This window comes from Synechococcus sp. Cu2B8-bc1011, assembly GCF_047302735.1.
Classification (GTDB): Bacteria; Cyanobacteriota; Cyanobacteriia; order PCC-6307; family Cyanobiaceae; genus Synechococcus_C.
Window position 1 is genome coordinate 336425 of sequence record NZ_CP138915.1, and the last position, 115343, is coordinate 451767.

The 115343-nt window shown below is 54.5% G+C and carries 104 protein-coding genes and 1 pseudogene (1 of these 105 cut by a window edge); 55 read left to right on the plus strand and 50 right to left on the minus strand.

What is annotated here, in order from left to right; genetic code table 11:
* Positions 1–33 precede the first annotated feature (33 nt).
* Positions 34–522: a DUF2062 domain-containing protein gene (locus SIC18_RS01840; protein ID WP_053068601.1), complete on the plus strand. Its 489-nt coding sequence runs from the start codon at positions 34–36 to the stop codon at positions 520–522.
* A gap of 17 nt (positions 523–539) precedes the next feature.
* On the opposite strand, the gene SIC18_RS01845 is transcribed toward SIC18_RS01840, so the two are convergent.
* Positions 540–2009, minus strand: coding sequence for a protein adenylyltransferase SelO (locus tag SIC18_RS01845; protein WP_413430016.1), 1470 nt, complete (start codon positions 2007–2009; stop codon positions 540–542).
* Positions 2006–4342 carry a RelA/SpoT family protein gene (locus tag SIC18_RS01850; protein ID WP_413430485.1) on the minus strand — a complete coding sequence of 779 codons (2337 nt, stop codon included), beginning with the start codon at positions 4340–4342 and terminating at the stop codon, positions 2006–2008. Before SIC18_RS01850 ends, SIC18_RS01845 begins: the two co-directional genes overlap by 4 nt.
* A gap of 55 nt (positions 4343–4397) precedes the next feature.
* Between SIC18_RS01850 and SIC18_RS01855 the strand changes: the two genes are divergently transcribed.
* Together SIC18_RS01855 and SIC18_RS01860 are read left to right on the plus strand one after the other, a co-directional pair.
* On the plus strand, positions 4398–6011 hold the full coding sequence (locus tag SIC18_RS01855) for an ABC transporter ATP-binding protein (protein ID WP_413430017.1): 1614 nt from the start codon (positions 4398–4400) through the stop codon (positions 6009–6011).
* 400 nt (positions 6012–6411) lie between these two features.
* On the plus strand, positions 6412–8085 hold the full coding sequence (locus SIC18_RS01860) for a cellulose binding domain-containing protein (RefSeq protein WP_413430018.1): 1674 nt from the start codon (positions 6412–6414) through the stop codon (positions 8083–8085).
* Here SIC18_RS01860 and SIC18_RS01865 read toward each other — a convergent pair.
* From SIC18_RS01865 to SIC18_RS01875, 3 genes are read right to left on the minus strand one after another with little or no spacing between them, the layout of a single operon-like run.
* A complete protein-coding gene (locus SIC18_RS01865) occupies positions 8082–9032 on the minus strand; it encodes an RluA family pseudouridine synthase (RefSeq protein WP_413430486.1) in 951 nt (316 codons plus the stop codon). The two genes, SIC18_RS01860 and SIC18_RS01865, sit on opposite strands and share 4 nt — an antisense overlap.
* A gap of 50 nt (positions 9033–9082) precedes the next feature.
* Positions 9083–9961, minus strand: coding sequence for a ribosome biogenesis GTPase YlqF (ylqF, locus tag SIC18_RS01870; protein ID WP_048347434.1), 879 nt, complete (start codon positions 9959–9961; stop codon positions 9083–9085).
* Complete coding sequence (locus SIC18_RS01875; RefSeq protein WP_413430019.1) at positions 9958–10341, minus strand: universal stress protein; 384 nt, start codon at positions 10339–10341, stop codon at positions 9958–9960. The genes ylqF and SIC18_RS01875 overlap by 4 nt, the downstream gene beginning before the upstream one ends.
* A 92-nt stretch (positions 10342–10433) precedes the next feature.
* Here SIC18_RS01875 and SIC18_RS01880 point away from each other — a divergent pair, with 92 nt between their 5' ends.
* Complete coding sequence (locus tag SIC18_RS01880) at positions 10434–11642, plus strand: phosphoglycerate kinase (RefSeq protein ID WP_413430020.1); 1209 nt, start codon at positions 10434–10436, stop codon at positions 11640–11642.
* A gap of 40 nt (positions 11643–11682) precedes the next feature.
* On the opposite strand, the gene SIC18_RS01885 is transcribed toward SIC18_RS01880, so the two are convergent.
* Entirely contained in the window at positions 11683–12096 is a 414-nt protein-coding gene (locus SIC18_RS01885; RefSeq protein ID WP_413430021.1) for a hypothetical protein, read from the minus strand.
* Positions 12097–12341: 245 nt separating this feature from the next.
* Between SIC18_RS01885 and SIC18_RS01890 the strand changes: the two genes are divergently transcribed.
* Positions 12342–13214 carry an NAD(P)-dependent oxidoreductase gene (locus tag SIC18_RS01890; RefSeq protein WP_048347438.1) on the plus strand — a complete coding sequence of 291 codons (873 nt, stop codon included), beginning with the start codon at positions 12342–12344 and terminating at the stop codon, positions 13212–13214.
* Here the strand turns inward: SIC18_RS01890 and SIC18_RS01895 are convergent.
* The gene (locus tag SIC18_RS01895; RefSeq protein WP_048348364.1) at positions 13211–13963 is read right to left on the minus strand and encodes a hypothetical protein; all 753 of its coding nucleotides are present in this window, start codon (positions 13961–13963) and stop codon (positions 13211–13213) included. The genes SIC18_RS01890 and SIC18_RS01895 overlap by 4 nt on opposite strands.
* 58 nt (positions 13964–14021) lie before the next feature.
* Between SIC18_RS01895 and SIC18_RS01900 the strand changes: the two genes are divergently transcribed.
* On the plus strand, positions 14022–15098 hold the full coding sequence (locus SIC18_RS01900; RefSeq protein WP_413430022.1) for a UDP-N-acetylglucosamine--N-acetylmuramyl-(pentapeptide) pyrophosphoryl-undecaprenol N-acetylglucosamine transferase: 1077 nt from the start codon (positions 14022–14024) through the stop codon (positions 15096–15098).
* Here SIC18_RS01900 and SIC18_RS01905 read toward each other — a convergent pair.
* Positions 15059–16180 carry a pyridoxal phosphate-dependent aminotransferase gene (locus SIC18_RS01905; RefSeq protein WP_413430023.1) on the minus strand — a complete coding sequence of 374 codons (1122 nt, stop codon included), beginning with the start codon at positions 16178–16180 and terminating at the stop codon, positions 15059–15061. The genes SIC18_RS01900 and SIC18_RS01905 overlap by 40 nt on opposite strands.
* 8 nt (positions 16181–16188) lie before the next feature.
* Here SIC18_RS01905 and SIC18_RS01910 point away from each other — a divergent pair, with 8 nt between their 5' ends.
* Positions 16189–17094 carry a pentapeptide repeat-containing protein gene (locus SIC18_RS01910; protein WP_413430024.1) on the plus strand — a complete coding sequence of 302 codons (906 nt, stop codon included), beginning with the start codon at positions 16189–16191 and terminating at the stop codon, positions 17092–17094.
* 18 nt (positions 17095–17112) lie between these two features.
* Here the strand turns inward: SIC18_RS01910 and SIC18_RS01915 are convergent, their stop codons facing one another.
* Complete coding sequence (locus SIC18_RS01915; protein ID WP_413430025.1) at positions 17113–18969, minus strand: type II secretion system protein GspD; 1857 nt, start codon at positions 18967–18969, stop codon at positions 17113–17115.
* A 172-nt stretch (positions 18970–19141) separates the two neighbouring features.
* On the opposite strand from SIC18_RS01915, the gene SIC18_RS01920 reads away from it, so the two are divergent.
* Entirely contained in the window at positions 19142–19366 is a 225-nt protein-coding gene (locus tag SIC18_RS01920) for a hypothetical protein (RefSeq protein WP_413430026.1), read from the plus strand.
* Between the two features lie 32 nt (positions 19367–19398).
* Here SIC18_RS01920 and SIC18_RS01925 read toward each other — a convergent pair whose 3' ends face one another.
* From SIC18_RS01925 to SIC18_RS01945, 5 genes are read right to left on the minus strand one after another with little or no spacing between them, the layout of a single operon-like run.
* Positions 19399–20139: a hypothetical protein gene (locus SIC18_RS01925; protein WP_413430027.1), complete on the minus strand. Its 741-nt coding sequence runs from the start codon at positions 20137–20139 to the stop codon at positions 19399–19401.
* The gene (locus tag SIC18_RS01930; protein WP_250394979.1) at positions 20136–20828 is read right to left on the minus strand and encodes a PilN domain-containing protein; all 693 of its coding nucleotides are present in this window, start codon (positions 20826–20828) and stop codon (positions 20136–20138) included. The genes SIC18_RS01925 and SIC18_RS01930 overlap by 4 nt, the downstream gene beginning before the upstream one ends.
* The gene (locus SIC18_RS01935) at positions 20825–21724 is read right to left on the minus strand and encodes a hypothetical protein (RefSeq protein ID WP_413430028.1); all 900 of its coding nucleotides are present in this window, start codon (positions 21722–21724) and stop codon (positions 20825–20827) included. Before SIC18_RS01935 ends, SIC18_RS01930 begins: the two co-directional genes overlap by 4 nt.
* Positions 21725–21771: 47 nt before the next feature.
* Positions 21772–22950 (minus strand): quinone-dependent dihydroorotate dehydrogenase, encoded by a 1179-nt coding sequence (locus SIC18_RS01940; protein ID WP_413430029.1) that lies wholly within the window; start codon positions 22948–22950, stop codon positions 21772–21774.
* 8 nt (positions 22951–22958) lie between these two features.
* Positions 22959–23699, minus strand: coding sequence for a ribonuclease H family protein (locus SIC18_RS01945; RefSeq protein ID WP_413430030.1), 741 nt, complete (start codon positions 23697–23699; stop codon positions 22959–22961).
* A 62-nt stretch (positions 23700–23761) separates the two neighbouring features.
* Here SIC18_RS01945 and SIC18_RS01950 point away from each other — a divergent pair, with 62 nt between their 5' ends.
* Positions 23762–24460: a DUF3747 domain-containing protein gene (locus SIC18_RS01950; RefSeq protein WP_413430031.1), complete on the plus strand. Its 699-nt coding sequence runs from the start codon at positions 23762–23764 to the stop codon at positions 24458–24460.
* A 281-nt stretch (positions 24461–24741) separates the two neighbouring features.
* Here the strand turns inward: SIC18_RS01950 and rplL are convergent, their stop codons facing one another.
* The 8 genes from rplL to gloA form a co-directional block, all read right to left on the minus strand.
* On the minus strand, positions 24742–25128 hold the full coding sequence (gene rplL, locus SIC18_RS01955; protein WP_048347447.1) for a 50S ribosomal protein L7/L12: 387 nt from the start codon (positions 25126–25128) through the stop codon (positions 24742–24744).
* Between the two features lie 49 nt (positions 25129–25177).
* On the minus strand, positions 25178–25705 hold the full coding sequence (rplJ, locus tag SIC18_RS01960) for a 50S ribosomal protein L10 (RefSeq protein WP_011620617.1): 528 nt from the start codon (positions 25703–25705) through the stop codon (positions 25178–25180).
* A 225-nt stretch (positions 25706–25930) separates the two neighbouring features.
* Entirely contained in the window at positions 25931–26638 is a 708-nt protein-coding gene (gene rplA, locus SIC18_RS01965) for a 50S ribosomal protein L1 (RefSeq protein ID WP_011620618.1), read from the minus strand.
* A 76-nt stretch (positions 26639–26714) separates the two neighbouring features.
* Positions 26715–27140 (minus strand): 50S ribosomal protein L11, encoded by a 426-nt coding sequence (rplK, locus tag SIC18_RS01970; RefSeq protein ID WP_048347448.1) that lies wholly within the window; start codon positions 27138–27140, stop codon positions 26715–26717.
* Positions 27141–27248: 108 nt separating this feature from the next.
* On the minus strand, positions 27249–27917 hold the full coding sequence (nusG, locus tag SIC18_RS01975) for a transcription termination/antitermination protein NusG (RefSeq protein ID WP_048347449.1): 669 nt from the start codon (positions 27915–27917) through the stop codon (positions 27249–27251).
* 51 nt (positions 27918–27968) lie between these two features.
* Positions 27969–28208, minus strand: coding sequence for a preprotein translocase subunit SecE (secE, locus tag SIC18_RS01980; RefSeq protein ID WP_048347450.1), 240 nt, complete (start codon positions 28206–28208; stop codon positions 27969–27971).
* 82 nt (positions 28209–28290) lie between these two features.
* On the minus strand, positions 28291–31089 hold the full coding sequence (locus tag SIC18_RS01985; protein WP_048347451.1) for an ATP-dependent Clp protease ATP-binding subunit: 2799 nt from the start codon (positions 31087–31089) through the stop codon (positions 28291–28293).
* A 15-nt stretch (positions 31090–31104) separates the two neighbouring features.
* Positions 31105–31506 (minus strand): lactoylglutathione lyase, encoded by a 402-nt coding sequence (gene gloA, locus SIC18_RS01990; RefSeq protein ID WP_048348367.1) that lies wholly within the window; start codon positions 31504–31506, stop codon positions 31105–31107.
* Between the two features lie 99 nt (positions 31507–31605).
* Between gloA and eno the strand changes: the two genes are divergently transcribed.
* The gene (gene eno / locus SIC18_RS01995) at positions 31606–32898 is read left to right on the plus strand and encodes a phosphopyruvate hydratase (protein WP_048347452.1); all 1293 of its coding nucleotides are present in this window, start codon (positions 31606–31608) and stop codon (positions 32896–32898) included.
* Positions 32899–33281: 383 nt separating this feature from the next.
* Here eno and SIC18_RS02000 read toward each other — a convergent pair whose 3' ends face one another.
* From SIC18_RS02000 to argJ, 4 genes are read right to left on the minus strand one after another with little or no spacing between them, the layout of a single operon-like run.
* Positions 33282–34970 carry an ABC1 kinase family protein gene (locus SIC18_RS02000; protein WP_245407161.1) on the minus strand — a complete coding sequence of 563 codons (1689 nt, stop codon included), beginning with the start codon at positions 34968–34970 and terminating at the stop codon, positions 33282–33284.
* Entirely contained in the window at positions 34967–35284 is a 318-nt protein-coding gene (locus tag SIC18_RS02005) for a hypothetical protein (RefSeq protein WP_048348369.1), read from the minus strand. The genes SIC18_RS02000 and SIC18_RS02005 overlap by 4 nt, the downstream gene beginning before the upstream one ends.
* 59 nt (positions 35285–35343) lie before the next feature.
* Positions 35344–36015 carry a hypothetical protein gene (locus SIC18_RS02010; protein ID WP_413430032.1) on the minus strand — a complete coding sequence of 224 codons (672 nt, stop codon included), beginning with the start codon at positions 36013–36015 and terminating at the stop codon, positions 35344–35346.
* 47 nt (positions 36016–36062) lie between these two features.
* Entirely contained in the window at positions 36063–37298 is a 1236-nt protein-coding gene (gene argJ, locus SIC18_RS02015; RefSeq protein WP_413430033.1) for a bifunctional glutamate N-acetyltransferase/amino-acid acetyltransferase ArgJ, read from the minus strand.
* A gap of 65 nt (positions 37299–37363) precedes the next feature.
* Here argJ and coaE point away from each other — a divergent pair, with 65 nt between their 5' ends.
* The 6 genes from coaE (at position 37364) to SIC18_RS02045 (ending at position 43322) form a co-directional block, all read left to right on the plus strand.
* A complete protein-coding gene (gene coaE, locus SIC18_RS02020; protein ID WP_413430034.1) occupies positions 37364–37972 on the plus strand; it encodes a dephospho-CoA kinase in 609 nt (202 codons plus the stop codon).
* A gap of 224 nt (positions 37973–38196) precedes the next feature.
* Positions 38197–38784, plus strand: a complete 588-nt coding sequence (locus tag SIC18_RS02025) for a hypothetical protein (protein WP_250395950.1) — start codon at positions 38197–38199, stop codon at positions 38782–38784.
* 12 nt (positions 38785–38796) lie between these two features.
* The gene (locus SIC18_RS02030) at positions 38797–38961 is read left to right on the plus strand and encodes a hypothetical protein (protein ID WP_413430035.1); all 165 of its coding nucleotides are present in this window, start codon (positions 38797–38799) and stop codon (positions 38959–38961) included.
* Positions 38962–39212: 251 nt separating this feature from the next.
* A complete protein-coding gene (locus tag SIC18_RS02035) occupies positions 39213–40937 on the plus strand; it encodes a hypothetical protein (RefSeq protein WP_413430036.1) in 1725 nt (574 codons plus the stop codon).
* A 251-nt stretch (positions 40938–41188) separates the two neighbouring features.
* On the plus strand, positions 41189–41764 hold the full coding sequence (locus SIC18_RS02040) for a hypothetical protein (RefSeq protein WP_413430037.1): 576 nt from the start codon (positions 41189–41191) through the stop codon (positions 41762–41764).
* An 838-nt stretch (positions 41765–42602) separates the two neighbouring features.
* Positions 42603–43322, plus strand: coding sequence for a hypothetical protein (locus SIC18_RS02045; RefSeq protein WP_413430038.1), 720 nt, complete (start codon positions 42603–42605; stop codon positions 43320–43322).
* A gap of 218 nt (positions 43323–43540) precedes the next feature.
* Here SIC18_RS02045 and SIC18_RS02050 read toward each other — a convergent pair whose 3' ends face one another.
* Together SIC18_RS02050 and gatB are read right to left on the minus strand one after the other, a co-directional pair.
* Positions 43541–43840 carry a hypothetical protein gene (locus SIC18_RS02050; protein WP_413430039.1) on the minus strand — a complete coding sequence of 100 codons (300 nt, stop codon included), beginning with the start codon at positions 43838–43840 and terminating at the stop codon, positions 43541–43543.
* 361 nt (positions 43841–44201) lie between these two features.
* Positions 44202–45686 (minus strand): Asp-tRNA(Asn)/Glu-tRNA(Gln) amidotransferase subunit GatB, encoded by a 1485-nt coding sequence (gene gatB, locus SIC18_RS02055; protein ID WP_413430040.1) that lies wholly within the window; start codon positions 45684–45686, stop codon positions 44202–44204.
* A gap of 98 nt (positions 45687–45784) precedes the next feature.
* Between gatB and thiO the strand changes: the two genes are divergently transcribed.
* A complete protein-coding gene (gene thiO / locus SIC18_RS02060) occupies positions 45785–46885 on the plus strand; it encodes a glycine oxidase ThiO (protein ID WP_413430041.1) in 1101 nt (366 codons plus the stop codon).
* Between the two features lie 72 nt (positions 46886–46957).
* Here thiO and ndk read toward each other — a convergent pair whose 3' ends face one another.
* Positions 46958–47416 (minus strand): nucleoside-diphosphate kinase, encoded by a 459-nt coding sequence (ndk, locus tag SIC18_RS02065; RefSeq protein ID WP_048347463.1) that lies wholly within the window; start codon positions 47414–47416, stop codon positions 46958–46960.
* Between the two features lie 115 nt (positions 47417–47531).
* Between ndk and speA the strand changes: the two genes are divergently transcribed.
* Positions 47532–49466: a biosynthetic arginine decarboxylase gene (gene speA / locus SIC18_RS02070; protein WP_413430042.1), complete on the plus strand. Its 1935-nt coding sequence runs from the start codon at positions 47532–47534 to the stop codon at positions 49464–49466.
* Positions 49467–49589: 123 nt separating this feature from the next.
* The gene (locus tag SIC18_RS02075; RefSeq protein ID WP_413430043.1) at positions 49590–50252 is read left to right on the plus strand and encodes a Coq4 family protein; all 663 of its coding nucleotides are present in this window, start codon (positions 49590–49592) and stop codon (positions 50250–50252) included.
* Between the two features lie 433 nt (positions 50253–50685).
* Here the strand turns inward: SIC18_RS02075 and SIC18_RS02080 are convergent, their stop codons facing one another.
* Positions 50686–51009: a DUF3307 domain-containing protein gene (locus SIC18_RS02080; protein WP_413430044.1), complete on the minus strand. Its 324-nt coding sequence runs from the start codon at positions 51007–51009 to the stop codon at positions 50686–50688.
* 60 nt (positions 51010–51069) lie between these two features.
* On the opposite strand from SIC18_RS02080, the gene SIC18_RS02085 reads away from it, so the two are divergent.
* From SIC18_RS02085 to SIC18_RS02095, 3 genes are read left to right on the plus strand one after another with little or no spacing between them, the layout of a single operon-like run.
* A complete protein-coding gene (locus tag SIC18_RS02085) occupies positions 51070–51606 on the plus strand; it encodes a cyclic nucleotide-binding domain-containing protein (RefSeq protein ID WP_413430045.1) in 537 nt (178 codons plus the stop codon).
* A gap of 14 nt (positions 51607–51620) precedes the next feature.
* Positions 51621–53519 carry a CHASE2 domain-containing protein gene (locus SIC18_RS02090; RefSeq protein ID WP_413430046.1) on the plus strand — a complete coding sequence of 633 codons (1899 nt, stop codon included), beginning with the start codon at positions 51621–51623 and terminating at the stop codon, positions 53517–53519.
* Positions 53520–53543: 24 nt separating this feature from the next.
* Positions 53544–55382 carry a hypothetical protein gene (locus SIC18_RS02095; RefSeq protein WP_413430047.1) on the plus strand — a complete coding sequence of 613 codons (1839 nt, stop codon included), beginning with the start codon at positions 53544–53546 and terminating at the stop codon, positions 55380–55382.
* Positions 55383–55762: 380 nt separating this feature from the next.
* On the opposite strand, the gene SIC18_RS02100 is transcribed toward SIC18_RS02095, so the two are convergent.
* From SIC18_RS02100 to alaS, 4 genes are all read right to left on the minus strand, one after another.
* A complete protein-coding gene (locus tag SIC18_RS02100) occupies positions 55763–56458 on the minus strand; it encodes a Crp/Fnr family transcriptional regulator (RefSeq protein ID WP_413430048.1) in 696 nt (231 codons plus the stop codon).
* A gap of 213 nt (positions 56459–56671) precedes the next feature.
* Positions 56672–59941 carry an efflux RND transporter permease subunit gene (locus SIC18_RS02105; RefSeq protein WP_413430049.1) on the minus strand — a complete coding sequence of 1090 codons (3270 nt, stop codon included), beginning with the start codon at positions 59939–59941 and terminating at the stop codon, positions 56672–56674.
* 4 nt (positions 59942–59945) lie between these two features.
* Positions 59946–61115: an efflux RND transporter periplasmic adaptor subunit gene (locus SIC18_RS02110; RefSeq protein ID WP_413430050.1), complete on the minus strand. Its 1170-nt coding sequence runs from the start codon at positions 61113–61115 to the stop codon at positions 59946–59948.
* A gap of 167 nt (positions 61116–61282) precedes the next feature.
* The gene (gene alaS / locus SIC18_RS02115) at positions 61283–63964 is read right to left on the minus strand and encodes an alanine--tRNA ligase (protein ID WP_048348373.1); all 2682 of its coding nucleotides are present in this window, start codon (positions 63962–63964) and stop codon (positions 61283–61285) included.
* A gap of 34 nt (positions 63965–63998) precedes the next feature.
* Here alaS and SIC18_RS02120 point away from each other — a divergent pair, with 34 nt between their 5' ends.
* From SIC18_RS02120 to SIC18_RS02135, 4 genes are read left to right on the plus strand one after another with little or no spacing between them, the layout of a single operon-like run.
* Positions 63999–64415, plus strand: coding sequence for a hypothetical protein (locus tag SIC18_RS02120; RefSeq protein WP_048347468.1), 417 nt, complete (start codon positions 63999–64001; stop codon positions 64413–64415).
* Positions 64412–67606 (plus strand): DEAD/DEAH box helicase, encoded by a 3195-nt coding sequence (locus SIC18_RS02125; RefSeq protein ID WP_413430051.1) that lies wholly within the window; start codon positions 64412–64414, stop codon positions 67604–67606. Before SIC18_RS02120 ends, SIC18_RS02125 begins: the two co-directional genes overlap by 4 nt.
* On the plus strand, positions 67603–68499 hold the full coding sequence (locus SIC18_RS02130) for an SWIM zinc finger family protein (protein WP_048347470.1): 897 nt from the start codon (positions 67603–67605) through the stop codon (positions 68497–68499). Before SIC18_RS02125 ends, SIC18_RS02130 begins: the two co-directional genes overlap by 4 nt.
* Before the next feature lie 3 nt (positions 68500–68502).
* On the plus strand, positions 68503–68997 hold the full coding sequence (locus SIC18_RS02135; RefSeq protein ID WP_413430052.1) for an MEKHLA domain-containing protein: 495 nt from the start codon (positions 68503–68505) through the stop codon (positions 68995–68997).
* 29 nt (positions 68998–69026) lie between these two features.
* Here SIC18_RS02135 and SIC18_RS02140 read toward each other — a convergent pair whose 3' ends face one another.
* Positions 69027–70340: an NRAMP family divalent metal transporter gene (locus tag SIC18_RS02140; protein ID WP_048347472.1), complete on the minus strand. Its 1314-nt coding sequence runs from the start codon at positions 70338–70340 to the stop codon at positions 69027–69029.
* Between the two features lie 413 nt (positions 70341–70753).
* Between SIC18_RS02140 and SIC18_RS02145 the strand changes: the two genes are divergently transcribed.
* The 10 genes from SIC18_RS02145 (at position 70754) to SIC18_RS02190 (ending at position 80805) form a co-directional block, all read left to right on the plus strand.
* A complete protein-coding gene (locus SIC18_RS02145; protein WP_413430053.1) occupies positions 70754–71188 on the plus strand; it encodes an Hsp20/alpha crystallin family protein in 435 nt (144 codons plus the stop codon).
* A 162-nt stretch (positions 71189–71350) separates the two neighbouring features.
* Positions 71351–72487 carry a TRAP transporter substrate-binding protein gene (locus SIC18_RS02150; protein ID WP_048347474.1) on the plus strand — a complete coding sequence of 379 codons (1137 nt, stop codon included), beginning with the start codon at positions 71351–71353 and terminating at the stop codon, positions 72485–72487.
* The gene (locus tag SIC18_RS02155) at positions 72484–73041 is read left to right on the plus strand and encodes a TRAP transporter small permease subunit (RefSeq protein WP_413430054.1); all 558 of its coding nucleotides are present in this window, start codon (positions 72484–72486) and stop codon (positions 73039–73041) included. The genes SIC18_RS02150 and SIC18_RS02155 overlap by 4 nt, the downstream gene beginning before the upstream one ends.
* Positions 73042–73055: 14 nt before the next feature.
* Positions 73056–74429, plus strand: coding sequence for a TRAP transporter large permease (locus tag SIC18_RS02160; RefSeq protein ID WP_413430055.1), 1374 nt, complete (start codon positions 73056–73058; stop codon positions 74427–74429).
* Between the two features lie 36 nt (positions 74430–74465).
* Positions 74466–76241, plus strand: coding sequence for a diflavin flavoprotein (locus tag SIC18_RS02165; RefSeq protein ID WP_413430056.1), 1776 nt, complete (start codon positions 74466–74468; stop codon positions 76239–76241).
* Positions 76241–78070 (plus strand): diflavin flavoprotein, encoded by a 1830-nt coding sequence (locus SIC18_RS02170; protein WP_250395002.1) that lies wholly within the window; start codon positions 76241–76243, stop codon positions 78068–78070. Before SIC18_RS02165 ends, SIC18_RS02170 begins: the two co-directional genes overlap by 1 nt.
* A gap of 91 nt (positions 78071–78161) precedes the next feature.
* Positions 78162–78875 carry a rubrerythrin family protein gene (locus SIC18_RS02175; RefSeq protein ID WP_048347479.1) on the plus strand — a complete coding sequence of 238 codons (714 nt, stop codon included), beginning with the start codon at positions 78162–78164 and terminating at the stop codon, positions 78873–78875.
* Positions 78876–79079: 204 nt separating this feature from the next.
* The gene (locus SIC18_RS02180) at positions 79080–79622 is read left to right on the plus strand and encodes an NADPH-dependent FMN reductase (RefSeq protein WP_250395006.1); all 543 of its coding nucleotides are present in this window, start codon (positions 79080–79082) and stop codon (positions 79620–79622) included.
* Entirely contained in the window at positions 79619–80362 is a 744-nt protein-coding gene (locus tag SIC18_RS02185) for a pirin family protein (RefSeq protein WP_413430057.1), read from the plus strand. The genes SIC18_RS02180 and SIC18_RS02185 overlap by 4 nt, the downstream gene beginning before the upstream one ends.
* Before the next feature lie 236 nt (positions 80363–80598).
* Positions 80599–80805: a hypothetical protein gene (locus tag SIC18_RS02190; RefSeq protein WP_048347481.1), complete on the plus strand. Its 207-nt coding sequence runs from the start codon at positions 80599–80601 to the stop codon at positions 80803–80805.
* A gap of 8 nt (positions 80806–80813) precedes the next feature.
* On the opposite strand, the gene SIC18_RS02195 is transcribed toward SIC18_RS02190, so the two are convergent.
* From SIC18_RS02195 to SIC18_RS02210, 4 genes are all read right to left on the minus strand, one after another.
* Entirely contained in the window at positions 80814–81083 is a 270-nt protein-coding gene (locus SIC18_RS02195; RefSeq protein ID WP_048347482.1) for a hypothetical protein, read from the minus strand.
* Positions 81084–81177: 94 nt separating this feature from the next.
* Complete coding sequence (gene gcvP / locus SIC18_RS02200) at positions 81178–84114, minus strand: aminomethyl-transferring glycine dehydrogenase (RefSeq protein WP_413430058.1); 2937 nt, start codon at positions 84112–84114, stop codon at positions 81178–81180.
* Between the two features lie 68 nt (positions 84115–84182).
* On the minus strand, positions 84183–84572 hold the full coding sequence (gcvH, locus tag SIC18_RS02205; RefSeq protein ID WP_048347484.1) for a glycine cleavage system protein GcvH: 390 nt from the start codon (positions 84570–84572) through the stop codon (positions 84183–84185).
* Positions 84573–84592: 20 nt separating this feature from the next.
* Positions 84593–85801, minus strand: coding sequence for an aminotransferase class I/II-fold pyridoxal phosphate-dependent enzyme (locus SIC18_RS02210; protein WP_413430487.1), 1209 nt, complete (start codon positions 85799–85801; stop codon positions 84593–84595).
* A gap of 275 nt (positions 85802–86076) precedes the next feature.
* Here SIC18_RS02210 and SIC18_RS02215 point away from each other — a divergent pair, with 275 nt between their 5' ends.
* The gene (locus SIC18_RS02215; protein WP_371190341.1) at positions 86077–86925 is read left to right on the plus strand and encodes an acyl-CoA desaturase; all 849 of its coding nucleotides are present in this window, start codon (positions 86077–86079) and stop codon (positions 86923–86925) included.
* Between the two features lie 5 nt (positions 86926–86930).
* Here SIC18_RS02215 and SIC18_RS02220 read toward each other — a convergent pair whose 3' ends face one another.
* Positions 86931–87665 (minus strand): hypothetical protein, encoded by a 735-nt coding sequence (locus tag SIC18_RS02220; protein ID WP_084764116.1) that lies wholly within the window; start codon positions 87663–87665, stop codon positions 86931–86933.
* 51 nt (positions 87666–87716) lie between these two features.
* Here SIC18_RS02220 and SIC18_RS02225 point away from each other — a divergent pair, with 51 nt between their 5' ends.
* From SIC18_RS02225 to SIC18_RS02260, 8 genes are all read left to right on the plus strand, one after another.
* Positions 87717–88649: an acyl-CoA desaturase gene (locus SIC18_RS02225; RefSeq protein WP_250395000.1), complete on the plus strand. Its 933-nt coding sequence runs from the start codon at positions 87717–87719 to the stop codon at positions 88647–88649.
* 42 nt (positions 88650–88691) lie between these two features.
* Positions 88692–89150 carry a 50S ribosomal protein L9 gene (gene rplI, locus SIC18_RS02230; protein ID WP_048347487.1) on the plus strand — a complete coding sequence of 153 codons (459 nt, stop codon included), beginning with the start codon at positions 88692–88694 and terminating at the stop codon, positions 89148–89150.
* A gap of 62 nt (positions 89151–89212) precedes the next feature.
* Complete coding sequence (gene dnaB, locus SIC18_RS02235; RefSeq protein ID WP_048347488.1) at positions 89213–90628, plus strand: replicative DNA helicase; 1416 nt, start codon at positions 89213–89215, stop codon at positions 90626–90628.
* Between the two features lie 36 nt (positions 90629–90664).
* Positions 90665–92614 carry a tRNA uridine-5-carboxymethylaminomethyl(34) synthesis enzyme MnmG gene (mnmG, locus tag SIC18_RS02240; RefSeq protein WP_413430059.1) on the plus strand — a complete coding sequence of 650 codons (1950 nt, stop codon included), beginning with the start codon at positions 90665–90667 and terminating at the stop codon, positions 92612–92614.
* 24 nt (positions 92615–92638) lie between these two features.
* Positions 92639–93343, plus strand: coding sequence for a DNA polymerase III subunit beta (locus SIC18_RS02245; protein ID WP_413430060.1), 705 nt, complete (start codon positions 92639–92641; stop codon positions 93341–93343).
* Positions 93344–93582: 239 nt separating this feature from the next.
* Positions 93583–94179, plus strand: coding sequence for a M23 family metallopeptidase (locus SIC18_RS02250; RefSeq protein ID WP_413430061.1), 597 nt, complete (start codon positions 93583–93585; stop codon positions 94177–94179).
* A gap of 638 nt (positions 94180–94817) precedes the next feature.
* The gene (locus SIC18_RS02255; protein WP_413430062.1) at positions 94818–95363 is read left to right on the plus strand and encodes a chorismate lyase; all 546 of its coding nucleotides are present in this window, start codon (positions 94818–94820) and stop codon (positions 95361–95363) included.
* A gap of 87 nt (positions 95364–95450) precedes the next feature.
* Entirely contained in the window at positions 95451–95915 is a 465-nt protein-coding gene (locus SIC18_RS02260; RefSeq protein ID WP_048347492.1) for a hypothetical protein, read from the plus strand.
* Here the strand turns inward: SIC18_RS02260 and SIC18_RS02265 are convergent.
* The 3 genes from SIC18_RS02265 to SIC18_RS02275 all read right to left on the minus strand — a co-directional run bounded on the left by SIC18_RS02265 (position 95888) and on the right by SIC18_RS02275 (position 97641).
* Positions 95888–96409, minus strand: a complete 522-nt coding sequence (locus SIC18_RS02265; RefSeq protein ID WP_048347493.1) for a DUF1269 domain-containing protein — start codon at positions 96407–96409, stop codon at positions 95888–95890. The genes SIC18_RS02260 and SIC18_RS02265 overlap by 28 nt on opposite strands.
* A gap of 58 nt (positions 96410–96467) precedes the next feature.
* The gene (locus tag SIC18_RS02270; protein WP_413430063.1) at positions 96468–96986 is read right to left on the minus strand and encodes an RNA helicase; all 519 of its coding nucleotides are present in this window, start codon (positions 96984–96986) and stop codon (positions 96468–96470) included.
* A gap of 106 nt (positions 96987–97092) precedes the next feature.
* Positions 97093–97641 (minus strand): SprT family zinc-dependent metalloprotease, encoded by a 549-nt coding sequence (locus tag SIC18_RS02275; RefSeq protein ID WP_250395751.1) that lies wholly within the window; start codon positions 97639–97641, stop codon positions 97093–97095.
* A 97-nt stretch (positions 97642–97738) separates the two neighbouring features.
* On the opposite strand from SIC18_RS02275, the gene SIC18_RS02280 reads away from it, so the two are divergent.
* Both SIC18_RS02280 and ligA read left to right on the plus strand, forming a co-directional pair.
* Positions 97739–98158 (plus strand): DUF4864 domain-containing protein, encoded by a 420-nt coding sequence (locus SIC18_RS02280; protein WP_048348378.1) that lies wholly within the window; start codon positions 97739–97741, stop codon positions 98156–98158.
* A gap of 10 nt (positions 98159–98168) precedes the next feature.
* Positions 98169–100262, plus strand: a complete 2094-nt coding sequence (gene ligA / locus SIC18_RS02285) for an NAD-dependent DNA ligase LigA (protein ID WP_413430064.1) — start codon at positions 98169–98171, stop codon at positions 100260–100262.
* A 130-nt stretch (positions 100263–100392) separates the two neighbouring features.
* Here ligA and SIC18_RS02290 read toward each other — a convergent pair whose 3' ends face one another.
* Positions 100393–100608 carry a hypothetical protein gene (locus tag SIC18_RS02290; RefSeq protein WP_413430065.1) on the minus strand — a complete coding sequence of 72 codons (216 nt, stop codon included), beginning with the start codon at positions 100606–100608 and terminating at the stop codon, positions 100393–100395.
* Between the two features lie 2 nt (positions 100609–100610).
* Between SIC18_RS02290 and SIC18_RS02295 the strand changes: the two genes are divergently transcribed.
* Complete coding sequence (locus SIC18_RS02295; RefSeq protein ID WP_245407166.1) at positions 100611–100769, plus strand: hypothetical protein; 159 nt, start codon at positions 100611–100613, stop codon at positions 100767–100769.
* Positions 100770–100942: 173 nt separating this feature from the next.
* Here the strand turns inward: SIC18_RS02295 and SIC18_RS02300 are convergent, their stop codons facing one another.
* Positions 100943–101551, minus strand: coding sequence for a TVP38/TMEM64 family protein (locus SIC18_RS02300; protein WP_084764271.1), 609 nt, complete (start codon positions 101549–101551; stop codon positions 100943–100945).
* Positions 101552–101723: 172 nt separating this feature from the next.
* Here SIC18_RS02300 and SIC18_RS02305 point away from each other — a divergent pair, with 172 nt between their 5' ends.
* Complete coding sequence (locus tag SIC18_RS02305) at positions 101724–102935, plus strand: extracellular solute-binding protein (protein WP_413430066.1); 1212 nt, start codon at positions 101724–101726, stop codon at positions 102933–102935.
* Positions 102932–104302: a mechanosensitive ion channel family protein gene (locus SIC18_RS02310; RefSeq protein WP_048347499.1), complete on the plus strand. Its 1371-nt coding sequence runs from the start codon at positions 102932–102934 to the stop codon at positions 104300–104302. The genes SIC18_RS02305 and SIC18_RS02310 overlap by 4 nt, the downstream gene beginning before the upstream one ends.
* Here the strand turns inward: SIC18_RS02310 and SIC18_RS02315 are convergent.
* The 3 genes from SIC18_RS02315 to SIC18_RS02325 are packed head-to-tail and all read right to left on the minus strand — an operon-like array spanning position 104219 to position 106779.
* Positions 104219–105007: an ABC transporter permease gene (locus tag SIC18_RS02315; RefSeq protein ID WP_048347500.1), complete on the minus strand. Its 789-nt coding sequence runs from the start codon at positions 105005–105007 to the stop codon at positions 104219–104221. The genes SIC18_RS02310 and SIC18_RS02315 overlap by 84 nt on opposite strands.
* Entirely contained in the window at positions 105008–105805 is a 798-nt protein-coding gene (locus tag SIC18_RS02320; RefSeq protein WP_048347501.1) for an ABC transporter permease, read from the minus strand.
* A complete protein-coding gene (locus SIC18_RS02325; RefSeq protein ID WP_413430488.1) occupies positions 105805–106779 on the minus strand; it encodes an ATP-binding cassette domain-containing protein in 975 nt (324 codons plus the stop codon). The genes SIC18_RS02320 and SIC18_RS02325 overlap by 1 nt, the downstream gene beginning before the upstream one ends.
* 237 nt (positions 106780–107016) lie before the next feature.
* Between SIC18_RS02325 and SIC18_RS02330 the strand changes: the two genes are divergently transcribed.
* The 4 genes from SIC18_RS02330 (at position 107017) to SIC18_RS02345 (ending at position 113217) form a co-directional block, all read left to right on the plus strand.
* The gene (locus SIC18_RS02330) at positions 107017–108255 is read left to right on the plus strand and encodes a hypothetical protein (RefSeq protein WP_413430067.1); all 1239 of its coding nucleotides are present in this window, start codon (positions 107017–107019) and stop codon (positions 108253–108255) included.
* A gap of 77 nt (positions 108256–108332) precedes the next feature.
* A complete protein-coding gene (locus tag SIC18_RS02335) occupies positions 108333–109538 on the plus strand; it encodes a mechanosensitive ion channel family protein (protein WP_245407168.1) in 1206 nt (401 codons plus the stop codon).
* A gap of 398 nt (positions 109539–109936) precedes the next feature.
* The gene (locus SIC18_RS02340; RefSeq protein WP_413430068.1) at positions 109937–110836 is read left to right on the plus strand and encodes a phosphate/phosphite/phosphonate ABC transporter substrate-binding protein; all 900 of its coding nucleotides are present in this window, start codon (positions 109937–109939) and stop codon (positions 110834–110836) included.
* Between the two features lie 8 nt (positions 110837–110844).
* Complete coding sequence (locus SIC18_RS02345; protein WP_413430069.1) at positions 110845–113217, plus strand: putative bifunctional diguanylate cyclase/phosphodiesterase; 2373 nt, start codon at positions 110845–110847, stop codon at positions 113215–113217.
* Between the two features lie 44 nt (positions 113218–113261).
* Here the strand turns inward: SIC18_RS02345 and SIC18_RS02350 are convergent.
* Positions 113262–113820, minus strand: a pseudogene (locus SIC18_RS02350) (class I tRNA ligase family protein); the annotation flags it as partial.
* Between the two features lie 235 nt (positions 113821–114055).
* Between SIC18_RS02350 and SIC18_RS02355 the strand changes: the two are divergent.
* Positions 114056–115129, plus strand: coding sequence for a mechanosensitive ion channel family protein (locus SIC18_RS02355; protein ID WP_048347508.1), 1074 nt, complete (start codon positions 114056–114058; stop codon positions 115127–115129).
* 10 nt (positions 115130–115139) lie between these two features.
* Here SIC18_RS02355 and SIC18_RS02360 read toward each other — a convergent pair whose 3' ends face one another.
* On the minus strand, positions 115140–115343 hold the 3' end of the coding sequence (locus SIC18_RS02360; RefSeq protein ID WP_048348381.1) for a valine--tRNA ligase. The gene runs 2541 nt beyond the window's last position; only the last 204 of its 2745 coding nucleotides appear in the window; the start codon falls outside the window, past its right edge; the stop codon is at positions 115140–115142.

A 115343-nucleotide genomic window follows, 5' to 3' on the forward strand; every position in this document is an offset into this window, starting at 1 on the left:
CTTCCTCAGCCGCACTGGCGGCAAGCAGTTTTGATCAAGCGGTTGCAGAACAAATGTCAGCGACGCTTGAACCGATGGCTGCAGTGGATCTGGCAGCAGGAGGGAACCCCTGGACAACGCGCGCGCGGACTGGCCGCAGGCGTGTTTTGCGGCTGCTTCCCCTTCTTTGGCTTTCAAACCCTGCTTGGAATTGGCTTGGCCAGCATTGTGCGCGGCAACCATTTGCTGGCCGCCGCAGGCACCTGGATCAGCAACCCATTCACCTACGTACCGCTGTTTTGGTTCAACTACCGGTTAGGGACACTGGTCCTCGGTGAAGGCGCTGGCTGGCCAGGGCTCAACAATCTCAATCAAGAACTGCTTGCCACGGCGGGATGGGATGTGATGAGCCGTCTCTTGCTTGGCTCCACCCTGACCGGAACAGTATTTGGGGGACTGAGCTGGTGGTTCACCCTTAACTGGCTGCAACCCCAAAGAGCCAGGACCACAGCCCCTCGACGTCGAGAGCGTGGACGAAAGTAACCCCGTTCAATGCATTCTCAGGCCGTCATGACCGAGGCAAGCCAACCCCCTAGAGGCTGCCAATCGTCCCCTTGATCGATGCTCTCCCAAAGCGATTCAATCAAGGGGCGTGTGGGTGTTTGGCTCAAATTCCAACGCCTCAAGCCCTCAGAAACTGAAGCCTCCAGCTCAGATGCTCCAGAGGGCTCGATGGCCTGGGTTTGCCACCACCAGGCATCACGCCAGTTTTGCCACACCTCCCTGGGAGGTTCTGGAAGATTGTTCAACACCACAGGCAAGCCCTCAGGCTCCTGGGGCAAACCAGAGGATTGAACCACCGAAGCGAGACCAGCAAAAAAGTCTCCATAACCAACGGGCCAGCTCGCGATTAATTCCAGGGTTGCGCTCACCAAGCGATCATCACTGTCCTCATCAGGATTGGGCGCCAATCCCAACCGCCTCAACAAGCACAAGCGATAGTAATTTTGATAACTGCTTGCATACCGCTCAAGCAATTGTTCCATCGGCGGCCGAGGCAGCAACATCGCCAAAGGGTTTTGAAGAAGCTGCAAATTCTTTCGGCAAATAGCTGGCTGACGCCCATAGGAATACAGCCCGGTCTGATCGAAATAAGCCGCCGTAAAACTTGGATCCCAGCGATCTAAAAAGGCAAACGGTCCGTAGTCAAAGCTTTCACCAGCCAGCGACATGTTGTCGGTGTTGAGCACGCCATGAACAAAACCTGCTGCCATCCACTCAGCTGCCAAACGAGCCACCCGCTCCACCAGCTCGCCATAGAAGGCGAGAAGCTGATGCTCCAAGGCCAGGCGATCTCCATCAGGAGCAGGATGGGCCGCTGCAACATCGGGGTAGTAGACAGCTACCACATGGCGCAGTAAGCGCTCCAAACCTTGGGGGTCCCGCAAATACAGCAGCCTTTCACAGCTACCGAAACGCAGATGAGTGCGTGCCATCCGAACCATCACCGCACTTCGCGTCGGCGAGGGTTCATCCCCACGCCACAGGTCCTCACCCGTCTCGATCAACGACAACGTGCGGCTCGTGGTTACACCAAGACGATGCAACGCCTCGGAGGCGATCACTTCGCGCACCCCTCCTTTCAAGGTGAGGCGTCCATCCCCACCACGACTCCAGGGGGTGGTGCCACTCCCCTTGCTACCAAGGTCTTGAAGCTGGCCGCTTCGATCGCGCAGTTGGCCATAGAGAAAGCCGCGTCCATCTCCAAGCTGGGGGTTGTAGGTGCCGAACTGGTAGCCGTGATAACGAAGAGCGAGCAAGGGAACGCGCTCTTCAAAACGGCCATAGGCCCTCTCGAAATCTTGATCCGACACACTGTCCGGCTCCACCCCCAGCTTGCGCAACAGTGCGTCGTTGCGAAAGCGCAACTGCGTTCGCGGGAAAACCGCCGCCTCCACCACATCCCAATACGACCCACCCAAACCCTCGATTGAGGGTTCGAACGGCAAGGCCAACAGCGGGTTACTCAACTCTGACCAGTACGCGCGATGTCGATCACATCTGCCATCGAGCGGATCTGGTCCATGGTGCGCTGCAACTGCGCGGCGCTTCCCAGTTCCACCATCAAATCGATCCGGGCCGGCTTGCCATAGGCCGTTCTCACCTGAGCATCACTGACATTGATCGAACCATCAGACAAACGCATCAGAATGTCCTTCAAAATCCCAACCCGATCAATCACCTCAATGCGCAAGTGAGCAGGGAAGCGAGAACCTGCCTCTTGCAGCGATGGGTTCCAACGCACAGGCAAACGACGTTCCGTCGGGATCGCCTCCAGATTGGCGCAGTCTTGACGATGGATGGTGATGCCGTGATTACCAAGGGCCACAGCACCCAAGATCGGTTCTCCTGGCAGCGGACTACAACATCCACCAAGGCGATGATCTAAGCCTTCAACACCAAGGATCGGTGCCGCTCCTGCGGATGGAACGTCCCGAGGGGATGGCTGCTCGGACTGCTTGACCAGTTGCTTGGCGACATCCTCGTTACTCAGAGGTGCCTCCACCTCAGCCGTTTGCAGACGAATTTCTTCGCGCAAACGATTGAGCACCTGATGCAGCGTTAAAGCACCAAACCCAAGACCAGCAAGCAAGTCTTCCGTGGTTTGCAAGTTGCAGCGCTCAGCCACCCTGAGCATCGCTTCACTGCCAAGCAGAGCATCAAAACCACTGCGTCCCAGCTCACGTTCAAGCAGCTCTTTGCCGCGAACAATCGTCTCGTCACGATGACTGCGTTTGTACCACTGACGAATGCGATTTCGCGCCGTTGGAGTCGCTACAAAATTGAGCCAATCCAAACTTGGATGGGCATTTTTTGAGGTGAGAATATCAATGAAGTCACCATTTTGAAGCGGGGTCGAAAGGGGCAAGAGCCGATCGTTAATTCTTACTCCATGACAATGATTTCCCACCTCAGAGTGAATACGAAAAGCAAAATCAACCGCAGTTGACCCCTTACGAAGCCCCAGAACATCTCCCTTAGGAGTGAACACAAACACCTCCTCGTCAAAAAGATCTTCCTTGATCGAAGCCAGGTAGTCGTTGTGATCATCCGCGCCCCCTTCCTGCTGCCAATCCACGAGCTGACGCAACCAGTTAAAACGCTCCGTATCTCCACCAGTAGCGGGGGATCCACCCTCCTTGTACTTCCAGTGGGCAGCAATGCCGAACTCCGACACCTGATGCATGTCCCAGGTACGAATCTGCACCTCGATCGGACGATGGCGTCCGATTACTGCGGTGTGAAGTGATTGATAACCATTGGGTTTAGGCAAGCCGATGTAGTCCTTGAACCGGCCTGGGATGGGCCTGAACGTGTCGTGAACCACAGCAAGGGCGCGATAACAGGTCTCGACATTCGGCGTCAGGATCCGTAACGCAGCCACGTCGTAGATCTCGTGGAACTCCTTCTGCTGGCGTTGCATCTTGGTCCAGATGCCATAGAGATGTTTCGGGCGACCACTCACCTCACAGCTGTCGAGGCCCACGGCAGCCAAGCGATCACAGAGCAACTGCACCGTGACGGAGAGGCGATCCTCCCGCTCACTGCGCTTGGTTGAAACCTCCTGCTGCATTTCGCGGAAGGCCTCAGGCTCCAGCAACTTGAAGGAGAGATCTTCGAGTTCCCATTTGAAGCGACCAATCCCCAGGCGATTGGCAAGCGGTGCGTAAATCTCTCGCGTTTCCCTGGCGATGCGCTGCCGTTTCTCCTCCTTGAGCGCACCGATCGTGCGCATGTTGTGCAAACGATCGGCCAGCTTCACCAACACCACACGAATATCACTGGCCATCGCCAGAAACATCTTGCGCAGATTCTCAGCTTGAGCCTCCGTCCGATTGGTGAAATGAAGGCCTCCCAGCTTGGTAACGCCTTCCACCAACTCACGAACCTCTGGGCCGAAATGGCTTTGGAGCTGATCTGGTGTCACATCCGTGTCTTCCACCACATCGTGGAGGAAACCCGCTGCAATCACGCTGGCACTCGCCCCAATGTCCCGCAGCAAATCTGCAACGGCCACCGGATGCACGATGTAGGGATCACCGCTGGCGCGGAACTGCCCCTCATGCAGCTGAAACGCAAAATCAAAAGCAGCCGCTAGCAGGGCCTCTGGATCGGTCGGACAACTGTGTCCGATGCCGGGAGGAACGTGAATCAGGCACTGCTTCAACCAGTCAGGAAGCTCAATGCCATAGTCATCGGGCAAGCGGAGCGGACGTTCGCGCAATGCCGTTAAACCGCAGGCCGCAGGAGTCGATCCAGACTGAGTCTGGGAGGGATCGGGTGCAGAGGTTGCGTTGAGCATCCAACCCGGCGGGTGCATCCATGGTATGTAGGCATGAGGCACCGTGCTTTGTTTCATGCCCAACGCGCCAGAAACGGTTCTGACGCTGAATCAGTTGCGTCTGCGCTACCCAGGAAGTGAGTCCTGGACGCTGGATGGATTGGATCTCAGCCTGAAATCGGGAGATCGCTTGGCACTTGTTGGGCCGTCTGGATGCGGGAAGAGCACAGTGGCGCGAGCTGCATTGCAGCTCTTACCTCCAGGGAGCTGCTGCGAAGGAGATCTACGTCTCAATGGTCAAGACCCACGCCAACTCAGTCGGCCTGCCTTGCGCGCCCTGCGCGGAGAGGCGGTCGGCCTGGTGTTTCAGGACCCGATGACGCGCCTGAATCCACTGATGACCGTGGGTGGGCACCTCCTCGACACCTTCGCTGCGCACCGGCCGACGATGGGGCATCAAGAGCGGAAAGACCGCGCTGAAAGCCTGCTGGAACAGGTGGGTATCGGGGCCGAGCGTTTTCGGGCCTATCCCCACGAATTCAGTGGTGGCATGCGTCAGCGCTTAGCCATCGCACTGGCCATTGCACTCGCACCCCCCCTTGTCATCGCCGACGAACCAACCACCAGCCTGGATGTTGCGGTTGCGGGGCAGGTGATGGCGGTGCTGCGAACTCTTTGCGAAGAGCTGGGAAGCGCCCTCCTGCTCATCACCCATGACTTGGCTATGGCCAACCGCTGGTGTGAAGACATGGCGGTCTTGGACGGGGGCCGACTTGTGGAACAAAACAGCAGCGATCAAGTGCTGACCCACCCCCAATCTGAGATCGGCAAGCGGCTCGTCACAGCCGCCAGGGCCAGGGAAGGAGGCAATACGCCGGGCAAACCTGACGGCACAGCAGTGCTGCAGGTGGAAGGATTGCGCTGTTGGCACAACCTCGGAGGTCCGCCCTGGTCTCCCAACTGGCTGAAAGCGGTGGATGGCGTGAGCTTCACCTTGCAATCCGGTGAATCGTTGGGCGTGGTGGGTGGCTCTGGCTGCGGGAAAAGCACCCTTTGCAGGGCCTTGATGGGCCTTACCCCAATTCGCGGAGGCGAGGTTTGGCTCCAAACCCAAAACCTGCTCCAACTGCGTGGCAGCGCTGAACGACAAGCAAGACGCACCATTCAGATGGTGTTTCAAGACCCGCTGGCCTGCCTGAATCCAGCCCTCAGCGTGGCCGACGCCATCGCAGACCCCCTGCTGATCCATGGCCTCGCCTCGCGGGCAGCCGCTAGAGAACGGGCAAGGGAGCTTCTGGAGCTTGTGGGCCTTTCACCAGCAGATCATTTTCAAAATCGACTGCCCAAGCAACTGTCTGGTGGCCAGCAGCAACGCGTCGCCATTGCTCGCGCTTTGGCTCTAGGCCCGCAGGTGCTGATCTGCGATGAGAGCGTGAGCATGCTCGATGCGGAGATCCAAGCTGAAGTCCTGGCCCTGCTGAGACGTCTGCAGCAAGACTTAGGCCTGGCGATGATTTTCGTGACCCATGACCTCTCGGTAGCGAGTGGCTTCTGCCATCGCGTGATCGTGCTGGATCGAGGCAAGGTTGTGGAAGAAGGTCCTGGCGATCAGTTGCTACGCCACCCAGAGGCTGCGATTACCCGCACCTTGGTCGAAGCCTGTCCGCTGCTGCCAACCAGAAACCTATAACACCAGCGGGCATTCATCCATGACTCGATGTTGTGGTGTTGATGCACCCCTTCGCCTTCGTTTTCGTTTTCCAGCAACTGGATTCGTTCTTCAAACGGCTGAATCCTCTCCATCGTGAGATGAGGCGCCCAACCAAAACAACTTGAGCGCATAACGATTGGCAAAATCTTATCGGCAAGATATTGGCAATGTTCGATCTTGCTTCACAGCCTTAGCCGATTAATCACTGCACAAAAACCATCCCGCAAACGAACAGTTTTCTGACGCAAATTGGACAAGGGCAGGGAAAGATAAGCCGCTATTTCCACCATGAATACATTCAGACACAGGTTCCGCCCTGGGAGTCAGAACTTGGTTGGACTTCAGAGCTGAGATGAGATTGTCCCCCATACCAAGGGCCATGGAATCCACGAATGTCTTGCAAACCTCCATCACCGGTGATCGCTGGTGGAGGGGGTTCACGGCTGCAATAACCCTCACCAACACATCCACACAAGATCTCGAAAGCTGGAGCTATAGCTTCGATAGCCCTCACCTCATCAACACGGCTCCTTGGGGAGCCGAGATCAGTGCGGTTCGTCTCGACAACGGCCTAACGCGCTACACCCTGACCGGTAAAGACTGGGGAGCACGGATCCCAGCAGGAGAGTCGGTCAGCATTGGATTCAATGGCACCCAAGGCACTGAGATAGGAAACGAAGGGGAGCTTTCTGCTGCATTGCTCTTCGGCACAGACAACGCGATATCGCCGATCTCACCATCAAACGAAGAAAGCGCTGGGATTTCTGACGCCCCTTCAGAGCCGGTGCTGGAACCAATCATTGAGACACCTCCGATGACGTCACCGATGGAGCCGGCAATGACGTCAGCAATGGCAGAACACGGCTTGGGGGATCACGGGATGAACCATGACCACTCCATGCAGCAATCGTCCGAAAGTGGGTTCACAGACATCAACGTCTGGGGCTCTTTTCATGACTCCAATCACAACTCAGAGCACAACGAACTTGTCGGTGGACGAACCGCGATTACAACGGAAGCGTTATTGGCTTACAACGGCTTAAGGGACTTTGCAGGATTAGCCCCAGTTGACATCGAGGTTATCGGCGCATGGGCTTTTGAAAATGAGCTCACCAATAACAGCCAGGCCTGGGGGAACGATCTTCAAGGCGTTGGGCTTTGGTTTGCCATGCAGGGAGCCAAGGTGGGTTGGATCGCCGATGCGTCCTACGACCCACAAATCCTGGCCGACATTCAACGAACGGCCCGCCTAGGCAGCAGTGGCGACGTCATGCAGATGGTTGAACAGTTTGGCCATGAAGGATTTGCCAATTATCTAACAACCAATCAACTCGAAGAACATTTCATCAATACCCTCAAGATGGAGCCGCATTATGGCGGCTGGATGCATGCCAGAACCCATGGCTTTCTTAGCATCGAAGGGGTGGCTATTGCCCACGATATTCATCATTTAACAGTTTTGGGATGGGATCAAAACGAACCCTTTATGAATGACACCTTTGACTGGCCTCAGTGGCCGGCCCTCGATGTCAGCGACAACACTGTGATCAACTATTACCAAGGCATTGTTGAGCTGGGAGATCCACTCTCAGAGAACCTAAACAATCTTTCTGGAACCACACCACTGATTGGCTCAACCGATTCAAATTCTTCCCTTAACCCCTCACCCTCTGATCCCGGAACTGTGCAACCGGATCCTCTCACTGGCTCTCCCCTGGAGATTCAGGTGAGTGGTGATCTTTGGGACGGTGGCTTCACCGTCTCGATGAACGTGACCAATCAAAGCAATCAATCATTGGACGATTGGGGGGTGAGTTTCATCAGTGCTCATCAGTTTTACGGAGAATCCTGGGGGGTTGATGTCTCCACGCAAGAGCTTGGAGACGGCCTTTACCGCTACGAGCTCAAAGGTGCTGACTGGGCACAATCGCTTGCTGCTGGTCAAGCCATGACGGTGGGGTTCAATGCATTGAGTGGAGAGGAACTCAACGGGGATGGATCTCTTACATCCGAACTGCTGATGGCCTCAGGAACAGAGCTCACGCTCCTCTAAGTACACCGTTTCCGCAACACGATCAGCAGTTTCTCCATCACCGATGGGACTGGGGCCTCAAACAACATCCGCTCTTTTGTGATCGGATGATCGAGGCCCAACTGAAAGGCATGCAGAGCTTGCCCAGGAAGCTCCACCGGCAGTTTCCTGCAGCGGCTGTAAGTGATGTCCCCCACCACGGCGTGATTGATATGGGCGCAATGCACGCGGATCTGGTGTGTTCGCCCCGTATCGAGCTTGAAGCGCAAGAGGGAATAATCGCCAAGTCGCTCCTGGAGAGTCCAATGCGTGCGCGCATAGCGACCGCTGTCATCACTCACCACTGCATATTTTTTGCGATCCACAGGATGACGACCGATCGCGCCAATGATCGTTCCCGACTCTCCTTGCGGCACCCCGTGCACCACAGCCAGATACTCACGTGAAGCAATCCTCTGTTGGATCTGGGCCTGGAGACGAACCAACGCCTCCTGAGATTTCGCCACCACGATGCAGCCGGTCGTGTCTTTATCGAGACGATGGACCACGCCCGGCCGTAATTTGCCGCTGATCCCTGGCAAATCCTGGCAGTGATGCAGCAACCCATTCACCAGGGTTCCGTCCTTATTCCCAGGGGCAGGATGCACGGTCAGTCCGGCTGGCTTATTGATCACGATCAAGTGCTCGTCTTCAAACAGCACATCCAGCTCCATCGGTTCTGGCTTGAGGTAGGGAAGCGGCTCTGGCGGTGGCATCCAGAGCTGCACCTGGTCGCCTTCGCGCAACGGCGTTTTGGCCTTCCCCGTCTTGCCATTCACCCGCACGTATCCGGCATCAATGAACTTTTGGATCCGAGACCGACTTTGCTCAGACCGCTGACTCACCAACCAGCGATCCAAACGCATCGGAAGTGGCTTGGGATACGTGAGAGTGACGAGTTCGCCTTCCCCCTCTCCGAACCCAGCCATAAACACTTCCTCAGGCAAAGGGGGGCGCACAAACCCTTGCCCTTGAACGCTCAAAACTCCCCCTGTTCCGGCAATTCCAAAGCAATCGAACCCAACAGCGAACGTCGGAAATCATCCAGCAACCGCTGGGCCATCCGTGCCGTATCCCCGGAGGTATGACGTTCGGCCGTGGCCTCCAGCCAGAACGCAGGGTCAGCGGTAGTTCCAGCCACTGGCGTTCCATAACGCTGCTCAAGGATCGACAGCACAACCCCGGAGGCCTCGCGGCCCTGGGCATCGATCAACAATCTCAAGAACGCCTGAGCTACGAGCTCGCCGTCGTAGGCCGCCTGGCCAATGTCATCGCATAGGGCGAGATGCAGCGCCGCCCGTTGATCATCCAAGCGAGGTGGCAACACGCCGGGGGCATCGAGCAAGTCCAAGTCTTGGCCAACCCGCACCCAACGCAAGGTGCGGGTGACCCCAGCCCGACGGGCACTCGCCACCACCTTTTTCTTGACCAAGCGATTGATTAAGGCCGACTTCCCCACATTGGGAAAGCCGAGGGTGAGGGCACGCACCGCCCGCGGGCGCATCCCCCGATTCTTTCTCCTCTCGTTGAGTTGATTGCCAGCCCGAATCGCCGCCTGCTGCACCTGCTTCACCCCGGTGCCTGCTTTGGCATCACACCAAACCGTGCGCTGCCCCTGCTCCTTAAACCACTGGTCCCAGGCCTCCCATGCCGCAGACGTGACCATGTCGCGTCGATTGATCACGAGCAAATGCTGCTTCCCTTTCAACCAGCGGTTGAGATGGGGGTGTCCAGTCGCCAAGGGAATGCGTGCGTCACGCACCTCAATCACCAAATCAACCTTGTCGAGGTTGCGCTTGAGCTGCTGTTCCGCCTTGGCAATGTGCCCTGGATACCACTGAATCGGAGGTGTGCTCACGGCACCACCAAAACCGGACAAGGCGCGAGCTGAATCACCCGCGTTGCCGTGCTGCCGCTTTCGGCTTCGAGATTCACGCCGCGGGTACCCATCACAATCACGTCCACATTCAACTCGTCTGCCACATCGCAAATCACAAACGCTGGCATCCCCTCACGCTCCACCACGTCACAGGACACCCCGACCTGCTCAAAACGGGCTTTGGTTTCGGCCAATAACGATGCCACCACCGCATGGTCATGCATCTCAGGTCGCTCAGACTGAACGACAGACAACAGAATCAATTTGCTGTTGTGACTGCGAGCCAAGTCCAGGGCTTTGGTCGCCGCTTCAACAGCTTCTCGACTCTGATCAAGCGGAAACAAGACGGTTTCAAACATTGGGCCACCTCCGGTAGTACCCCTCTCGTTCCAGTGCTAGCGCGTAATCGGGTTAACCTCGCCCCGATTTCACACCTCACGACATAAACCACATGGCGAAGCGTTCCCTGGCCAAACTGAATACCGGCGACTTGAGCGGGAAACGCGTTCTTGTGCGGGTTGATTTCAACGTGCCTCTGAACGACGCCGGTGCGATCACCGACGACACCCGCATCCGTGCAGCACTGCCAACCATCAATGACCTGATTGGCAAAGGCGCCAAAGTGATCTTGGCCGCTCACTTCGGTCGTCCCAAGGGTCAGGTCAACGACAAGATGCGCCTTACCCCCGTTGCAGCACGCCTCAGCGAGCTGCTTGGCAAACCCGTAACCAAAACCGACAGCTGCATCGGAGCTAACGCGGAAGCCAAGGTGAACGCCATGGGCAACGGCGACGTCGTTCTGCTCGAGAACGTGCGCTTCTTCGCGGAAGAAGAAAAGAACGATCCCGCCTTCGCCGAGAAGCTCGCTGGTCTCGCCGACGTGTATGTGAACGACGCCTTTGGCGCTGCTCACCGGGCCCACGCCTCCACCGAAGGCGTGACCAAATTCCTCAAGCCATCCGTGGCTGGCTTCTTGATGGAGAAGGAACTTCAATACCTCCAGGGTGCCGTGGATGAGCCCAAGCGTCCTTTGGCCGCCATCGTTGGTGGTTCCAAGGTGAGCAGCAAGATCGGCGTCCTTGAAGCCTTGATCGACAAGTGCGACAAGGTGCTGATCGGCGGCGGCATGATTTTCACCTTCTACAAAGCACGCGGTCTGGCTGTCGGCAAGAGCCTCGTTGAAGACGACAAGCTGGAACTGGCCAAGGAATTGGAAGCCAAAGCCAAGGCCAAAGGCGTTGAGCTGCTGCTCCCCACCGATGTCTTGCTTGCCGACAACTTCGCTCCTGATGCCAACAGCCAAGTCGCAGACATCACAGCGATTCCCGACGGCTGGATGGGCCTCGACATCGGCCCTGATGCCATCAAGGTGTTCCAAGCTGCCCTGGCTGATTGCAAAACCGTGATCTGGAATGGCCCGATGGGCGTCTTCGAGTTCGACAAGTTCGCGGCTGGAACGAATGCCATTGCCACAACCCTGGCTGAACTCAGCGGAAAAGGCTGCTGCACGATCATTGGCGGTGGCGATTCCGTTGCTGCTGTTGAGAAAGCAGGCCTGGCCGAGAAGATGTCTCACATCTCCACCGGTGGTGGCGCCAGCCTCGAGCTGCTGGAAGGCAAGGTGCTTCCAGGCGTCGCCGCGCTGGACGACGCCGCTTGATTCAAACCACTCCACCAATCAGCTGATCGATCAGCTGAATTCAGGGCCGTTCCAATTGGAGCGGCCTTTTTTTTTGCAATCTTCGCCGCTCTGGCCTAGGAGGAAGTCCCAGTCGCTGCCGTTCAGCCGTCATGGCAGCACGTGCCTCCTTAAATAATTCACGCCGGCCTTGGCGTTGCTCCTGCTTACACACCCGAAAGGCATCGATGGTGTTGGCCGATTGAATACATCGTTGCTTGGCTGCCAACAAAGCCTTTTGCTGGTCAAAACTGCTCAACTCCCAGCGGCGCCTTGCCTCAAAAAGCTGCTGCTTTTGCGCATCCGTAAGTGTTAATCGAGCCGCGCGCGACTTCATTGGAGACTCAGCCCATCCCGTAGCGGGGTGGAGAGCGGCGGCGGCAAACGCGGCACAAGGGATGACCAGATACCGCTTCCAATGCTTAGGCGTAACCATGCGAATCATTCACACAACGCATTCATCCTGAAAGCAAGATTCCGTCAAAGTCTGACCAAAATGGGCCTCAAGCATGACCGGATCTAACCAGGACGCTTGAGCATGCCGCTCCACTGCGATGCGCGGATGCGATCTATGGATGCGATGCCTGGAAAAATGAATCAGCCCTTGATCCCAGGAGCACACCAACTCTGAAACTCGCCAATGATCAACGTCCACCCCTGAATCCGCCTACAGCAGTGGCCATGGTGGGGCTTGGCGCCCTGGGATTCCCCATCGCCGTCAATTTGCGACGCGCCGGCTACTCGCTCAACGTGCACACCCGCAGCCGCTCAGCGGAATCGGCGGCAGAACTTCTGGACGATCAAGGGCCCACAGTGACCTCCAGCAGCTCTCCTAATGAAGCCGTGAAAGGCTGTGCAGTCCTGCTGATTTGCGTCAGCGATGACACCGCAGTGCAAAACGTTCTGTGGGGAAACAGAGGAGCTGGCTATGCACTCACACCAGGAAGCTTGGTCATCGATTGCTCCACGATCGCCCCCGCCACAGCGACAGCGATGGCCAAGCGGCTATCGGAACGCAACGTGCACTACATCGATGCTCCTGTGACAGGCGGCACAGAGGGCGCCAAGGCCGGCACACTCACCGTGCTCTGTGGTGGCGACACTATGGCATTAGAGCAGGCTCGTCCTCTATTGGAGGTGATCGGTAGCTCGATCCATCACTTCGGGCCCGTTGGCAGCGGCCAACAGGTGAAAGCGGTGAACCAGGTCCTGGTGGCGGGAAGCTATGCCGCTGTTGCAGAAGCCATCGCTCTAGGGCAACATCTTCAGCTCCCCATGGAGCAAGTTGTGGCGGCACTACTTGGAGGAGCTGCAGGATCTTGGGCCCTGCAACACCGTTCAGCCGCCATGCTTTCCGATCAATACCCGCTCGGGTTCAAGCTCGCACTCCATCACAAAGACCTAACAATCGCGCTGGATGCCGCTGAGGAACAGCAGTTGGAGCTCCCGATCACCCAACTCGTGCTCGAGCAAGAGTCTGCACTGATGCAACAGGGACTCGGGAACGCCGATGTGTCGGCCCTAAGACGCTGCTACCCAGCTCACCACGGTTAAGGCTGGAGCTTACTTTTGTCATCCACAACTCGCACCTGCTTGCTCACACTCACCACACCTTCGGGATGCACTAACAAGGCAGCCCAGTTTTGGATGCCCGGCTTAAGCGGTGCTTGAACAGACTTAAACAGGCCGCCCCCGCCGAGGGGCTTGAGCTGGATATCTGGACTCTCTTGCCCCAATACCTGCGCAGGGGTAAGCGCAATCAAACCACCCGCCATCAGAGCATCACCCAAGGGCTTGTCGACCACCACATCGACGTCGTACCGAGTCCCAGTGAGCACGCTGTCTGGGATGAGCAAACTAATCGGTAGTGGCTCCTTGGCACTGGTCATGACCGATTGATCACTAAGAACTTCCTGGCTGGTAATCAAGCCGCTCTCGGTGGTCACCGCGAGCCGCTGATTCGCATAGAAGGAATAACTCAAGCCGTCTTGCTGGCGTCTCCCACTTACAGCAATCTGCATGGTCGAGCGACCATCTGATGTGGGAGTTCCTGGCCGCACCGACCAATTCAGCTGAGGGAAACGGCGACTGAACACGCCGTAACGCTCCTCCAGAACAGCAAATTGCTCAGGCGTAAACAGAGCCTTCAACGCTGCAACATTGCCTTCCGACTGATTGAGGGCGGATTCCAAGCGCTCACTCAACTCAAACGGAGCCTGGGTCAAAGCCCGACTGGACATCGGGAGTGCCAGGGCGGAGCCAAGCAGCAATGACACCAACGAGACACGGAGAGCCCGAGACATATAGACATCTCCAGAATCCATCTAAGTTAGGTCGCTCCTTCTCATCCCGCTCGACCTCATGCCTCGGCTTCTTGTTGCTGCCAGCGGCACAGGTGGGCACTTATTTCCAGCCCTCTCCGTTGCTGATGCCCTGCCGGAGCCATGGAGCGTGCGCTGGGTGGGCGTTCCCGACCGTCTGGAAACAAGCCTGGTTCCAGGCCGTTATCCCCTCACCACGGTCAAGGCTGGTGGATTGCAAGGGCGAGGACTGCGCAAACTCATCCAACTGATCCAATTGCTGGCCGCCAGCGGCGGCATCCGCCGCCTGATCCAGCGGGAACGCATCGATGCTGTCTTCACGACAGGTGGGTACATCGCTGCACCAGCAATCCTGGCGGCACGGTGGTGTGGCATCCCCGTAGTCCTTCACGAATCCAATGCCATTCCAGGCCGGGTGACGCGCTTGCTTGGCCGCTTTTGCACCCGTGTTGCCGTGGGACTTGAGGCAGCCGCACCACGCATCCCGGGCTGCCGAGCGGTGGTGACCGGAACCCCGGTAAGGGCTGCTTTTCTCCAGCAACAGCCACGACCGGAGTGGGTTCCTCAAGGCAATGGCCCCCTGCTTGTGGTGATCGGCGGAAGCCAGGGAGCTTTAGGGCTGAATCGAATGACGCGAGTGATCTTTCCTTCCCTGCTCAACAGCGGCTGCCGCATCGTGCATCTCACGGGCAGCAATGATCCCGATGTGGGTTGTATCGAACACGCCTTGCTGGTGGAACGTTCTTTCAGCGATGAGATTCCTGCCTTGCTGCAACACGCAGACCTCGCCATCAGCAGAGCCGGTGCCGGCAGCCTGAGTGAACTGGCCGTGAGCGGAACACCCACCGTGCTGGTGCCCTTCCCCCAAGCGGCCGATCGCCATCAAGATGCCAATGCCGTCTGTGCTGCAGCGGTTGCCGCGGCCGTGATCGTGCATCAACACGACCCCAGCGAGACGACTCTTCGCGACACGGTCTGGCGCCTGCTCGGATCCAGACTTCAAGGAGAAGATAAAAGCGCTGACCCATTGCCGGAGATGGGACAAGCCATGCGGCAGCTTGGTGTGGAGGATGCGGATCAGAAACTGGTGACCCTGCTCGAAGGACTGTTGAGCTGAATACGCCGGAGAGCACGAAGGATGCGTTGATTCCCCCGCCGATCTTGCAGACCAATGCGCAGCCAACGCTCTCCCAACCCGGCGAAAGAACGGCAATCCCGAAGCAAAACGCCATCGAGAGCGAGACGCTCGCGAAGCTCCAGCAAGGACGGCTCGCCTTGGATCAGCAAATAATTGGCAGCTGAGGGGTAGGCCTTTAATCCAGGGATGGCCTCAAGTTGAGCCCGAAACCAGGTGCCTTCTTTTTCCACCCACTGCTGAACGCGCTGTTGCCAACGCTGCAAGCCAACCGGGTCGTTCATCACAGCCACTCCAGCTGCAATCGCCAAACCGTTCACAGGCCAGGGATCTCTCCATCCATGCCATCGATGCAAACGATCGGGTGCCGCAACGGCATAGCCCAGACGCAAACCCGCAATTGCAAACAATTTCGTGAGACTGCGAATCACCACGAGATTGGGATGGTCTGACACCAACGACAGTAACGACTGATCTTCACCCCCTGGCACCAGAGGAAGAAAGGCCTCATCACAGATCACCAGGGAGTATCGAGCCAACAAGGGTTCCAACGAACAACGGCTCCAAAGTTGACCGGTGGGATTGTGGGGATTGGTGATCCACACCACATCGGTCGTCTGCTTCAAGGCGCTCAACGGAAAGGGTTGCGGCCAGCAGTTGCCCCACTCCAAGGGCAAAGGCAGCTTCTCGATCGCGCCACCCCAACAAGCCAAAGCTCGAGAATAATCGGCAAATCCAGGCTGAGGCAAAGCATTGAGACCAGCGGCGGTTGCATCGCGAGCCGCCCATGTGAACAACTCCGCGGCCCCATTCCCTCCGAGCACCTGATCAGGATCCAGCCCATGCCATGACGCGAGCGCAAAGCGCAAATCAGCCTGAGCGCGGTCGGGGTAATCACGCAGAGCCTGGCCCTGAATGGCAGCAGCGAGCGCTCTACGCAAAGCGCGAGGAGGACGGAATGGCACCAACGAAGCGCTGGCATCCAGCAAATGGGAGGGTTGCATCCCCAGCCGCCGGGCTTCCTGGCTGAGGTTGCCTCCATGGGGAGGAAGGCCGTTGCTCACGCCGACTGGTGCTGGATGTACCCATCCTGCCCAGCCATCCTTCGAGCCATGGTCGACGAAGACCAAGAAGCCCGATACAACGCAGTACAACCAAGCAAGCCCACGTGTTGAACCCGTCCCGCTTGATGCCCTTGCTTGGCTTATGGCTGATCGCCAGCCCGATGCAAGCCGAGAGCATGGATGACCTCATCAAAGTGCTCCAAGACGGTGATTGCCGCAACTGCCACCTGGCCGATGCCGACCTTGTGCATGCCGACCTCCGCGACGCCGACTTACGCGACGCTCGATTGCAGCGAGCCAATCTTGGAGAAGCCCAATTGGATGGGGCTGACTTACGCGGGGCCAATCTCAGTTTCACCAGCTTGCGCGGGGCTTCCCTCCGTGGCGCCAATCTCGAAGGCAGCATCCTGCATGGCACCGACCTGCGTTGGGCCGATCTCAGTGGCGCTCGCCTGAACCCCAACGCTTTAGAAGAAGCGCATTGGCAAGGTGCCACGGGAATCAGCCGCGACATACGAAGCCATGCTGCTCTGCACAATGCCGGCGTCGAAGCCACACAGGCCGGTCGGTGGCCTGAAGCCGAAAGACTCTTTGGCGCCGCAATCCTCAGCTCCCCTCAAGAGCCCTTGAGCTGGGTCGCGAGAGGCATCAGTCGTAGCGAATTAGCCAAGGACGATCTAGCCGCACAAGATTTCCGATATGCAAGCGCACTATTTAAAAAGGGAGGAAATCAAAAAGTTGCCAACCAACTTCAAACAGCGGCTGAAATGGTTCAAACGCGTCGGACGAAAACTCACACAAAATCTGAAGGAAAAGGCTGGGGCGGGCAATTACTAGGGGGCGTTACTGCAACTGCTCAAGCTTTAGCCCCACTTGCGATAAAAGCACTGATCCCTCTCGGAATTGGCTTTTGAAAGGAGTGTTTTAGACAATCAAAAGGCATCGTTTGACATAAGCTGACGAGCAGCCGGAAGAGACGGCTGATATCCATAGCCATAACTTCCCCCTTGATCATCACTAATGATCTTAGGAGTCACGAGAACAACAAGCTCTCTCTTCGCCCGATCTCCAGCCGACTCACGAAAAAATTGACCGATCAAAGGAAGATCTCCTAAAATTGGCCATTTTCTAACTTGTTGAGCATCACGATCTGAAATAACTCCCGTCAAAATAAGTGTTTGGCCATCTCGGACCCTGAGAGACCCAGTATCAAGCCTACGCAAACTCAAGATACTTCTAGGGCCACAACCCTCAACATTTTGAGTTCCAGTAACAGCAGCAATTGTAGGAGAGAGACTGAAACTCACAAATCCATTATCATCAATTTTAGATACACGTGCACCAAAAGTTAGGCCAGCAGTTCCAAGGACAGGCTGACAAGAATTAGGTGCACCATTCTGCCCAGCACTCACGATATAATTAACTGTTTCCTGAGTACCAACAGTCACGAAAGACTCATTCGCCTTGGAGCGACCTATTGAAGCGGCCTGAAATGCAGAATCAGCACCACTAGAAGCCACATCGGCGCCACCAGAAATCTCAACAGGGTTTTCACTTAAAATCAGAGTAGGAGACGCTAAAGTCTTAGTACTATTGGATATAATAATAGACCGAATTAAATCAAACAAATTATCTTTCGGGAATACACTTCCAGGGTTGATTCGACTCGGCGTAGGATTTGGAGGGATTAGCTGAGCCACGACATCACAGTCTGTGCCATTGCATATCTCTGTCTCAAACTTTCCACTTTCAGCCCCTCCAGCGATCGCATCGAAATTAGAATTATTAGGAGGGAGCAAATTACCAAAAGCCCCAACAAGCTCACCTCTGTCACTCAGAATAAAATTATTGCCGTAGCGAAAGGCAAAACTATTTGAGATCGTGGAGTCGTTATCCAAGGAAACATCCAAAATTCGCACCGACAAAGCAACCTGCCTTTGACGCAAATCAATTTGCCTCAAATACCCCTCAGCAAGTTTCACCAAGAGAGAGTCTCCGATCAAGGTAATTGTTTGAAGCCTTGAATCAGTGGTACCAATCAAACCGACCAAAGGGCCTTGACCTGAAGAATAAGAACGTATCTCAATCTGTTCCGAAGTATTAGAACTGCTATTACTCGCGTCGCCAGACGCCTCTTCAAGAATAGATGTGGTTTTCAAAGGGACGGGCTCTTGAATACTTGCACCCAAGCTCCCCAAATATTTTGCCGCCGAGACTGCCGAAGATTGATTGAGTCGATACACCTTCGACATCTGAGGGCCAAATGTATTAGCAGAAACTTTTGATCCCACCATGAGAGTGCGACCATCTAATTTTCCCTGCAGCCCAGAGGCAAGCAGAACTCCATTGAGAGCCCTCGCATAGGACTCGTTCTGAAAAGCAATCGAAACAGGTCGGATAGGTAAAGCAGCATCCTGACTGCCTCCACCCTGTTCACCAACAAACACGAAGCCATAGCCCCCTAAACGAGCCAAGGCCATCAACGCATCCTTGGCAGGCGCATTGTTCAGAGTGAGGGTGACTGGCGGCCCGCTCACATTCACATAACTGCGGTTCTGCATCACCATCGTCCCCACCGCCATATCACCGAGTGGCGGCGCAACGGCGCGCGGGCGTAATGGAGGGGCGTACTGCGTTTGAGGGACACGCCCCGGTGTGTTGAGATTGAGGCGTCCCGTTTGGAGTGTGGGAGCAACCACCAAACCTGAAAACTTGAGAATCAGATCACGACCATCGGCACTCACCACAGGATCTTTCAAAGGACGACCTGGACTTGGCGTGACCTTCAAGGCATAGGAGCTGCCGCTACCAACCAACGTGGCGGACTGAATTCCAATCACAGGATCCGAAAGCCGCACCTGACCATTGCGGACTCCCGGCGCCCCCTGGGTCTGCAAACGTCCCTCCCAAACCTGGCCGTTCAGGCGCTGCTGCAGAAGTGGCTGATCGCCAACTCCTTCGATGACAAGTTCCACGCCGTCATTGCCACGGCGTAAACGCAAGTTCATGGAGCCTTGGCTCTGCGCTCTAATCGCCCCAGCACCTCCAAGGCCAAACACCACATCACACTCAGCGAGTGCAAGGCTGCCAATCAACGCCAATGGAATCAGTCGGGAGGGTCTCGAGGGCATTCCCACGCCTGATTCACAAACACTATGGGCGGATGGTATCGAGCGAAACCCTTAGGAGCCAGCCCTAAAACACAGCATTGAATTGATTCAGGATGGCGCCCTGACCTTGGACTGAGGCGCGGATTCCATGGGTTCTTTCACGTCCTGATCCCCATCCGTTGTCTTGTCAAAAAAGCTCAGCTTGAGCTTGAGCTCGGTCAACGGTGGGCCCTCAGGGGCCCCGTCAGCATTGGTCTCTAGCGGAACTGCCTTGAGCTCAAGATCACTGGGCTGAACCAGGAGTTCCAGTGCCTCCATGGCACGCAAGAACTGCAGCACCCCTACGTAGGGTCCACGCACCTGCAGCAGCACCGCAGTTTTCTCGTACCCCTGCAAATCAGAAGGAGCCCCATCCTCAGCTCCAGCGTCCCCTTTTTTGTTGTCTTGTCGGGAAGAGTCAGGGACCACAGGCGCATCTGGCACGGGTTCATAGCGTTCAATCAAGACACCGCTCTCAGCCGCGGTACGACTCAGCTGGGTGAGGAAGGTCTCAATCTCTCCGCGGCCCGCCACCAAGTTCACCACCAGATCTTGCTGTTGTTGCGCCAATACAAGCTTTTGTCGCTCTTGCTTGACCCGATCGGTAATCAAGGAAAGTGACTTCTGCTGACCTTTGAGCTCAGAGATCCGACGCGTCCGTTCTGCTGATGCCAACCAATGGGGGAGTCCAAACGTTGCAAACAGCCCGGCACCGATTAAGACACCCATCAGCAATGGGGCACCAACCAACACCCGTTGACGCGTTCCATCCTTTTGCCATGGACTCTCACTACCACTCAGGTTCGTCACAAGCTGACCCCACGTTCCTCAAGGAGTTGATATCGATACGCCAAGCCGCCGGCCCCCAAGTCCTGAAGTTGAATCAGAGATAGGCGAGTGTTTGGATTCAGAGCCCACTCCACGCTGAACGTCACAACAGGGGCATCCCCGTCCTCTCTCGTGATCTTCATCACCTTGACCCCTTGTTGCCGAGTGATGGGCAGTTGAGACAGGGAGAGTACAAGCGCATTAATGCGTTCGAGAGGCCCTGGAGTGTTTCCAATCTGTACCCGGCCTAGCAATTTAATTTGCGCCTCACCAACCAACAGCTCCTGCAATTGAATGCCATCTGGCGTGATGCGTCTGAGCTGCTCCAACAGAGGAGATCCACCGCGGAAAGCCACCAGCTGTTGCGCGAAAACATCGGTTTTCTGATTCACCGAGGCGGTTTTAGCCCTCAGCCGCCGCAACTGTGCTTCAGCAGCAGTGACGCGTTGTGCGACAGGCTCAAGTAACTCCAACTGCCGCTGTTGCTGCTGCCCCCTCCAGCTCAAACCAGCGGTAATCGCGACAGTAAGCAGAAGAACAGCTCCACCTAGCAACGCACCTCGCCGCAGCAGAACTTGGGCAGGCACAAACGGGACCGGCTGAGCCGGCAACCCCAACTCGATGCGCCGCTCCCGGAGGAGATCCACTGGGGCTCCTGAGCGTCCCCTCATGATCTGCTCTCCAGAGGAGGAGCCTTCAAGGCCAACTGAAGCAGTGACATCTCACCATCTGAAACAAGCGGGCCATGGAGACCTGCACCATGACCGTCCTTCCAACGCCCCTTCCAGCTTGGCCCAGCTGTAATCCACCAGCTGCGCATTGCATCGACCTGCCTTTGTTTCTGATCCCATGCATCGAGAAGGAACAACACCTCATCTCTGACGGACGGGAGCTGCGTGGCTTGCAACACAACATCCAATTCAGGCAGGCCATCGCACAACAACACAAAACGCCAGATCCCTTCGGACTCAATCAACCAAACCCACTCTCCCTCCAGTGGTTCGTTGAGAGTCTGCAGTGCTCGCCATGCAGCAACCAAGAGCCACTCCGCTTGGCAGAGATTGAGATCTGCTGACGCCACCGTGTCGATCCAGGCCTGCAGGATCAACCGATCAACGCCCACCACCATCGCCATGTCCCTGTCTTGCAACGAAGTCCAGGCGACATAGGACTCCTGCCATTGCAACGGCCAGGTCATCTCGGGTGCAAGCGCTCGCAAGGAGGTGGCATCACCCAGACCAGCGGCACCCTCCAGCAGTCGCCAATGACAAGTCGGCAAAGGCAGCAACAGTTCCAACTCCACACTCACAGAGGCAATGCCCTGTTCGATCAGCAGATCCGCAACCATCTCAGCCAGCACCTCCCTCTGGACTGGCACCCCGCCCTGACAAAGGCCCGGAGGAAGCTCGGTCTTGATGATGGACTGCTGCCCCTGATCCCACCACGCCAAACTCAGGACACGATCAGAAGCAGCAAGAACCACGCGCCGCCGAGTGAGCAAGCCGGTGATCTGACCCAGTAAGCCATCCAGGGCCGGGAAGCGATCGCGCAGATCAACCAGCTCCAAGTTCTATTCCTCGATGCGTCATGAAGGATGTGCAGAAAGCGTATCGACTACGTCCAGGGCGCGCCGCTTCCAATCGCCTCACTGAGATGGCGAAAGCCATGGAGATCGAGCTGGCTGATCAAACCCTCAAGGATGCGTGGAACCAAATCAGGACCTTCATAAATCCAACCGGTGTAGAGCTGCACGAGGGAGGCGCCAGCAGCCAGGCGTTCCCAGGCCGCCTCAGCTGATGAGATTCCCCCAACTCCGATCAACGGCAACGCCGGCCCAGCGCTGGCTCGCAGCCGTCGAATCACCTCCACAGCGCGGTAGCGCAAGGGATCACCGCTCAGCCCACCTGCCTCTTCCGCAAGGCTTCGGCCGGTCTGCGCGATCAGCCGCTGTCCCAAACCCAGTCGATCAAGACTGGTATTGACAGCGATGACACCAGCCAAACCTTCCTCGTAAGCCAATCGAGCGATGCCATCAATGGCATCGTCCTCAAGATCAGGTGCAATTTTCACCAAAAGTGGTGGGCATGCTGGCAACCGGCGCAAACGCTCGACCAACCGCCGCAATTGAGTTGAATCCTGCAGATCTCGCAAGCCTGGAGTGTTGGGAGAGCTCACATTGATCACGGCGTAGTCCGCCAAAGGAGCAAGACATTCCAAGGAAGCGGCGTAGTCATCAGGGGCCTGCTCCAACGGAGTGATCTTCGACTTTCCGAAATTGATGCCAAGCACAGCCCGACGATGACCTGGCGCTGGCAATGCTTGCCGCTCCAGAGTCCGTTGCATCGCCTCAGCACCGTTGTTGTTGAAACCCATACGGTTGAGGGCTGCCCGTTCAGCAGCAAGCCGAAACAGGCGAGGCCTTGGGTTACCGGGTTGACCATGCCAAGTGACGGTGCCCACTTCAGCAAATCCGAACCCAAAGCAATCCCACACCCCAGCCGCAACACCGTTTTTATCGAACCCCGCAGCCAAACCCACGGGATTGCTGAATCGACAACCAAACAGAACTTGCTCCAGCCGCAGATCCTGACGCTGAAGCTCCGTAGCAACGCCCTCCAAGACGGATGAGATGCCAGGCCAACGGCGGCGCAGGCTGACCTGAGCGAGAGCCTGCAAAGCCGTCTGACTGAGCTGTTCGGCATCCACCCCATCATCCCGGGACAGCTGCGGGCCCAACCATCGCCGATAAAAGCCGGCGGTGGATAACACCCTGAGGGATGACGGATCTGCCATCTGGGCTCCTAGGTCTGTTTCGATCCTGGCGGATCGCGTCGCAACCGCCAGCGATCATTCTCCACAGGCTCCACCATCCACTCACGCCAACGCCATGAACCTTGTCGTTCTGACAAACGATTGAGGGGCTGCTCCACCAACTGAGCCAACTCCACTGCTGTTAACGCATACCCCCCGGAGGCCAAGCGATCCGCCAGTTCCATCCGTGTGAGGAGCTTCTGCAACGCCACGGGAGCCGAGTCCAACACGGCCTGACTTGGAGCGGTTGAAGAGGAAAGAGCTTGCTGCCGTCCTTTCGAATAAGCCACGGCAATTTGATCCACCCTGTCGTTGTCAGGATCTCCGCTATGACCTTTGACATAGCTGAGGGGCACGTCAGCAAGCCGAGCCTGATCAAGCGCTTGCCAGAGATCCTGATTGAGCACTGGCTTGCCTGCTGCAGTGCGCCAGCCCTTTCGCTTCCAGCCTGCCATCCAACTGCTGAGTCCGTCGATCAGGTATTTGCTGTCGGTGCGCAAGGTGAGATCAGGATGAAGTGGCAATTCAGCCAAGCGCTGCAAGGTGGCAAGCGCGGCCTGTAACTCCATGCGGTTGTTGGTTGTAGACGGATCAGCACCGCCAAATTCCTCCACGCTGCCGTCTTCGAAACGAATCAACGCACCCCAGCCGCCTGGCCCTGGATTGCCACTGCAGGCCCCATCGGTCGCTGCTGCCACGACGCGACCACGTCCATCATGTTTCTCAGCCATTGATTCCACCACCGGATATTCGGTACAACAGGTCGTTGTTCTCCAATTTGGAGCCACCGTTTATGCGGCGAACCTACCTCCGGCGGCTCCTTCTGATTGGAACAGCACTGATGGTGGGGGGTAGTTCCTCTGCGCTGCCGGGGTGGACCCGTTCGTTGTTTGACAGCAAACCACTCAAGCAAGAACAGTTTGCGATCCTGGCCCGCGCCGTTGGGCGTGACGGCTGGAAACTGTTGGTCCTTGAGCAAATCAAAGCCCGTCCTCTTTGTTGGAAAGATCAAGCTGATGGACTGGTTGAGCCCTCGCTAAACGGGTTTGATTTCACGGGGATTTGCAGCCGATATCTCGACAGCAATGGGTATTCACTGCGTACGGCCGGAGAAGACACCCAAAAATCCGTTCGCTTACGCCTTCGGCAAGGGCGCAACGGACTTGAGCTTCAAGCACTGGACACCAACCGCAGTACTGCAGTCGTGGTGGCCAAAGCGAGACAAGCCAGACGCAACAAAGATGCTTTTGTCAAGCTCAAACTGGAACCTGGCTGGCAACTGGAGCGTCGGGCCTATCAAGGGCGAACCCTGAGCCACGTGTATTTCGCCAACAATGAATCGTTGAACCAATTGAGAGCGAAGGCTTCAAAACGTCCAAGCCGTTCGGTTTGGACGACGACAATGGCCCGAGCACCAAGGGCACCCAAGTCCCCATCCAGTTATTCCGGCAAGGGGCCCATCCGCCTCGAAGTGATTCCATTCCGCCCATGAACAAAGCCTCAAGGACAGTTGGATGAGCGACAACTGCTATCCCCCTAACCAAGCAATTCTGCTTAGGTTCGTATTGTGAGGAGTGCTTTACGCCTCTTCAGGGTCGAAACAAGGAAAGACTCCTGAATGCGTTGTTCTTAAAAAACCTTGCCTTTGGCAGGGTTTTTTTATTGGCGGAGCGGAGCCGTTCCCATGACGCCAAAAAAAAGCCGGTTCAGAGAACCGGCGGACAGAATTTGATGGGTTGAGACCTGCTGTTTGGAAGCAGGGCCTCCAACAGATCACTTGATTGTGACCTTGCCACCCACTTCTTCGATGGCTTTTTTCAAGGCTTCAGCGTCGTCCTTGGAGACGCCTTCCTTGATGGACTTAGGAGCAGCCTCGACCATGGCCTTGGCATCACCCAGGCCGAGACCTGTGGCTTCGCGAACAGCCTTGAGCACTTTGATCTTGGCGGCAGCATCAAAGCTTTCCAACACAACATCAAATTCGGTCTTCTCTTCAGCCGCTTCACCACCACCAGCAGCGCCAGGAGCAGCCATGACTACACCAGCAGATGCAGCAGCGGACACACCAAAAGCATCCTCAATTTGCTTGACAAGCTCGGAAGCCTCAAGCAGTGAGAGTTTTTTCAGTGATTCAAGAATTTCGTCGGTTTTTGCAGACATGATTGGGAATCAGCAACAGATCAGGGAAAAAAAGTGAGGTCGAAGACGTTCAGCTTTCGCCGCTATCGGCGTGCTGCTTGAGCGCTCTTGCAAGACCGGAGGGAACCTCGTTGACACCCACAGCAACCTTGGTGGTAACTGCGTTGATGGCGCCGGCGATCTGGGCCATGAGCACTTCCTTGGAAGGAAGCTCCCCAATAGCTTTGATCTCGTCCTGAGACAGAAGCTTGCCTTCAAAAAGGCCGCCCTTGGTCTCAGATTTTTTGGTCTCTTTCTGAAAAGATTGAACAGCTTTAACAGCACCGCCAACATCACCCTTAATCAGGACGAAAGCGTTGGTGCCATTCAGAAGAGAGTCGAGGCTTGACCAGACACTGTCACCATCAATGGCACGACGCATCAAGGTGTTTTTAGTCACCTTGCAAACGCCGTTGCTGGCCTGCAGACGAGTCCGCAAATCAGACATTTCTTTGATGGAGAGGCCCTGATAGTCCAGGACCAGTGCCATTTCGGCCTCGCCAAGAAGCTTTTTAAGCTCCTCGACGATCTGTTGCTTGCTCTCCAGAGTGCGGCCCATAGGGATTAGATCGGAGGAACAAGCTGGACACGCGGGGGTTTCGGGGCTCCCGAGGGAGACGAGGCCGCGTGTCGATCCAAGCCAATGGGCAAAAATCGTCGCATTTTCCTCGGCAGGACTTATGAAACATGCTCAACGCCGTTGAGATGGAACAACCTGCTGTCTTAGGCCGGGCGCGTGCCCGTGGACTGGCAATAGCCAGTCCACAAATTTACATCACTGTGTTCAGCCTTCCTGCTCGATGTCCTGCAGCAAAGCGATATCAACTTCGACAGAAGGTCCCATCGTGGATGTGACATACAGGCTTTTCCAGTAACGACCCTTAGCGCCACTGGGCTTGTTGCGATCGATGGTTTCCTGCAAGGTCTTGAGGTTTTCCAGCAAGGCCTCAGCAGTAAAACTCGCTTTACCGAAGCGAACATGCACGATTCCGGTGCGGTCTGCACGAAATTCAAGCTTGCCTGCCTTGAATTCCTGAATCGCAGACGCCAGGTCGGTGGTAACCGTTCCCGCTTTTGGATTGGGCATTAAGCCACGGGGACCAAGAACCCGACCCAACTTGGCAACCTTCGGCATCATGTCTGGGGTCGCAATCAAAAGGTCGAAATTCATTTCGCCCTTGGAGATGGCCTCCACAAGGTCCTCATCACCCGAAAGTTCAGCGCCGGCGGCCTTGGCCTCGGCAACTTTTTCACCGCGGGTAATCACTGCGATACGAACGGTTTGCCCCGTTCCCTGAGGAAGAGCGACCGTTGTACGCAGCTGCTGGTCGGTGTATTTGGGATCGATACCAAGGCGCACATGCGCCTCCATGGTTTCGTCGAATTTGGCTGTGGCGTTCTCCTTCACCAACTGAATGGCTTCAAGAGGCTGATAGGCGCGGTCCTCGATTTTGGTAACGAGGCTAGCCAGGCGTTTAGAAAGTTTTGGCATGTCAGGTGTGGGGTTCAAGCGACGCTGAGGCCTCCCCCGAAATCAGTGAACGGAACAAACAACGAACGCAGGGCGTTCAGTCGCTAACGGCAACACCCATGTTGCGGGCAGTGCCTTCGATAATGCGCATCGCCGACTCAACACTGGTGCAGTTGAGGTCGGGAAGCTTGGTCTTGGCGATCTCCTCAAGCTGGGAGCGATTGATGGAGCCAACACTGCCCTTTGCGGACTCACCGGAACCCTTTTGAATTCCAGCGGCCTTGGTAATCAGAACCGAGGCAGGCGGGGTTTTTGTGATGAAGGTGAAACTACGGTCTTCGAAGACCGAAATTTCAACCGGGATCACATATCCGGCCTTGTCCTGGGTGCGAGCGTTGTACTCCTTACAGAACGCCATGATGTTGACCCCGTGCTGACCGAGGGCAGGGCCCACCGGTGGTGCGGGATTGGCTTTGCCGGCCTGAAGGGCCAGCTTGATCACAGCTACGACTTTCTTGGCCATCGGCAAGCGGAGTTAAACATCTGCGGATCACCGACCTCGGGGGGCGGTGCGGCGAAATGGCGGACCATCTCTAAGGCCGTCCTCCGCAGGAGACGGCCGCCGCATGAATCAATTCTGTTTACTGATTTGAGAGAACTCAAGCTCGACTGGTGTTTCTCGACCAAAGATCGATAACAACGCTTTGAGCTTGCTTCGTTCCCCAGACACCTCGATCACCTCGCCTTGGAAGTCTTTGAAAGGACCTGCGGTCACCAGGATTTGATCGCCCTCTGCGAGATCGACTTTGACGACGGTCTTCTTCTCGGCTGCGCGCTTGAAAATACGATCCACCTCCTGACGACTCAGGGGACGGGGCTTGATATGGCCACGGGCCTTACCCGTGGCACGACGGTCTTCTGCACCAACAAAATTGATGACGTTTGGCGTGCTTCTCACCGCCATCATTGTGTCTTCATCCAGGACCATCCTGACCAGCACGTAACCCGGAAACACCTTCTCCTCAGTGGATTGACGACTGCCGTCTTTTTTGACTTTCACCGCCGGCGTCTCGGGAATTTCAATCTCAAGGATTCGGTTGCTGACCCCAAGCGTGACAGCGCGCTGCTCAAGGGTGGCCTTCACCTTTTTCTCACAGCTTGAGGCGACCTGCACCGCGTACCAACGCGCGACAGATGTGCGTGCAGGCATCGACTCAAGCGTGCCGTCCTCTCCCTCATTGGGTGCTGGCAGATCAAGCACCTCGGTGCTCTCCTGCTGGGTGGTATCGAGGTCAGACACGGATGCGGACGAACAATTGGGACAAATGCGATCTGTTGTACGAGCAGCAGATCAACGGAACACCTGAGAAGCGGCCCAACCGTAAAAACGGCTGAGGGCTGAAATGGCCGCGGCCGAGAGGCTCACCATCAAGATCACAGCCACTGATTCACTGAACAGCTGCTGACGACTGGGCCAGACCACCAGCTTCAGCTCTTCGAAAGTGGCAGCTAAAAAACCACCCCTTCGGCCTGTTTCAGCCGGTGTTTGTGGGGAAGCGGTTTCGGTGTCCTCGGAAGTAGGGCTGGTCACAAATCTTGCGATGCCGGAACTGACGCCGGTGCCTTGGGCACGTGACGGCAAACAAGCATCCTACTGGACGCTTATCGACATCTCATTCTGCCTCGAATCGAAACGGTTCTGTCGATGTGTCTCCTGAATGCACCCGAACCGCCTGAGCCCCGTTAAAGCGCTCTTCAAGCAATTCGGTCGCCAGCGGATTTTCGACGCGACGGCGCAGGACTCGACGCAAAGGTCTAGCGCCATATTCGGGCTCATACCCCAAAGTCGCCAGATCATGCGCCACCGCATCATCCACACGCAATTCAAGTCCTTGCTCGGACAGCAAGTGGGCTAGATCGGCAAGCTGCAAACGCACAATCCTTTCCAGATCTTCCACACCAAGGGGACGGAAGCGAATCACTTCATCGATCCGATTCAAAAATTCTGGCCTGAAATGGTGGGCCAACGCCTCGTCCACGGCGGTATTGAGCGCCTGAGCGGCTCCGGCCTCATCACCCGATTGAGCTTGACGGGCAGAATCGAGAATGGCTCTACTGGCCAGATTGCTGGTCATCACCACCACGGTGTGGCGGAAGTCAACAGTCCTGCCCTGCGAGTCGGTGAGCCGTCCGTCGTCAAGAACTTGGAGCAGCACGTTGAACACATCCGGATGTGCTTTCTCCACCTCATCCAGCAGCAACAGCGCATAGGGGCGACGCCGAACAGCCTCGGTGAGTTGACCGCCCTCCTCGTAGCCCACATACCCCGGTGGCGCACCAAGCAAGCGCGCCACCGCATTGCGCTCCATGAATTCACTCATGTCGAGTCGAACGATGGCCTCTTCCTCGTCGAACAACAAAGCTCCAAGCGCTTTTGCCAGCTCGGTCTTACCCACGCCTGTCGGCCCTAAAAACAAAAATGAACCCACCGGACGGCGTGGATCTTTCATGCCAGCACGGGCACGACGAATGGCCGCTGCTACAGCCTGCACCGCCTCTGGCTGGCCAATCACCCGTTCGGCAAGACGCTGCTCAAGTTCCAACAGCTTTTGACGCTCACCAGCAAGAAGGCGCTGGATTGGGATCCCAGTCCAACGGGCCACCACATCCGCGATATCAGCCGCTTCCACCTGTTCTCGCAGCAGGGCAGACCCTTCCTCTTGGGCCTCATTCAGCGACTGTTCAAGATCAGCGCGGCGCTGCTGAACGCGATGCAACTGGTCGTACTGAAGACGGGCGGCCTCTTCCAAATTTCCGTCCCGCTCTGCTTCGGCAATCGCATGGCGAAGGTCTTCATCTTCCTGAAGCAACTGACGCAACTCCTCCAGCTGCTCCCGTTCCGCCTGCCATCGCTCCCGGAGCTGACTCAGCCGGTCAGAGGCCTCAAGACGATTGCGCTGGAGCTGAACCCGTTCCCCGTCCGGTGCCTGCTCCGCGGCGAGAACCGCCAACTCCACTCGGCGTAGATCAGCCTCTGCATCCTCCACCACCTGAGGCTTGGACGTCACATCCATTTTCAACTGAGCAGCAGCTTCATCGATCAAGTCGATTGCCTTATCCGGCAAACACCGGTCACTGATGTAGCGATCCGCCAACCGTGCTGCCGCCATGACCGCCTCATCGGTAATGGTGACCCCGTGATGCAACTCATATCGCTCCTTCAATCCACGAAGAATCTCCACACTGAGTTCAATCGAAGGCTCCTGAATCGGCACCTTCTGAAAGCGCCTGTTCAACGCTGGATCCTTCTCCACGGTGCGGCGATAGTCCTCTGGAGTCGTGGCGGCAATACAACGCAACTCGCCGCGTGCCAGGGCTGGTTTGAGCAAACTGGCCGCATCAGCACTGGATCGCTCACTGTTCACCACGGTGTGAAGTTCATCAATGAACAGCACAACGGCCGCTTCCGGATCGCTCACCTCATCGAGCACGGCACGAAGACGTTCCTCGAACTGACCGCGGAACTTGGCTCCAGCGATCAAGGCACCACCATCGAGAGCAACAAGCCGCAAGCCCTGCAGAGATTCGGGCACCTCACCAGCAACGATCCGTTGCGCCAGGAGCTCTGCGACCGCGGTCTTACCCACGCCAGGCGCACCAATCAAAACAGGGTTGTTTTTGCCGCGTCGCGACAGCACCTTGATCAAGCTACGAATCTCGCCATCCCTGCCGATCACTGGATCAAGCAATCCAGCGGCCGCAGCAGCCGTGAGGTCGCGGCCATAGCTCTCCAACGCAGTCGGCTCGCTGATCAGCTCAACAGAGCGGTCCATCTCATCGCCCTGAGGCTGGGGGGATGCAGCCGTTTGGCCTTGCTGAAGCTGAACTGAAGGCTGCTGCACTGGAGGCTTCTGCGCTGGAGGCATGGGAGCAGGAGCAGCAGAGGCTGAGGGCGCTCGAGGCCGTGGGGGAGGAGGCGCGACAACGCTCGAAGGTGAGCGATCGGGAGCACGGGTCAGTTCTGCTTCAAGCCGATCGGCGGGCAGTCCAAATTGCGCAAACAACTCTGCACCGACGCGAGGGTCGCGCCCCATCGCGATCAAGAGATGGGACACATCGATCAAGCGGGAGCCCCAAAGTGAGCGCACCCGATCCGCCTCCTCCAATAAGGATTCGAGATCCTCTCCCACGAACAGATCCTCACCGCGAGCCATGGGCTGCTCAGCCAAAAAGCCCTCGAGTTGATCGAGCAGTCGATCGATTGGCAGTGGCAAGGCCGCAGCAACACGCCGATAGCGCTCATCGCTAAAGAGCACCTGCAAAAGATGCTCAACATCGAGATCCTGATGACGCCAACGACGGGCCACATCCTGCCCAGACAGCAACAGCTCCCAAGCGTCGTCACTGAAGCGATCAGGTTCTGACGTCAGGCTGCTCAAAGGCTCAAAGCTGGTGCGGGAGGTGGAAGTCATTGGTGTGAAGCGTGATTAGGCCGCGTCTGATCGGGAGGAAAGCTGAATGAGTTCCACCTTGTAGCCATCTGGATCGTCCACGAAAGCAATCACGGTGTTGCCATGTTTCATCGGACCAGGCTCACGGACAACCCGCCCTCCCTTTTCTGCAATCGCAGTGCATGCCGAATAGATGTCATCGAGACCAAGCGCAATGTGGCCATAGCCATCACCAAGGGCATAGTCCGTGGTGTCCCAGTTGTGGGTCAGCTCAAGAACGGTGTTGTCGCGCTCATCCCCATATCCAACAAACGCAAGCGTGAAGCGACCGGAGGGGTAGTCCTTACGACGCAACAGTTGCATCCCCAACACCTCGGTGTAAAAGCGGATTGATCGCTCCAAATCGCCCACTCTGAGCATGGTGTGAAGCATGCGCATGTTGCTGATTCCACCTGTTCTATCCACATGCTGCCAAAACACAAAGAGACCTGGCAGGGGGTGTTCCATAGGATCTGTTCAGTCTTGTCTCCACCGCTCGTGCTCGATTCTCTCGATCTCGTCATCGACACCATCGTGGCCAGGGAGGTCTTGGATTCCCGTGGAAACCCCACGGTGGAAGCAGAGGTCTTGCTGGAAGGCGGTGCCAGTGGCCGCGCAATCGTTCCCAGTGGAGCCAGCACCGGCGCCCATGAAGCCCATGAGCTCAGGGACGGTGGCGACCGCTACATGGGTAAGGGCGTCACCAAGGCCGTGGATCACATCGAAGAGCGGATTGCGCCCGCGCTCTGCGGTTTGTCGGCTCTCGATCAGGGCAGCGTGGATGCAGCCATGCTCGAACTTGACGGCAGCGACAACAAATCCGGCCTGGGCGCCAATGCCATCCTCGCCGTGAGCATGGCAACAGCTCGCGCCGCTGCCAACGGGCTAGGCCTGCCTCTCTATCGCTATCTGGGAGGGCCGATGGCAACGCTCCTACCCGTGCCTTTGATGAATGTGATCAATGGGGGCGCCCATGCCGCCAACAACTTGGATTTCCAAGAATTCATGCTTGTTCCTCACGGCGCTCCCAATTTCAGAGAGGCGCTGCGGATGGGCACGGAGGTGTTCCACACCCTGAAGAACTTGCTCAGCGAACGAGGCATGAGCACCTCGGTGGGTGATGAGGGCGGCTTCGCTCCTGATCTCGGCAATGAGGAAGCAGGAGAAGTGCTGGTCCAGGCCATCGAGAAAGCTGGTTACAAGCCAGGTGAGCAAATTTCGCTTGCGCTCGACGTAGCGAGCACGGAGTTTTACAGCGATGGGCGCTACGCCTTCAGTGGCGGTAGTTATTCCAGTGCCGAGATGGTGGACCAGCTGGAACAACTCGTGAATCGCTTCCCGATCATTTCGATTGAGGACGGATTAGCAGAAGACGACTGGGACGGTTGGGCCCTACTCACCGAGCGCCTCGGCAAACGCGTTCAGCTCGTTGGGGATGACCTGTTTGTCACCAATACCAAACGCCTGCAGCGCGGGATTGATGCGAATACCGCCAATTCGATCCTGATCAAAGTGAATCAAATCGGTTCACTGACCGAAACGCTTCAAGCCATCGACCTAGCCGGTCGGTCTGGTTACACCAGCGTGATTAGCCACCGAAGCGGAGAAACGGAAGACACAACCATTGCTGATTTAGCCGTCGCCACTCGCGCAGGCCAGATCAAAACTGGCTCACTGAGCCGCAGCGAGCGGGTCGCCAAATACAACCAACTTCTGCGGATTGAGGACGAGCTTGGCAATCAAGCTGTCTATGCCGGGGCAACAGGCCAGGGACCACGAGGTCGCGACTAACGCAAACCACTCCCTTGTCCTGTCACGGGACACCAGCTGATCACTGGGTCACTGCTTACGCGGCTGGCCCTACAGAGCTTTGTGCACCTCAACGGGGGGGGGCAGCGGACAAGGCAAAGATCAACTACTCAAGCAACACTTAGCGGCTCCAATTTGCAGCAGATAGAGGAGCCTTTGATCACATTAGGAATGGTGAACGAAGCAGCTATCTCTTCCTTGACTCAGCTGTCAAAGTGAAGAGAAATACAAGCAAGGGCTTAAATAAGGAAAGCAGGCTGGAGGAAGAATGGGATTGTATTGATGAAGACAACGTGTAATTAATGACCAGCAGAATTTCATTGGGCCAACTCAATTCATTCGCCCCTAAAAGAAATGAATGTCGTTCAGGACGAACGATCAGTTCCTGACAAATTCTCAATCCGTCCATCCCGGCGAAGTTTCCCTTGCAACTTCAACCAGCCCATCCCAACCGGAAGAGCCGCACCGAGGGGAAGCAACGCCCAGAGGGGCCTAGTACTGGCACCCATTAAGGCCGCTGCCACGGCAAGTCCGCCAAGCAACACCGACTGGCCGATCGAATGCTGCGCCGTCACCATCCTTCGGAACTGACGGTCTGATTCACCCATACGAATCTGAAGCTGCAGGTCTCCTTGCTCGAGGCGCTCCAGGCTTTCATCCAACCGACGAGGAAGACCAACAGCCCTTGAACCAAGAGCGCCGACCTGACGGCCAAATTCATTCAAAAGATCGTTGGAGCCAGATCCACTGGAAGTCATGAGCGGCAGCAGATAAGGCTTGGCAATCGCCACAAGGCTAAAGCCCGGATCAAGACTTTTGCCGACCCCTTCAAACGTAGAAAGGGCACGCATCACAAAGATCAACTCCACGGGCAGCCGAAACGGCTGCCCGTACACCAGTTCGTACAGGTCTCCCGACAGTTTTTCAATCACGGAACTGCTGAACGGCGGCGTGAGGGCCTCCTTCAGCATCAGACGCACCAAGCGGCGAACAGGGCCCACATCAACACCAGTAGCGATCACTCCAGCCGCTTGCATCTCATCAACAAGAGACGCTGCATCCCTTGCAGCGGCAGCTCTCACCATCCCTCCCATCCGCCTGCGTAGGCGCTCGGAGAGTTGCCCCATCATCCCAAAGTCGTAGTAGATCAGCGCTCCATCGGCCGCAACCGCCAAATTCCCTGGATGGGGATCGGCATGGAAAAAGCCGTAGCGCACGAGCTGTTGCAAGTAGCTAGCCGAGCCGATCTCAGCCACCTTGGACGGATCAATCCCAGCGTCTTGAAGAGCCGCACGGTCATTAATTTTGATCCCAGGCAAGTAGTCGAGACAGAGAACGCGCCTAGTGCTGAGCTCCCAGACCACCCCAGGCACGCGGATGTTCGGATCATCCAGGAACTGCTGTCGAAACCGTGCAGCGTGCTGAGCTTCAAGACGGAAATCAAGCTCTCGGAGTAACACACGCCTGCACTCCTGGGCCATCGCCACCCAGTCGCGCCCTCGTCCCCATTTGGGATGACGCTGAAGCACAGCAGCCACCTGCTGCATCACTTCTAAATCCAGCCGAAACACACGGTCCAATCCGGGGCGCTGAATCTTGAGCACCACCTGGCGACCACTACGAAGACTCGCCCGATGCACCTGGGCCAAGGAAGCCGCCGCGATGGGCTGCTCATCTAGATCAATAATTTCAGCGCAACGGGCGCCCAGCTCGTCCTCAAGAACAGACTGAGCACGGTCAAAGGAAAAAGAGGGAACCCGGTCCTGCAATGCCGCCAATTCAGAGACCCAGCCCGCTGGCAACACATCCGGCCGAGCCGACAACAACTGGCCGAGCTTGATAAAAGCCGATCCAAGGTGAAGCAGCTCCTGCGTCAGCCAACGTGCACGCAATTGCTGGCGAGCTGCGCGACGCTCCGGAGTTGGACCGCCCGGATAGCTAAACGCTCTGGCATCCCACCACAGGAAGAACAGCAAGGTCAGAACAGCACGCCAAATACGGAGTCCCCGGAATGCTCTACGCAGCAGGGCCTTCAAGCGACTGAACAGGATCACGACCGCTCCTCGATGCGAATGCCCAGTTCAGCGACCCGGGCTCGCAGCTGATCAATCTTGGTCTGCAAACTCTCCTCTTCAACCGATGAAGCAGGGGATGACTCCGCGTCCACGCTCCGTCCATCTCCTTCTCGCTCAAGCCTTTCTGCTTCCGCCTTCACCTCTTCCTGAAACAAATCCCATTCCTGGCGAACGCGATCGGGTGCGTCTTGCACCAACACAGCGAATCCAGCAGCAGCATCGGCCATGCCGTGACCCATCCGAGCGAGCACACGATGCATCGCCGCTCTGAGCAGAGCATCTCGGGAGGTCATGGCCATTCGTCTCAACCCTCAAACTGTGGCAGATTCAACCTCCGATCAGCGACGTTCACTCAAGGAGCGGGAGGCGCATACACCGGAGTGACGAAAAGTTCAGGCTCAAACAGTTCGGGCTCGACAACGACGGACTCCACCATGACGGGAGCTTCCATCTGCTCTGGAACGGGGGTCGGCTGGGCCAACTCGGGGACCTCAGTCGGCAACGCATTAGGCACATCCAAAGGCAGCTCTGAATCCAGCAACTCCGTGGAAGCTTCGGTCTCAAACGGAATCGTTTCGTTCAGCGTTGGCATGTCCTCAATCGGACGGGATGCATTCACCACGGCTTGCTGACTGCGATCACGCTCAATTGCTGCCGCAGTGATGCGCTCAGCTTCCTCTTTGGCTTTGCGCTGCTCCAATTCCTTAGCAAGCTTGGCCTGCTTCAGCTCGTTGGCTTGTTTGGACGCTTTCGCATCAATCAATTCTTTCGCCGCAACATCTGCCTTGAGAGTGGCGGGCCCGCCATAGCGAAGCCGAAGCGCCTCAAGGCTTTCCCCTGGGAATACCCGTGCTCTAAAAGACTGAGGCTCTGATTGCTCCAAGCCAGATCGGATCAAAACAATGCGCTGTGTGATGCCGTAACCAAGCGCGAAGCAAGCCCCTGCAACCAGAGGGCCGACCCAGAAGCGCGGACGGGTCTGACGCTTTGGTTGCGCCGTGGAGGCATTGGTCTCGGCGGGCATCTGTAGGTCCTCCTCAGCACAACCATCCTCGCAGCGATGTCTAGACCTCAGGTGGTGTAATCGGCGTTAATGCGCACGTACTGATCGGAAAGATCGCATCCCCAGGCGATTCCCTGACCGGCACCATCACCAAGAGACAGGCGAATCTGAACCGTGTCATCCACAAGATAACGACCACAAGCCCGTTCACTGAGATACGCCGACGCTGCAGCCCGATCGAATGGCAACGGCTGTCCCTCTGACATCAGCTGATGGGGGCCAATCCAAAGAGCCAGCGCATCGGCAGAAAATGCCACACCGGCACGACCAGCGGCCGCCACGATGCGCCCCCAATTGGGATCCCTTCCATGAACCGCAGTTTTAACCAACGACGACCCACAAATCGTGCGCGCGATTGTTCGAGCCTCAGCCTCTGAATCGGTGCCCTCCACCTGCACCTCCATCAGGCAGGTGGCCCCCTCACCATCCCGAGCAATCGAACGAGCCAGATGCTGGGCGACCAACGTCACCCCCTCCTCCAACACTCCGAGCTGGTCCGTTGGCAGAGCATCTCCTGCCGCAAACGCCAAGAAGGTGTCATTGGTGCTGGTGTCGCCATCCACGGTGATGGAATTAAACGAACGATCCACGGCCCGGCGCACCATGGCTTGCCACAGGTCACAGGGCACAGCGACATCACAGGTGAGATAGCCAAGCATCGTGGCCATGTTTGGGTGAATCATCCCGGACCCTTTCGCCATCCCTCCGATCCGCACCCTGTGCCCACCGAGCTCAGCCTCAAACGCAACCTGCTTCTCCACCAGATCCGTCGTCAGGATGGCCTGAGCCGCTGCCGCACCACCATCCGGGGATAAAGCGCTCACCAAAGGATCCACAGCGGCAAGAAGGGGATCCATCGCGATCGGTACACCGATCACCCCGGTGGAGCAAATCAAAACTTGGTCCTGGGAGCAGCCCAAACGATCAGCAACTGCTTGGGTAATACGGAGGCTGTCGACCAGACCCCGATCGCCGGTACAGGCGTTGGCCTGCCCGGAATTGGTCACCACAGCACGAACCCGACCAGAAGCCACCTGCAGACGATCCGCACAAAGGTCCACGCAGGCAGCGCGGACCTCAGATGTTGTGAAGGTGCCAGCACAGACCGCATCGTCTGGTGCCAGCAACAGGGAGAGGTCTGCTTTTCTGGATGGCTTGAGACCCGCGCTTAAGCCCGCCGCTTTGAAGCCAGTGGGAGCAGTGATTCCTCCAGACATTGGAGACCAGATCACAGATTGCGTCATTGATCAGGATGCAAGGCCAAGCGAGCCGCTCGTTCTAGGCTTTTTACGACAGCACCGCCTATGCCTTGAGTGGAGATCACCGCTGGCAAGGACGGCAACGGCGCATCGGCCTCACCGGTGGGATCGCTAGTGGCAAAAGCAGCGTTGGCCATTTTCTTGTTCAACAGGGCATCCAGGTTCTGGATGCGGATCTCTACGCCCGTGAAGCCTTGGCGCCAGGCAGTCCTGCTTCCAGGGCAGTGCTGCAGCGCTACGGCGTAAAAGTACAGAGCGAGCTCAGCGAAGGCCTAGACCGAGCGGCACTCGGCTCCATCGTGTTCAGCGATCCCCAAGAACGGACCTGGCTAGAAAGTCAAGTGCACCCGTTCGTGCGACAACGTTTCGATCGGGAGCTTCAGAAGCAGGCTGAAGAGTCTCTGGTGGCTTTAATGATCCCGTTGCTATTTGAAGCCAAGCTAGAGAACCTTTGTTCAGAGATATGGGTGATGTACTGCACGCCAATGCAGCAAAAACAACGACTAATGCTGCGTAATCAGCTCACTCTGGAGGAAGCAGAACAACGCATCAGAGCCCAATGGCCTATTGATCGCAAACGTGAACTTGCCGACCATGTCATTAACAACGGCGGCGAACCATGGAGCTGGAGATCACAGGTCAATGACCTCCTGAAATAAACTCTTCCGCTTCCTTAATCAGCAAAACTCAATCAAAACCAGAGTCAAGATGGGGGCAAATCATGTTCCCAATCCAAAGCAAGAAGTTCCACAGAGAAAAGTCAAAACACCGACAATTCACGACCCTCATGCTTTAGGCCTCAGTCGGACCTTGTCACATCACATGTCTTGACCAATCCACAAAAACCTCCCTAAGTTTCAACGTCTCCAAGCAACAATTGACCATGAAGCGGTTGGGTTTCTCACTGGGATGGTCAGCATTGCTGGTACTCACGACGCAATCTGCACAAAGCCAGCCAATTGAATATCAATGCTTCGAAAGGAATACACGACGCCCTGTAGCAGCAAGTCTTGTCGATCTCAGCACTCCTGAGGTGAGTTGCGAGATCACCACCCTGAAAACCCCAGAGCAAACAAACGAGGACAAACCGAATCTGGTTGCTGCGGATTCGGATAGCAGCGACGGCCCAAGCCCTTACGCCGAGATCACACCCGATCCAAAGTCCGTGAAACGGTTTGTCCGCGACAACCCCCTCGCGGCAAGGCGTGCCCTCAATCTGGCTAGAGGGGCAGCAATCCAGCTAAACGGCGGCCTCAGGGTCTATCGACCGGGAAGCTGCATGTACACCAGTGCGAGCAACAATCCGTGCCTCATTCATGCGGGTCCAGAAGGCTTGGAATTCAGCATCCCGGGAGGTGCAACCGGCTGGGAGCAGGCCGGAGAACCCCCAACCGTGACAACGCGGATCCTGGTGGCAGCCGATGGCCGCGCATTACTGCAGAGGGAACAATCGGGAGCCGTCAGCCTTTGAGCTTCAAGCTCAGTGAAGGCACCGGCACAGACAGCATGCGGTGATCCCTCCATCCACGGGAATCCCAATGGAGGAGAGCCAGCTGGCAACGGCAATCAGGGGTTAACGGGAGAGACTGACGTCATCCTGCCGCTGCGTCATGCCTCGCCAAAACCGGATCGGCCTCACCGGAAATAATTGAAGCACTAAACACCTCTAAAGAAGCTTGAACCAAGTCTCTTCAGCAGTCCTAGAAAGCTTCTACAACCAAGAACTAAATGAACCAGAAAAAGAACAAGCCTTAGCGAAGAAAGCGTCTTAACGAGAGATCAGCGAACCCATCAGTGAGCAAAATCACAGCGATCTAAAAGCCAGATCACAACGCCAGCCAGCCAGCCAAGCGACCTTAAGGGGAGGAAGCATTCCACACCAACACCCTCCCAAAAGCAATGACCAGCAAGTTGCTCAAACAGGCAGCATTGGCATCAGTGAGCCTTTGCCTTGGACTGTCATCAGGCATCAATCAAGCACAAGCCAGCGCGCATCAAACCTCGCCAGAAGTCAACGTTCTCCGGAAATTCAACGCCAATCAAATCAAAGGTAAAATCAACATATCGGGCTACGAACTCAACCCAAACAGCATCAAATTACTCAACAGAAGCCTCAGAAGAAAAATCCAAAGCATCAAAGGCTTGAACAACCTGGCGACACTCAAGTCGGCAAACTCTGAAGTCCTAGAGCTGAACAAAGGCCTCATCATTCAATCCAAACTATCCTATTCTTTAAAGCCAGGAGCATGTGCAACATACAAATCAAAACTAAGCCGAGCAGGAATTCAATGCGGAAGCAAAGAAGACTTGAAGAGCTCGATCGCAAGCCTTTCAAGAAGGGGATCACCCAACTATATCAGCAACACAAACAAGAGAAGATTTGCAATAAAAAACCTTGAAAATAGTCAACTCGAGATCCTAAAAGAAACAAAAAAAGCACGCGCAGCTCTTGAAGATCCAGAAGTGATCAGCACACTCGGGGCCGCAACGGTCAAAAGACTAAAGAAGATGAGTGATGAAGACCTTGCCGTAGAAGTCCTCAACACAGCAGATCAAGTGATCGAAGAGACAGTGTTCATACCCAAAGCGGAGAGCTTCAAAAACCTTCGAAAAGTAGGCACACTTCAAGGGAACTCTCTCCGGAACATTACGAAGAATCTGTCAAAGCAAAAAATTACCAAATTACCGAAATATAAAATCCCCAAGAAGATTGCAAACCCTGCACCGGTCGACAGGTCCAGCACAAAAGAAGATATTTTCCTGACTGGCTTCACTTTTGGCAAGCAATATGAATGGCGCAAAAAATGGACAAAGTCTGTGAAGTGGTGCTGGACTGGATGCAAACGAACATACTACGTAGAACCATACGCAACATTTGGCTACGGACTAGGACTCAGGTTCCCAGTTAAAGCAAATTTAAGCTTCAACAGTGATGGGACACGAGCGAAGGTCACGCCTACCTTTACCCCGATCAATGCCAACAGTAGGCAGTACCGGCAGACAGGAATGCGCCAGAACCAAGTCTTCAATGGGCAAGAGCTTGTAGCAGAAATGAGCGCAAGAGCCGGCTTAAAAATGAAACTGCCATTCGTCGGCCGCAAAAGCATGAGTCGAGGGTATGACCGAGACTTAACAGACAATCTTCCTGCACCGTTCAGAAACGGACATTTCACTCCACCATCACCGGGCAGGCCTTTACCCGCCGCCGCTCCAGTTTTTTTAAGGGATATCGATCTCTTGGGTGGAGCAGCCGATTACGGAGTGGCCTATGCCAAGCTGCACCCAGGAATTAAAATGGATCTCAATTCCAACAGCCTTCAATTCAAACTAAAAGACAATGTTCGCAATCGAATCTATGCAGTCTCTAGTGGGCAGACAAGGGATTTAGGCATTCAGAACAATCGAAGCAGCGTCACACTTTTCAACCCCAAATACAATCTAGGGTTCAGGATCACACCCGGAGTCCAATATAATGTAGGGGTAGACTTTGCAGTCTGGGGAAAAAGCTGGAGAGATGAAATATGGATTCCACAACTCTCCATTACCCTTCCCCCAGGAGGTGCAGACTTTAGTTGTCACGCCAATACACAATGTTCTCGAACCTATAGCTTTCAAGCGAGCTAGCAGGAAGCAGCAACTCAATACAAATACACAACCTCAACATCTAAAGCTTCCGGTGCAAGCACCGGAAGCTTTTTCGTAAGCGTGCATAACAAGGACAATCGGCTCACTCCTTTGACTGTTGATCGCCTCTTAATCCTCATTTCAGAGGATTTTGATACTTATTCCCCTAGCCCATCGTCACCTATCCCTGGCAGTTAAAACCTCTACAGAACAACCCGTTACCCATCCTGTGAGCAACATCACAACTCACCGTGACCGCGCTCAACAACTCGAAGCTCAATAAAGGCGATCTTGAGTTCAGCGGCGAACAACGCCGACTCTCCTCACACACCATGAAACGCTCACTTCCTCTTCTTTCTGCTTTAACGCTAGGCTCCTCTGCTCTCCTTTGTGCTTCAGTATCTCAGGCGAAGGCGATGGCCATCGCCTTCGATTGTTTCAATCGTGAAACCGAGCAACTCGTTGCACGCAGCTCCGTAGACATGACCACCATGGCAGTAACCTGCCTTCCCGTTTCTCAATCGGCAAGTCACAGCTCCGAGAACAATGATGATGGAATCATCCATATCTCCAATGAAGAGAATACTTCCTCAGAGGATTGGGATGATGAAGATTATCTTGATAATACAGCAGAAGACGACAACTTAGCTGATCAGTCTGAGTTCGACGATAACAATGACTTTGATGACGATGACTACACAGAGGAAGACATCGCCGACAACTCGGAATATGAAAATCCCAGCAGCGGTGACCAGCTCGGCGAGGCCCTCGGAAACCACCTCGGCAAACTCATTGGCCAAGGTTTTGCTGATCTCTTAAATAAATAAAAAACAACAATCTCAAAAGAGAAATTGTCAAATTCCACCAAAACCTAAAGGAAGGTCAAATTGCGCACATGCGCGACGTGTCTTCAATCACATTCAAATTACACACTTACCAAGCACAGCCATGATCACGACAAAGCTCCTACTAACAACAGCAGCGGTAACCAGCACTGCCAGCATCCTTGCCGCAAGTATGGCCAGCCCAGCTGAGGCAACTCCTTCAAGACAACAAATTTTGACTGCTGCCGCAAGGCTGACCCAAGAAGGATGTGATGTCAGATTATTTCCAACAACCAACAATCCCACTCTTGGTCTTTCATGCAGCAATGAGAGTGTCTCAAACCTACTCAATCCGTATTTATCAGAATCAGGATTTAGAATCTATTCCACAGGATGGTCAGGAGATACCAAATTAGATTGGCGGATTGGCCCGCAAGAAATTAGAAGTATTAACTTCAGACAACCAGGCTCACGAACAACACGACTGGGGCCAGGTAAGTTAGGACAATGGGGAGGAACATTTTCTCCTTACGACGCACGAATTCGAATTAGCCCCGCTATCAGCAGTGGTAGGGAATCTATCTCTCCGATTCGCGGCGGTTTCAAGCTCACAATCCCACTATCACGAGCAACCCTTCGCTGCGAAGGTGATCCTGTCGGCCCTGGTGGATGGATTGACCGTGCCTGCCCTGATCTTTCCTGGAATAACGGCAAAATCTATGCCAACCTCATTCTGAATCGAGATCTTTCACTTTCCAGGAGCTCCAACATTTCAATCTCAGGGTCCTGGGACCTCGGAGGTATCGACAGATTTGTATCAGACCGCTGGGCGAATAACAAAGTGAGCAACCTGGCAACCACCGGACTCAACGCAATTATTCCTGCCGTCAACAACAAAATCAACAAATTCACGAAAGCTTCAATCATCAGCAAATATGCTGGAATGCCACAAAATTGCATCAACCTTGACTACACTAACGATCGCTTAAATATCTCCATTCCCGTTGACGCGTCACGTCATAGACGCTGCGCCAATGCACTTGGGATCCCAGCTGTGACGGCCTCCGGAGGGTCAAGCACTGGCGGAACACAGGGGAACGATACCGCTTGTGCTAACCGCAAAACAGCCATGGGGATCTGGAGCTTTAGAGATCGTTCACGTAACAAATATGTCCGAGGTGGCGTCACAGCGGAAGGAAGAAATGACCTCGTCGGAGCGCTTGCTTCAAGAGTCAGCAACCCCAAGAAAGCTTGGGAAACGTTCAAGCTCTACTCCATTCCAGGAGTCGAAGGCGGCCGTCGGATCCAAAACACGATTGATGGACGATGGCTCGAAACTGTCAATGCAACCAACACCCTTCTTCTTCATGGACCTGTAAGGCGCTGCCGCACCTCAAACAAAGATATGCAATGGCGTGTCATTTCAGTTCCAGGGCAGCGTGGCATTTACAAGCTTCAAAGCCTTCGCAATAACAAGTTTGTCCAAGTCACAAGAAATGGCTTACTCAAAGCGAATGCCACTCGGTCTCAGGCAACTCGCTTTGGATGGAGAAAGTACTAACGAGATCAACAGCATACAATCAAAAGGAGAGCATCAATCTCAATTCAATCACCCCCTTTTCTGGGGGGTTTTTTATGTCTGAGATCATTCTCACAATCGAGCCAAACAATTCACATCCCCTTAAATCAATCCCACCCGGGCAATAGCATTAGCTCTAACAACGACTCCGCAATTAGATCTGACGAACAAGACATACTCTGCCATGACACTCGTCTTTATCACAACGCCTTTAAATTGAGATAAAACTCGCCTTCAAATTCAGGTGCACGACCATGTGGACAAAGGCTTTCATAAAAAAGCATGGATCCCGGCTTAAATAACACCAGATGATGAACAGCTTCGTGATCAATGAAACCCAAGGGCCAGGGGTGATTGGACTGATCAGCCACATGAACAATGCAGCTCACCACGTGGGTATCCACCCGATCGCGATACACATGCAACCAAGACCCAGATCCATAACTACGAACGCCATAGCCCCAGCTTTGCTCGAGCGGCTGCCCAACCCACTGCTCCATCCATGAGAGAACTGGTCATAGGCCAGTTTCATTAACTCCGCAAACATCGGCGAATAACGCAGATCCGGTGTTTTGAATCGCACGGATGAGATCCCCAAAACAACCTCGGCTTCGAAAGACGGATCCAGCCGAGCGTCTTCCTGAACCGGTTCAAATGACATCGCCTTATACTCATCCTCCAGAGCGTTTTGCAGACACTGTGGAGTTGCAAGCAACCGAAAGGAAGTTGATACTAAACGGGAGGGGGGTAGAACTAGAACTCTTCAGGCTGAGGTAGGACTCAACTAAATCATAAATCAGGGGAAGTTCAGATCTAAACCTCCCGAATAATTTGATTATCAACTACGCAGCCCAACAAGTCTCAACCTTTGAGCTTCTGACTGAGAATCTGATTGGCCAATTTAGGGTCAGCCTTACCACCGGTTTTCTTCATCAGCTGACCAACAAAGAAGCCTTGCAATTTGTTTTTTCCGCCACGAAATGCTTCGACCTCATCAGGATGGGCGACAAGAAGCTCTTCAACAATCGCGGTGATCGCTGCTGGATCACTGATCATCCCGAGCCCTCGCTCATCAACGATCGCCTTGGGTGAACCACCCTTTTCGAGCAATTCAGGAAGAAGTTCCTTGGCAATCTTGCCGCTGATTTTGCCGCCATCGATCAACGTCACCATTTCCGCCAGCTGATCAGGACGGAAGGGGAGTTCTGCGTAACTCAGCCGGTGGCTGTTGACGTGTGCAGCAATATCACCAGTGATCCAGTTGGCGGCCAATTTGGGATCAGCATCAGCCGCGACGACAGCCTCGAAATAGTCCGCCATCGGACGCTCGTCTGTAAGGACACGAGCGTCGTACTGGGACAGACCTAAGTCATCGGCATAGCGATGACGTTTGGCCGCTGGCAGCTCTGGCAGTTCACTCCTCCAGGCTTTGCGCTGATCAACGCTCACCTCAATCGGACCAAGATCCGGATCAGGGAAATAACGGTAATCGCTTGCTCCCTCCTTGCTTCGCATGCTCTTGGTGAGCTGTTTGCTCTCGTCCCAGAGGCGCGTTTCCTGAATAATCGGCTCACCGGATTCGTAGGCCTTGATCTGACGCTGGATCTCGTACTCGCAAGCCTTCTGGATGGCAGAAAAGGAGTTCATGTTCTTGATTTCCACCTTCGTACCGAAGGGTGCATCAGGGCCCCGTCGCACAGAGATATTGACGTCGCAACGCAAGGAGCCCTCCTGCATATTTCCATCACTCACACCCAGATAGCGCATGATCCGGCGGATCTCAGATGCGTATTCCGCCGCTTCCCTGCCGTTGCGTAAATCGGGCTTGCTCACAATCTCGGCGAGGGCCACACCAGCACGGTTGTAGTCCACTAAGGAATGCGTTGAGCCCGCCAGGCGATCACTTCCGGCGTGCACCAACTTGCCGGCATCCTCCTCCATATGCAGGCGCTCGATTCCGATCTTTTTCAGATAGGTGTCTTTGCCTTTCTCGGCAACTTCCACCTCGATCCAACCCTCTTCTGCAATCGGCTCATCAAATTGAGTGATTTGATAGTTCTTAGGAAGGTCTGGATAGAAATATTGCTTGCGATCAAATTTGCAGTGCTCAGCAATGTTCAGGTTCAGTCCCATCGAAGCCTTAACGGCATACTCGAGCACTTTTCGATTCAAAACTGGAAGCGTCCCAGGGAGGCCACACACCACTGGATCGATATGGGTGTTGGGGTCATCCCCGTAAGCAGTGGATGCGGACGTGAAAATCTTGCTGTTGGTCCCCAACTGCACATGGGTCTCAAGACCGATCACGGCCTCCCAAGCCAGTTCCGTTGCTGCAGGTGCCGCCATCAGCTTTGAGCGTTCTCTAACCATCCCAATCCTATGGAAGAGACGGAGCCGCCATCCTGTTGAGAGAACTTCGGCGTAATGAAGCTGCTGAATCAACCATGAGCAATGAGCAAGTGCTGATCCTTGGCGGCGGACTTATGGGCCTAGCAATCGCCCATCAGCTGGCCCGGCGCGGCTGTTCCGTCACCGTGCTCAGCCGACGGCGGAACGAAGCCGCCGGGTTTGTGGCAGCAGGAATGCTGGCCCCCCACGCCGAAGGGTTGACTGGCGATCTGTTGCGACTTGGCCAACTGAGCCAGGAGCGGATTCCCCACTGGGTGGCACAGATTGAAGCCGACAGTGGGCTGCCCTGCGGCCTGCGCGCCACAGGAATTGTTGTGCCCTTCAAGGATGCAAAAGAGCGGGATCGTTATGCGACCGCCGCCTTTGGCGAAGCCCTGAACAGACAACGCCTCGAGCAGCTGCTCCCTGGCATCGCACCGGCCTGGCAGGCCGGTCTGCTGTTTGACCAAGACGGGCAAATAGACAATCGCCGCCAACTCATGCGCGCCTTAGAGAGTGCTTGCGTCGACCGGGGTGTGAACTTTCAGGAAGGGGTGGAGGTTCTCAACCTCCTGAAACATGACGGTCGCCTTCATGGCGTTCAAACCCGTGATTCAGAAGGCCTGCTTTCGACTTTGACATGTACGAAGGCCGTTCTCTGCAGCGGAGCCTGGAGTGCCCAGCTTCTTCCTGAATTACCGGTGTTTCCAGTGAAGGGGCAAATGGTGTCACTCCAAACCCCAAGAGGCGCCCTCAGACATGTGATCTTTGGGCCGGGCACCTATTTAGTCCCTAGGGAGGATGGTCTGGTGGTGGTAGGAGCCACCTCAGAACCAGAGGCTGGCTTCAATGAAGGATTGACGCCCCAAGGACAAAAAAGTCTCAACCAAGGGATCGCTGCGCTGCTTCCCGATGCTGTGAACTGGCCACCGATGGAGCGTTGGTGGGGATTTCGTCCCTGCACTCCGGACGAGGGCCCACTGCTGGGGCAAGGCCCAATCCCTGGGCTTTGGCTGGCCTGCGGCCATCACCGCAATGGCGTCTTGCTCGCAGCAATTACAACTGAATTATTGGCTGACGCCATCACTCATCAAGCCACAAGCTCTGAAGCCACAAGGATGCTTCATGCGTTCCGCTGGGACCGTTTTGCTGACTGAGTCACTCCAAAGAAGGCCCCCGGACAATCGTCCCGAGGGCAAACAGGCCAGAAACCGATGAGATCAGAGCGCTCAGCCCTCGACGCGCCAGCTTTGATCAGAAGGCGTCCAATCGCTCAATTCAGAGGGCTGGAACCAAAGCCCAATCTCAAATTCAGCAGTTTCTGGTGCATCAGAACCGTGAATCACATTGCGGCCAATGTTGATGGCCAAGTCGCCCCGAATGGTGCCAGGCTCAGCCTCCAAAGGCTTGGTGGCGCCAATCAGTTTGCGCGCGCTGGTGATCACACCATCGCCTTCCCAGACCATCGCCACCACAGGGCCTGATGTGATGAAGTCCACCAAACCAGCAAAGAAAGGGCGCTCTTTATGCACTCCGTAGTGCTGTTCAGCCAGCTCACGGCTCGGGGTGAGCTGCTTCAGACCCACCAGTTTGAAACCCTTGCGCTCAAAGCGACCCAGGATCTCGCCCACTAGACCGCGTTGAACGCCGTCGGGTTTGATAGCAATAAAAGAGCGTTCGGCAGCCATAACGTTGAAAAAACCGTCGCCATCGTCAACGCCAGATGCCCTAATTGGCAAGCGCAAGACTGGCAATGGGGTTGAAGCTCCTTAGATTTCCCCCATCTGATTGATCTCCGTTCCCATGGTGCTCGCCGATTCCATCACCTGGACGGGGAGCGATAGCGCCCAGCTTTATGGGCTGGAGCGCTGGGGTGATCCTTATTTCTCGATCAACCCACGCGGACATGTCAGTGTGCAGCCACGCGGAGACCGTAGCGGAAGCCTTGATCTGATGGAGCTGGTGGCTGGCCTGCAGGACCGCAGCCTTGGACTCCCCCTCCTGATCCGCTTCGACGACATCCTTGAAGACAGATTGGAACGCCTGCACGCTGCATTTGAACGGGCGGTTACTCGCTACGACTACGCGGGGCGTTATCAAGGCGTCTTCCCCGTGAAGTGCAACCAACAGCGCCACGTTGTGGAAGAGCTTGTGACCTGCGGAAGGCGCTGGCATTTCGGTTTAGAGGCAGGCAGCAAAGCCGAACTCCTGATCGCTCTCTCTTTGATGGACGATCCTGAGGCCCTTCTGATCTGTAACGGCTACAAAGATCAGCGATACATCGAAACCGCGATTTTGGCCAGACGGCTTGGCCGAAGGCCTGTCGTGGTGATCGAACAACCGGACGAAGTACAACGCATCATCGATGCAAGTCAGGAGCTCGGAGCCGCACCGCTCATCGGCATTCGCGCTCGGCTCTCCAGCCGAAGCACCGGACGTTGGGGTAGCTCTGTAGGGGATAAAGCGAAATTTGGGCTGCCTGCTCCCGAGATCATTGCCGCAGTTGAGGCCCTACGGGACGCCAACCTGCTCAGCGAACTGCGCCTGCTGCATTTCCATGTAGGCAGCCAAATCAATGACATCGCTGTCGTTAAAGATGCCTTACAGGAAGCCTCGCGCCTGTATGTGGAACTGCATGCCCTTGGAGCCCCAATGGGCTACCTAGATGTAGGCGGTGGTCTCGGAATCGACTACGACGGCAGTCGCACCTCTACGGCGGCCTCGACCAACTACTCCCTGCAGAACTACGCCAATGATGTTGTCGCGACCGTGAAAGAGGGGTGCGAGCCCAATAACGTTCCCGTGCCAACACTCGTCAGCGAAAGCGGTCGAGCGATTGCGAGTCATTTCTCAGTGCTGGTGTTCAACGTTCTGGGTAGCGGTGGCCTCCAACAACCAGCACCTCCTGTTGAACAGGATGAACCCCTGATCGTTCGCAATCTGCGTGAAACCTTTCAAGGCATCCAAGCCTTACCCACCGAAACTCCTGTTGACCCCTCTCGCCTGCAAGAAGCCTGGAACGATGCGCTCAAGTTCAAAGAAGATTCTTTAGCAGCGTTCCGGCTCGGCTATCTGAGCTTGAAAGAACGAAGCATGGCGGAGCAACTCACCTGGGCATGCGCCAGGGCCTTGCTCGATCGTCTACACGATGTAGCGAAACTGCCCGACGACCTCAAAACACTGCCAGCCGTCTTGGCAGAGACCTACTACGCCAACCTTTCGATTTTTCGCTCCGCTCCTGACACCTGGGCCATCCAGCAACTCTTCCCTGTGATGCCACTGCATCGTCTCAACGAAAAACCCACACGTCTCGGTCATTTCGCCGATTTAACGTGCGACTCCGATGGCAAGCTGAATCGATTCATCAACGATGGGCAGAACAAGCCCCTGCTCGAACTTCATCCCCTCAAGCCACATGAGCCCTATCTGATCGGGATGTTTCTCGGTGGTGCTTATCAAGAAGTGATGGGCAATCTGCACAACTTGTTCGGCAGCACTGATGCCGCTCACATTCGGCTAGCCCCAGGAGGCGACTACCAAGTCGATCATGTCGTGCGTGGCGACACCAACGCCGACGTACTGGAAATGATGGAACATGACCCAGTTCAACTCCTGGAACGACTGCGCATGGCCAGTGAGAAAGCAATCAGCAGCGGCACATTACGCATCCATGAATCAAGACGATTGATGGATCACCTCGAAATCAGTCTGCGCCAGAGCACCTATTTACAAAGCTGAATCAACCCGCACTCAAAGCCACCAATGTGCAGATGGTTCATCGCATTTCGCTTCGATCAAATTCCCTGAGGCCATCGTCAAAGAGCGACTGGCTAGGCAAACTGGATCATCCACACATTTGTAATGCACCTCAAATTGCGCGAGCGTCTGCAAAATTTGAGAATGGTGGCCGCTCTAGCCAGCTTTCTTAAAACCCCAGGGTCTTTAGACAGCGTTTTTGCTGTAGCAGACAGTGTTAAAGACGGTCCTCTTGGTGAACAAGCCCTTCGCCACCTTCTCTCTGACAGACACTTCAAAGCCCTTGTTGATGAAGAGTGGAGACCGGAGCGAATTGATCTGCAAAATTTACAAACCCTGCCGGAGGGCAGCCTCGGACGTTGCTATGCCGATCAACTCATTAGCCAAGGCATCACTCCCGACACCTTGATCGATCCAACACCAGTCACCAATGCCAATGAGTTCGTTGTTCACAGGGTCAGGGAAACCCACGACATCGTTCATGTACTGACCGGTTTTGGCCTTGACGGGGATAGTGAAATAGGCCTTCAGGGCTTCAATCTCGCGCAGAATCGATCCCCAGTGGCGGTGATGCTCATTTTTGGGGCGATGCTCAGCAGCCTTCAAAACGATGAACCACTTGAGCCACTACTCCGCGCACTTGCCCACGGATTTCAGATGGGCCTGAATGCAGATCTGGTGATCGGCCGCAAGCTGGAGGAAGGCTGGGAACGTCCACTCAACGACTGGCGTGAAGAGCTGAAATTACCCGTAGACAACCACGCATGAACCCGGAGAAACAACTGTATTCAACTTATTAACTTTGGTCTGTCTTGCTTATGAGTCAACGATGAAGTTCACGCTCAACGGTTCTATCAAACTAAGCGAAGGATGTCAGTTCGATGATCTAAATTGCCTACAAAAAGGCCGGCAAATAGTTTCAAAACATGAGTGGATTGATTTTATCTATCAGCGGCGAATGATCCATCGTCTGCCATAAACGCAGTACAAAGCAAAGCGCTAACGGAGATCCCTCAATTTCATGGCGTTCAGCTGGGTCGAGGCAAGAAGAATGCATTTCACCAGGCTTGTTCCAGCATGATCCCTTATCAGGAGAAGGGGAGGCTCACGATGGCTGTCGAGCAACTATTCAAAATGAACGTTGTTTAGAGAGTTCAACATCTTCAGTTCAGCCAAGGAAGTAACAGCAAGTTGACCGATCTCAGATCCTGATCAAGAGCAACACCCAAATCAACTTGCAGAGCACATGAAGGCTCTGATCCCAGGCCAGAGTGAAGCGATAACGAGCTTTCAACCAATCAAGGATGGCGTGCATCAGCGTTTCCAGAGCTCCAAGCAAGGGAATCCCAGTCAGAAGAGCAACCGCAAGCCCGTGGGTTGCAGCATGAGAAGCCAGCCACCAACTCCAATGCAGCGTGCGGTCGCGTCCTGGAATCTTCTCAACTGCCATGCGATCGCTCTGCAGCACAAAATCACAGACGAAATGAGCAAGCACTAACACGATCAGAAGATTGAGTGATTCCAACGCAGATGCCGACTAAGGCTGCAGCCGCTATAGCAGAAGAGGCCGTTCAAAGAGTTCAGCATGGAGGGCGTCCAACCCCGACTGAGTGAGCTGCTGGTCACTCACTTAAAAGAGCTCAAGGCCGTATCCCAGCTTTACGACAGCGGGGATGTTGTCATCGAAAAGCAGAAAAGTGCGGATGAAATCCTGCTGGTCATGAGTGGAGAGCTAAGCGTGGAGATCGGCCTGCAACGGGAGCTAGCCCGCGTCAAAGCGGGGGAAATGCTTGGGGAGATGGGTCTATCCGGCAATAACCGACACTGCGCAACAGTTCGAGTGCACCAAGGTCCCGCAGAAATTGTTCGAGTCAACGCGGATGCCCTGCTTCGCCTCGCCCTCTTTGATGGCGATCTTGCGTTGGAAATGCTCGCCCTAACCAGCGCCCGCTGCAAGCAAGGCAATCAGCTCATCACGTTGCTGTTGGACTCGATCCAGGCTCTCTCTGAAGGCAACGCAATTGAACTCCAAACATGTCTGAACCAATTACAAGCCGAAGCAGGCTGTTTCCGGACTGCCGCCAAACAATTAGCCGGAATCGAGGAGCGTTGTCGCCAGTGAGGCTCTAGCAACACATGAAACCTGTGAGTGGGGTCAAACATTGGCTCAAAACAAATAGCGCCATCCTGATCCTCAGCGGAGGAATCGCGATTGCAGCCGGAGTCGGACAAGACGCACTGCGCCAGGGAGAACTGTGGTTCACGGACTGGGCTCTGGAATTTTCCGGTCCTAGAAGGGTGCCGAACAAAGTGATGATTGTCGCCATTGACGATTTCAGCCTGCAACAGGCAGCCAACGCCGATCTCAGCAATGACCCGGCACTTCAAAAATTGCTTGAATGGCCATGGCCTCGAAGCACCTACGCACTGGTGCTGGACCGCCTGATCGAAAGCGGGGCCAAAACGATTGGATTCGATTTGTTGTTTGATACCCCAAGTAGTCATGGAAGGGAAGACGACGCTGTCTTTGCGGCAAGCCTTCAACGTCACGTCAACCACGTGGTTTTAGGCGTGCAGGCCCTGAGCAGCGAAGGGCCTGTCGCCGGTCTTTCTTTGCTCGACCTCACCCCAACATTGAAAGACGCACATCCTTTGATCAGACGTGGGCTACTCAATGGCCGCCCAGATCCTGATGGTGTATTACGCAAACCCCCAGGCATCACCAGCCTGAATTTACGCAAGCAACTTGGACCAGCTGTACCGCCAGGTATGGCATCAGAGATCTTGAAAAAGCCACCGGCTAATCCAAAAACTGGAATCCCACTGCTGGCACCTTATGGGCCACCGCGCACCATCCCCACACATTCGATCTGGGAATTGCTTGAGCCAAAGGCCTATGCCGCACTCCAACAATCAGGAAAACTCCAAGATGCAGTAGTGCTGATAGGTCCCACAGCAGCAGTGTTTCAAGACCTACACCGCAGCGTCTTCTCGGGCGCCGTGGGAATGCCGGGAGTTGAACTTCATGCCACTGAAGTTGCCAACCATCTGGAAGGACGCAGCCTCCAATTTGTGCAACTCATCCCGGGTTGGAACCTCATCCTCGCGGCCCTCGCCTGTGGTTTGGGACTTGCCATCAGCGGTTTGGAACGTCCCTTGCAACGCTTGGGCATTGCGGCGGTCACAACCGTTGGATCGCTCCTCATTGGGGTGGTTTTGGTCACCAAAGCCTGGGTGGTGCTTCCGCTCGGAAGTATCGCTTTAACCATCCTTGCCACAGGAATCGTCTCCAGCGCTGACGCAACTGTGAAGCTGCAATGGCAGCGCCGACGACTTCGCAACACACTGGGTCGCTATCTGTCCCCAGCGGTTGCCGCTGAAATTGCAGACCAACCAGACAATGCCGATGTCTTACTGCAAGGTCGGCTTGTCGATGTCGTGGTGCTGATGAGCGACATCCGTGGATTCACAGCTTTTACGCAAGCCATGACGGAGAAGGGAGAAGTCCACGGACTCGTGAACCGACTCAATACCTATTTCAGCGAGATCGTTGATGCGGTTCATGCTCAGCAAGGCAGCGTGGATAAGTTCATCGGAGATGCAACGCTTGCCGTCTTTGGTGCTCCACTCCAACGCAGCGGCGCCGCGAATGCAGAGGCAGGCGTTAAAACCGCGATCGCCATTCAGCAACGCCTAGAACAACTGAATCAGGAGTGGATTGCGAGTGGACAAGAGCCCTGGGCACAAGTCATTGTTCTCAGTTATGGATGGGTCGTGAGCGGCAATATTGGAAGCAGCAGTCGTATGGATTACACGGTGATTGGAGATGCGGTGAACACAGCCAGTCGACTCGAACAAATCGCAAAGCAATGCAACCGCACAATCGTGATGAGCGAAGCCGTAGCAGAGTTACTTGAGAATCAATGGCCTCTGGACGATCTCGGTGAATTTCCGATCAGAGGACAAGAGCCTCAACGTGTGTTCGCCCTAAAAACCGTCACCAAGTCGTCGCAGAAGCCAGGCACTTACACCTAAGTGGTCTGTAGCGAATCAAAACTGATGAATTTGCGCCAAAGCCTGCTCGGTCTGCTGGCGGTCTCGTCCCTGACCATGCCTGCTATGGCTGCACCTTTTCAAAACGCCACGGTCCGGCGGATCCTGGACGGGAAGGAAGTGTTCATCGACAAAACACCGGCTCGGGTCGATCAAACGGCAGGGAATGGTCAGGAACTCAGTACGGGGAAGAGTCGAGCGGAGCTGCTGTTTGATCGCCGTGCCCTTGGATTTCTTGGAAATAACAGTCTGATCAAACTCGGAGAAGAGTGCTTCCGGCTCGACAAAGGCCAGGTTCTCATTAATGGGCCGCAAAACAGTTGCCTGGGCACCAAGGTGCTGGGAATTCGTGGCACAACTTATGTTCTGAGTGCCCTGGATGAGGGTGGGTATCGCCTTTCTGTTTTGAGTGGCGAAGCAATCATCTCCGATCAAGGATTACAAGAAATCGATCAAAACAGCCCAGACATTCTTGAACAGTACCCCCGTCTCAACCCTGTGATCGGCTTTGGCTCAAGTGCCTGGGGCAGCAATGCCAGTGGGAGCACACTCGGGCAGGCGGCAGGTCTCATCCTTGGGGAAGCCTCTTTCTTCTTACCTCTCCGTCAAAGCGAAGGCAGCAAAGTTCTTTATAACTACTCCACAGCAAGCAGCAATTTCGATAGCTCCTGGGGAGCGAGCACTGAATTTGGATACAAGTGGTTCAACCCAAACAATCGCAGTATCAGCTCACTTCTTGTTGGCTACGACGCCTGGGAAACGTCGCAATGCGTTCATTCCCAGCTCGCCCTCGGAGGGCAATGGCAGAAAAAACGCTGGCAATTTGGTGTCACAGGGGGGATTCCTATTGATGATTGCGAAAACAACCTCGGATTTGCAATCGGTCAAATAGGAGTTCCCATCATCGATCTTGGTGAACAATCTGTTCTTCTCTCTCTATCTCCCTATGTGATGCATGGAATCGGCAACACCTATGGCGGAGGCAGAATCGGACTCAACGTTCCCGTCGGCGAGAGTGTCAACCTCTCGGCTTATGGTCAATACGACGAGCTCCTTGACACCGTCATCGGCGGGCAGATCAGCTATCGCTTCGGCACCAACGGAGGATTCGTTAACGACCCCAACATTCAGCCCACGCGGACTACCCCAATTCCCTGGCAATCAGCTGAATTCAATGAATTCAAAACAGGTCGTCCAATACAGCTGGCGTTAGGGGGTGATGCGTCCATGGTCAGACCACTCATCACAACAGCGTCTGGCTCTCTGGCCAATGAGCCCTCGGATCAGGAATCAGGCATTACCCTCCGATCCGGAGAAGAAGCTGTTTTTGATGCTGATGGAAATCTACTCAGCCGTAATGCAATGTCTCGAGAACAATTTGCCCAACTCGTGCTCGACAATATGAGCGGGCAAAACCTTTTGCCAGAAAGCCACGTCATCGGCTTGATCTATCAAGAGCTCTATGGCTTACCGAATCAAGAGCTGTTAGCGATTCTTGGATCAGATTGGCTTGTTGCAGCACGCAAGCCTTATCCCCGCCTACGAGCCGCTAATAACCTCGTCGTACCGGAGAACAAATTGCCGAAGGAAGAAGAAGAAGAAGAAGTCGAAGAAGAAGAAGTCGAAGAAGAAGAAGCTCAGGCTCAACCAATATCCATTCAATACGTTTGTGGAGGAGGAGGCACTAATCCCTCATTCGCCTACTACGTAGGAACCTCGGTAGGCGGACCTAGACCTGATGCGATCATATTCAGTGCGGAATCACCAAGCCAACCATCATGCCAAAACTTTCCGGCAGGAACTAGCGGTACTGAGCCAACATCACCGGAAATCATCAACCCCTAACTTGACTGACCTCACATCTCTAACCAGCAAATCGCAACGGCCACAAACGCATTTGCAAAGAAGATAATTTCTACGCAATGAGTTGACAATTATTCTTGAGAGCGATTAAGCCATACAATTCGATATTTCAACTTTAAACTACAAATTCAAGATGCAACAAACAGCTCTTCATTCAGCAATACATCAATTTCAACCAAACAGATCCAGCAAGCCTTAAGGAATTTTTGGCAGCAAACGAATCGATGGGAATAGACGAGTCATTCGCGCAAGGAGCTTTGAAACGCAGACTTGAAGACACGCAAAGAAAATGAATAGACAAACTCCATATCAGCCAAGAACAAAATGCTTAAGAAACATGACTGAATAACTAGCAGTAAGTGCTAAACAGATGGCAATAATCCACGACGCACAAGTGGTTTAAGGTCGGCGATCGTGAACGCCCCGTCCTCCGCAGCGACAACAGTCCCGCGAGTGCGCAACTTACTCAGAGTGCGAGACGCTGTCTCTCGAGCCAACCCGGCGAGCAAGGCAATTTCTCGTTGCGCTAAAACAGGAATCGGTGCCTGTGGATCATTGGCAGCTGAACTCTTACGAGCCAAATAGGCCAGGGCGTCCAAGAGACGCGTCGTTGCGTCAGCACTCTGCAATACAAAGCGTTGATTGAGATCCCTCAGTCTTGAGGCTTCAAGCCTTGCCAAAGCCAAGGCAAATCCTGGCTGACTCGTCAGAAGGGCACTAAACGGTGCAGCGCGAAGCTTGACCAATCGAAGCGGCGTGAGAGCAACCACATCAGCCGAACGAGCGGCGCGATCAAGGGCAGCCATCTCACCAAAAATGTCACCCGCCCCCAGCAGCGACATCACCACCTCGTCTCCATCGACAGAGTAGGTCCGCACTTTGGCCAATCCTGTCCGGATCAAAAACAAAGACTCCCCCCAGTCCTGTTCCATCACAATGACTTGATCAGGCTGATGGGAAGTCTCCCGGTGCCTATCGAGCAACTGTGATAGATGAATCTCTTCCAGGGAGTTAAACGTCGGCATTTCAGCCAATTCAGAGACAGAAAGTGGCAGCATCACAAACGCAAAGCAAAAGAGACAACGGCCGTTCAACCAATCAATGATGACTCAGCGAAGACTCCAGCCTGTCACGCGATAAGAAAGTATTTAGAAAACAACGACAGGACCATGGCTAAAAAGTCGAAACATCAAGCACCAAAAACATCAATGCGGGTGCTATGAGAAGCTGGAATTCGTTTACTTGCAGCGAACGGAGCGCAAAGATCAATGTCAGTTTTCAGAAGTATCTGGTAGAGAGTTTTTAAACCAACGCGCTTCCAAACCTTTGATAAAAACATAGACAGAAGGGACCACACCTAGAGAAAGAATGGTTCCCACGAGAAGGCCGCCGAACACAACCGTGCCAATCGACTGCTGAGCATTAGCTCCTGCATTCCTTGCAACCACGAGGGGCAAGAAACCTGCCAAAGAAGCAATGGATGTCATTAGAATCGGGCGTAATCTAGATTTTGCAGCTTCGAGAGCTGCTTGAGCCGCCTCCAAGCCATTAGCCATACCCTGATCAGCAAATTCAACAACAAGAATGGCATTCTTTGCAGCAAGGCCAATCAGCATGAGCAAGCCCACCTGAGAAAATATATTAATATCCATAGACCTCATTTTAACAAAAAGCAGACTTCCCAATATGGCAAGAGGAACGGTCAATAAAATCGTAGTAGACGTAATATAGCTTTCATACGTTGCAGACAAAATCAAAAACACTGCCAAACCAGCCAAGGCAAACAACATCAAAATCTGACCACCGGACTCAACCTGTGTTCGAGCTAGGCCATCAAATTCATAATCAAGATTCTTGAAATCACTTTCAGCAAAGATTTTCTCAAGGCGATTAATTACTTGGCCTTGCGAAAATCCAGCCTTAGGCTGAATCGAGAATCTAACTGAACGATTAAAACTGAAATGATCGATTGATGGAGGAGCGCTGATTAATTCAGCTTCCGCAAATTGTCTTATTTTAACCATCTCACCGGTCGTCTCTGACTTCACGGAATAATTCAAAAGATCATCAATTTCGCGCCTCCCTCGTGAATCACTAATGATTTGAACGTCTTTAACACCACCACTGATTGATGTTTGATTCACTCTAGAACCGCCTGCTAGTTCAAGCAAAACACTCATCGCTTTATCAAAATCAACCCCAAGGGAAGAAAGCTTGGAACGATTAATCGTCAACTCATAAGCAGGAGAGTCCGGAGCAAATGTCGTAATAATACTGGCAATCGAGGAATCTTTTTGAGCCGATTCTCGGAACCGTTGGGCAAACTCATTTAATTCTTCAAATGTGTAGGACCTATTACTTCTATCAACAAGCAACATATTAATCGAAGAATTTTGCGCAACATTAATCATGGGTGGCTGAAAAAGCTGTGGCGGGAAGGCAGTTGGCAAAGATGATAATTTTGCTCCAAGAGCTAGCTGCTGTGCATCTGCACCTTGCAATTTCAGAGGACGATCCTCAAGAGGTTTAAGAGAGGCAAAAACCGTAATACTTTCCGTGCTGCCTGAACCAGCTATGACAACTGCATTGTCGATAGCAGAGTCTTTCGATTGCTGATCTTTTTGCAAAATAGACGCGGCTTGCTCAGCAACCTTTGCAGTTGCGGGGAGAGATGAACCTGAAGTTAACTGCATTGAACCAACCAAGATATTCGTATCTTCTTGGGGGATCAAACCTGTTGGAGTTGAGTTGAACAAGAAGAACGTGATCATGAAAGCGGGAACCAAGCACGTAGAGACAACAACATAATTTTGAATCAAATACTTCAAAACCACTGCAAACCTATTTTCAAGAGCGCTATACAAAGATTCAAACGCCTGGAAAACCTTATTTAAATAGAAGCCAGCAACTCCAAAGAAAGCAATCGCTATTGGTACAATCAGATCTCCAAAGTTTGCACGAGTGAACATGCCAAATAGAGCACCTACTATTAATCCCCCTATTCCAGTCACCCATTTAGATGCAGTTTTTTGATCTCCAGGAAGCAGTATTAAACCCGCCATCATTGGCGAAAATGTTAAAGCATTAAATGTAGATATTGCAATCGCAAAAATAATCGTAACGGCAAACTGCTGATAAATCTTTCCAACAGATGAAGCAACCAAAGTCACTGGCAGAAACAAAGTGATCAAGACCAGAGATGTAGAAACCACAGCACCAGAAAGCTCATTCATGGTGGAGATTGCGGCTTGTTTTGGAGACATACCTGCCTCCATATTCTTGGCCACAGACTCAACCACCAAGATCGCATCATCCACCACCAAACCAGTGGCAAGAACAAGCCCCGTCAAGGTCAAAAAGTTCAAAGTAAAACCAAACAAACCTAAAAACAGAAAAGTGCCAACAATGGCCACTGGAATAGCCAAAGCAGGAATCAATACTGTTCGCCACTTTTTCAGAAACAATACAAGCGTTACCAAGACCAAAATGACGGCCAACCCAAGGGCATCAGTTACATTTTCAATGGAATCTAAGATGAAAGATTTTTGGTTCTGCATCTGCACAACCTCAATGCCTGGAGGGGCTATTTTTTTAAAATCATCAACAACCCTCTCTATACCTCTAGCAACCTGTACAGCATTACTGCCAGATTTCTGATTAATATTGATATAACTTGCAGGGTAACCATTTAAGGTCTTCAAGGAGAAAGTTGGGTCTGAAATGTATTCAACCTTACCGATGTCCTTCAAACGAATCAGTGCACCGGATGGAGATGTTCTCACCGCAAGATTTTCAAATTCCTCTACTGTCTGAATATATCCACCATCTTTCACTAGCACTGGATAAGAGTAGGAAGCATCATCACTCAAATAGGGTGCTCCGACACTACCGGCTGATGATGGGGAATTTTGTGATATTATTTTTTGCGAAACTTCTTTAGCTGTGAGATCATAGGATTTAAGCAAATCGGGGTCCAGAAACACCTGAAATCGAGAATCTGCTGGATAAATAGTGACCGTACCTACACCATTAATGAGTTGAATCTGCTTCTTCAAATTATCTTCGATCAAAGTCGCAAGATATGCTGAATCATATTGTCCTTGATCAGATGTAATCATATAACCGCTAAGGGTAGTGTCGGTAGATTGGCTAACACTCACACCTTGATCTTGCGTAACCTGTGGCAGGTTTTGCAACCCTTTTTGAATGCGATTTTGCGCATCCAACATGGCCGTATCCGCAGAGGTTTCCGGCGCCAAATACATCTGTATGGTACTGGAATTAGAAGTTGAACTAGAGATTAAGTAATCAACACCAGGAGTATCGGAGAGTAAATCCTCTAATTGATCAGTGACTGATTTCTCGACAATACTGGCATTTCCACCAGGATAATTAGCAGAAATTCGTATTTGAGATGGTGCAACATCTGGGACAAATTCAATTGGCAGCGTTTGAACAAAAACCAAGCCAGCAATAAAAATTGCGATGCTACAAACACTCGTAAGAACGGGTCTTTTTATAAAAGGATCAGCAAATGACATCGAATCACTTCCCTGGAAGATTTGGGAGAATTTTGACTGGCATTCCACTACTCAATATTTTGATCTGACTAGTTGCAACCTTGTCGCCAGCCACTAATCCCTTTAGCACAGGAAATTGGTTGTCCTGGAGCTCTCCTAAAGCAACAGGCGATTCAACAGCAATTAAAGAATTTGGAGGCAATGCCTTCAGCGGTTTACTTTGTTTTTCGTCAAGCTTATTCAAGCCAAGAAAAGTCTTAACAGGAATCAATTTAAACACAAAGGCTTGTTGTGCTTTCATTGAGATTGCCCCAGTAGGAATGGCAGGCAAGCTGCGTACTCCTGTTTGAATTTCTACTCGCGACAACTCACCAGGTTTAAGGCCAACCTGTACGTTTGAGAACGAAGCCTGAACTGTCAATGTATTCAATGGACTACCAGAATCACCTTCAATTTTATAATCTAAAAAAGGAGCAACATAATCAACTTGCCCCTCAGCAAGAGCCAAATCCGACCCCGCCGAATAGATACGCGTGGCTTGGCCCAATTGAATAGATTTTGCCTGACCTGACGGCACATTCATAGACACAAAAAGCTCATCATTATTAACAAGGCTCATAATCTGATCTCCTTGATTTACATAAGTGCCAACATTGACGATAAAGCCAGATCCAACAACACCATCAAAGGGTGCTTTGATATATCGGTAGCTCAATTGAACCTCCTTTTCAATGGCCGTATTAGCCGCAGCAATTGCGCCAACTTTTTTTTCTTCAGCATCTTCACGCGAAGCAGCACCTTGATCTGCCAACAATTTATATCGAGCAGATTCAATCTTTGCTTCCTGCGCTTTGGCCCTAGCAGTATCCAGAGCTGCAGCCTCTTTTTTATGATCTAAAACCAGCATAACCTGTCCCTTCTGGACCTTTTGTCCAGCCTTAATCAAGACTTGAGTAACGATTCCGCTTTCCGAGGGTTTGAATGGAACATAATTATTATCTCCTATAATTCCTTCAGCATTCACCACCTGTCTAAAGTTATTTTTCACAATCGTATCCGCATAAAGAGGCAGGGACTGAGGCGCTTTTGATTGAGCACCACAGCCAACGATTAAAAAACCAAATGAAAGACAAAGTAGGCGCAAAGGATATTGTTTGTTAGAAGCTTGTCTTGGCGATTGAAGCCGCAAAATCATCACATAGCAATTGATCGAAAAACTATAGGACTCTCACCTGAAAGTTGCATTAGTAATGACTGAGAAAGCAACCCCTGCAGAGTGCCTGAGGCTGTCAGGCGCTTTGCTGATCTGTCTTGTATGCAACAGGTAAATGTTTCCTTATTTTCAATCAAGCAACACCGGCTTCATCCCAAAGTCTTCTTCAATTCAGCACGCGCCGTATTGAGTGCGGCATCCAAAGCCGCCCCGTCACGACCTCCGGCCTGAGCCAGGTTCGGACGGCCACCTCCTCCTCCTCCGCAAAGCTTGGCGATCGCACCGATGAATTTGCCAGCTTGCTGGCCAGTAGCAATCACAGCCTTGCCGAACGCTGCCACCAAAATCACTTTCCCTTGATCGCTCGGATCAGGCAAACCTCCCAACACGACAGCAGTGGCATCACCCAACTGATCCAACAATCCCAAAGCGGCTCCCTGTAAGCCGTCACCATTCACACCATCAAGACGGGCCACCAACAACTGGTGCTTACCTACGGCTACGGCTTGGACTGCCAAGGCCGCTGACTTCGCAACAGCTAATTCAGACCGTGCTGCAGTCAACGCTTTTTGGCTGTTCTTCAGTTCCTCCTGCAACGCCACAACGCGCTCAACAATCTCGCCAGGCTGCGCTTTAAAGCGGTCACCAAGCTGCTTCACCACAACCTCACGCTCATTGAGATAAGCCAACACGGAAGCACCGGCCACCGCTTCAATCCTGCGGATCCCAGCAGCAACGCCGCTCTCGCTCACGATCTTGAACAGACCAATCTCGGCCGTATTGCCCACATGCGTGCCACCACATAGCTCCATCGACACACCGGGAACGTCAACCACGCGCACCACATCGGCATACTTCTCGCCAAACATCGCGACCGCACCAGCAGCCTTGGCTTGATCAATCGCCATCTCATTCACTTCAAGACTTTGCGCATCGCTGATCCAGCCATTGATCAAGGTTTCGATCTGCTCAAGCTCCTCAGGCTTCACCGCCCGAGGACAGTGAAAGTCGAAACGCAGCCTGTCGAAATTGACCAGGGAGCCTGCCTGCCCGATGCCTTCATCCACCACCTGTTTCAGTGCCGCTTGGAGCAAGTGGGTAGCCGTGTGATTCGCCTGAGCGCGACGGCGGCAGGCGCGATCGACTTGACCATGCACCACATCACCTACTCCAAGGCGCCCAGCCTGAACCCTGCCGCTATGGACGAACACCCCGCGGTTGCGGCTGACGTCCTCAATGACGACGATCAAACCATTTCCATCAGGGCCGTCTCCTACCAGAAGGCCGCGATCACCCACCTGACCACCGCCCTCGCCATAAAAAGGTGTGCTGTCGAGCACCACCTGAACCACATCGCCATCCGAAGCTGATGTAGCGGCTTCACCGTTAACCAATAAGGCCTGCACGGTGCTGCTGCTCTGCTTTAACAGGTCATATCCCTCAAACGCCGTGGCATTGAGATCAGCCGCCACTTGGTCGATTGCATCCTGCAGCGTGAGATCAATACTCACCGCCGCGGCCTTGGCCCGCTGACGCTGTTGCTCCATCGCCTGCTCGAATCCGGCCAGATCAACATCAAGACCCTGCTCTTCGGCAATTTCCTGGGTGAGCTCCAGGGGGAATCCATAGGTGTCATAGAGCTCAAATGCTTGGGCACCACTGATCTGCTTGGGCTTACTCTCCAACACCTCTGCCAGCAGCTTCTCCCCACGCTCCAAGGTTTCCAAAAAGCGCGACTCCTCCCTCTCAAGCTCGGCCAAGATCACCTCCTGTCGCTCAATCACCGACGGATGGGCGTCCTGTAGGAGTGCGATCGAAGCTTGTCCCATCGTGACAAGGAAAGGTTGATGAATGCCCAACAAACGGCCGTGACGCACCACCCGGCGTAAAAGACGGCGCAGGATGTACCCCCGCCCCAAGTTGCTGGCCGAAACGCCATCACAAATCAGTTGCGTCACAGCACGGCTGTGGTCACCAATCACCTTGAGAGACGTTTGTCCTGCATCGTCGAGCTGGTGGTAGTCGACCCCAGCAAGATCAGCGGCAGTTTGAATCAGCGGAAAGATCAGGTCTGTTTCATAGTTATTGGGAACCTTCTGCAGGATCTGAGCCATCCGCTCCAGTCCCAGGCCGGTATCGATGTTGCGGTTAGCAAGCGGCGTGAGGGTGCCCTCAGCGTCGCGGTTGTATTGCATAAACACCAAGTTGTAGAACTCGATGAAGCGCTCGTCGTCCTCAAGATCGATTCCTTCATCACCAAGTTCGGGCTTGAAGTCGTAGTAGATCTCCGAGCAGGGGCCACAGGGTCCGGTCGGACCAGACGCCCAAAAGTTGTCGGCTTCGTCCATGCGAATGATTCGCTTCGGGTTCACCCCCACCACATCACGCCAAATCTGTTCAGCCTCATCGTCTTCACGGAAGACACTCACCACCAGATGCTTGGGATCGATACCAAAGAGATCCGTACTCAGCTCCCAGGCCCACTCAATTGCCTGCTGCTTGAAGTAGTCGCCAAAGGAAAAGTTGCCAAGCATTTCAAAAAACGTGTGATGCCGCGCCGTACGGCCCACGTTCTCGATGTCGTTGGTGCGAATGCACTTTTGGCTACTGGTAGCCCGCGGCGCTGGCCGCTTCTGCTGCCCGAGGAAGACTGGCTTAAACGGCAACATTCCCGCAATGGTGAGCAAGACCGTGGGATCCTCAGGAATCAAGGAGGCGCTGGCCATCACCTTGTGGCCCCGCTCTTCGTAGAAGCTCAGAAATGCTGCCCGAATTTCAGCACCAGTGCGGGGGGTGGCAGCAGCGGATCGCGACGAACGTGCAACAGCCATGGCGAATTCCGCGTCAACAACAGATCGAAAGGCCATGATCGCCCCTGAGCCGCCGCGCACCGTCGTCGCACCGTCTCCTTCCACCGACAGCCGCCATCGACTGCGCTGGCTATCCATTGGCTGGGCCTGCCTTGCTGGACTGACAGCAGGCCTTTTCAGCCTTCCATTTGGACTCGAAATGGCGGTGCGATCCTGTGGCTGCGGATTGTTTTATGGCCTTCTGGCCTTCCACCTAGAGCGCGTTGACTCCAACGACTCCCACCTACGCGCTGGGCTCGTTGGAGCGGTCTGTGGGTTACGAAGCCTTGGGATGTCTTTACCTTCCCCCTTGGCAGGGGCCGATGCCCTGGCAATATTGGTGTTGGATCTCCTCATTGGGTGGCTGCCGTTGATCGGCAGTGCACTCGTGCTTTACGGAACCCAACGCATGTTTTCTGCGTCGCGGCCATGAGCCTGCTGCACGCCACCTGGCTTCCGGCCATTCGTACTCCTACCAGCTCTGGACGAGCTGCCCTTTTGGTGTGGGCTGACACCTGGCGCGTTGCCGAGCCTGCAGGCCCAAGTACAACCCCTGCGCTTCACCCCTTCACCCTTAGCCCAGACGATCTTCGGGCCTTGCTCACGGAACGGGATCTTTTACCCGACGGCATCATTGATGCCACAGCATGCCTCACCCTGCCGAGCCGCAGCGTGAAGCCCCGAAAAAAACGCGGAGCAGAGGCCAGCAGCACTGAAGAGCCCGTTTGGACAGGCCTTCCCTTACAAGCTGGAGAACCGATCCCCAAGCAAACAGAGTGGTGGCCTTGGCAGGTTCAGGGGCTCGCGATTGACCCCATGGCGGCCACCGCCTGGCTCTCCAAACTTCCTCTGTCAGGACGACATCCTGATTTGGCTGATGAGTTGCGCTGGTGGAGTCACATGCAGCGTTGGTCCCTCAGCCTCGTAGCCCGAAGTCGCTGGCTCCCCCAAGTGGAGCTGAGCAAGGGCGAGGGCTATCCCCATCGCGCCCGCTGGGTACCGCTTCTCAATCGGGAAGAAGACCGGCGCCGCCTTGAAGACTTGGCCTCAGGCCTTCCTCTCGTTGCCACCTGTGCCCTGCCTTGGCGAGAACCAACGGGCAAACGCAGCAACCGAATCACCAGGCTCAGACCAGAAGCCATGCGCGCCGCGAATCCGGTGGCTTGCTGCAGGCCTCGCAGCGGACGACTACGGGTTGCCACGCTGTTGGCCGACCTGATGGACGCGCAGCTGCGCAAGGGCTTTACCCCTGACCCTGACGGCTTGGACCCCCTGCTACGAGCCTGGGAGGAAGCCTTGAGCTCGGATACAGGTGAGCTCCAACTCAGTGATGAAGAAACCGAACGCCTAGCCACCGCCAGTAGTCATTGGCGTGAAGGGGTCGCTGGCAATGTGGCAGCGGCCCGCGCCTGCCTGGAGCTGGCAACACCAGCGGACGATGAAGACCTTTGGCCACTGCGCTTCTTTCTGCAGGCGGAAGCAGATCCCACCCTCAAGCTGCCCGCGGGAGCGGCCTGGGCTGCAGGCCCCAGCGGCCTCCAACTTGGGGAAATCAAAGTGGATCACCCCAGCGAGGTCTTGCTCGAGGGCATGGGGCGAGCCCTGACCGTATTCCAGCCGATCGAGCGCGGACTGGACAGCGCCACGCCAGAGAGCATGCAGCTCACGCCAGCTGAAGCGTTTGTTTTGGTGCGCACAGCAGCCCGACAACTGCGAGATGTGGGCGTTGGCGTTGACCTGCCACCAAGCCTTTCTGGAGGGCTGGCTAGCCGGCTTGGCCTCGCTATCAAGGCAGAGCTCACCGAGCGTTCGCGAGGCTTCACGCTTGGTGAAAACCTTGACTGGAGCTGGGAGCTGATGATCGGCGGGGTGACGCTGACCTTGCGAGAGCTTGAGCGCTTGGCTGGAAAGCGCAGCCCTCTGGTCCGTCACAAAGGGGCTTGGATCGAACTACGCCCCAATGACCTCAAAAATGCCGAGCGCTTTTGCGCCGCCAATCCAGACCTGAGCCTCGATGACGCGCTTCGGCTCACCGCCACCGAAGGCGACACGATGATGCGCCTGCCCGTGCATCAATTTGATGCCGGTCCGCGACTGCAAGCCGTGCTGGAGCAGTACCACCAGCAGAAAGCGCCAGACCCACTCCCCGCTCCCGAGGGCTTTTCAGGTCAACTCAGGCCCTATCAAGAGCGAGGTCTCGGCTGGCTTGCCTTCCTGCATCGCTTCGACCAAGGCGCCTGCTTGGCCGATGACATGGGCCTTGGCAAAACCATCCAGCTGCTGGCTTTTCTGCAACACCTCAAAGCAGAAAACGAGCTCAAGCGATCGGTCCTTTTAATTGCACCCACATCCGTACTCACGAACTGGAAACGAGAGGCAACGGCGTTCACACCCGAGCTCAAGGTGCATGAGCACTACGGTCCAAAACGCCCCAGCACCCCAGCAGCACTGAAAAAGGCGCTGAAGGACGTTGATCTAGTGCTTACCAGCTATGGCCTGTTGCAACGCGACAGTGAACTCCTCGAAAGTCACGATTGGCAAGGTCTCGTGATCGATGAAGCGCAGGCGATCAAGAACCCCTCCGCGAAGCAAAGCCAAGCCGCCCGTGACCTGGCACGCCCAAAAAAGAACAGCCGTTTTCGGATCGCACTCACCGGCACACCCGTCGAAAACCGCGTCAGCGAGCTCTGGGCCTTGATGGACTTCCTCAACCCAAGGGTGCTTGGAGAGGAGGAATTTTTCCGGCATCGCTACCGAATGCCGATTGAGCGTTACGGAGACCTCTCCTCCCTTCGCGACCTTAAAGCCCGAGTGGGACCGTTCATCCTCAGACGACTGAAAACCGACAAAGCGATCATCTCGGATCTCCCCGAGAAGGTGGAATTGAGCGAGTGGGTTGGGCTGAGCAAAGAGCAGAAGTCGCTTTATGCCAAAACCGTTGAAGACACCTTGGATGCCATTGCCCGCGCGCCACGTGGCAAACGTCATGGTCAGGTGTTGGGGCTGCTCACCAAGCTCAAGCAGATCTGTAACCACCCTGCGCTTGCCCTCAAGGAGGAGGGCGCCAGCGAAGATTTCCTCAAACGGTCCGTGAAGCTGCAACGTCTCGAAGAAATTTTGGACGAGGTCGTAGAAGCGGGGGATCGAGCCTTGCTGTTTACCCAGTTCGCGGAATGGGGCAAGTTGCTCCAGGATTATTTGCAACGACGCTGGCGCAGCGAAGTTCCCTTCCTCAGCGGCAGCACAAGCAAAAGTGAACGGCAAGCCATGGTCGATCGCTTTCAGGAGGACCCGCGCGGGCCCCAGCTTTTCCTGTTATCACTCAAGGCTGGCGGAGTCGGCCTCAACCTCACGCGCGCCAGTCATGTCTTTCACATCGACCGTTGGTGGAACCCCGCCGTTGAAAATCAAGCCACGGACCGTGCCTATCGCATCGGCCAAACGAACCGGGTCATGGTGCATAAGTTCATCACCAGCGGCTCGGTCGAGGAGAAAATTGACCGCATGATCCGCGAGAAGTCCAGACTGGCGGAAGACATCATTGGCTCCGGCGAAGACTGGCTTGGAGGCCTTGAAATGGGACAACTCAAAGAGCTAGTGAGCCTGGAGGACAACCAAGCATGAGCATCACCCCACCAGGTGGAATCAACACCTCGATCAGTGACGACGGTCTGTCTCAACAACCCTGGTGGGTTGAGCAATGGATGGAGCTCATCAATTCTTACCGCTTCAAAAAGCGCTTGGAACGGGCTTGGGCCTACGCGCGAGAAGGTCACGTGACCTCCATTCGCTTCGAAGGACGACGGGTGCATGCCCGTGTGCAAGGCACAGACAAAGACCCCTACAAAGTGAAGCTCTGGCTCGATGTTCTGAAAGATGAGGACTGGCGCTACGTGCTGGAGGCGCTCACCATGAAGGCACGCTGGTCCGCTCAACTCTTGGCAGGGATCATGCCAGCCGACATCGAACGGGCCTTCGCGGCCAGTGGTCGCCGCCTGTTTCCCTTCAAGCTTCAAGAGGTGAGGAGCGAATGCAGCTGTCCAGACAAAGCCAACCCTTGTAAACACATCAGCGCTGTTTATTTCTTGATGGGAGAACGGTTCAGCGAAGATCCGTTTGTGCTGTTTCAGCTGCGTGGTCGCACGCGAGCCAAATTGCTGGAAGACCTGGCGGCGCATCGTCAACAGGCATTACAGGCCATCGCTGAGAGCGCAAACCAAAGCGACAACGCAGAAGCGCTTGCAATCGAAGTCAGCAGCAGCGAACTCAATCCTCCCCATCCCGCGGTTCTCGATCCAACGCTCTGGTGGCGCTATGACGCGGGCCTTGATGGAGACCTGGTGGTGATCACCCCAGCGATGGAAGGAGACACCGGACTGGACGCAGCAGGTGAATTACCACTAGCCGAAGAGCCCCGCTTCCCAGAGGCAAAGCCCCGTTTCTTGCAGCACCTGCGCGAACAGGGACAAGCCTTAGCGCAACAAGCCATGTTGGAGGCGATGGCAGCGGGGCAGTAAGCCATGACGGACATGATTTCAAGGACCTCCGCTCCCTGGTTGAGAGCTGATACCCAGGCGTTAATCAACGGCTTGCTGATCTCCTATCAACGGGCCTTTGCTCAACCCCTACTGGTGTGTAATCAAAGCGGCCCGTTCCATCGCACAGCAGCGCAAGAACTTTTCGCGAGCCCAATTGCCGTGTTGGCTCATGATCACCGTGCTGATCCATTGCTGACCTATGTCAACAGCACTGCCCTACGGATCTGGGGGCACAGTTGGCACACCATGGTGGGCATGCCCTCCAGGCTGACTGCTGAGGAGAGTGAACAACGCGAACGGGCCAACGCTCTTCAGCAAGCCCATCAAAGTGCCGGCTTCCGAGGCTATAGCGGGATTCGCATTAATCAAGAAGGTCGGCGTTTCATGATTCACAACGCTCGAATCTGGCCCCTGTGGGATGACAACAATGAGGCCTGCGGACAGGCCGCTGCTTTCTCCAACTGGTGGTGGATTTAACCATTGAATCGAACAGGATCATTGCTTGTTCACGCACCCCAGCCGAAAGCCCACCAACCGAGAAACAGCAAGCTGAAGCCTGTCAAAAAGGCCAGGCCAAACCAGGTGAGCACTCGCATCGCTGGACCATCGCGATGCTCCACAGCCACTAGGTCACTGTTCATCGTGTCCATTGCCATCCAGGCAAATAACGGAGCTGTCAGAAAGCTTCCTGTCATCGCACCGAAGACAAAATCTTTCACTCCAATCCCCCCACTGAACGCAAACAGCAAGGCCACCAAGGCAGCCAATAAATGCAGCACTAACCACACGGTCAAACGACGCTGCTGAGGAGCCGAAGCCAAATCCCCTCGATCAGACCCCTGCAATAAACCTTGGATCGCAGAAATACTGCGTGGATAGGCATCTAAACAGGTGAGCGTTGTACTAAACATCGCCGCAAAGGCCGCCGGCACAATCACCCAAGCAGCCCAGCCACCCATGGCTTCGGTGTACAGGCGAATGAGATTCTGAGCAAAAGACACCCCACTGCCGGCAAACATTCCCTCGCCGGTGCCATACATCGTATAAGCACCCAAAATCACAAAGAAGACAGCCGTCACAACAGTGACCGCATAGCCCAGGTTGAAATCAAATTCGGCCTCCTTCAAAGACGCCGAATGCTTGCTGTCTTGTGCACGGGAGAACATCCACAACGACGGCCATACGCACATCTCCACCGGACCGGGCATCCAGCCCATCAAGGGGATGAGGAATGCCAAGTTTGCCGCTGTCCAGGGAGAAGGAGTTGTGCCCACCCAGGTGGCTGCTACATCCCCAACAGAACCGCGCAGCAGCAGTGTCAACGCTGCAACTCCGGAAAGAAGGGTCAACAGAACAACCAGCAGTTTCGAAAGACGATCCAGCGCCCGGTAGTGCCCCAGCAGAAGGATCAAGCCACTCACAGCCAGCACGGCGATGGCCAAGCCGAACGTATTGAAATTCGCCAACAGCGGCACGTTGGTCAGCAAGAGCCCAGCCACAAAGCTGACCGCCGCAATCGTGAGCGTTCCGGTGACCAGACTGACCAACAGGTAAAGGGGGAGGTAGAAGCGATTACGGCGCTGAAACCCCTCCAACAACGTCAATCCAGTGACCGCCGTAAAACGTGTGCCCACCCGCAGAAATGGATACTTGACCAAATTGGTGAGCAGGATTAAGCCCAACAACGCAAAGCCAAACCTTGCCCCAGCCGTTGTGGAGGACATCAAGTGAGACCCGCCAATACAGGCCCCAGCCATCAAAATCCCCGGACCTAGGCTCCGCCTGAGACCCGCTGCCGAACGTGAGGCGGAGGTTGTCATAGAGAGACGAATGGTTGGCAGCCATCCTCCTGCCAAGCCTCACGCAATGGACCATCCGTTCATCGGTCGAGATCAAGATGCCGCACGGCTTGAACGCGACTCCACAGCGATCGAACACGAATGAAAACGGAAAGCCAAGCTTGACTGATGAACAAGGGCTCAATCTTCTTCCTGTTCGATGAGAGTCAATGAGTTGGCAAGCGCGAGCCTTCTTTCTTCGGCGAGAGGTGGCTTGGCCTAGATCTATCACCGTTCGGCCCTCACGACTTCTCAGTAGCAGCAACCGAACCTGGTGGTCTAGACCGTACCAAAATGGGCGGTTCTTACACTCCCAGTTGAGATCAATTCAGCGCAGATTGGCGTTGCGGGAAACACAAACTTCCTGAATTTCACAGCCAATTTGAGATTTACCCATGATCACCCTTCGTACATCACCCTTCGATTTATTGGATCGCCTTGAGCAGCAAGTTTCACAAGCTGAACGGGTTCCCGCTGCTGAAGTGATCGAAACCGAAGCCAGCTACACCGTGCGCCTGGAGCTACCAGGCGTCGACCGTGACTCCATCGATGTCAAAGCCACGGATCGCTCGCTTGTGATTAGCGCTGAACGGCAACCCACCATCCCCGTGGAAGAGACCACACCCCCAGCCGAAGCAGGCGCAGACTCAAACGCAAACGCTCAGCAGCTGCTCAGCGAGTTCCGGACGGGAACATGGAGTCGCAGTTTTCGGTTCGCCAAGCCGCTCGATCGCGACCAATTGGAAGCCTCCTATCGCGACGGCATTCTTGAGATCAAGGCTGCAAAAAGCGACAACCGTACCAGCGTTTCGGTGAAGGTGGAAAGCTGAAACACACTGGTGAACTCCAGTTCAAGACCACAAGTGCAACGGGAAAGAGGTAATCGGCTCCTCGCCATGGCGGGGAGCCTTTTTATGGATCTGTAAGAGCTGATCGATAAAATTCATGGGCGATCCGTCGATTGATCGACGGCCCTCCGGAGGACGCCAGCCATGCAACGACGGCAGCTGCTTCGCAGCGGTGGTCAAGCGGCAGCGGCAGCGGCGGGCGCCGCAGCTTTGAGTGCCTGCACGATCCGCCGAGCGGAAGAGACGCGCGCCAGCGGGCTACCTCAAGTGCGCTGGCGCATGGCTACGAGTTGGCCGATCTCCCTCGACACCATTTATGGGGGTGCCGTCACCATTTGCCAACGCGTTGAGGAGATGAGTGGTGGAGCCTTCCAGATTGAGCCTTTTGCAGCGGGCGAAATCGTTCCCGGCCTGGAGGTGCTGGATGCCGTTCAAGCGCGTTCCGTTGAATGCGGCCACACCGCCAGCTATTACTACATCGGCAAAAACCCTGCCTTTGCCTTTGGAACGGCGGTGCCGTTTGGCTTGTCTGCCCAACAGCAAAACACCTGGCTGTATTACGGCGGCGGCAACGAGGACATGAATGCCCTGTTTGCCGATTTCGGAGCAATCAGTTTCCCAGCCGGAAACACAGGCGGACAACTGGGCGGTTGGTTTAAAAAACCGATCCAAAGCCTTGCATCCCTTCAGGGCTTGAAGATGCGCATCCCCGGGCTAGGGGGCAAGGTCATGGCCAAGCTGGGCGTGAATGTTCAGGTTCTTCCTGGTGGAGAGATTTACCTGGCTTTAGAGCGGGGCACGATCGATGCCGCCGAATTCACCGGCCCCTACGACGATGAAAAGCTTGGGTTAGCCAAAGCTGCAAAGCACTATTACTACCCCGGTTGGTGGGAGCCAGGTCCAACGCTGATGGCGCTGGTCAACCGCAAAGCCTGGTCCGAACTGCCGAAGGAGTATCAAGCCATGTTCAGCACGGCCTGCTACGAAGCCAACCTGGGAATGTTGAGTCATTACGAATGGCGGAATAGCGAGGCCTTGCAACGCATCACCCGCCAAGGCATCCAGCTCGAGCGCTATAGCGATGACATCCTCAAAGCTGCTCGTAGCGCTAGTGCGGAGATTTTTCAGGAGCTCGCGGATGCCGACGCAGGATTTAAAGCTCTGCTCGAGCGCTGGCGCTTGTTCCGCCGAGACACCAGAAGGTGGAACAACATCAATGAATTACCGCTCGCTGAATTTGATGACAGCAGCGAAGGAGATCAACCAGGAGACCAGCGATGAACGATCGCTTCGCAGGTCTCGTGCGCCTGATCGACGGAATCAATGCCGCTGCAGCGTGGCTAGCGCGTTGGTCGGTGTTGTTGATGCTGGCGATTGGCTTCTGGAATGTGGTGGGCCGGTATCTGGGATCAGCGATCGGGATCAACCTCAGCAGCAATGGTCTGATCGAAGCCCAGTGGTATTTATTTGCGCTGATTTTTCTGTTCGGACTGGGCTGGACGCTGCAAAAGGACGGCCACGTTCGCGTTGATGTCCTGCAAAGTCGCTGGAGCACCCGCCGCCAGGAGCGACAAGAACTCTGTTCTTTGCTCTTGTTATTGCTGCCATTTGCCTTTGGCGTCATGGCCCTATCGGTTGCACCGGCGCTGCGCTCTTGGAGCATTGGAGAGATGTCTCCCGATCCAGGTGGATTACCTCGTACCTGGCTGAAATCCCTAATCCCCATCGGCTTTCTCTTGCTGGGACTCCAGGGAGTTGCTGAATCCTTGCGGCTGCGCTGGAAGCTCATGCATGGGGATAAGCGGCAACCACCTCAGGGAGGAACAGGCCTGTGATTGAAATTGAATCCATGGGTTGGGTGCTGAGTCTCGACCCCTCAGCGGTCCTTGCACCCGGCATGTTTCTGGCCCTGATCCTGGCCCTTCTCAGTGGATTCCCTGTGGCCTTCTGTCTGGGAGGGATCGGCGTGATTTTCGCGTTGCTTGGGATGCTCAGCGGCGAAATCGAACCGCAATTCGTCACGGCGCTTCCCCAACGGATTTTGGGAATCATGGGCAACTTCACGTTGCTAGCGATCCCCGCTTTCGTGTTTATGGGGTCGATGCTGGAAAGCTCAGGCATTGCTGAACGCTTGCTCGAGAGCATGGGTCGCCTTCTGGGACGCCTACGCGGTGGACTGGCCCTCGCCGTGGTGCTCGTCGGCTCACTGCTGGCCGCCACCACCGGTGTGGTCGCGGCAACCGTCACCACCATGGGAATGATTTCCTTGCCGGCCATGTTGAAGGCTGGCTACGACAAAACTCTGGCCACTGGAGTGATCGTGGCATCGGGAACCCTGGGCCAGATCATCCCTCCAAGCATCGTGCTCGTGGTCCTCGGCGATCAGTTGGGAATCTCAGTGGGAGACCTGTTCATGGGCGCCTTACTGCCTGGCCTGCTGATGGCCGCAGTGTTTGCGATCTATGTGCTGATCATCAGCGCGATCAAGCCTGAACTTGCACCCCAACTTCCTCAAGCTGAGCTGGGCGCCAGCCAGCCTCTACAGCTGGTGCAATCGATGGTGCCGCCCTTGTCCTTAATCCTGATTGTGTTGGGGAGCATCTTTTTCGGCATCGCCACCCCAACGGAAGCGGGCGTGATTGGTGCGGTGGGCGCGATCCTTCTGGCCGCTCTCAATGGAGGCTTCAGCCGCAAACAATTATCCAAGGTTTGCGAGAACACGATGAGAACCACGGCCATGGTGATGGCCATCCTGCTGGGATCGACCGCCTTCAGCCTTGTTTTCCGAGGAGTCGGCGGCGATCACCTCATCGCTGATGTGCTCCTCAACCTCCCAGGAGGTCGGATTGGATTCCTGATCTTCAGCATGCTGATCATCTTTTTGCTCGGCTTCTTCATCGATTTCTTTGAAATCGCATTCATTGCTGTGCCGTTGCTTTTGCCAGCAGCACGGCAGCTGCTGGGCCCCGATGCTCTGATTTGGTTTGGCGTCATGATCGGGGCCAATCTGCAAACGTCATTCCTCACACCACCCTTCGGATTCGCGCTCTTCTATCTCCGCGGCGTCGCACCAAAGGACGTGAAAACCCGGGATATCTATCGGGGGGCCTTGCCTTTCGTTAGCTTGCAGGTGGCCGTTTTGGCTTTGATCATCGCCGTACCTGGCCTCGTGGACTGGTTACCGCGCCTCGCTGCTGCGATGGCGCCCATGTCACTGACCTGACGTTCTCCGTAGAGTTCAGGTCAGCGAGTAACTGCCATGGCCACCTCCAGCTTGAAGCCATCAGTGACTGCGGCAAGCACCGGTCCGAAGCTCTCCCTCCAATCCGAAATGATTGCTGCTGACAGCAGCACGATTCGCTCCCTTGACTGGGAGAGAAGCCGTTTCGATATTGAATTCGGCCTGCGCAACGGCACCACCTACAACGCGTTCCTTGTACGGGGTGAACGCACGGCCTTGATTGACACGAGTCACGCCAAATTCCGCGACACCTGGCTGCCGCTTTTAAAGGAGCAAATCGATCCCCAGCAGATCGATCACCTGATCGTGAGCCATACCGAACCAGACCACTCAGGACTGATTGGGGATCTAATTGACCTGAACCCTGAGATCGAGATTGTTGGATCCAAGGTGGCGATTCAATTTCTGAAGGACCAGGTGCATCGCCCGTTCCACTCCCGAGCCGTGAAAAGCGGAGAAGAGCTCGATCTCGGCATCAACCCTGAGAGCGGCGTGCAGCATCGCTTTGAGTTTTTAAGTGCACCCAACCTGCACTGGCCGGACACGATTTTTTCATTTGACCACGGCAGCGGAATCCTCTACACCTGCGATGCCTTTGGGCTGCACTACTGCTCGGAAGACGTCTTTGACAGCGATCCTGGCGCCATCGCCCCGGATTTCCGCTTCTACTACGACTGCTTGATGGGGCCCAATGCCCGCAGCGTGCTTCAAGCCCTGAAGCGTATGGATGGTCTGCCCGAGATCAACACCATCGCGGTAGGTCACGGCCCGTTGCTTCGCCATCACCTCAGCCACTGGATCAGCGATTACCGCGAATGGAGCGGACAACGCAATAAAGGCGAAAGTTACGCAGCCGTTTGTTATTTGAGTCAATACGGCTTCTGTGACCGCCTCAGTCAGGCCATCGCCCATGGCATCGGCAAGACCGACGCCCAGGTTCAACTTGTTGATCTACGCGCCACCGATGCCCAAGAGCTCACAGCCCTGATCAGTGAAGCCAAGGCCGTGGTGGTGCCAACCTGGCCAGCGAACGCGGATGCTGAGCTGCAAAGCAGCATCGGAACCTTATTAGCTGCCTTGCATGGCAAACAAATCGTTGGCGTCTACGACGCTTTTGGTGGAGATGACGAGCCGATCGATTCTGTGGCTGGACAACTACGCAGCCAGGGACAGAAGGAAGCCTTTTCCCCCCTCCGCATTCGCCAACTTCCTCAAGGGGGCGACTATCAGCGCTGCGAAGAATCAGGCACCGACCTTGGCCAGTTGTTGACACGCGACAAAACGATCGCAGCCATGAAAAGTCTGGACGGCGATCTCGACAAAGCTCTTGGTCGTCTCAGCGGTGGGCTTTATGTGGTCACTGCGAGTCAGGGCGAAGGCGAAAGCCTGCGCCGTAGTGCGATGGTGGCGAGCTGGGTCAGTCAGGCCAGCTTTACCCCACCAGGGATCACCGTGGCCGTCGCCAAAGACAGGGCGATCGAAGCTTTGATGCAGGTTGGCGACCAATTCGTGCTGAATATCCTCCGAGAGGACAACCATCAACAACTGCTTAGACATTTTCTTAAGCGCTTCCCACCCGGCGCCGACCGTTTCGCCGGCATCAATGTGCTGGAGGAGGAGGCCGAAGGCGGCCCCGTCCTCGGAGATGCACTGGCCTACCTGGGTTGCCGCGTCGAACAACGCATGGAAGGCCCCGATCACTGGGTGATCTATGCCGTGGTGGAGCAGGGAAACGTGGCTGATGCCAACGCCATGACAGCCGTCCATCACCGCAAAGTTGGGAACCACTACTAATGGCAACATCCAACCTCGAGGCCTCTGCAGCAGCAACGCGGCAAGTGATCAGCCTGCCCATCGATGACGGACTCACTTGCCTGCGGGGTCTGAGTCCTCAACGGCTCCGATTCGAATTGGAATATGCGCTGGAACGGGGCAGCACTGCCAACAGTTTTCTGTTTGATGCCGGCACGGATGGCGAGGGCCATCATCAGACCGCACTTCTGGTGCATCCTCCAGGCAAGGCCTACGACAAGGCCTTCCTCCCGGCTCTTGCCGGCCTGCTTCCCGCCGAAACCACCGAACTCAAGGTTGTGGTTGGCCACGTCAACCCCAACAGGGTGGCGCTGCTTCGTGATCTGGCAGGCCTCTACCCCGCACTGGAACTGATTGCCTCGAACGCTGGAGCCAAGCTCCTGGGAGAACTCTGGTCACAACGCAAACCTGCAGCGCCAGGTCAGGCGAGCGAACAACCAGCCATCCCCGAACTGCCAGCCATTCAGGTGATCCGCCAAGAGCAAACCCTGCCTCTCAGCCATCGGCACCAGCTTCAACTCGTTCCCGCGCCCACCCCCCGATGGCCCGGGGGTCTGCTGGCGTTTGAACAGTCGCTCGGACTTCTGATGAGCGGCAAGCTGTTTTCAGCGCACATCTGCACCCACGAATGGGCTGAGTCCGGACGCAGTGCAACGGAAGAAGAGCGACGTCACTTTTATGACTGCCTCATGGCACCGATGGCAGGCCAGGTGGACTCCCTTGTAGAGCGCCTTGAAGAGCTGGACATCACCACGGTGGCTCCTGGCCACGGTCCAGCCATCGACACAAGCTGGCGCAGTTTGTTCAATGACTATCGACGCTGGGGAGAAAGCCAACAACAAGCAAGCTTGTCCGTTGCACTCCTCTTTGCCAGTGCTTACGGAAACACGGCTGCCATCGCTGATGCTTTAGCTCAAGGTGTTGGTCGCACTGGGATTCGAATCACCAGTCTCAACTGTGAATTCACACCTCCCAACGAACTGATCAACACGATCAAACAAGCAAACGGCATCTTGATCGGCTCACCAACGCTCGGTGGCCATGCGCCAACGCCGATCGTCTCCGCCTTAGGGACGCTCCTTGCCGAAGGAGACCGCAGTAAACCCGTGGGCGTCTTTGGCAGCTTTGGCTGGAGCGGTGAAGCCATCGACCTGCTGGAAAACAAGCTTCGTGACGGCGGATTTCACTTTGCATTCGACCCGATCCGGGTGAAGTTCAGTCCCGACGCAGCGATGATTCGAACCCTCGAAGAAACCGGCACCCGATTCGGCCGCGAGTTGCATCGGGAGCAACGCAAACAGCAACGCCGCAGCGGAGGCGGGCTTAGTGAAAGCCGCAGTGACCCTGCCGTGCTGGCCCTGGGTCGGGTCGTGGGATCTCTCTGTGTTCTTACCGCGCGAAAGGGTGCACTCTCCGGCGCCATGATTGCGAGCTGGGTCTCCCAAGCCAGTTTCACGCCACCGGGATTCACCGTTGCAGTCGCCAAGGATCGAGCCGTTGAGGCCCTTCTGCATATCGGCGATTGCTTTGCTTTAAACGTGCTTGCCGAAGGGCGCGAGAGCGGGCCCATGAAGCAATTCCTCCAACCGTTTGAGCCTGGAGCCGATCGCTTTGCCGGGCTGGAACTGAAAGCCAGCCCCCATGAACAGCCCTTGCTCCCAGAGGCCTTGGCGTGGATGGAAGCAACGGTGAAACAACGTATGGAATGCGGGGATCACTGGCTGATTTACGCCGAGGTCTCCCATGGAGGAGTACTCGATTCCAAAGCCGATACGGCGGTGCATCAACGGCGCAGCGGCGCGAACTACTAACGGACTGCGCCAATCAGACCCAGCAACCCTGAGCGCTAACTCATAGCGAGTATGAGATAGCGCTAGTATCAAATGATCGACCAATCAACCTATGGATCTTTCCAAGCCCTCTACCCAGGCCAACCTCGAAGCCGCCTTTGGCGGCGAAAGCATGGCCAATCGCAAATACCTGTTCTTTGCCGATGTCGCCAAGAAGCTCGGTCGCAGCGATCTCGCCAAGCTCTTCCGTGACACCGCCGCCCAAGAAACAGAACACGCGTTTGCACACTTCCGCCTGCTGCACCCTGAGCTTGTTGTTACTGACCCCGCCGCGCTTAGCGAGGAGGGCAAACAGGCCTTGCTCACACGCTGCTTAGAGCTTGCCATCGAGGGCGAAACCTACGAATACACCACCATGTATCCGGAGTTTGCCCAGCAAGCCCGCAACGATCGTGATCATGGAGCAGAAGCGGAGTTCAACGAACAGACCAGCGAATCCAAAGATCACGCAGGCATGTTTAAAACAGCTGCCAAAAACTTCGGCCTGCTCACGCCCATCGAACAGCACCATGCCGAGTCCTATGGCGTTGCCCTTGAAGCACTACAAGGCAAAGGCCAAGCGGGTCAGGCCGATGAGCCCGTACCGGGCAAATGGATCTGCAAGGTGTGCTCGATGATTTATGACCCCGCTGAAGGCGATCCCGACTCCGGAATTGAGCCCGGAACCCCCTTCGAAGCGATTCCAGATGATTGGTCCTGCCCGATTTGCGGTGTTCGCAAAGCCAGCTTCGTGCCCTATCGGGAAGCGGAATTGAAGTCCGCCTAACGCCCGCCCCAGGCGTGCAGATCATCCAGCACTGGCAATACTCACGACCGAGGTCCGTCAACGCGTAGTCCACCCTTGGCGGCACCTCGGGATCATCGTTCGCACCACGATCTACGCCTGCAACGGTGGAGCCACAAAGAGCAGTCCTTACTGCGACGGCAGCCACGACCTGAAGGCGAAGACATCAGGCAAAATTCAGCGTGCATGGTGGAAATTCTGGGCATGAACAAAACAAAAACAAGCGATGTCTTGGTGATCACCGCAAGCAACGGCGAAAACCTCAAGCTGGCCCAGCGCTTCGTTGAAACGGCGGGAAACCTAGGCCAATCGGCAGAGCTACTCGATCTCACAACCATCGACCTGCCCTTATTCACCCCCAGAGCTCAAACGCAAGGCACACCGGAGGCGATCGCCCCCCTGGAGGCCCAACTCATGGCCTCCCCCCGCTGGGTGATCTGTGCACCCGAATACAACGGCTCGATTCCGCCCTGCCTCACCAATGCGATTGCCTGGCTTTCTGTGCAAGGCGACAACTTTCGGGCGCTCTTCAATAGCCGGCCAATCGTCATCGCCACTTTCTCCGGAGGCGTGGGCTTGGAACTGCTCCTATCACTTCGCATCCAGCTCACCCATCTCGGGGCCGAAGTGGTGGGTCGTCAATTGGTCAGCAATCACGCCAAACCAGCCAAGGACGACACCATTCAGGACTTACTGCATCGCCTAGGACAGAAACAGGCCCCCCAATGACGCCTCCCTCCAACACCTGCCATCCATCGCTGGTCTTTCGTCCAGCACAAGAGCGCTTCCATAGCGCCAACAACTGGCTGGAGTCATGGCATAGCTTTTCCTTCGCGGGTCATCACGATCCCAACTGGATGGGCTTCGGGCCTCTACGCGTCATCAATGTCGACACGATTTCTGCCGGTCGGGGATTTGGCATGCATTCCCATCACGACATGGAGATCATCACGGTGATGATCGAGGGGGAGCTCCAACACCAGGATTCGGCCAAAAACCACAGCGTCATTCAGGCTGGAGATGTGCAGCGCATGAGCGCCGGAACTGGAATCATGCACAGCGAAATCAATCAAAGCGAACAAACCTGCCGGTTGCTGCAGATCTGGATCGAACCCAGCCAGCAAGGACTCGAGCCTGCCTATGAGCAACGAACAATTGCCCTAACCGATCAGGAATGGATCCCAGTGCTGGATCCAAACAACAGCGAAGCCATGGCGATTGCGCGACCGATTCAGCTCTGGCGCCTACGGCTTGCCCAAGGCAAAAGCATCCAACTTCCAAAACTCGCCTATCCAAAGGCCTGGATTCAGATGATCAACGGCGCGATCTCGATCTCAGGTGGAACCGCTGCATCCCCATCAAATCTTTGCCAAGGCGATGGGCTTGGGTTTCATCCAACCCAAGCAAAGATGAGCCAAATCCACTCCTCGAGCAATCAGACCGACTTACTCCTATTTGGGCTGAGCTAGCCGAGTGAATTTTGATACAACAGACCCAAGCTATTTGTTGTATCAAATGCCACAAACTATGGCTGTATCAAATGCCATCAATCAACTCTCATCGCAGCTTTGACAGAACGAATCTCTCAGCGAATGATCAAACACTGACAATCAAAAACAGAATCTATAGAAAATCAGTTGCTAACGCTTAAATTTGCATTTTCGCCTTGAAATAACACCTATATCAATCCGATTCCCCAGCCTCCATGGGATTTCTTAGCGAACCACAATTCGTAGTGCGCTATCGCGGATTCATTCTGTTGCAACAACCGAATCAGAGTTGGTTGGTTCGACCAGAACGAAGCCCCATGCAACTTCTACCTTTTAGGACAGCGATCTGTTCGATCGAAGACGCAAAATCTCTTGTTGATTGGAAACTCGAAGCCAGCACCAACTTGATTGAAGCTGCCTAAGTAAATTTTTAAGCCGCTTGTGGGGGCGTGGGTGATCCATTGGGCTGCAATGGCAACACCAAAGTTGCCCAACGCTCTGGACGTTCGGGGCGTACTCGGCGGGAACGACGCACTCCAAAAGGAACGCGCACCACATTGGTGCCCTCAATGGCAAGCGTATGACCACGTCCTAATGCTGCCTGCAGGCACTCAGGGAGGTCAGGCAACTGAAGCGAATCGCCTGCAGCAGCTGGAGCCAACACCACTTGACCGTGAATGTTAGGAATGTCGTTACTCATGTTGCCTCCTGAGACGGAGCAATTGCCGATCAGTGTGCAAACAGGTCAGCATGCGTGGTTGAAATCGAAACGTTTATTTCCGATTTCAGTGAACTTACCGCATTGCAACGGGTTCGGCCATCTCTTCAACGCTGGGACACGTGCAAATCAGATTTCGATCGCCAAAGGCGTTGTCGATGCGTGCCACTGAAGGCCAAAACTTGTTGCTGGCTTGCTCAGGAAGCGGAAATGCAGCCTGCTGCCGGCTGTAGGGACGATCCCAGCTGTCAGCTGTGACCGCAGCCAAGGTGTGCGGTGCACGGCGCAGAGGGTTGTTCTCCCGATCACTGGATCCATCTTCGATTGCTGCGGCTTCGGCGCGGATCGCAATCATCGCGTCGCAGAAGCGATCCAGCTCTTCCAAACTCTCGCTTTCAGTGGGTTCCACCATCACCGTGCCCGCCACAGGCCAACTCACCGTGGGGGCGTGAAAGCCAAAGTCCATCAAACGTTTTGCCAGATCATCCACTTCCAATCCTGCGGTTCGCTTCAGGCCCCGCAGGTCAAGGATGCATTCATGGGCCACCAGCCCACTCTCCCCTCGAAACAGCACTGGGTAGTGCGCATCCAAGCGACTGGCTAAGTAGTTAGCGGAGAGAAGTGCGATGGCAGTGGCCTGACGCAGGCCATAAGGGCCCATCAAACGCAAATACATCCAGCTAATTGGCAAGATGCCTGCACTTCCCCAAGGAGCAGCGGACACGGCCTGAATGGCCTGCTCTCCTGCACAATCCATGAAGGGGTGTCCGGGCAAAAACGGCCGCAGATGCGATGCCACCCCAATTGGACCGACACCAGGCCCACCACCACCGTGAGGGATGCAAAAGGTCTTGTGCAAATTCAGGTGGCAGACATCAGCTCCAAAGGCACCAGGCCTGCATAGACCCACCTGCGCATTCAAATTGGCTCCATCGAGATACACCTGCCCACCGTGTTCATGCACGAGCGCACAGATTTCGCGAATACGAACCTCAAACACTCCGTGTGTTGAGGGATAGGTGACCATCAAGGCCGCTAGGGATGCGCTGTGCTGCTCCGCTTTGGCGCGCAAATCCTCCACATCCACATTGCCTTCGTCATCGCAGGCCACCGGCACGACGCGCATGCCCGCCATGACGGCGCTGGCTGGATTGGTGCCATGGGCACTGGTTGGGATGAGACAGACATCTCTGGAGGCCTCTCCGCGGGAGCGATGCCAGGCACGAATCACAAGCAGCCCTGCATATTCCCCCTGCGAACCGGCATTGGGCTGAAGCGACACACCTGCAAAACCGGTGAGGGCAGCCAGCCACGTTGCGAGGTCCTCAACCATGCGCTGAGACCCCTTCTGCTGATCCAGAGGAGCAAAGGGATGCATCGCCGCAAACTCCCGCCAGCTCACAGGGACAAGTTCTGAAGCCGCATTGAGCTTCATGGTGCAGCTTCCCAGGGGAATCATTCCGTGCACCAAGGAAAGATCCTTACTCACCAATCGCTGGATGTAGCGCATCAGCTCGGTTTCACTGCGGTAGCGATGAAAGACCGACTGTTGAAGCCAGGGAGCTTGGCGACAGGGAACGCCTTTCCAAAGTGCATCGCTGCTCAGCTCTCCTAGGTCGGTTGGGACAGGAGCTTCCACCGCTTGGGCCAAAACCGCGATGAGACGGCTGATCTCGTCCGAGTCCGAGAGTTCATCCAGGCTGATTCCAAATCCCTGAGCCGTCTCGACTGAGGCGCCATCGGGCAAAACACGAAGATTAATGCCTTCACCTGCTGCCAGGTGATGGACCTGCGGTGCCATCGATCCATAGACATCAAAACTGTCAAAACGAGGCGTCTCCTCAAGCGAATAGCCCAACTGACGAACCGCCTGTTCGAGCTGAGACCGAAGCGCCACAAGCTTGTGGGCCATCGCCTCCAGCCCTTCCGGGCCGTGATGGATGGCATAAAACGACGCCATCACAGCCAGCAGCACTTGGGCCGTACAAATGTTGCTCGTAGCTTTGTCGCGTCTGATGTGCTGCTCACGGGTCTGCAAGGCCAGCCGAAACGCTGGCTGACCATCAGCATCGCGAGACTGGCCGACAATTCGGCCAGGAACCTGGCGACGAAACGCATCGCGGGTGGCAAAAAAGGCAGCATGGGGACCGCCCCCGCCCATCGGCACACCAAAACGCTGGGTGCTTCCAACGGCGATGTCGGCACCGAGCTCACCAACCGGTGCGAGCAGCACCTGGGCAAGGGGGTCCACCGCCACGGTGACGAGGGCACCGCTGTTATGGGCAGCAGCGATGCAGGCGGTCGGATCCCAAAGGCGCCCACAACGCCCTGGTAGTTGGAGCAAAACCCCAAAGACATCCTCGCCCCAGCGGAACGCCTCCGGCTCCACCACATCCAGCTCCACTCCAATGGGGAGGGCCCTGGTTTGCAAAACGGCCAATGTCTGGGGCAACACAGCAGCGTCCACCAAAAATCGCTTGGCCGCCTGACGGCGACAGGTGGACAAGCTCATGGCCATTGCTTCTGCTGCGGCAGTGCCTTCATCGAGCAGCGAGGCGTTAGCGATCGGTAAGCCCGTGAGCTCGCTGATCAGGGTCTGAAAATTGAACAGTGCTTCCAGACGCCCCTGAGCGATCTCAGCTTGATAGGGGGTATAGGCCGTGTACCAAGAGGGGTTTTCCAACACCTGACGCTGGATCACCGCTGGGGTCACCGTGTCGTAGTAACCCAAGCCAATCAGCGATCGGCGCACCTGATTGGCGTCAGCCAAAGCACGCAACTCAGCCAGAGCACTGGCTTCGGTGCAACCACGGGGAAGAGCCTCAACAGGAGGCAGTGAATCAAAAATATTGGCAGGAACTACCGCGCGTAAAAACGCCTCGAGGTCCTTAAATCCAAGCGCCTTCAACATCCGTTGTTGCGCCTGCTCTCCGGGGCCGATATGGCGACTTACGAACGGGGAAAGCGGCTCAGACACCGACGCGTCAGACACACGCTGTTCAAGCAAGGTCAAAAGGCCGGTTGCGGTGACGGCGACTGTAAGGAAGTCCCCGCCGCATCGACGACCCAATCAAGCTTCCGTTATGCAGCCGCCACCTTGGCGGAGTAAGTCGCTGAATCCATCAACTCTTCAATCTGGGGAAGTTCTGACGGGCGAATAACCAGAAGCCAACCCTCTCCATGAGGATCATTTTGAAGCTCCTCAGGATTGGCTAACACTGCTTCATTGCGCTGAACCACTTTGCCCGTGATCGGCGCGTACATCTCCTCAACGGCCTTCACCGATTCCACGGTTCCAAAGCTGGTTCCACGGCTGAGATCAGCCCCCACCTCTGGCAGATCCACGAACACAATGTCGCCGAGCTGATCAACCGCATAGGCGCTCAGTCCAACCCGCACAAGCTCCGCTTCCTGCCGGACGTATTCATGACTGTCGGCGAACCGAAACTGGTCGGGGAAGTCGAAGGCCATCGGGCCAGAAGATGCGGTTGTTATCCAGTTTGCGCCAGATCAACCCAACCTGCCGTCAACAATGCGCAAAGCGCCCGAGTTAGAGCCAGCTCAACGTGGGCGCGATGGGTTCCTCCTTGCACATAGAGATTGAACGGCTCTCGCAGGGGAGCATCGGCAGAAAATTCGCTGGTGCTCCCATCGATAAAGGTGCCGCCGGCCATCACCAAATCACTGGCATAACCAGGCATCGGCGCAGGCACTGGGTCGAGATAGGAGCCCACTGGTGAGACCCCCTGGAAGGCCCGGCAAATCAATTTCAAGGCATCTGGGTCTCCAATCTGCACAGCCTGAATGAGATCACTGCGGGGCTCCCCAGCGGAGGGCTGCACTGGATAGCCAAGATCAGCGAACACAGCCGCCACCAAATCTGCACCGATCAAGGCTTCCGCCACCATCTGCGGAGCGAGAAACAAGCCCTGCAAGAGCAGGCGATGCAGGTCAAAACCACTGCCGCCCTCGCTCCCAATCCCTGGGGCCGTCAGCCGGCAGCAGGCTTGTTCCACCAACGAGGCCCGACCAGCCACGTAGCCACCAGCGGGGGCGATCGTGCCACCAAGATTCTTAATTAACGAACCAGCCACCAGGTCGGCACCAACCTCCGGAGGTTCCCGCTCCTCCACCAGCTCTCCATAACAGTTGTCTACAAAACAAACGCAATCGGGCTGCCGGGCATGAATGCGCTCACAGAGGCGTCCAATCGTGTCGATAGAGAGCGATGGGCGCCAGCTGTATCCACAGCTGCGCTGAATCAACACCAGCCGGCGGGGGGTTTCTAAAGCCGCTTCCAAAGCCGCCTCATCGACCGCTCCAGAGTCGAGCAAGGGAAGCTCGTCGTACCGCACGCCGAAGTCACGGAGAGACCCCTGCCCCTCTCCCCTCAAACCAATCACCTCTTCAAGGGTGTCGTAGGGACGGCCCGTAATCGAGAGCATCCGCTCCCCAGGGCGCAACACCCCGAATAGAGCGGCAGCAATCGCATGGGTGCCACTCACAAATTGAAGTCGGACAGCTGCAGCTTCAGCACCCAGCACCCTGGCAAAGACACGATCCAGCACCTCTCGCCCCTGATCGCCATGGCCATAGCCGCTCACAGACGCGAAATGCTGGGTCCCGACACGCTCCGCAGCAAAGGCGTTCAGCACCTTTGCCAAGCGAACCGACACGCCTGCCGTGCGTTGCTCTGCCATGGGCCTGAGCCGATCTCTCGCTTGCCAAATTCGCGCCTGCGCCCACTCCTCAACGGTCGCAGCAGCCATTGAGCGATCCTCAGGATTTGAATCCATCTCTCCTTGGTTGCACTTTTTGTGCTGAATTCTTTTACATTCGCACTTTCCAACCGACTCAAGATTCACCGGCTTCTCGTCGTCTGAATCTCTAGATCCGGTGCACGGAGACTCTTTTGGTCACATCCACCCCGGCTGACGCCAGCACCAAACGCGAGCTGCGCATTCGCGCAGCCGTGATGGCACCGCGTCAGATGCTTCCCTCACACCAGCGCCGCCTTAAAGGGGGGACCACCAGCTTCATGGTCGTGATCCATGTGCTGGCAACGGTGGCCTTACTTCCACGCTTTTGGAGCTGGCAAGGTCTGGTTGCCTTCGGCGTTTTGTATTGGATGACCGTACTGGGCGTCACCCTGGGCCTGCATCGGCTGGTGGCGCATCGCAGCTTTGAAGTGCCCGGTTGGCTGGAGCGGATTCTCGTGGTGATGGGCACCCTGGCCTGCCAGAGCGGACCGATCGATTGGGTGGCTCTGCATCGCCACCATCACCGCTTTTCAGATCAACCCAATGATCACCACGATGCGGGCCGAGGGTTGTGGTGGAGTCACAGCGAATGGATGCTCCACGACATTCCCGCCTTGAAAGAGAAGCATCGCTATGCGGGGGATTTGCTGAGTGATCGTTTTTATGTCTGGCTCGACCGCTGGTTTCTCTTGCTCCAGATTCCACTGGGGTTAGCTCTTTACTGGTATGGAGAAGCAGCAGGAGTGCACGGAGGAGGAGTTGGTCTCGTTCTATGGGCCATCCCCTTACGTCTCGCCGTTGTGTATCACGTGACTTGGCTGGTGAATTCCGCCACTCACGCCTTTGGCTATAGGAATTTCAACAGTCCTGATCTCTCACGCAACTGCTGGTGGGTGGCTGTGCTGTCCTTTGGAGAGGGCTGGCATAACAACCACCATGCCTATCCGGATAGCGCCCGCCATGGCTTGCGATGGTTCGAATTTGACATCACATGGATGCACATTCGCCTGCTTCGCAGACTCGGCCTCACCCGCAAAGTGCGACAAGCCCGCTACTCCGGCTAATCCTCTCAAGCTTCCATCAAGGGGAGACGACGGCGCAATTCCTCAAGAAATGCGGCTGGAGTCTCCCCGTTTTGACCACCCAGAACGAGATAGGTGGCGTGGAGATCGAGAAACTCCCCATCAAGCTCCTCCGCTGAATAATCACGCAGACCCGCCATGACGGCGGCGAAACGCTCCCGACGTTGGGTTTTTCCGACTGGATAAGCAGTCATCAACTGATCGCGGCACTGACGCCACGACTTCCCGCGGCACAGACAATCGGCAAGCGCTGCACTCAAGGCGGCCGCCTCGACGGGATCAATGCGCCAATCAAAACCAGGTGGCAAAGGGGCGAGGCCTACAAAGATCTCCAATAACTCGCCTGCACCCAAGGGGTTGCCATTAGCGCTGACAACAGGAACAGCGCTCACTTTGAGCACCTTGAGTAGATCGGGATGCACCTGAGCGAGATGCTCTTGGATCGGATCCAAGCCTGCATCAAGGATCGCATTGGCCTGCCCGAGAGCCAGGAACACCTCGGGGCCGGGGGAGGCAAGCTTGCCGTTGCGCAAGTTCGAAATTTGGGAATTGTGCACACGACCGAGATCGAGAGCATCCGCGAGGGCAGGCAACACCTTGTGGGACCAGCCATTGCGCTCATGCCAGACATGGATCAAGTGCGCCATCGCCCGACGGCCCTCATCGAGCCGATCCCGGTAACCCTTGGTCACATGATCAGAAACGACTTCTCCCTTCGTCACTTGATACGGATCCTTATTGGGTGTAAATTATGGACATCAAGCGGATTAGCCATGGTTTCAAGCACGATCAGAACTCCGTCGCCGCCCAGTCGGCCGGCAGCTTCGCATCTGGCAGTGGCTCAAGCAAGTCTTCTTCGTCGCCCACGCAAGGGCGAGCCTGCAACCAGCCCTAAAAATCACCAACATTCCGTCACGATTGGATTCATGATCGTGATCCACGCCCTTGCGGCGGTGGCCCTTCTGCCTGGCTTCTGGAGCTGGCCTGCTGTCACCAGCCTGCTGGTTCTGTACTGGGTTACAGCTTGCCTTGGTGTCACCCTTGGCTATCACCGCCTGCTCACACACCGATCCTTCCGCCTACCCCTTTGGCTGGAACGCTTTTTCGCAACCTGCGGGGCCCTGAGCTGCCAACACGGTCCGATCGACTGGGTGGGGCTGCATCGGCATCACCATAAGTTTTCCGATACGGATGCAGATCATCACAACAGCCATCGCGGGTTCTGGTGGAGTCACATGGGTTGGATGTTCCACCCGATCGAAGCCATGCCTGCAGTGCCTCGCCTCACCGGTGATCTCATGAGCGATCCCTATTACCGCTGGCTGAATGCCCATTTCCTCTGGCTCCAGCTCCCCCTTGGTTTGCTGTTGTTCTGGATCGGCACGGCCACAGGTGCTGGCGGTTGGGCCTTGGTGTTGTGGGGCATTCCCTTGCGCCTAGTGGTCGTCTATCACGTCACCTGGCTTGTGAACTCCGCCACCCATTGCTGGGGCAACGTCGTCTATGACAGCGGTGACGCATCACGCAACAACAAATGGGTTGCGGCGCTTACCTTCGGCGAGGGCTGGCACAACAATCACCATGCATTCCCCCACTCCGCACGCCACGGCATGCAGCCAGGTCAAATCGATCTCACCTGGGAACACATCCGCCTCTTGCGCGCCTTAGGACTCGCAACCAAGGTCCGCCTACCGGTCGCGTCGTAAACTTCGCAATCGCTTCTCATCGTCAACCTCTTCTAAATCGCCATGGCCAAGCGCGTACAAGTCGTACTCAATGAGGACATCCTCAGCCTGGGCCGCGATGGCGATCTGGTTGACGTAGCACCCGGATACGCACGCAACTTCTTGCTTCCTTTCGGCAAAGCTGTTCCCGTCACCCCAGCGGTGATGAAGCAGGTCGAGCACCGCAGGGCCAAGGAAGCTGAGCGGCAAGCCACCCTCAAGCAGGATGCTGTGGCGTTCCGCACCGCTCTCGACACGATCGGGCGGTTCACAGTGAAGAAGCAAACAGGTGGAGACGACGTGCTGTTTGGCACCGTGACCAATGGCGACGTGGCCGAAGCGATCGAATCGGCCACCAAGAAGGAAGTGGATCGCCGCGACATCACCGTTCCCGATATCCATCGCACGGGCTCCTACAAGGTGCAGGTAAAGCTGCACAGCGAAGTCACAGCAGAAATCAACCTCGAAGTCGTCAGTTATTGACTCTTGGCATGGGCTTCACGGCCAGCCAGAGTGTGAGGACTTAACGGCGCCAGTTCACTGCCATGGTGAGTGTCTCCCAACCTGATCACAGCGCGAGCGAAGGTGGGGGACAGCGGGGCTACGGCAAAGGCCGTCAACGCGACGAGCCCAATTTCGAAGCTCTACCCGACTCGCTTCCACCCCAGAACCTGGAAGCGGAAGAAGCGGTTTTGGGGGGAATTTTGTTGGATCCCGACGCCATTGGAAGGGTTGCCGACGTGCTCCAAGCCGAGGCGTTCTATCTAGGTGCCCACCGGGAGATCTTTCGGACCGCGGTGATGCTCCATAGCCAGGGCAAGCCCACCGATCTCACCGCGATGACCGCCTGGCTGGCCGATACGGGATCGCTTGAGAAAGTTGGCGGCAGCAGCCGTTTGGTGGAGCTGGTGGAACGGGTGGCATCCACAGCCTCCATCGAGCAGGTGGCTCGGCTGGTGATGGATAAGTTCCTGCGCCGGCAGCTGATCCGCTCCGGCAATGAGGTCATTCAGCTTGGCTTTGACCAAAGCCTGCCAATGGAGCAGGTGCTGGATGAGGCCGAACAGAAAATTTTTGCCATCAGCCAAGAGAAACCCTCCAAAGGCCTCACTCCCACCGCTGAAATTCTCACCAGCACCTTCAACGAGATCGAAAGCCGATCGCTTGGCACCTCGGTAGCGGGCATTCCGGTGAACTTCTACGACCTGGATGCGATGACCCAAGGCCTGCAGCGCAGCGACCTAATCATCGTGGCCGGCCGCCCAGCGATGGGCAAAACCTCGATCGTGCTCAACCTGGCCAAAAACGTGGCTCAATTGCACAACCTTCCGGTGTGCATGTTCAGCTTGGAGATGAGCAAAGAGCAACTCACCTACCGCCTGCTGTCGATGGAGGTTGGCATCGAAGCGGGCCGCCTGCGTACCGGCCGGCTGCAACAGGAGGAATGGCCCTTGCTGGGCCAAGGCATCAACACCCTGGGGCAATTACCGATGTACATCGATGACAAGCCGAACTCAGGAGTCCTTGAGATGCGCTCGCTCTGTCGCCGGCTGATGGCCGAACAAGGAAAAGAGCTTGGCCTCGTGGTGATTGATTACCTGCAGCTCATGGAGGGTTCCAGCCCCGACAATCGAGTGCAGGAGATCTCGCGGATCACCAGGGGGCTCAAGGGCATGGCCCGCGAGCTGAACGTGCCGGTAATCGCCCTCTCTCAGCTCAGCCGCGGAGTGGAATCGCGCACCAACAAACGCCCCATGCTCAGCGACCTGAGGGAATCAGGCTCAATTGAGCAAGACGCCGATCTGGTGTTGATGATCTACCGCGACGAGTACTACAACCCGGAGACCCCAGACCGAGGTATCACTGAAGTGATCGTGACCAAGCACCGCAACGGTCCCGTTGGCACCGTGAAACTACTGTTTGAGCCGCAGTTCACTCGCTTCCGCAACCTGGCGGCCTGAGCGAGGAGCCCGCTTAGGAACTAAAACAAAGAGGCTATGAGTTTCAGCCCTTCCCCCACCGAAGTCTTCGACGTGATTGTCGTAGGGGGCGGTCATGCCGGTTGCGAGGCTGCAATCACGGCTGCTCGATTGGGGTTAAGGACCGCCCTTTTTACTCTCAATCTCGACCGGATCGCCTGGCAGCCCTGTAATCCGGCCGTTGGTGGACCAGCCAAAAGCCAGCTTGTGCATGAGGTGGATGCCCTTGGTGGGGTGATTGGACGCCTCGCCGATGCCACCGCCATTCAGAAACGGATACTGAACGCCAGCCGCGGCCCTGCCGTATGGGCCCTACGCGCCCAGACCGACAAACGCCATTACTCAAGAGAGATGCTGCAACTGCTGCATCACACCCCCAACCTGGCCCTGCGCGAAGCGATGGTGACCGGCCTCGAAGTGGATGGGGATCCAGAGACAGCAGGACAGGCACGAATTACAGGGGTTCGCACCTACTTCGGTAGCGTTTACGGCGCCCAAGCCGTAGTGCTCACCGCTGGCACCTTCCTTGGCGGTCGCATTTGGGTGGGCCATCAATCGATGTCTGCCGGGCGGGCGGGCGAACAGGCCGCCGAAGGCTTAACCGACGCCTTAAAGCAGCTGGGATTCCAAACCGATCGGCTCAAAACCGGCACCCCTGCCCGCGTTGATCGGCGCAGCATTGCGCTCGACCAATTGGAAGCACAACCAAGCGATGCCGCCGATCGCTTCTTTTCGTTTGACCCCATGGCCTGGGCCAGCGGCGAACAGATGAGCTGCCACATCACCCGCACCACAGCGGCAACGCATCAACTAATTAAAGACAACCTCCATCTCACTGCGATTTACGGCGGCATCATCGACAGCAAAGGCCCACGCTATTGCCCCTCGATCGAAGACAAGATCGTGCGCTTTGCCGACAAAGACTCCCACCAAATTTTCCTGGAACCAGAGGGACGCGACACTCCAGAGATTTACGTGCAGGGCTTTTCTACGGGGTTGCCAGAAACGATCCAACTGGAACTGCTGCGCACCCTCCCAGGCTTGGAGCAATGCGTGATGCTTCGGCCGGCCTATTCCGTGGATTACGACTACCTTCCCGCCACCCAACTCAAACCCTCCCTGGAAACCAAACGGGTGCGGGGTCTGTTCAGTGCCGGGCAACTCAACGGCACCACTGGGTACGAGGAAGCCGCGGCCCAAGGCCTTGTCGCTGGGCTCAACGCCTCCCGCCTGATCGAAGGACAGGAGCCCGTGCATTTCCCGAGGGAAAGCAGCTACATCGGCACGATGATCGACGATCTGGTGAGCCAAGACTTACGCGAGCCGTACCGGGTCTTGACCAGCCGCAGTGAATACCGCCTGGTGTTGCGTGGTGATAACGCCGACCGTCGCCTCACCCCCCTGGGCCGTGAGCTTGGACTGATTGACGACCGGCGTTGGAAGCTGTTCAACGACAAGCTCCAGGCCATGGAGGACGAAAAGCAGCGCCTCGAAACAGTGCGCCTCAAGGTCAGCGACCCTGTCGCACCAAGTGTTGAGAAAGAAAGCGGAGCTCCGATCCGAGGCTCGATCACGCTCGCGGATCTCTTGCGTCGATCAGGCGTTCACAGCTCTGATCTTGTGCGCCATGGTCTAGCCGATGCCAATCTTCCCCTTGCGGTGAGAGAGGGCGCGGAAATCGACATTAAATACAGCGGTTACCTGCAGCGCCAGCAACAACAGATCGATCAAGTCAAACGCCAAAGCCTGCGCAAACTTCCCGCCGATCTCGATTACGCCAGCATCGGCACCTTGTCGCGAGAGGCGCGCGAAAAGCTCACTGCCATTCAACCCACAACTTTGGGCCAGGCCACACACATTCCTGGGGTTAGCCAAGCAGACCTCACGGCCCTGTTGCTTTGGCTGGAGCTTCAAAAACGCCGATCCCAAAAGAAAGAAGGTCTCGCCAGCAGCGTCAACTCTCGATAACTTTGCCTCAACCAAAGGTTTGCAGTGCCCTCTCGCCTCTCCACATCCACGGCGTATTGGAATCTGCGCGCTGAACAGGTCATGGACCAGGTGTTCCAAGAAGCGGAACCCTCCCTGAAGGCCGTTGAGATTCAACTGGCACCGGCAACAGATCCAGCCAATCACCCCCTTGCGGATCCTCTCCCAACAACGCCTCGCGGCACTCAGCCATGGCAGCAGCTCACCCTGATTGGCGTGACGCTCGGAGCCCTGCTCTGTAGTGCTTGGTGGGCACGCAGTTGGCAGCTGTCCGAGCAAGCCCTCTATCGCGAGCGCAATCTGGCTCTGACTGAGAAGCTCAAAGCAGGCGCCACCCCTACCTCCTCTGCTTCTGCGTCTCCCAAACCAGAGCAACCTGAGGTTGTTACGACCCTGCCCAGCCTTGAACCGCTCACGCTGCCGCTCAGTGCAGCGATTGCGCCTGTCACAGCCTTATCCGGTGCCTCCCCATCCAACTCAGAGGCAAGTGCTGTAGCGCCAGCTCCGATGAGCAAGCCTGCTCTCGTGGGAGTTGTGCACGCTGAAGTGGGGGGATCGGCCATCTTCCAATTAGACAACCAATCGCTCTCTGCAACACCTGGCGACAGCATCGGCAACAGTGGCTGGTCATTGCTGAGCATTTCCAGCACAGGTGCCGTGATTGAACGCAACGGTGCACGCGAATCCCTCTCGATCGGAGGCGCTTTCTAAACAAAAAGATCCAATCAACGATCTGCCAATGTCCCCAATTCACTCAAAACAAACCACGCAGAAACCTAAAAGCCCTCAATAGTTTTGGCTGAAAAGCAAACACAACACAAGGGGAAGTGGTTCTTGAAAGAGTGCCTCTCAAAAGCACTATTAGCCACCCATAAGTTCTCGGATCGACTGTTTTAAAGCGTTGCATTCTCTCGAATGAGAGATACAACGAATTGATTACGCATGCCGCTATGCATCGACAGATATTCGCCGTATTGCTGTTCGCCATTCTTGCCAGCACCCAGGCCGATGCCAAGCCCCCACGGCCAAGGGATACGCCAATGCTGACGAGCGTTTCCGACCTTGCACTTCTGGGGCCAAAAGTCAGACCGCTTCCTCAACGCTTGTGGCCAATCAGACGCGGAGAGACGATCAGACTCCAATATCCGCTTTTTTATCTTGCCCAGGAAGTGAGTCCTTACGGCTGGCGGTTTTCAGACCATCGAGATCAATGGCGCTTACATACAGGGCATGATTTGATCGCTCCCTCTGGAACAGGAGTCTTGGCTGCACTCTCTGGAAAAGCATTGTTAGTGCAACCCATTTCTGGGTACGGATTGACTGTCTTACTGGATCATGGCAATGGCTGGCAAACGCTTTACGCACATTTACTTAACGCTCGCATCAGGCCCGGCCAACTCATCCAAACCGGAGACCTACTCGGGAATGTAGGAAAAAGCGGCCACGCAAGCACCTCTCATCTCCATTTCGAACTCCGTCGATTCAAGAATGGACAGATCATGGCGATTGACCCAGGCCCACTTCTGAATCAAAACGCGTTGCGTTGAGTCACTGCCAACAATGAATGACTGGCCAGATGTGAGTCAATGTACTCAAGAAAAGACAGCCAACCGGCCCCTAATTAGACATTTATAAATTTAGATCGGTAAATCAAAGTTTCGAAGCGTTGCCTTAAGCCTGCAAAAACTGGGACCTTGAACCTTCCTGCCGAGAACTTCATGAAGTTGAGTGAAATCAGTGCCGCAAAGGCGCCTGATGATTGATTCATGCAACACGTCTCAATATTGGAGCTCGAGATTCCATTTAGATTTTTTGGAGCGTTAGTCGTGGGTTCTGCCCTAATGATCATGGCTCGTTCTTTTAAAGAAGCTGCATTACTTGGCGGAACCTTTCTCTGCGGACTTGGCGCCCTTGAGCTAGCGCTTCGCTTCAGTGGTTACTGAGCTGGTGTCCATCGAAACGCCTCCTGAGCGGATCGCCTAGGCCCCTGCTGTTCTTCGCACAAGGAAAGGCTCGTTAGGGTGCGCCAGATTTCACTGATGCCGCAGGGTTTGCAACGCAAAGCTTCCAATATCAATCTCCCATCCGTCTCGGCGGGAGGTGCCTTCTGACATCACCTTCAAAGCAGGCATTGCCGTCTGGGCTCATACCTTCCCCCACTTGCTTATGGGAAGCACCTGCCGCAATGGTTGTGGCCGGGGATGACCCAGGGGAATTACCCGGCCCCTGGAGACTGATGCTCCTCGGAGACGGCAGTCCAACCCGTCACCTGCGCCTCCTCACAGGACACGCCGTGGCCGTGGAATTAATTGCCATGGCCACAGAAGTAGGGGGACTGGATTCGATCGGCTTCCCACGCGAAGTCCAAGAACTCACGCCTCCCTTGCTCCGCCGTCAAGTCTGGCTGAACTGTGGCGGGCGAACTGTGGCGTGGGCTGAAAGTTGGTGGAATCAGGACGAAGCCAACCAGCAGTTGCAAGACCGAAACCTGCCAATCTGGCTCAGCCTCACGCAGGGTCGCACTGAGCTCTTTCGCGAAGTGGATGGTTTAGCGCTCGTCCAAGAACCCTGGCTTGAAGACCGGTTTCGCTGCTCTGGACCGTTTTGGAGTCGCCACTATCGGTTTTTCCGTCAAGGACGGGAGCTCACAGTGATTCGTGAAGTGTTCAGCCCTGCCTTGGAACAATGGCTAGGAGCCACTCCACGCCAACCACTTCATCTTTCTAGATGAAGAAAGCTAGTGTTTTTACTAAATTCGTGCTTGCGATCTTGCCGTAGGTCATGCGGTCGGGATCATGTCGCTAATTGCGGTGGTTTTATGACGACATCCCAATGGCTAACCCTGTCCGACCTTGGACGCAGCTTTGGGCTTTCAGCCAGACATTGCGGCCACGCTCTCGACCATGAAGGATGGCTCGACAGCAATGGACATCCAACGCCAGAAGCGATTGCAGCCGGTGCAGCCCAGCTCCACAACAACCATCACCACAGGCCCTCAAACCGCTGGAACGTGGACATCTGCTCCACCGTGATCTGCCCCCATGGCAATCACCCCATCAATCGCAGCGAACAGGTTGCGCAGTGGGTGACATTGCTCGAAGCCATGGAAGAAGGATCGGCCTCGGTCTCCACGAGCCCGGAGCAAATGGCCGAAGATCTGCCATTGGATCTGATCGAAGAGGTGAACCTTCAGCTCAGCGATCGAGGCTGTCGCTTTCAGGTCCAACGCTTCGTAGAGAGCTCTCCAGCCTCTAATCAACCCAACCTGAGTGCTTCAGCCTGACGTCGTGCCTTCTCGAGTTGCTCTTTCAGCAGGTCTTCATCGGTATGACTGAGGTTGGTGTGGATCAACCGGGCATGAGGCGCATGGCGACGCAAGCGCTCGATGACACGATCGGGCGTGGCCTCCCTCACCAATAACGCCAAAGCAGCACTGCCCTCAGGAAGGGTTTCCGCGAGTTCTTTCAAAAAGTTGTCGTTAATGCCCATGTCATTGAGCGATCCAGAGGCAGCCCCTGCACCAGCGCCAACTGCGAGACCCAGCAAAGGATTGGCAAAGACCAAACCGATCAACAAGCCCCAGAAGCTGCCTCCCATCGCTCCAGCCGCCGTCATGTTGATTGCCTGACGCAGGTGAACATGACCGTCTTCGCCGTGCTCCAGCACCACTGCATCCTCAAGCGCAATCAGATGCTCTTGCTGGATTGTGACCAACTCGCGACGGACCTCCTCCGCTTCTTGAGCTTTTGGGAAGCCCACAACCACCAAATTGCTCATACCAACAAACTCTTTTTAGAAGGTTAGGGATCAATCGTTCCAGCGATCAGTCTCGTGATCATTCCCGTCGTCTACTGGAGCGAGGCAATGGGCGCCTGGATGGGCCAGGTCCACGGGACACAGGCGGGGTCGCTGCGGCTGTTGATGGAGAGGCTGCAGAACGGGACCAGCGCTCCACACGGAAGCTTTCGTCATCAGGCCAGCTGTTGTCATCCCCCCCATGGGTGGACTCGGGCTCAGGCACCGGCGCAACGACCTTCCGGCGTGAGATTGCATCGAGAGGGCGTTTACGACTTGATATCGCAGTCGAATCCTCCCGCAGTGGCGGTTTTACCGGATCCCGCCAGTCCTCTTCGTCGTCCATCAGCCAATCGATCTTGTCGCCAACCCAGCGGCCCACTGATTCGAGATCCATTGAAGGACGCGCGCCTCCGGAAGAACGTCGACCGGGTCGCGTACCAGCCACACCATCGACCAGTTGGCGACCGGTTTCAATCCACTGATCAAATCGCCGATCACCAATGTCCTGATTGCGCTGCCCCTGACTGCGCTGCCGCGGTTGAAAACGTCCATCCATCTTCTGACCTTAACGACGCCGGTGCTGCAGCCAACGCTCTCTTTGCCAACCAATTAACGCGATCGACACCCCACCAGCTTCTAGGACCCAAAGAAACAAATCCATCTCAATCCTGAGCGGGGGCAGGTACATAGCTGAGTAGACAACTCACATGCCAGTGACCGTCATGATGCCGATCACAGCACAACCTGCAAGCCGCTTGCCTGACCCTGCGCCGATAAGGAGTCCGCTGTCCACACATAGGGCAGATGGCAATCCAGCGAGGGGGAGTCTGCTGAACCGGAAAACGATGGCGGATACTCACCTTGAATCGGGTTTGCGAGGCATTAATCGCCTCCATCTGGGCCCGAAAGCAAGGGCCATGACTCTCTCGTTGACCCAACACAAGATCCACCCAGGCGTGGATCATTTCATGACAAAGGGTGCTCTCTGTCGCGCAGCGAGGCAAAGGATCGAGCAAGGGTTTTGAGAGCACAATCTCCCGTCCAAGCGGCGGAGCCACCGCCGTGCCGCGGCGATACAAGCCAGCCGTCTTTCGCATCCGTCCATCACTCCAGCGCAAGGCGACTAGGGGTCCAGTACCCCGCACCAAGCAACCACCGAAGTGTTCTCGATTGAGCCTGTGAAACAACGGCAGCAGTGGCTCGAGGGGCATGGGGACTGCGAAAAAGCCAAACAGGACGAAAGCCGGCCCAGTCTGCCTCGTTCCTGCATCCAGTCAGTCAGAATCTGCACTCATTCGGATGCACCCGATGGAACTGGGCTTGGTTCGCGAGATCGGTAGTAAGGCATTGCTAGCCGGGGGTGGAGCCTTGCTCCTCTACTGGACATTCACGGCGGTGAAGCTTGTGCTGAGCGCCCGTGGCATCAATCCGCTGATTAAGCAGTTCTTCACGCAAGTGGCAGCGGGCAGGATCGATGCCGCTTACTTGCTCACCACCAAGAACTATCGCCAACATGTGAACCGCCAACAGTTCATTCGTTACTTGGCGGGTTTGAAGCTGAACCGCTTCCGCAATCTCAAATCTGGTCGCCCGAGGCTTCAGGAAGGCAACATCATCCTGACGGTGAAGTTGATCGCAGAGGACAAAGAAGAGATGCCTCTGGATTTCACTTTCATCAAGATGGATGATTCTTGGAAGATCGAGCGAATTGTCGCCGTGAACAGCTGAGCACGAGGCGTTGAGCAGCTCGCAGCCGCTGAGATCATCCAGCAGTTCTCAATCGAGAGCGGAAGAATTGCGGCGCCTGCTCAATCGGGCTGCTCACGCTTATTACGTGCTCGACGCTCCGGAGATGGAAGATCCGGTCTATGACCAGCTTTACAGGGAACTTCAAGAGTTAGAGCACCAGGATTCAACATTGGTGAGCCCAGACAGCCCCACCCAGAGGGTGGGTGGGCGTCTAGCGGAAGGATTCAGGAGCGTGAGCCACAGGATTTCCCTGTTCAGCCTCGACAATGCGTTTAACCGAGACGAGCTCCATGGCTGGTATGGCCGATTGCTCAAGGTGCTCGATCGGGCACCAGCAGAAGGATCTACCCCAACAGCCCTGGCGATGGTGGGAGAACTCAAAATCGACGGCAATGCCCTCGCCCTGAGCTACGAAAACGGCGTGCTCGTTCGAGCGGCAACGCGCGGGGATGGCGAACAGGGAGAAGAGATCACCGCCAACGTGCGCACCATCAGCTCCATTCCCTTGCGCTTGCACCTCGAACCTGCACCAGCCTGGGTGGAAGTGCGCGGGGAAGCCTTCATCCCCGACACCACCTTTCATGCGATCAACAACGAACGTCTAAGCCGCGACGAATCTCTCTTTGCCAATCCCCGCAATGCCTGCGCGGGAACGTTGCGCCAACTGGATCCAAGCGTTGTTGCCGCAAGACGGCTGGATTTTTTCGCCTACACACTTCACCTTCCGGACGATTGGCAAGGTCGGCGACCGCTCACGCAATGGGAGGCCCTGCAGTGGCTGGCAGATGCGGGATTCAAGGTGAATCCAAATGCGGGTTTATTGCCAGATCTTCCAGCGGTGGAGCAGTTCTTCGAGACCTGGGACACAGAGAGACGGCAGCTCAATTACGCCACCGACGGTGTGGTGGTGAAGCTCAATGATTTGAGGCTGCAGGATGCCGCAGGCTTCACCCAGAAAGCACCACGCTGGGCAATTGCGCTCAAGTACCCAGCGGAAGAAGCTCCAACCAAAATCCTTAGGATCAGCTGTCAGGTGGGTCGCACGGGAGTGATCACCCCCGTAGCCGAGTTTGAGCCCGTACTGTTGGCCGGCACCAGCGTCAGCCGGGCCAGTCTGCACAACGCCGACAGGCTCCTGGAGCTCGACCTCCACAACGGCGACACCATTGTGGTGCGCAAGGCCGGAGAGATCATCCCTGAAGTGGTGCGGGTGTTGCCGGAACTACGACCAGCGCTGGCCCAACCCGTGGAGCTACCCAAGACCTGTCCAGCCTGCGGATCCACCTTGGTGCGCGAAACCAGCGAATCGGCCACGCGCTGCATCAACAGCAGTTGCCCAGCGATCCTGCGCGGTGCCCTGCGCCACTGGGTCAGCAAGGGAGCCTTGGATGTGGATGGGCTGGGCAGCAAGCTGATTGAACAACTAGTGGATCGAGGCCTCGTCCAGTCGATTGCAGACCTCTATCGCCTCGATATGGCCCTGCTCGGCAGCCTGGAGCGCATGGGAACAAAGAGCGCCGAGAATTTAATTCAAGCTTTGGATGCATCCCGCTCTCAAGGATGGGCCAGACAGCTGTACGGCCTCGGCATCCATCACGTTGGAGACGTCAATGCCAAGGCGATTACCACTGCTTTTTCCAACGCAGACGACCTAAATCAAGCGGCTTGTTATGCACCCGACAGCATCACTGCAATTTTTGGTGTCGGCAAAGAAATTGCCCAAAGTTTGCAGCAGTGGTTTTCCAACCCTGCAAATCAGCGGCTACTCAAAGAGTTGCGCAGCCTCGGATTCAGCCTGTCGCTCAACGAAGAAGAACAAGCGCGCGCTATTACGGCGGCCGCCAACGATCACCTATCTGGTTCCACATTTGTACTGACCGGCACCCTGCCTACACTCACCCGCTCTCAAGCCAAAGAACAAATTGAAGCCTGCGGCGGCAAAGTGTCGGGTTCCGTTAGTAAAAAAACCAGCTATCTCGTGGCAGGCGAAGAGGCTGGAAGCAAACTCACCAAAGCCCAGGAACTGGGAGTCAAAATCCTTGACGAAGAAGCGCTTCACAATCTGCTGAAAAACTCTGCTTAGAGACGCCTCTCAGGCATGCCACGCCCTATTCAGAATCTCCTTGGACGGGAGGACGCATCCCAACAGGCCTTGAATATTCACCAAAACGTTGACGCTCAATTTGCCACCTTTAATCTGTTCAGATCAGCCATTAAAGACGGCCAAAAGAATCCACACCCATGAGAAAAGTAGACTTAAACTTGTCCTCCATGCCCAACAAGGCGTGATGGCACCAATGATCATTGATGAGTTCCATCAAGGGATTACCACGAGAGAAAGAGAGGACTTTGAAGTTGACGATAACAGCGTTAAAACCTGCTTGATTCCAAATCAAACCTTCAAATACAATTTCACCAAAAGCAAACAATCATGAGCTCACCTCAGGCCTTCCGCTGGATCAAAACCGAATGTGGTCGCGCTAAGTACATTGACTTGGCTTCTCGCAAAGGCATTGCGGCAAAGCTTCGCCTGGGATGGTTTGTAGTGATTGCCGCTGCACGTGACCTTCCAGTCCAGGCCCCAGACTGAACCACTTACTTCGCAATCACAACCACTCCCAACAAGTTTGAAGCCCTAGAAGAAGTCACCGAATCAGCGCTTTCAACACTTAAAAAGAGCCATTAAAAACAAAAACTTCTCCCGATCCTATTTTCAATGACACTGGAAGTATCCATCAAATCGATTGTTTTCAAGAGCTGTTATTAAAGTTCGATCGTCTCGTCCGTCAAAGCTCGCTTCGCTGCGCGCCCGACCAACCAAACCACTCCAACCGTGGCTAAGACGCCCACCACACGAAGGATCCAGGCCTGTGCTGAGGCTTCTCCAGCGAGCACCTCACCAAAACGAGCTGCATCACCTGCCAGTGCGCCCAACGCGCAAAACAAAATGGTGCCTGGCAGAATTCCTACTAATCCAATGCTGTACTCACGCAAACTCACCTCGCTGAGGCCATAAACCAAATTCAGCAACGAGAAGGGAAACGCTGGAGATAGACGCGTTAAAAGCACAAGCTTGAGCCCCTCTCGGCTGACAGCCCGCTCCACAGCCTGAAGCTTTGGATAGTGAGTCAAACGCTGGCTCGTCCAATCGCGCAACCAATATCGGCCGAGCAAGAACGCTGACTCTGCGCCGAGACAGGCCCCCACAAACACAATCAGGCTTCCCCACCAAGTGCCATAAAGAGCTCCAGCCAACATCGAAGCCCATACCCCTGGGAGCAGCAGGGTCACCCAAACCGCATAGAGCGGGATGAAGACCAATCCGCCCAGAGGGGAGCGCAGCCACAGCGTTAGGGGCTCAAACCACGACATCCCCTCAATCATTGGTTCAAGCCCATCCGAAGCCACCTTTCCATGCTGACCGGTTGGGAGGGAAACGGAGTCATGACCTCTTTTAAGATAAAGATTGGACAACCGTCCAAGAGGTCATGCTGTGCAACGCCTTTTTGCCCTGATCAAAAGCAACAGGTGTCGCATCGCGGTCTTGCTGAGCACGTCCATGCTCGGAAGCTGTGCCATCACCGATCGCCAAGATTCAACCCTCTTGCAAGTGGCTCAAGCCAGCAATGAAAATGAACAACAATCCGCCAGTCGATTTCATTCCGAACGGAAGATCAGCAAGGATTTTCAACAGCAATTAAAAGAAATGCAGCCTGCTATCAGGTTGCATCCCTCGATCTACGCCGCAGAGTCACTGGAACAGGAACTAAGAGTTCGAACCAATAGCGGACTGGGACCAGATCTTGTGATCACAGATAGCAATCAGGCCTTGACCCTTCTTGCGAAAGGCATCACCACCCCGATCCAGCTGACGGAAGAAAAGCGGGTATTGATATCCCCCTCAGCTCTTGAGCGCGTCAAAACTGACAACGGAACTCTTGCCGGTCAACCGGTCTCTCAATATTTGCAGCTGGCATGCTTTGACAAACGCAAGCTGAAAGAGCCGCCAAAAACGCTGACGGAATTGTCGGCAGCCAGTGGCAAGGGAAAAGTTTTTGGGATGGTCACCAACATCCAGGATCTGTACTGGAGCCTTGGAAGCTTTGGTGCTGGAGAGGCCTTAGCCACCTCGTTCGCAGGCAAAAAAGCCTCTGTTGCAGCCCATGAACGACTCACCCAATGGATGCGATGGCTCAAGGCATCCAGCTATCAGCAAAACATTGTGTTTTTGAGAAATCAAGCCTCACTTCGGCAAGGACTTATCGGAGGAGAGATGAGTTGGATCAGCTGTTGGAGCTCCCAACTACCGCAACTACGTGAAGCGCTCAAAGATCATCTCGGAGTCGCCCCATTACCCAGTGGAGACTTTGGACGAGCAACACCAATCACTCGCTTACAGGTCTGGGCTCTTGGTAAAAACTCAAGCAAACGTCAACGCGCAGAAAGCCTGAGATTGCTCAATTTCATGGTGCAGCCCTGGGCTCAGAAAACCTTTGCCCTCAAATACAAAACGAGCTATCCAGTCAATCCTGCAGCGGCACTAATCGTCAGAAAACAATTATCTCTCGGGTTTGACAAATTCAGTGAAGAGGAAAACGAGCGCGTGAGTCGCGGTGATGCCATTATCTCCGCAATCGATGCTAGGCCAAGACTAGAAAAAGATATTCAGTCAACACTTAATGAGTTGATTTTTGATGGATTATCTCCCGAGCAAGCAGCCACAGAACTCCAAAACCAGATCAAAGCCAAGCCATGACTTTACCTATGTCTTACCTCATCACCATCGGCCCTGGGCCCATTCTCAACGAGCTAGTGAGCTGGGGGGCGTATCTCAACCGGGGCACTGTTCTTCTTCAATTACTTGTGGTTGGCGTTGTGATGGTCGCGGAACAACGCGGTGCACTTCGAAGGAGTGTGAGACACAGGCTATTTCCTGAATACATCCGAGTGCTGATCGGCCCTCTACTTCTCTTAATCAGTTCTGCCCTATTTCTCCTGGCAGGCCTGCCATGGGGACTACTGCGTTACTTCGGACTGCTCTGGCTGGGCTGGATGTCATTCACACCTCTAAAAACGTTACTTCTAAATATCAACAAAAAATTTCCGGTTAATGAATTAGAAAGCACATTTTTAAGGCCTGTTTACGTTATCGTGGCCTCCCTTTCTTTTGTGAGGTTGATGGGAAGCACAGAAAACCTGTCGCAAACTCCTATCGCCAATCTGTTTGGAGTAGAGCTCACTCTTGGCCGAATTTACCTCGCTGTAATCGCGATTTACGTGATCATCACCCTGGCGTCTAGGCCTGCAACCTTTTTAGCTTGGCTCAGTGGGGTGTTGTTTGGAGTCCGTCCACGCAATCGAAGAGGTCTAGAGCTGTTATTCCGCTACAGCGTGATCATCGTTGGGGTCATCGCAGTTGCTTACTACATCGGTATCGACGGCACCGCCTTCATCGCCATTGCGGGCGGACTCTCTGTAGGAATCGGCTTCGGTGTCAAGGAAATCGTCTCGAACTTCATTAGCGGCATCTGGTTGTTGTTTGAGGGTTCAGTGCGGCCAGGTGAAATTTTAATGATCAATGGTGACCCTTGCACAGTGCGAAATCTAAGACTGAGAGCCACGCAACTCAGACGAGGACGCGATGGGGCCGAACTATTAATACCCAATCAAACTTTTTTCACAACAGAAGCAACATCCTTCACCGCAACAGAAACATCAAGGCGCGACAGTGTAGTGGTTGGCGCGGCCTACGATCACGACCCCGACATGATTGTGGAGCTATTAAAAACAATTGCCAAAGAGCACAAAAAAGTTTTGGAGTATCCACCAGTTAACGCATTCGTTATCGACTTTGCTGATTCTTCGATCAATTACAAGTTGTGTTTCTGGGTGGCCAATCCCCTCGACTCCTTTGAAGTTGGCAGTGATCTACGCCGAACAATCTGGAAGCAATTTGAACAGAAAGGAATCACCATTCCGTTCCCACAACGTCAGGTGTATCCAATGGAATGGCCACCAAACCTTCAACAAAGTCTGCACTCAGCTGGAGGCGGAGGTGTAATACCTCAAGGCATACAACCAGAACTGACGGGCAGCGACGAAAAACCCAACAGCGAGGCCTAACCCAAGCCAGAGCATGGGGGCGTTAGCCCGCCCCAGCACGACTTCAGCCGGAACAGTCGTCAGAAATGCCACTGGAATCACCAAGGTGAAGAGCAAACGCAAGGGCGCTGGATAGGCTGCTACGGGATAGCGACCAGATGCCAACACAGCCCGCAAAACCTCAGTGGCATTCCAGGTTTTCACAAACCAAATGCTGGTCGCGGCAATTAAAAACCAGAGTGAATAGAGGATCAACCCAGCAGCGAAAAGCATCACCAACACCACCGCAATGCCGAGAGGTGTCAAAGCAGCACCAGCCTGATGCCCGCCCCAAATCACCAATAACAAGCCAAGAACAATCTCCGGCAACCCTGCTGGTGAGATGGTCCGCAATGACAACCAGAACTGACTATCAATCGGCTTCAGCAGTACAAAATCAAGCGTTCCTTCACGCACATGGGTCACGATCGAAGACAGGTTGGGGCGTAACCAGGTGCTGGCCACCCCATCGAGAACCGTATAAAAACCCTGAACAATCAAGGCTTCGTGCCAGCTCCACCCACCCAACTCACGGCCTGGTCCAAAAAAGAGAGAGAGCATGAACAGGCTGCCTAGCAAGCTCAAGCCAACCGCAATCAACTCAATCACAACATTGAATTGATACTCCAACTGTGAGGCCACGGCTGTTCCCCAAAATCGCCGGAGACTTTTGAAGTAACGCCCCATTCAGGCCCCCATCGCGCTGTACCGCCGAACCCCAGCGCGCCAAAGCAGAAGCACAAGCGGCAAAAGCAGCGCAATCCAGGCGAACTGGATTGCAAATCCAGCCAACAAGTCAACAGGTTGTTCCGCTAAAACACGCGCCGGAAAGTCAATCAGATAGGGGAAGGGCGTCCACTGAGCCAACGCACGAACGAGGGGTGGAAAAGCGGTGAGAGGAGCAAGCAGACCAGACAAGAAGAGGAAGGGAATGAACAACAACCTCTCCAGAGCACTGGCCTTTTCACTCCAAAAGCAAAGTGAAGCAATCAGGCTTTGCAACAAAAAAGCAATCGAGAAGGCCATCCATGTGGCCAACCAAGCCAGAACAAAATGACCCAAGGATGGCAACCAGAAGGCCTTGGGCTGAATCAGAAAGAAAATCGCGGTGATGGCCGCAGCAAAAGGCAAACGCGTGAGCTGCTCGCCAAGATGACTTGCGACATATCGCCAGAGCGGATGGAGTGGCTGAAGAAGATATGGAGACAATCTGCCAGTGAGAGCATCCTCTTCAAAGTCGTAAACCATCCAAACAACAGAAAACTGTCGCACCAAAAAGGCACTCAAAAAATAACGATCAAGGCCTACACCATCCATCCCCAACACACCGCGAGCATCACTGCCATTCCAAAGGCTGAGCATGATAAACGGGAGAACACCCGAAAGAGCCCACAGGGCGATTTCGGCTCGATATTCCAACATATGAGCGTATTCCGTGCCCAATAAAACTCTAATAATCTTGCGATTCAATCCAAAAATCCGCATCAAACACCTCCCTGGCGAAACAGATCACCGATCAGCTGGTCAATCGGGGGATCATTCACCTCCAGATCACGCACGTCAAAGCGTTCCAAAAGTTGTGCCACAACGGCAGTGAGCTGATCAGGCTGTACTCGCAAGTTCACCTCGCAGTCGCGACAACTGTCGAGCCTGCCAAGGCCAGAAAATGCCTCAGCCCCAACGGGAGCAGCAAGTTCGAGGCGAACATGGCGCTCGGGCGCAAGCCGACTTGCCAAGCGATCAAGCGGTCCATCGTGGAACAAATGCCCCTGATGAATCAACAACACACGCGGACATAAGGCCGTGATATCTGCCATGTAATGACTCGTGAGCAGCACAGTGGCACCAGTCCTTTGGTTGTAATCCGACAAAAACTTCCGAACCCGGGCTTGCGCATTCACATCCAAGCCAAGGGTGGGCTCATCAAGGAACAACACCTCAGGCTGATGAAGCAAAGCCGCGAGCAGCTCGGCTTTCATGCGCTGGCCTAACGACAACTTACGAACAGGTCGGGTGAGCTCCTCTCCCAACTCCAACAAATCCGACAGCTCGGAAATACGGCGATTGGCATCCCGATCGTTAATGCCGTACACCGCAGCATTCACCCTCAAGGAATCCATCGGTGGCAGATCCCACAGCAACTGCTGCTTCTGCCCCATCACCAACGTGATCCGGCGCAAAAAGTCTGGATGACGCTTTTGCGGTTGATGACCTGCAACGACCACCTGGCCCGCACTCGGATTGATCAAGCCACACAACATTTTCAAGATGGTGGTTTTGCCCGCGCCATTGGCACCAAGAAATCCCACCATCTCCCCAGGTTCAATGACAAAGGAAACGTCTCGTACCGCGGACACATCGCGATAACGACGATTCACAAAATGCTGGAGGGTGCCAGCCAGGCCAGGCTGCTTATCAGCAACCCGATAGATCTTGCTCAGCTGTTCAACCGTGATCAGTGAAGATGAAGGGTTCAGGGATCACACCAGACTCTGAGAGAAGAGTAGAAGCTTCAAACCTATATGCGCAAAATCTGAAGTTAATTCCAGTCAAGATGGAATCTGCACAAATCAACTCAATCATCGCAAACAAAGCTGATTGATAAAGACTGCACACTCATGCGCTGAACTCAACTCCCGTCTACAATGATAAGCATCATCAAAGACAATTAGCTAATCCTGGACAGAATCCCTGGCATGCCAACAAGAGCTGGATTAATCAACACCATCACAACCGCAACAATGATGTTGCCGCTCTTGCTTGCGGGCTGCTCATCAGCCAACAAGCCAGCCAGCACTCTTTATATTGCCTACCCAATTCCAGACAACGAATTCACACAGACCTCTAAACAGCGCACGGAAAAGAGAATTCGCCTTTCGACTGAGCTATTCCTCAAAACAAATCCCAACACGCGTGTTGTCACAGTTGCCTACAGAGAGAATTCAATGAACGATCAGATCAGCGAAGATAGCAAACTCAACCTTGGACCAGACCTAATTTTAGGACCTGATTATGCACTGCGAAATCTTTATCAAGACTCACTACTGAGCGCCTTTCCCAATAGCCTCCAGTGGAGACAACAGTACGACGAGGTCATCAAAAACATCTCTTTCGTTGATGACAAACTTCTTTTCGCTCCCTATGCAATCCTTCCACAGATTTCTTGTTACAACAACAAGGCCGTAAAACAACCGCCTGAAACAATCCAAGAATTGGTAGAGCTTGGCGCCAGCGGCGTTCGAATCGGACTATCAACGCGCACCAATGAGATCTTTTGGACGGCTGGTTCTACCGGTGCAATCCCAGACATCAGCTCGCTGGTGAACAAGACAAGTCAAAACAAACTGCAAGCCAAAATCAAAGAATGGATCACATGGTTACGACAAGCGGCTTATTACCAAAACATCTCCTTTTACAGCCAGCAATCTAAACTTATCAATGAATTGGCAGCGAATAATCTTGACTGGATCTCCTGCCATTCTTATCAAGTACTGGAACTCAAAGAGAAAATGGGGGAACACCTCGGCATTGCCATCCTTCCGAATGGAGTTCAAACTAAAGCTTTTGCTTCGCCGTTCTTGCTTGCTTTTGGCCTGGGCACTGATTCAAGCCCGTCACAAAGGGAGATTGCTCTAAGTTATGTGAAATCGAATACCAATGCGGTAGGACAAAGGCAACTGATGCTTCGAACAGAGGATTTCCTACCAGCGAACAAGGATGTTGATATTCCAAATCAAAGCTCACAAACACTCAAGGCCTACAACGAATCCTGGAACAAACAATCACTCAGCTATCTCAAGGAGTGGCCCATGATCCTTCAATACCTAGGAACACCCGAGAACTATCTTAAAGTCGACACAACACTAGCAAAATTAACCAGTGGGATCATCAGCGTTGACGAAGCAGTTCAGACTTTAACCAACTTGGGCAAATAAGGAAAATAATGAATAACCTCCTTTTCGAGATTTCATCCTGGACTGGATACATTGATCGAGCAGCTGTTACATGGCAGTTGATCTTAATTCCCTGCGCACTGATCACTGACGGCTTCATTCGCAAACAGCTCAGCAGAAAAAATGCCTCACTCAGCACTTGTCTGGCCGTAGGTCCTCTGACACTGATTGTCATCAGTATTTTGCTTGGGGTGGCATCCATTCCCACAGGAATCACAATCCGCTTTGGATCGATCTGGGCAGCATGGAACCTGCTGTTGTGGATCGAACAGAAGCTAATCCAACGCAACCCGAAGGATCGAATAGCCCGATGGCTCAGGCGACTGGCAAGACCGGCCATCCTGGTTTTTGCACTGCTTTACTGCATCGATCGACTCAGCAGCCTCTCATCCATCGGTCTCATTAATGTGGGCACATTGCTGGATTCCAAACTGGCGCTCGGTAAACTTTTTTCTTCCCTCATCGGCCTCTATCTGATTCTGATCGCCAGCGCACCGATCGCATTTCTGATCTCATGGTTATCACAAGCAGCCCTAAAATTCAGTGATCAAAGTCGCCATGCGATTGAAATCATTGTTCGATATCTGCTCATCAGTTTTGGCCTCCTGGCTGTGGCCCTTCAGGCTGGTTTCAACGCAACAGCATTACTCACCATTTCAGCAGGATTGTCGGTTGGCCTTGGTTTCGGAGTGAAAGAAATCTTTGCCAATATCTTCAGTGGAATCTGGCTCTTGTTCGAAGGATCCATCCGACCGGGAGAGATTCTGATGATCAAAGGCGAGCCTTGCCGAGTCAACAAATTATTACTTCGAGCCACACTCTTATCACGGGAACGGGATGACGCTGAACTGCTCATTCCCAACCAAACCTTGTTCAATCAAGATGCTGAATCATTCACCGCTGGCGAAAACTTCAGACGAGACGAAGTGGTTGTCGGTGCTGCCTATCACCATGAACCGCAGCAGGTGATGGCACTTCTCGAGCAGGTTGCCTGCCAACATCCAAGGGTCCTACTACATCCTGCACCCAAAGCTTTCGCGATCGACTTTGCAGAGTCGTCGATCAACTACAAGCTCAAGTACTCGGTCCGTCATCCCCTCGAGGCTCTCACCGTGAGTAGTAACTTGCGTCAGGAGATCTGGACTGCGTTCAACGACCATGGGATTGGCATCCCCTTCCCACAACGCCAGGTCTATCCGATGGAGTGGCCACCCAACAGTCAATCAAGCCTGCAATCCCAGCGAAACCCGCACGATCACTCCTAATCGTTTTCGGGCTAGCGCAGCTAGCACTGCAGTGTCTGCAGCTCACTGCCTACCCAAAGGCATCCCTGGATTGAATCTGACAAGACACAAAAAGTCGCAGAGTTCCTGCAAACAGGCTGCCTTTCACCAACTCAATCGATCTTTCTCAGTCCTTCACAACAGTGAGCAACTGAGTCGTCAAGGGACTGGGAACACGCCAGACGAGTCATTGACAATGACATTACAAGCCTAAAATTAACTTAAAAGAGATCACGAACCCCAAGCTCAAGAGACAATACCAAATTAACAACCTATACTATTGATATCCACGGTTACATGATTACCATAAAAGATCAACGATAGGAACATTTTTGGCAAACACAAGCCTGTCCAAACCCTAACACTCAATGCAATCAAGAATGTCTATTTTAACGATAAAGCTCCTACTCATAGCATTTGCCGGAGTAATCGCTGGATGCAATTATAATCAATCAAAAAGAATTGAATCTAGCAACGAATCAAGGCTTGCGACAAATACGGTGAAAGATTGCGCGGGTGAGCATTCCGCAGATGCAAAACTTCGAACAGTTTCCATTGTCCCTCAATTCTCCGCCTCGAGAATTCATTCTGATTACTGGCCTCTTCTTACAGAAATAGGAAAGCGCACAAATATATGCTTCAAGCTCGAACAACAAAAATCAATTCCGTCATTTGAAGTAGGGCTCAAATCAGGGTCTTACGATTATGCCTTTATGAACCCATACCATCAGGTGATGGTAAGCGATATCTATCAACCTATCATTAGGGACAAGCAACGTTTGCTCACAGGGATCATTGTGACCAACAAAGGCAGCAATATTAATTCCGTACAGCAAATCAATGGACGCACATTATTGCTGCCGGCACCCAATGCATTTGGCGCATCACTACTGACACGGGCATACCTTGACAAGAAGAATATCAAGTTCAATCCAAAATACGTGAAAACGCATCAAAATGTTTATCGCGGGGTCGCACGAGATTCGGAGCTTATTGGGGGCGGGGTCAACAACACATTCAACCGCGAAAGCGACGAGCTTCGCTCCAATCTATCTGTCTTGGTTGAGACCCCTGGGTACCCAGCTCATCCCTTTTCAGCACTGAAAGAGCTACCCCCTGAAGAAATTAAGAACGTTCAAAATGCGTGGATCACGATTTCAAAAGATTCCAATTCAAAAAATCTATTTAGGCAAGTTCAGATAAAAATCCCTATCAAGGCTAACTACACTCAAGATTACGCCCCACTTAAAAATCTTAGGCTGGAAAAATACGTGCAATGAACTGGCACTTGAAAAGAAAATTTAACATTAAAAAAGCAGTCCTTGTCTTCCGCCATAACGCTGTTCCACTGACACTGATGGCATCCTGCGGCCTTATTGCTCTATTCGGAGCAGACCGATGGATTCTTCGAAATTTAGAAGAACAAAGAAATCTTAATTTCAAGCAAGCAATCAGCAGAATTGCATTACAACTTAGCGAAAATGTCCTACTTGAAAACTACAACAATATTGATACACTTCTCCTACGAATTCTTGATGAAGACCTTCATGTGACATGCCTGTTGGTTTCGGATAACAACGGGAAAATATTGTCAATTGCGAGTCGTGAGCAGCCGGGTGCTCCTGCATCGATTCAATATGGCAAACCACCAGAAAAATGTCAGGCAAGCAGACAAGAGCCAAATAACAAAACAATTTACAATGGAAACTTTTACGCAGAAAGAAGAATCGAAAACAACAATCTACCCCTTGGATATGTAACAGGACATGCAGTCAACGACGAGAATGACTTAGCACTAATTCGCAAAATTGAGATTATTCTCTTTGGAGCATTTGGAGTTGCCTTTCTACCGGCTTTTGGATTACTTAGCTGGTCGAGTCTCCGTCAACTAGAGATAGAGCAAGAAAAGACTGCACGAGTTTCAGGGTTAATTAAGCAGCTTCAGGAAGCCCAAGGTCGAACATATGCTGCTTTTGAAGGAACCAATGACGGCTGGGTTGAGTGGAATCTACAAACAAATCAATGCTTACCATCACTTAAGATGAGACGACTATTAGGCATACACAAATATCACAGAATCGCGCAAAGAGCCACTCATTCACTAAGCGAAAACTGGAAATATTTTATCATCAAAGATGATTATCAAAAGTTTCAATTTTTCCTGGATACCATTAAACGCAAAACCGGCAGACCTCACTTGCCCGAAGTATCTGGAATTGAGGTTCGCATTAAACCAATCGGTTCAGAAAAAATTCAAACCTTGAAGGTTGAAGCGGTAGTCACAAAAAGCGTCAATAATGAGCCTTCAGTGATAGCTCTTGTTGCGAATAATATTACACGGGCAAAAGAACAACAACAGCGAATTAACCATCTCGCTTTTTATGACACCTTAACAGGCCTTCGAAATCGATTCTCCTTTGAGGAAGAACTCAAAAATGCTGTAAATGGCCTCAATAGAAATGAATATCACTTAGCAATATTTGCCATTGATATTGACAATTTTAAATTCTTAAATGACTCTCATGGGCATGCGGCAGGTGATCAATTTCTAATCCAGGTTGCCAACCGAATCAAATCTTGCTTACGAGCCAATGACTTTGTAGCTCGTCTTGGAGGGGATGAATTCGTCATCATTTTTAGACTTCCATACAAAAGCAACAGCGAGATAGAAACCCTAACCACATCAATAGCAGGAAAACTCCTAGCCAAATTATCAAATGCCTTTAGCCTCACAAATTGTACTGTTTACAATACCTGCAGCATTGGAATTTGCATCGCCAATACTGAATCTAAGTCTACAGCAACATTATTAGACAAAGCGGACATGGCTTTATACAAAGCCAAAGGAATGGGGCGCAATTGTTTCTATATCTATCAAGCAGGAATGGCATCAGCTCTTATTTCAAAAGCCACTACCGCAGAAAGACTCAGAGCATTCATTGACGCAGGCGAAAGCGGACTTTTCTTGCAGCCAATTATAAGACTAGACACCAATGGCTCTTTAAATAACAAGGGACAACAACGAATCGCTGGATATGAAGCCCTTTTTCGTTGCCCTCGTCTTAAAAACAGTATTCAATACTTAATATCATGCGCGGAAGAAGCGGGCATTATTAATTCCATTACAGAGTCCATACTCGACGGAATCAAAGATGAATTAAGCAAAATACGTCATAACAAAAATACTTATATATCGATAAACATAAGTCCTATCCAATTTTTAGAAAACAAATTCCCCTCAAAGTTCTTGCATCAGCTTCGCGATAGAGACATTGATCCCGAAAGAATCTGCATAGAAATAACAGAAACCGCCGTCTTAGAAGACACCAATTGCGCACTAGATCATATTACCTCCCTTCAAAAGGAGGGAATTCGCTTCTCTCTAGATGATTTCGGCACTGGCTATGCCTCAATCGAACTCCTTAGAAAGCTACCATTTACCTATTTAAAAATAGATAGAACCTACATTCAAAACATCCATCAAGAATCAGAGATCAAGCTCATCAAATCTATTATCAGCATGGCCAAAGCGTTTAATATGGAACTCATAGGAGAAGGGGTAGAAACTATCGGACAAAAAACCATCCTTGAATCCCTTGGCTGTGAATATGCCCAAGGATTTTTATTTAACAAAGATGGCAGTTACAACCATGTCAGTTAATCAAGGAGCATTCCATCGAGAGTTGGTCAACCACTGATAACAACTCAGTTCAGATCGCACAGCCTTTTAGGTGCTAACTCTGCCCGCGCCTGCTTCTCTGCAAGGTTGGGATTGGCTCATAGGCCGGGGAAGCCCTTGATCTCCTTCTCGGGCTTGGCGATGTCTTTCGCTAGGCGGGCCTGAAGTGCTTCCAGATCAACCAGGCCTTCGATGGGCAGCAACAGGGGCAGACTCGGCGTCCGCTGCGGTCATTAACTGGACGGATTTCGCTCGAGTCAAAGACGTGATATCAGACGTACCTTGCCCAAAGACTTCCACCAGAGCTGGGCGGTCAGTCACGAATCGCACGGGTAACGATTGGGATGGTTTTAAACCCGCAACGGCTCGCCAATGACGGACCAGGCGTATTACAGCGATCAACTCAGCAAAGGACGTTTCCAATTCATCATCCAAAGCAACCTCGTCCACAACTGGCCAAGATTGAAGTGCCAAGACAAGGGGTTCGCTCTCCGCGGTAACGCTGTGCCAAAGCTCCTCTGGGAGATGCGTCATCAGGGGATACAGCATCAGAGGCATTGGACTGATCACGATTGCCAGCACCCTCCCGCACTAGAGCGCAGCGAAGGCCGTCGGTGCCATAGCTCAATCAGAAGCAGCGGATCAATACCAAACCAGCGCTCTTGCTCATCTTGCGGTTCTGCCCGTCCCGAACCAACCCGTGGATGTAGCGAACGCTATGACAAATCAGCCCAATGAAAGTTGATAGACCTCTGCATTCGGCCTGATCAAAGACGAAGGAGACGGCAGACTGCTTGAAGCAGATCACCACGATGACGCAATGAAAGAAAGGATCATTCAAGACGTGGATTTGATCCACTCCAACTCCGGGGTATTGATTGGTACTGCCGTTCTGATAGCGCTCTGGCTTGTACTTGGACTCATGGAGCGGAGAGGGCAACATCTTGGAGGGATGATCGCGAAAGCAATCCGTCAGCCATTGCTCCTAGGGCTCAGCACCTCTCTTTACTTGGGCTGGCTCGGACGCCAAATCGCCAACAATGTGGGGTGGCTGGATGGCAGCAATGCTTTAAAGCTCTCCGCCACAATCACGATCCTCGCCGTCACGTGGGCGGTGAGCCGATTGGGCCACACCGTCATGGAGACCAGACGTTTTGAGCGATGGCTCCAGATGGACGACCCTAAGGATCGCGCGATGGCCATCAGCTTTATTGGCCGCATCTACACAATCTTGATTCTGTTGATTGGTGCTAGCGCCTTGATGCTCACCTTCGGGGTTCCCGCCACAGCACTGGCGGCTCTAGGAGGAGGCGCGGGAGTCGGACTGGCATTCGGGACGCAGAACATCTCCCAAAACTTCTTCTCCGGCTTCATGCTGTTCTTTAACCGTCCCTTTAAGGAGGGGGACTGGATCAGCACCGACGGAATGGAAGGAACCGTTGAAAATATCGGCTGGTATCACACACGACTACGCACATTTGAGCGGCGACCAATGTATATCCCCAACGCAGTATTTGCAACGAATAGCATCGTCAATCCCGGACAAATGTATAACCGCCGGATCCTGGCAAATATTGGCTTGCGATACGAAGATATCCCCGCCATGGATACCATTACCAAGCAAGTGCGCGAGCTCCTAAACAACCATAATGCGATTGACAATAATCAAATCATCCTGGTGCATTTCAACGCATGGGAGAGTTCTTCGCTCAATCTTCAGGTTTATTGCTTCACTAAAACCACAAACTGGCAAGACTACTTAGACATCCAGCAAGAAATATTTCTTGAGATTGCAAAAATTGTAAAAGCTAACAATGCCGACTTTGCTTTCGATTGCACCACCCTCTATCCAGCCCCCAATTTAAAACCAGAGCAGCTATTCCCCTCGACCTAACAGCCACTATTTATCCCAAATCCGCCAACCGTCTGCGCGCAAGGTCAGCCTGAGACTCCGCTTCAGCAAGCTTGACCTTACATTCAGCGACCACATTCGCTGGTGCCTTATCCGCAAAATTCGGATTACTGAGGCGTCCCGCCAATCCCTTGATCTCCTTGTCAGCTTTGGCGATGTCTTTTTCAAGACGGCCCTGAAGTGCTTCAAGGTCAAC

What these genes read in the sequence shown, in the direction of transcription:
- rplJ (WP_011620617.1), bottom strand. Translation starts at nt 25,705, where the DNA reads ATGGGCCGCACTCTGGAGAGCAAGCAACAGATCGTCGAGGAGCTTAAA.
- SIC18_RS01945 (WP_413430030.1), bottom strand. Translation starts at nt 23,699, where the DNA reads ATGGCTGAGAAACATGATGGACGTGGTCGCGTCGTGGCAGCAGCGACC.
- SIC18_RS02275 (WP_250395751.1), bottom strand. Translation starts at nt 97,641, where the DNA reads ATGCCCCTCGAGCCACTGCTGCCGTTGTTTCACAGGCTCAATCGAGAA.
- SIC18_RS02075 (WP_413430043.1), top strand. Translation starts at nt 49,590, where the DNA reads ATGCACCTCAAATTGCGCGAGCGTCTGCAAAATTTGAGAATGGTGGCC.
- gcvH (WP_048347484.1), bottom strand. Translation starts at nt 84,572, where the DNA reads ATGGCCTTCGACTTCCCCGACCAGTTTCGGTTCGCCGACAGTCATGAA.
- thiO (WP_413430041.1), top strand. Translation starts at nt 45,785, where the DNA reads ATGAGCAATGAGCAAGTGCTGATCCTTGGCGGCGGACTTATGGGCCTA.
- rplA (WP_011620618.1), bottom strand. Translation starts at nt 26,638, where the DNA reads ATGCCAAAACTTTCTAAACGCCTGGCTAGCCTCGTTACCAAAATCGAG.
- SIC18_RS01865 (WP_413430486.1), bottom strand. Translation starts at nt 9,032, where the DNA reads ATGGCTGGGTTCGGAGAGGGGGAAGGCGAACTCGTCACTCTCACGTAT.
- SIC18_RS02320 (WP_048347501.1), bottom strand. Translation starts at nt 105,805, where the DNA reads ATGCGGATTTTTGGATTGAATCGCAAGATTATTAGAGTTTTATTGGGC.
- SIC18_RS02010 (WP_413430032.1), bottom strand. Translation starts at nt 36,015, where the DNA reads ATGCCCGCCGAGACCAATGCCTCCACGGCGCAACCAAAGCGTCAGACC.
- speA (WP_413430042.1), top strand. Translation starts at nt 47,532, where the DNA reads ATGGTGCTCGCCGATTCCATCACCTGGACGGGGAGCGATAGCGCCCAG.
- SIC18_RS01950 (WP_413430031.1), top strand. Translation starts at nt 23,762, where the DNA reads ATGCGGCGAACCTACCTCCGGCGGCTCCTTCTGATTGGAACAGCACTG.
- SIC18_RS01850 (WP_413430485.1), bottom strand. Translation starts at nt 4,342, where the DNA reads ATGCTCAACGCAACCTCTGCACCCGATCCCTCCCAGACTCAGTCTGGA.
- SIC18_RS02090 (WP_413430046.1), top strand. Translation starts at nt 51,621, where the DNA reads ATGAAACCTGTGAGTGGGGTCAAACATTGGCTCAAAACAAATAGCGCC.
- gloA (WP_048348367.1), bottom strand. Translation starts at nt 31,506, where the DNA reads ATGCGCATGCTTCACACCATGCTCAGAGTGGGCGATTTGGAGCGATCA.
- SIC18_RS02330 (WP_413430067.1), top strand. Translation starts at nt 107,017, where the DNA reads ATGCCAACAAGAGCTGGATTAATCAACACCATCACAACCGCAACAATG.
- dnaB (WP_048347488.1), top strand. Translation starts at nt 89,213, where the DNA reads ATGGTGAGTGTCTCCCAACCTGATCACAGCGCGAGCGAAGGTGGGGGA.
- mnmG (WP_413430059.1), top strand. Translation starts at nt 90,665, where the DNA reads ATGAGTTTCAGCCCTTCCCCCACCGAAGTCTTCGACGTGATTGTCGTA.
- SIC18_RS02250 (WP_413430061.1), top strand. Translation starts at nt 93,583, where the DNA reads ATGCATCGACAGATATTCGCCGTATTGCTGTTCGCCATTCTTGCCAGC.
- SIC18_RS02190 (WP_048347481.1), top strand. Translation starts at nt 80,599, where the DNA reads ATGGGATTTCTTAGCGAACCACAATTCGTAGTGCGCTATCGCGGATTC.
- rplI (WP_048347487.1), top strand. Translation starts at nt 88,692, where the DNA reads ATGGCCAAGCGCGTACAAGTCGTACTCAATGAGGACATCCTCAGCCTG.
- SIC18_RS02125 (WP_413430051.1), top strand. Translation starts at nt 64,412, where the DNA reads ATGAGCCTGCTGCACGCCACCTGGCTTCCGGCCATTCGTACTCCTACC.
- rplK (WP_048347448.1), bottom strand. Translation starts at nt 27,140, where the DNA reads ATGGCCAAGAAAGTCGTAGCTGTGATCAAGCTGGCCCTTCAGGCCGGC.
- gatB (WP_413430040.1), bottom strand. Translation starts at nt 45,686, where the DNA reads ATGGCGGCACCTGCAGCAACGGAACTGGCTTGGGAGGCCGTGATCGGT.
- SIC18_RS02095 (WP_413430047.1), top strand. Translation starts at nt 53,544, where the DNA reads ATGAATTTGCGCCAAAGCCTGCTCGGTCTGCTGGCGGTCTCGTCCCTG.
- SIC18_RS02050 (WP_413430039.1), bottom strand. Translation starts at nt 43,840, where the DNA reads ATGGAGCAGTGGGTTGGGCAGCCGCTCGAGCAAAGCTGGGGCTATGGC.
- SIC18_RS02265 (WP_048347493.1), bottom strand. Translation starts at nt 96,409, where the DNA reads ATGAGCAATTTGGTGGTTGTGGGCTTCCCAAAAGCTCAAGAAGCGGAG.
- SIC18_RS01885 (WP_413430021.1), bottom strand. Translation starts at nt 12,096, where the DNA reads ATGGTTACGCCTAAGCATTGGAAGCGGTATCTGGTCATCCCTTGTGCC.
- SIC18_RS02270 (WP_413430063.1), bottom strand. Translation starts at nt 96,986, where the DNA reads ATGGATGGACGTTTTCAACCGCGGCAGCGCAGTCAGGGGCAGCGCAAT.
- SIC18_RS02175 (WP_048347479.1), top strand. Translation starts at nt 78,162, where the DNA reads ATGGATCTTTCCAAGCCCTCTACCCAGGCCAACCTCGAAGCCGCCTTT.
- SIC18_RS02260 (WP_048347492.1), top strand. Translation starts at nt 95,451, where the DNA reads ATGACGACATCCCAATGGCTAACCCTGTCCGACCTTGGACGCAGCTTT.
- SIC18_RS02355 (WP_048347508.1), top strand. Translation starts at nt 114,056, where the DNA reads ATGAAAGAAAGGATCATTCAAGACGTGGATTTGATCCACTCCAACTCC.
- SIC18_RS02155 (WP_413430054.1), top strand. Translation starts at nt 72,484, where the DNA reads ATGAACGATCGCTTCGCAGGTCTCGTGCGCCTGATCGACGGAATCAAT.
- SIC18_RS02100 (WP_413430048.1), bottom strand. Translation starts at nt 56,458, where the DNA reads ATGCTGCCACTTTCTGTCTCTGAATTGGCTGAAATGCCGACGTTTAAC.
- SIC18_RS02160 (WP_413430055.1), top strand. Translation starts at nt 73,056, where the DNA reads ATGGGTTGGGTGCTGAGTCTCGACCCCTCAGCGGTCCTTGCACCCGGC.
- SIC18_RS02135 (WP_413430052.1), top strand. Translation starts at nt 68,503, where the DNA reads ATGACGGACATGATTTCAAGGACCTCCGCTCCCTGGTTGAGAGCTGAT.
- SIC18_RS01895 (WP_048348364.1), bottom strand. Translation starts at nt 13,963, where the DNA reads ATGTCTCGGGCTCTCCGTGTCTCGTTGGTGTCATTGCTGCTTGGCTCC.
- SIC18_RS01860 (WP_413430018.1), top strand. Translation starts at nt 6,412, where the DNA reads ATGGAATCCACGAATGTCTTGCAAACCTCCATCACCGGTGATCGCTGG.
- SIC18_RS02255 (WP_413430062.1), top strand. Translation starts at nt 94,818, where the DNA reads ATGGTTGTGGCCGGGGATGACCCAGGGGAATTACCCGGCCCCTGGAGA.
- SIC18_RS02280 (WP_048348378.1), top strand. Translation starts at nt 97,739, where the DNA reads ATGGAACTGGGCTTGGTTCGCGAGATCGGTAGTAAGGCATTGCTAGCC.
- SIC18_RS02310 (WP_048347499.1), top strand. Translation starts at nt 102,932, where the DNA reads ATGACTTTACCTATGTCTTACCTCATCACCATCGGCCCTGGGCCCATT.
- ndk (WP_048347463.1), bottom strand. Translation starts at nt 47,416, where the DNA reads ATGGCTGCCGAACGCTCTTTTATTGCTATCAAACCCGACGGCGTTCAA.
- SIC18_RS02165 (WP_413430056.1), top strand. Translation starts at nt 74,466, where the DNA reads ATGGCCACCTCCAGCTTGAAGCCATCAGTGACTGCGGCAAGCACCGGT.
- SIC18_RS01880 (WP_413430020.1), top strand. Translation starts at nt 10,434, where the DNA reads ATGGCGAAGCGTTCCCTGGCCAAACTGAATACCGGCGACTTGAGCGGG.
- SIC18_RS02110 (WP_413430050.1), bottom strand. Translation starts at nt 61,115, where the DNA reads ATGATTTTGCGGCTTCAATCGCCAAGACAAGCTTCTAACAAACAATAT.
- SIC18_RS02005 (WP_048348369.1), bottom strand. Translation starts at nt 35,284, where the DNA reads ATGACCTCCCGAGATGCTCTGCTCAGAGCGGCGATGCATCGTGTGCTC.
- SIC18_RS01875 (WP_413430019.1), bottom strand. Translation starts at nt 10,341, where the DNA reads ATGTTTGAAACCGTCTTGTTTCCGCTTGATCAGAGTCGAGAAGCTGTT.
- SIC18_RS02140 (WP_048347472.1), bottom strand. Translation starts at nt 70,340, where the DNA reads ATGACAACCTCCGCCTCACGTTCGGCAGCGGGTCTCAGGCGGAGCCTA.
- SIC18_RS01920 (WP_413430026.1), top strand. Translation starts at nt 19,142, where the DNA reads ATGACAAGTTCCACGCCGTCATTGCCACGGCGTAAACGCAAGTTCATG.
- SIC18_RS02340 (WP_413430068.1), top strand. Translation starts at nt 109,937, where the DNA reads ATGTCTATTTTAACGATAAAGCTCCTACTCATAGCATTTGCCGGAGTA.
- SIC18_RS02025 (WP_250395950.1), top strand. Translation starts at nt 38,197, where the DNA reads ATGAAGCGGTTGGGTTTCTCACTGGGATGGTCAGCATTGCTGGTACTC.
- SIC18_RS01940 (WP_413430029.1), bottom strand. Translation starts at nt 22,950, where the DNA reads ATGGCAGATCCGTCATCCCTCAGGGTGTTATCCACCGCCGGCTTTTAT.
- SIC18_RS02145 (WP_413430053.1), top strand. Translation starts at nt 70,754, where the DNA reads ATGATCACCCTTCGTACATCACCCTTCGATTTATTGGATCGCCTTGAG.
- SIC18_RS01900 (WP_413430022.1), top strand. Translation starts at nt 14,022, where the DNA reads ATGCCTCGGCTTCTTGTTGCTGCCAGCGGCACAGGTGGGCACTTATTT.
- SIC18_RS01890 (WP_048347438.1), top strand. Translation starts at nt 12,342, where the DNA reads ATGGTGGGGCTTGGCGCCCTGGGATTCCCCATCGCCGTCAATTTGCGA.
- SIC18_RS02315 (WP_048347500.1), bottom strand. Translation starts at nt 105,007, where the DNA reads ATGGGGCGTTACTTCAAAAGTCTCCGGCGATTTTGGGGAACAGCCGTG.
- SIC18_RS02170 (WP_250395002.1), top strand. Translation starts at nt 76,241, where the DNA reads ATGGCAACATCCAACCTCGAGGCCTCTGCAGCAGCAACGCGGCAAGTG.
- SIC18_RS02130 (WP_048347470.1), top strand. Translation starts at nt 67,603, where the DNA reads ATGAGCATCACCCCACCAGGTGGAATCAACACCTCGATCAGTGACGAC.
- SIC18_RS02150 (WP_048347474.1), top strand. Translation starts at nt 71,351, where the DNA reads ATGCAACGACGGCAGCTGCTTCGCAGCGGTGGTCAAGCGGCAGCGGCA.
- alaS (WP_048348373.1), bottom strand. Translation starts at nt 63,964, where the DNA reads ATGGCTGTTGCACGTTCGTCGCGATCCGCTGCTGCCACCCCCCGCACT.
- SIC18_RS02215 (WP_371190341.1), top strand. Translation starts at nt 86,077, where the DNA reads ATGGCACCGCGTCAGATGCTTCCCTCACACCAGCGCCGCCTTAAAGGG.
- SIC18_RS01930 (WP_250394979.1), bottom strand. Translation starts at nt 20,828, where the DNA reads ATGAGGGGACGCTCAGGAGCCCCAGTGGATCTCCTCCGGGAGCGGCGC.
- SIC18_RS02035 (WP_413430036.1), top strand. Translation starts at nt 39,213, where the DNA reads ATGACCAGCAAGTTGCTCAAACAGGCAGCATTGGCATCAGTGAGCCTT.
- SIC18_RS02185 (WP_413430057.1), top strand. Translation starts at nt 79,619, where the DNA reads ATGACGCCTCCCTCCAACACCTGCCATCCATCGCTGGTCTTTCGTCCA.
- argJ (WP_413430033.1), bottom strand. Translation starts at nt 37,298, where the DNA reads ATGACGCAATCTGTGATCTGGTCTCCAATGTCTGGAGGAATCACTGCT.
- rplL (WP_048347447.1), bottom strand. Translation starts at nt 25,128, where the DNA reads ATGTCTGCAAAAACCGACGAAATTCTTGAATCACTGAAAAAACTCTCA.
- SIC18_RS01985 (WP_048347451.1), bottom strand. Translation starts at nt 31,089, where the DNA reads ATGACTTCCACCTCCCGCACCAGCTTTGAGCCTTTGAGCAGCCTGACG.
- SIC18_RS02300 (WP_084764271.1), bottom strand. Translation starts at nt 101,551, where the DNA reads ATGTCGTGGTTTGAGCCCCTAACGCTGTGGCTGCGCTCCCCTCTGGGC.
- SIC18_RS02180 (WP_250395006.1), top strand. Translation starts at nt 79,080, where the DNA reads ATGGTGGAAATTCTGGGCATGAACAAAACAAAAACAAGCGATGTCTTG.
- SIC18_RS02105 (WP_413430049.1), bottom strand. Translation starts at nt 59,941, where the DNA reads ATGTCATTTGCTGATCCTTTTATAAAAAGACCCGTTCTTACGAGTGTT.
- SIC18_RS02085 (WP_413430045.1), top strand. Translation starts at nt 51,070, where the DNA reads ATGGAGGGCGTCCAACCCCGACTGAGTGAGCTGCTGGTCACTCACTTA.
- SIC18_RS02195 (WP_048347482.1), bottom strand. Translation starts at nt 81,083, where the DNA reads ATGAGTAACGACATTCCTAACATTCACGGTCAAGTGGTGTTGGCTCCA.
- SIC18_RS02295 (WP_245407166.1), top strand. Translation starts at nt 100,611, where the DNA reads ATGAGCTCACCTCAGGCCTTCCGCTGGATCAAAACCGAATGTGGTCGC.
- SIC18_RS02225 (WP_250395000.1), top strand. Translation starts at nt 87,717, where the DNA reads ATGGTTTCAAGCACGATCAGAACTCCGTCGCCGCCCAGTCGGCCGGCA.
- SIC18_RS01855 (WP_413430017.1), top strand. Translation starts at nt 4,398, where the DNA reads ATGCCCAACGCGCCAGAAACGGTTCTGACGCTGAATCAGTTGCGTCTG.
- SIC18_RS02120 (WP_048347468.1), top strand. Translation starts at nt 63,999, where the DNA reads ATGATCGCCCCTGAGCCGCCGCGCACCGTCGTCGCACCGTCTCCTTCC.
- SIC18_RS02210 (WP_413430487.1), bottom strand. Translation starts at nt 85,801, where the DNA reads ATGGCAGAGCAACGCACGGCAGGCGTGTCGGTTCGCTTGGCAAAGGTG.